Consider the following 115,343-nt stretch of genomic DNA (forward strand, 5'->3'; position numbering starts at 1 on the left):
GAGGCAGTAGAAGCTGCCAAAGCAAAAGCACAAGAAGTTGCTGCAGGTGCAAGCGAAAAAATTGCTGATTTGAAAGAAGATGCGGCTGAGGCAGTTGAAACAGCCAAAGCAAAAGCACAAGAAGTTGCTGCAGGTGCAAGCGAAAAAATTGCAGACTTGAAAGAAGATGCGGCCGAAGCAGTAGAAGCTGCCAAAGCAAAAGCAGAAGAGTTTGCTGCAGAAGCATCAGCTACAGTTGATAACTTGAAAGCAAAAGCTACGGAATTTATGAAAAGTGAAAACGTTGATGCTATGAAAGCAGAAGCAGCGGAAAAAATCGAAGATTTGAAAGCTGATGCTGCCGAAGCAGTAGATGCTGCGAAAGCAAAAGCTCAAGAAATTGCAGCTGAAGCAAGCGAAACAGTAGCCGAAGTTACTCAAAAAGCTAAAGGTTTTTGGAGTAAATTGTTTGGTGGTAAATAATCTGAATGATAGATACAAAAACGGTGAATCTGCTTGCAGGTTCACCGTTTTTTGTGATATAAAAATATGAAGTTTCCTACCCAGTATTTTATAGAAAATTGGAACGCTGATTATTCAGATTCTTTCAGAAACGCTGATTTTCGCAAATAAAATCCGTTTAATCAGCGTTGGCACATCTGTGTAATCAGCGTTCTATTTTTTTACAATATTATGAAAAGTCTAAGTTTTTTTACAAAATACTACTCGCTGCTGCCATTGCCACAGCAATAACAATTGCGGGCAGATAACCGTCAATCGTGAGGTCGTCGGTGAATTTGTCGATTAATTTAAGCAAAAGAGCTGTTACGAGCATACGCACAATAAAAGTAAGCATACCCAGTGTCAAAAAATTGAGCGGTACTCGAATCAAAAAACCAATGGTGGCATTCAGGATACCCAAAATCAGAGCGACCACAATAGCAAAAACATAATTTTTGATGTGAACTTTCGGCCACAAATAAGCGATTCCGAGCAAAACACCCGCATTTAGTAAAGTTTCTAAGATAAATCTCATGGTGTTTGGGTTTAATGTAAATTTTTAGGTTAACTGAATTATTTAGACTAAAAAACTATGCCAATGTAGTTTGTACAGAAATTTACTCACTTTTCCACCCTGGGCCTTTCACAAATCTCCCCGACTTTATGCCAGTATGTTGGCCGTCTTTCACGACTTGCTCACCATTAACAAACACATGAAGCATTCCTTCTGAAAGCTGATGTGGTTTCTCAAAAGTTGCTTTATCCTGAATTTTATTGGGGTCAAAAACTACAATATCTGCATAATTGCCAACGGCTAAACGCCCACGTTTCTGAATTTTGAGATTATCGCAAGGTAAAGATGTGAGTTTTCTAATGGCTTCTTGTAGTGTAATCACCTTTTCTTCACGCACATATTTGCCCAAAAGCCGAGAAAAATTGCCATAAGCTCTCGGATGATTACTGGATTTCAAAAACACCCCAGCTGGATTCATCGAGGCCGCATCTGAGCAAAAACTCATGTAGGGTAGTTGAATCTGTTTTTTTACGTTTTCTTCACTCATCAGAAAATATACAACATCTACTCGTGAGCCATCCGAAACCACTAAATCCATTGCAGTTTCGTACCAAGATTTTTTCTTGATAGTTGCTACTTCTGCCAAAGTTTTGCCAATGTATTTTCGAAGAGAATCTTGCTTAAAACCAATCAATAACGTTTTATCTGCTCCAGCAGCTAAACACAAATTTTCCCAGTCATTTTGTGGTGAACTCATTTCCCGCCCAACTTGCTCTCTGATTGTGCCAGATTTGAGCCTTCTACTCCATTGATCGAAACCACCTTCTTGTACCCACGGTGGCATGGCGGCGTCAAGTCCAGTTGCCCCAGCAATATAGTTGTACATATCAGCAGTTATATTAATACCTGCTTTTCTTGCACTATCAATTTTAGTAATCACTTTATCTATTTTGGGCCAATTGTTTTTTCCTGCGGCTTTCAAATGATAGATTTCTGCGTGAATATTTGCTTCTTTTGCAATCGTAATTAGCTCATTAACAGCTTCTTCAAGTCGATTTCCTTCACTTCTCAAATGTGAAATATATGTGCCTCCATATTCGGAAGCTACTTTCGATAACTCAATGAGTTCGTGCGTGTCAGAATAAGTTCCAGGGGTATAAATCAATGCAGAAGCCACACCCATTGCCCCTTCTTCCATGGCCAGTTTTACGTGCTTTTTCATGCGGTCAAGTTCATCGGGTTTAGGTGGACGGTTGGCGTAGCCCAATTCCATTGCTCTCACAGTTGAAGCTCCAACAAACGAAGCTACATTGGTCGAAACTCCTCGTTTTTCTAAGTAAGAAAGGTATTCTCCTAAAGTATTCCACGGAATATCGTATTTTATATTGCCTTGTGATTTTTTAGCGTCAGGCTTCATTGCATCACTGATTGGTCCCATTGAGTCACCTTCGCCCATAACTTCGAGCGTAACGCCCTGCATTATTTCCCCCATCGAACGCCCATCTTCAATCAAGCTTTCGGTACTCCAACTCAGCATATTTACAAAGCCAGGAGCAACCGCCATGCCTTTAGCATCAATTACGGTCACATCTTTGGTGTTAAATTGAAAACCAAGATTTCCCACAAATGCAATCGTATCATTTTTTATAGCAATATCGGCCAAAATGGGAGTAGTCCCGTTGCCATCAAAGATAAGACCATTCTTGATGATGAGGTCATATTTGCTTTGATTACAGGAAAATAACAGCAAAAAACTGCTAAAAAAGAGTAATTTATGGGGTTTCATGTAGGTTTCATTCAATTTGACTTAAAAATATAGAAAAACTATAAGCAATGAAATTTTTACCGAATTTAAAGCGATAATTAATTTTATGAAGTAAGGGTTAAAAATCGGTAGTATTAAATAATTCAATGCCGTATTTTAATGCCATAGGTATCATAAAAGTGCGTATGAGTTTATATTTGTAGAGATTTTTGGTATGAAAAATCAACAAATTCTGGATTTGAAATCCATCTTTTGCTAAAAAATCACGTTATTTGAATCATATCCTACAAAACCCATTTTGCCATGAAGAAGACCCTTTTGTTTTATACATTTTTTATCATAATGGACACACCACTTTTTGCACAATCATTTCTCGGAAACTGGCAAGGTCAGGTGAAAGGAAGCAATGGAAGCTTGAAAGCAGAACTCTCATTAAAATTAGCCAATACGAATCAACTTACTGGTCAAATGGTAGTTTTCTCGGGAGGAGAGACTAATACTTATCAAATTAAAGGAAATACGGCTGCAAATACGGCGTCGGGTACGCTTACTTATAATGATGGAACGGTGTTTACTTTTGTGATGCAATTACAAAATAATGCCATTCAGCAGAAAATTAGCTATAATAATCAGGTGATTTTGGAGGGAAATTTTGCAAAAATTCCTGTTGCTGTTTCGCCACAGACTACCAATGCGGCAGCAAAACCCGATGGTCTTTATCGAGACCCCAATTTGGTTGGAAAATGGACAAACCAAGAGAATTATTCATCAAATGGTGGGTTTTATGGCGGTTCAAGTACATCAATTATCTTGAATGCTGATGGAACGATTGATGATGGTGGTTCGAGTTCGTATGTGAGTGGACCGAATAGTTCGGGAAACTCATCGGGTGGTGGAAACTCAGCTATTGCTCAAGTAAAAGCAGCAGGAGCAAGGTGGTTTACAAAAGGGAATATTCTTTACTGGCGAGTAAATGTCAATGGTAAAGTGACAGACGTTCCCAACTCAAAATATTATATTGAACGAGGAGCATTACTACTTACCGATGTAAATACGGGCAAAAAAATGCTCTATTACAAAGGAAAGTAGTTTGGAATAAAGACTAAAATAATTGAATAAAGATAAAAATTGACTTGCTGATAAACAGCATTATTCATTCTCAATTATCCATTTTTAATTGTGCATCAGCACTAAATTACTTACGTTCATAAGTCAAAATCGAGATGTCGTAAGGAGTATTTTGTCCTGCCGAAAACTCTTTACGTTCGATGATGTTAAATTCACTTTCATCAAACTCAGGAAAAAAAGCGTCTCCTTCAAAAGTTTCATGAACGAGCGTGAGATAAATCTTATTAGCATAAGGAATCGAGAGTCGGAAGATTTCTTCACCACCCAACACAAAAACTTCATCATCAAATTTACATTTTTCAAAGGCAGTTTCTAAGCTATCAACCACTTCAAAACCTTCGTCTGCCACATAATCTGCTTGGCGAGTAATCACATAATTACCAACTTCTGACCAAATTCGGTGCGGGTTATCGTAGCTTTTTCGCCCCATAATCATTTTTTTTCCTTTCGTTACTTCTTTCAAATTATCCCAGTCAGCCGCAATCGGTGTCCAAGGTAAAGCATTGTTGAGTCCGATTGCTCGGTTCAAACTCATGGCAGCAATCAAAGAAATTATAGGCATATTACTATTTTTTATTTTAATTTTACAAAAATACTGCTGAAATAGCCAATGTTAATCAATACTTAACAATTTGATAACATTGGATTTTTCTTGGATTAATCAAAAATACTGACTTTTGTACCCAAATTACAAACACCAATATAATCAATTAAAATTTTAACTAAACCCCTGAAACCATGTTTGGCTTAGAAACCGACATTTTCCTCTTATTGTCATTCTGCCTTTTGGCTGCTTGTGCATTTGAATTTATCAACGGATTTCACGATACAGCCAACGCTGTTGCAACCGTAATTTATACCAACTCTCTCAAACCAACTCAGGCCGTTGTTTGGTCGGGTATTATCAACTTCATTGGGGTTGTGACTGGTGGAGTCGGAGTCGGAATGAGTATCGTAAACCTGCTTCCAGTAGAACTACTAATCGACCAAAATGTTTATCATAGTATCGCTATGGTGCTTGCTCTTTTGTTTAGTGCAATCATCTGGAATTTCGGAACTTGGTATTTTGGTATTCCAGCATCAAGTTCGCATACTTTGATTGGTGCGATTTTGGGCGTTGGTTTAGGATATGCTTTGCTTCCCGATAATAAAATGGGAATTGCAGCCGTAAACTGGGATAAAGCCAAAGAAATTTTCTCAGCACTCTTATTATCGCCGATGGTAGGTTTTGCTTTGGCAGTTTTCTTGATGTTTGCTCTTCGCAGATTATTGAGTAAACAAATCAGAAAACAAGTATTTGAAGAACCAAATAAAGACGAAGTTCCTCCATTTTGGATTCGTGCCATCTTGATTACAACTTGTACGCTCGTAAGTTTCTTCCACGGTCGCAATGATGGGCAGAAAGGTATTGGCTTAGTGATGTTAATTCTGATTGGGGTTTTGCCAACTTATTTTGCTATTAATAAAACCATTGATTTCAATACATTAAAGCCAGAATTAGCAACAATTTCGAGCCAAATCGCTCTCATTGATACAACTCACGCTTCAACTGCCGAAAAAGAAAAAATCGCAAAAGTAAAGAGTAGTATTGCTTACTTAAATAGCGTTGCCGATAGTGGCAAAGTTGAAAAAGCCAATGCTCTGGATATTCGTAAAGCTCTTTTGACGGTGAGCGGAACGACTAAGAAATTGATTGAAGATGAGGAAATTGTATTGAGCGAAAACAGTAAATTAATCCTAAAAAATCTGGCAACTAAAGAAGAAAAAGGTATCCGCCGCTTTACTGACCACGCTCCAATGTGGGTTATCTTAATGATTTCGTTATCATTGGGTCTTGGAACAATGATTGGTTGGAAACGTATCGTAGTGACAGTTGGTGAAAAAATCGGTAAATCACACCTTACTTATGCACAAGGTGCTTCGGCAGAACTCGTAGCAGCAACTACAATCGGTTTAGCTTCTTGGTTCAAACTTCCCGTAAGTACCACGCACGCTCTTTCTTCAGGTATTGCGGGTACTATGGTAGCCAGTAAAGGTATCAAAAACCTTCAAGCAGGTACAATCAAGAGCATTCTTCTCGCTTGGTTGCTTACACTACCTGTAGCAATTATTCTTTCGGCTTCGTTGTTTGTATTCTTCCGTTGGTTACTATAACCTTCCCTTAGTTTACAAACTAATTATATATCTCAAGTATGTCAAAAAAATGGCATACTTGAGAATTCCATTGCTTCATCAGTTCTATAAATTTCTAATAGACTAAGCTTTTCATTAGAAAAACAAAGGGTGTAATATGCTTATAATTAGCGTATTGTGCTAAAATCTTTCACAGCAAATCCACACTCGCTGTACCTTATAACACTATTATTTTATAATAACACCAATATAAAAGAATCAAGATGAAACTCCGTAAGACCTTAATTGGGCTGGCGATAGCTTTATGCCCAATCGTATCCAATGCTTCTATTTTTCCACTTTCTGCCAAAGACTCTACAAAGAAAGAAGTGAAAAAAAATTGGTACGATAATATCACTATCAGAGGTTATATGCAAGTTCGCTATAACCGTTTGCTCGAAACAAACTCTCAACTAAAATGTGAGCAATGCGACAGGTCAATGGGCGATGGTGGTGGTTTTTTTGTGCGTCGAATGCGTATTATTTTTAGCGGAAATCTCGGCGAAAGAGTTTATTTCTATGTTCAGCCCGACTTTGCCTCTTCGGCATCAAGCACGGGGCTTCACTTCGGGCAAATCAGAGATATGTACGTTGATGTTGCTCTTGATAAAAAGAAAGAATATCGCCTACGACTCGGACAAAGCAAAGTGCCTTACGGCTTTGAAAATATGCAATCAAGCCAAAATCGTTTACCACTCGATCGAAATGATGCCATCAATAGTGCAGTTTCTAATGAGCGAGACATGGGCGTGTTTTTCATGTATGCCCCTGCTAAAGTACGTACACTTTATGCTTCATTGGTAGCTGATGGATACAAAGGCTCGGGTGATTACGGTGTTTTTGCTTTAGGAGCATATAATGGACAAACCGCTAATCGACCAGAACTTAATAATGAAACGCACATAGTAGCACGTTTAACTTATCCATTTCAGTTGAAAAACGGGCAAATTATTGAGCCGGGTATTCAGGCATACACAGGAAAATATGTTTTACCAACCGATTTGCGTAGCACAGGAGTGACGAGTACAAGCAATTTCTCGTACCTCGACCAACGTGCGGCCGCTTCATTTGTTTTATACCCGAAACCTTTCGGCATTCAGGCCGAGTATAATATCGGAACTGGCCCAGAATTTAATAAAATAACTAAAGTTATTGAAAGTAAACCGCTCAAGGGTGGATATATTATGGCAAGCTATATGGTAAAGCAAAAACAAATTTTCATTCCTTTTGTGCGTGGACATTATTATGAAGGTGGAAAAAAACACGAATTAGACGCCCGTAGTTATCATGTAAAAGAATTGGAAGTTGGTTTAGAGTGGCAACCTAACAAAAATTTCGAGTTAGTTACGATGTACACTTTCTCAGAAAGAAGGTTTGAAGACTTAAGAACTATTGATAATTTGCAAAAAGGACGCTTGCTAAGACTGCAAGCTCAATTAAACTTCTAATTTTTTACTAATGAAGAATTTACTAAAGAAAATATACCCTTTTACAACTATTCTGCTAATGTGTTTTTTGAATAAAGCCAATGCTCAGCAGAAAGGTGCATTAATGGATGTAGATACATCTACGGTGAAAAAGCTACTTTCAACGCTCAAAAAGTATGAATATGTGGGTATTAGTGGTTATATTCAGCCTCAATACCAATTTATTCAAACCGAAGGAGCTAAGTCATTTAATGGTGGAGATTATACTGCCAATACAGATAATCGTTTCATGCTTCGCCGTGGTCGCCTTCGTTTTGATTATGCTCGTTTTGATAAAAATAATTTACCTCAATTAAATTTTGTTTTTCAGTTTGATGGAACAGAACGTGGAGTTGTAATTAGAGATTTTTGGGGGCGTTTCTATGAAAATAAATTGAATATGTTTTCGCTTACGACTGGTATGTTTGCCCGTCCGTTTGGATTTGAAGTAAATTATGGTTCTGCTGACCGTGAATCGCTTGAACGAGGTCGTATGTCACAGATACTAATGAAAGTTGAGCGTGATATGGGGGCGATGATTTCGTTAGAACCTCGCACAAAACAATCCTTTGTCAAATATATCAAATTTGATATTGGAGCGTTCAATGGTCAAGGCCTTACAGCAACGACTGATTTTGATAATCACAAAGACATTATCACCCGCTTTTCAATTAAGCCTTACAAAATTTCTCCCAAATTAATTGTCAGTGGAAGTATTTCGGGATTGTTTGGTGGCATGGAGCAATTTACAAAATATATTTACAAGATGTCAGGCAATCAATCTTTTGTAGTTGATTCTTTAGCTTCGAATATAGGAAAAATAGCACCACGGAAATACTACGGTGCTGATGTGCAGATAAAAATACCAAACCGAGTAGGGCAAACCGAATTTAGAGCCGAATATATCAGAGGAACGCAGACTGCTACCCAAAGCTCAAGCGAAACTCCAGGAATTATTCCAACGCTCAATGGAAAAAATGCTCCGTTATATATTCGTAATTTCGATGGAGCGTACTTTTATTTTTTACAACATTTAGGAAGTAAAAAGCACCAGTTTGTAGCAAAATACGATTGGTATGACCCAAATAAAAAGTTAAAAGGTTCAGAAATCGGTAAAGCATTTACGGCCGCCGATATCCGATTCAATACTTTGGGGTTAGGCTATGTAGTATATCCTAATGATAACTTGAGGGTCACGTTTTGGTACGAAATGCCCAAAAACGAAAAGACAAATTTAACTGATTACACCACCGATGTGAAAGATAATAATTTTACTTGTCGTGTGCAATATCGTTTTTGAAAAGACTAAAAACTAAAGAAGAAAATCCTGCCGAAATCTCCGTAGGATTTTTTTATATCTAAACTTATATCTTTTATAAAAATCAAAATACTTTTTCATAAATTTGTACAATATTCAGTATGCAAGCATACTATAAAGGTATTGTGTACTTTATAGTTTAGTTTGCTTATTTCAGTATGTTGCTTGAATTTACAATTCATCATTAAACATCGCACGGGCGACCCCGTCATCATTACCTAAATGGAAACCTACGGTAAAATACTTACGATTGCCAGTCCGCTATTTTTATTGTTAGTGCTTATTGAAAAAGCCTACGGTTGGTACGCCAAAAAAGACTCATTCAAGGCAATGGACATGATTTCGAGCTTGACGTCGGGTTATACTAATTCGGTGAAAGATGTTTTGGGCTTGAGTGTTTCAATCTTGACTTATGATTGGATGGTGAGCCATTGGACTCTCTATAAAGTTGAATCAACGATTTGGGTGTATATCATTGCGTTTGTTTCGCTTGATTTAACAGGCTATTTGGTGCATCGAATGGCACATTCCATCAATTTCTTTTGGAATAAGCACGCCATTCATCATAGCAGTGAAGAATTTAATTTGGCTTGTGCTCTACGCCAAAGTATTTCTTCGTTTGTAAGTTTATTTACAATTTTTTTGCTGCCAGCGGCCTTATTGGGCGTTGATACCAAAGTCATTGCTGTTGTTGCACCACTGCATTTGTTTGCTCAATTTTGGTATCATACAGTGTATATTGGCAAGATGGGAATTCTTGAAAAAATCATCGTTACGCCTTCGCACCACCGAGTGCATCATGCCATTAACCCTGAATATTTGGATAAAAATCACGGACAGATTTTTATCATTTGGGATAAACTTTTTGGTACTTTTCAAGAAGAATTGCCCAACGTTCCGCCAGTTTATGGCATTACTCGCCCCGCCAGTACTTGGAACCCTATAAAGATAAATTTTCAGCATTTGTGGTTTCTGATAAAAGATGCCTATCATACGAATAGTTTGAAAGATAAATTCAGAATTTGGTTTATGCCCACTGGCTGGCGACCAGCCGATGTAGCCGAGCGTTTTCCCGATGTAAAAATTGAAAACCCTTATGATTTTGAGAAATATGCCCCAAAAAGCTCAAAAAATATGCTCGTTTGGATATGGTTTCAGTTTTTGTTTACTTTCGGAATGATCTTTTATTTCTTCGGAAACATCGCTAAAATTGGTTCACCGAATATGTTTATTTACGGCGGTTTTATTTATTTAACTGTTTTTGCATACACCGAATTGATGGACAGAAATCCTTACGCAATCGTATGGGAATTGCTTAAAAATATCATAGGTTTTGCCTTAATATACCAAATGGGTGATTGGTTTGGTAGTAGTGTTCAATATCCGTGGACTTCAGCCGTGATGATGGCCTATTTTGTACTTTCAACCGCCGTTACGTTTTATTTTGTATGGTTTGAGATTCGAGAAGAGAAAGAAAAAATGACTTTGGCGTAAGTGTTTTATCAGATTAGCTAAGGATAAAAAGTGGCATATCTCAAAGATGTGCCACTTTTGTATTAATACCCAAATAATGTCTGATGTCCATATTCGTAGCCTTGTTTGATGATTTCTTTAACATCTTTTGTGCTGAAATCGGTTAGTTCAATATGCAATGGTTCTTTTGGTCGAATAACCGTGAGTTTGATTTTTTTTGTGAGGTGAAATGGTCCGATATTTCCATAACTTTGAGCATAATTTTCTGCCCATTCAATATCGCTATTTTCAAACTGATTGACCGTAATATCTTTTATTCGCTCAATTAAACTAAAAAAACTACGGTAATTAAAATGCTCCAACGGTCGGTTTTTGGGGTGAGTTGCCACGCAATAAATCTCGGTTGCACCATCTTCGATGGCTTTTCTGAGCGGCACAACTTCACGCAAACCTCCATCCATGTAGGCTTGGCGGTGGTCGCCGCCAATCTGAATCGCAGGCATAATAAACGGCAACGAACTACTGGCACGCAGATAATCCAAAAAATGTTGTTCAAGCGGGTCGGTGTAGTGCATTTCGCCCGTATTGATATTTACTGCCCCGACTTTTAGCTTTACAGGGCTTTTTCGCATGGTGGTTACGTTGAGATACTTTTTTAGCTTTTCGTGCAGCGGATTAGTATCAATCAAGCCATCGAATCGACTTAGAAGTGTATCAATTCCCAACGAAAACTTCGATTTCAGCACGCCAATATCCGAAGGTTGTGTAATATTTTCAAGCCAAAACTGTAATAGTTTTTTATTGACCAAATCCCAGTCGATGCTACCTTTTTCGAGATGCTGTTTGCCTGCTTCATTGACCATAAATGAACCATTCAACGCCCCCGCCGAAATCCCGTAAATCATTTCGGGCTTAAAACCTGTATCCAAAATTGCATGAATCACGCCAACTTGCCAAGCTCCTTTGAGTGAGCCACCACCTAAAACTAATGCCCTCATTATAAATAGTATTTTTTTATCACGTCAATAATACGATTAAAATAGCTAATTTTGAAAAAAAGTTTAGCAAATACAATGCTCAAAAAGTAAACCTTATTGTCTGACAGGGTGTTTATCTTTAAAATGAGCTTTTATACTCAAATATTATTGAAAACCAGTAATTATAATTGATGTAATTCAAGAAAAATTTGAACAAAACCATTAAAGTTAAGATATTTTTCTTTATTCTGCTCAATAAGTCAGAAATCAATTGTAAAATTGCATACCCAGAGCAAACAACATTTTGCTCACCTCTTCATGACGTTAGATATTAACCAAATACAAGCCCCAATCGAGAAAGATTTGGAGATTTTCGAGAAGAAATTCCGCCAGTCGATGAAGACCGACGTAATGCTCCTCGACCAAATTATGAAATACATTATTCATCGGAAAGGCAAGCAAATTCGTCCGATGTTTGTATTTTTAACCGCTGGAACTATCGGAGAAATCAACGAAGCTACTTATCGTGGAGCTGCTCTTATCGAACTTCTGCATACGGCTACCCTCGTACACGATGACGTAGTAGATGATTCAAACTACCGACGTGGATTTTTCTCAATCAAAGCACTTTGGAAAAATAAAATTGCCGTTTTGGTGGGCGATTATCTACTTTCTCGTGGTTTGCTTTTAAGCGTTGATAATGGAGATTTTGACTTGTTAAAAATTGTTTCGACCGCCGTAAAAGAACTCAGTGAAGGTGAACTTTTACAAATCGAAAAAGCCCGTAAACTCGATATTACCGAAGATGTTTATTATGAAGTGATTCGTCAAAAAACGGCTTCTTTGATTGCTTCTTGCTGTGCAGTAGGGGCGGCATCGGTTGGTGCGAATGCCGAAATTGTGGCCAAAGCAAAGCTCTTGGGTGAAAAAATAGGTATGGCGTTTCAGATAAAAGATGACCTTTTTGATTATGGCGATGCCGAAATCGGTAAACCAACGGGCATTGATATTAAAGAAAAGAAAATGACTTTGCCGCTGATTTATGCGTTGAATCATGCGTCGTGGTCTGATAAACGAAATATTATAAATTTAGTAAAAAATCATTCCGAAAACCCTAAAAAAGTAACCGAAGTGATTGATTTTGTGAAAAAATCAGGTGGAATCCAATATACTACCGAAGTTATGAAACGCTTCGTAAAAGAAGCCAACGATATCCTCTTTACCTTTCCCGACTCTGCTTTCCGTCAGTCATTACACGACTTAGTGTTATTTTCTATTGAACGTACTAAATAACTTGTAAAATCTGAATAGATCATAGGTACTGAATTATTTATATAAATGATTTATTTTGATTGTATAGTATATATCATATATCTGATTGAAATTATAGTTTCAGTATATATAAGTTTGATTGTATTAATGATATTTATGATTTGAGTCGAAATAATTTTATATATAGTATAAATTAAATATATATTATATATGAAATTAATTATATATATTGAATTAAAAATAATTATCGAAATTTCAATAAATAATGAAAATTTTAACTAAACTGGTGATAATGAGTGTTTTGATGAATACCTCAATGGCTCAAAGTGTTGAAAAAAAGATTGATAATAGCAAAATATCCAACTATTTATCGAAAATTCCATCAGGAATAAAGGTGACGATGGCAGTCGAGAATATGGAGGGGAAATCCTATTTTAAACATCGAATTGATGTGAAAGTACCATCAGCAAGTGTTATAAAAGTGCCGATTCTGATGTCATTAATGGAAAAAGTACAAGCCAATGAGCTGAGTTTATCAGAAGAACATAGCTTGACGAATGCTGAGAAAGCTGGTTGGTTGGGGGAGGGTATTTTTATGAGTGCTGCGGAAGGTGAAAAATTTACAATCAGAAAAATTGCCGAAGAGATGATTCGGACGAGTGATAATACCGCCACTAATATTCTAATTCGTAAGATTGGAATGGAAACTATCAACCAAAATCTAACAAAGTGGGGAACAACAAAAACTCGATTGAACAGAGTGATGATGGATATTGAAGCAGTAAAGCAAGGACGTGAAAATTATGTTAATGCGTTGGAAATCAATGCTTTATTACGAATGATTTATGATAGAAAAGTAGCTAATCCGATACTTTGTGACGAAATGATTGGTATGCTAAAAAATTGCGAGGACACAACTACGATTCCGAGTCAACTTCCGAAAGATTTAGCCATTGCTCATAAAACGGGTACGCTCGCTTACGTTAGGGGCGATGCTGCTATTGTTTTCACTACTCAACCTTTTGTAATCTCAATCTTTGTGGAAGGGTTTGATAAAGAAGCAACCGCCGAAAAAATAATTGGTGATTTGGCAAAGATTTGCTGGGAAAGTTTGAAATAGGTTTTACAGAATCTGCCTTTTTGAACAAAAGAATGTCGTTCGCCCACCAACTTTTGAAATACTAATTACTTCGCCACAATCGGGGCATTTTCCTATTAAATCTTGTTTTTGAATACCCCAACCTCGTGCGTGAATGAGGAAATTTTTCGGAAAATCATCGTAATTGGCTTGGTAATCAATGGCGGTTTGAATGACTAATTTGATGGCTTTGTCAATCTTAACTATTTCATTATCAGATAGTTGACTCGAAGTGCGTTCGGGGTGAATTTTTGCTTGAAACAACACATCATCGACAATCCAATTGCCGATTCCTGCGACGGTCGATTGGTCGAGTAGCACCGATTTGATGGGAGCGTTTTTCTTCTTTAAGGTTTTACTTAATTCTTCTACCGAAATTTCGAGAGCATCTTTGTTGATTTTTTTTCGTGAAAGATATTCGTCAATGTTTTCTACAATACCAATTCGTTCAAATTTTCTTGGGCATAAAAATCCGAGTTTAAAACCATTGGCAAATCGAAAAACGATGCGAGCAAAACGTGGGGTATCTTCTTCGTCCCGGAAATAGGCCAAATCGCCTGTCATGCCAAAGTGAAAATGTAGCCAATACGTTGCATCGAGTTGAGCAAATAGGTTTTTACCGATGCGTTTTGTGCCAATAAACTGCTTATTTCGTAGTTTTTCTACCAAAATATCATAATCAGTTGTGAGAAGTTTGGTATCTTGCACATACACATCAGCAATGGGTTGATACAGACTCGTTTCTTCAAAATATCGGCGGTAGGTTTCTACTTCTGGTAATTCGGGCATTGAGGTTTTGCTTTTGGTCTTTCTGATTTAACCCTTTTTTATGGCTTTTGTTTGACAAAATTTTTTGTCGAAATGAAATTATCAAATATCTTTCCTAATTTGTATCCTATTCAACCTTAAAATAAAAAATGGCAAATCTGAATACAAAATTAAACAAAACCAACACTTACGATGCCATCGTGATAGGCTCAGGCATGAGCGGTGGTTGGGCAGCCAAAGAGCTTTCGGAGAAAGGACTAAAAACTTTGGTTCTCGAAAAAGGCCGCATGGTGAATCACATAGAAGATTACCCAACTATGATGCTCGACCATTGGGAACTCGAACACCGTGGAGCATTGACCGACGAAGACCGAAAGCGTCATCATATCCAAATCAGAAGTGGTTTTGTGGGTGAATCTGCTAAGCATTTCTTTACGAATGACTTAGAAAACCCCTATCAAGAAATAAAGCCTTTCGATTGGATTCGTGGCAACCACGTAGGCGGGCGTTCGATTACGTGGGGCAAGCATACGTATCGTTGGAGCAATTATGATTTTGAAGCCAATGCCCGTGAAGGAATTGCCATCGACTGGCCGATTCGCTACAAAGATATTGCTCCGTGGTATTCGTATGTTGAGAAATTTGTAGGAGTAAGTGGCGAAAAATTGGGTTTAGACCATTTGCCCGATGGTGAGTTTTTACCGCCAATTCCGCTTAATTGTTTGGAAGACCATTTTAAGCAACAACTCAAAAATAAATTCAAAAATCGTATCGTGACGCCTGGGCGTGTGGCTCACCTAACGCAACCAACCGAAGTGCATTTGGCTTTGGGGCGTGGCAAATGTCAGAATCGAAACCGTTGTTCGAGAGGCTGTCCGTACGGAGCATACTTTAGTAGCAATGCGGCTACTTTGCCAGCAGCCAATAATACAGGGAATTTTGTAATCAGACCAAACTCAATCGTCAAAGAAATTATTTTCGATGAAGCTACGCAACGAGCAACGGGCGTAAGAGTGATTGACTCTGAAACCAACGAAGTGCATGAGTTTAAGGCAAAAATCATCTTTTCGTGTGCCTCAACATTGGCTTCGACGCAAGTATTGCTCAATTCAAAATCGAGCCGTTTTCTGAACGGAATGGGCAATGATAGTGGCGAATTAGGTCATAATCTGATGGACCACCACTATCACGTAGGTGCAATGGGCGATTTTGATGGCCTTGAAGACCAATATTACAAAGGACGAAAACCCGCAGGACTTTTTATTCCGAAATACGTGAATATTGATGAGGCATCGAAGAACCCGAATTTCTTGCGAGGTTATGATTATCAAGGTGCAGGTGCTGGCCGAGCTGGTTGGGGTAGAGGTGCTGACCAACACGCCATTGGGGCAGATTTTAAAGAATCGCTCTACAAACCTGGTGGCTGGAATATGGGTCTAATGGGTTTTGGTGAAGTTTTACCTTACCACGAAAACAAAGTGACGCTCCATGAATCAAAAGTGGATAAGTGGGGAATTCCGCAGTTGGTTTTTGATGCTGAAATTAAGGATAATGAGCTGAAAATGCGTAAGCAAATCATGGCTGATGCTGCCGAAATGCTTGAAGCATCGGGTTTTAAGAATATTCGAACTTTTGATAATGCAGGCGGTTTGGGCAATGGTGTTCACGAAATGGGAACTGCTCGGATGGGCAAAGACCCAAAAACTTCGGTTTTGAATGAAAATAACCAAATTCATGCAGTGAAAAATGTGTTCGTAACCGATGGTGCTTGTATGACTTCATCGAATTGTGTAAATCCATCAATTACGTACATGGCCTTGACCGCACGAGCAGCTGATTTTGCAGTTTCAGAATTGAATAAGAAGAATCTGTGATTTAATTAAGAATTTAGAATTAAGAATGTGAAATTTCTCAATTTCTGTTTCATCTAATCAAAGAAAACTCATCATGAATCGTAGAGAATACATAAAAAATACTGCATTGGCACTGGGTTTGGGAGTTTCGGGAGTTGCTTTCTCCGAAATCTTCATTGCTTGTGCGAAAGATGCCAAATTAAGTTGGAAACCTGTTTTCCTTTCACCCAATCAGGCAGCCACGATTGCCGAAATTGCCGAAACGATTTTGCCTAAAACCAAAACTCCTGGAGCAAAAGAGTTGGGTGTACCGCAGTTTATAGATAAAATGGTCAATGATACAATGGATACTGCTGGTAAAGAAAAGTTTACGAAAGACCTCGAAGCATTTGATGAGGCTTGTAAAGATAAATACGGCAAAAACTTCGTAGAACTCGAACCAGCTATGCGAGAAGCATATTTGCTTGAACTCGAAAAAGATAACCCTCGCTCAGGCATGAGTTTATGGGGAATCAATCTCGAACCCGATGCTCCTAAACCAACGTTTTACAAGACCGTGAAAAGTCTAACGCTTTTTGGGTTTTATACCTCCGAAAGTATTGGTAAAAACGTATTAGTCTATGACCCAGTTCCTGGGGAATACATTGCCTGTATGCCGCTTAATGGGCAGAATTCTTGGAATGAGTAAAGAATGAAAACCTCCTAAATTAAATCACTCAATTTAGGAGGTTTTTATTTCAAGGCTTCTTCAAAAGTTCTTCAATCGTATAGATTTTTCCATTGACCAAAACGTATTTTACTCGTTGCGTGTCTCGAATGTTTTCTAAAGGATTTCCTTCTACGATACTGATATTGGCTATTTTGCCTACTTCCAAACTTCCGAGGTCTTTATCTACATTGAGTGCTTTTGCAGCATTGATTGTACTGGTTTGTAGGGCTTTAAAATTACTCAGTCCACTTTCTACGTAGTTCCAAATTTCTACATGTAAACTTGTTCCATAAGGCATAATGGGCGAGTCTGTTCCGCTGGTGATATTTGCCCCATTTTCCGACAATTTCTTTAGTGTTTTGCCAGTATTACTGTATGTTGCCAACATCGGAAGTGGCTGACTTCTCATTTGTTTGGCTGTTTCGAGCATGGCCGTGCGATAGTAAGCAGGATATATTTGTTTGAATTGTGGTGTATCAAAAAGTGATGTATCCTTCGTAATCAATGTCCAAAATCCACCTGAAAGAGCCAAAGTTGGCGTAATAACCATTTTTGATTGACTGATAATCTGTATCATGTCATCGTAGCTTTTGCCAGCGGTTGTAATTTTCGGTGAATATCCTCGACGGCTCGTAGCGGCAATGTGTTCGACCGCATCCACACCATAACGTGCCGCTGGAAAAATCTCGTGCGATGACACTGACATTCCGTTTTGGTGGGCGTATTCCGTAATTTTCTTCTGCCATTCGTCGGGCATTCTTACGTAAGTTTTTATGAGGTCATACTCTAACGTTTTTGCTCGATTTAACTCTAATTTTAATTGCTCTTCCGAGCCAATAGCGGTTGCCATGTTGTAATAAATTCTTCCACCATCGGTCAATGCTCCTGTCAGAAAATGAAATGGGCCAGGACGCTTTCCGCTGTGCCACGATTCTCGTTGTTCGACTGCATCGTAGGGGTCAGAACCTGGCTCTCGTACACTCGTAATGCCATAAGATAGCCAAATTCTGCCTGTTTTTTCGCCAAATTGAGAGTCGAGGTGAGCATGAGTCTCGAATAAACCTGGCATAACGGTAAGATTTGAAGCATCAATTTTTTTGAAATTTGCAGGATATGATTCTTTGTGAGTTTGAATAGCAATTATTCGATTATTTTCAATGATTATATCAACGTTAGTCAACAATTTTTCATTTTTGCCATCAAAAAGCTTTCCTGCATGAATCACCGTTTTTTCTTGCGATTTTGTAATCGTCCAAGTCAAATCTAAAGGAATATCTTTTTTGGAAGCATCGGCAATATTTACTTGACGAAGTTTATCAGTAGCCAAATAAACGATTGATTTTGAATCGCCTGTCCAAGTTGGGGCTTCGGCCAATTCGGTAGTTAAAGCACGAGGTTGTCCCACAAATTGTCCATCGGTGTTTACATCAATCACCCACAAAAGAGCATCTTTTACATAAGCCAGTTTAGTACCATCGGGTGACCAAATCGGGCCGTTTCGGTATCTCATTGCCATTGTTTGGTGTGGAAATGGCGTAGTTGTCGAAACGGATTCGCCACTTTCGGCATTGATCAATAAAAATTTACTCACGCCTTCACGGAATTTTGAAGAATAGGCATCTAAGGCGGCCATCATAAGATATTTCCCGTTGGGAGACCAAGTTGGTTGACCAGGCAAAAACATGGGTTTATGCACTTTTTTAACAAGACCTGTTTTCAAATCCATGATATTGAGCATTGTTCCAACGCCCAGCGTATTGCGTAAACCTTGTTTCAAAAATGCGATTTTTGTGCCATCAGCCACCCATGAACCTTGATTTTCGTCTTCGTCGGTTTTGGTTAGTTGCGTAACGTTTTTGGTTGAAAGTTCTAAAGTATATAAATCCATATTCCCCGATTTATCGGCCGAAAAAAGAATTTTTGTGCCATCAGGCGACCACGTAGGGTCGGTTTCGTAATAAATATCATCGGTAAGTTTCACAGGTTTCGGATTACCGATTGTCAGTAGCCACATATCGCCCAAAGCCACAAAAACTACTTGTTTTCCATCGGGCGAAACCACTGGGCAACGAATTCCTTTGACATTTTTACTACTTTTTCCATCAAAATCATAAGTTTTTCGTTGATAAACTGGCGTGCTGACAGTCAGTTTTACTTGAAAAGGAATTTCTGAGATTTGCTCATTTTTAGTATCAGCGGCTTTTATTTTACCATCAGAAGTATAGAAAATTTTGTTGTTGGAAACCCAAGAAGCTCGGAAAGGAAAGACATCATCACCTTGTTTACTCATTTGAACGATTTTGCCCGTTGCTACTTCTACTTTCATCAAAGCAGTTTGGCTTCCGTTGGCAATTTGATAGCTTACCCAAAAGCCATCGCTACTCCAAGCAGGAGCATTCGGAACTCCTTTGCCAGTTGCTGCCAATAGTTTTTCGCTTCCATTTTCATAGATAAGATAAATTCCCGCACCTTCGCTTCGGGTCGAGGCAAAAGCTAAGGTTTTATTATCGGGCGAATAAGCTGGGGCGTAATCATGGTCTTTGTTGGTGGTGAGGGCGGTCATTTCGCCAGTGGCGAGATTTTGTTTCCAAATATCATAATTACCGTTTCGGTCTGACGAACAAAGAATGCTTTTGCCATCGGGCGATGCAAAAGGCTCTCGGTGGTCGAATGGCCCAGTTGTGTGCTGTTTTAGGTCTTTTCCTTCGCTGTTTACGCTCCAAATATGAAACGTTCCCCCTCTGTATGACTGAAATATAACTCTTTTGCCGTCAGGTGTCCAATGGGGTTGGCGGTCGTCGCCCATGCCATCGGTGAGAGCTAAAGCATTGCCACCGCTCGATGAGATTTTGTAAATCGTGCCTTGCAAATCCAGTGCGATACTTTTTCCATCGGGCGAAAGACCAATGGCCATGTTTGTGCCTTCTTTCAAAACAATCTGCTTAGAGTTTAACTTTTGGGCCAAACTATTGACTGCAAAAAACAGCATAAAGAGGGGGATGAGTTTCATTTTTAGGTAGGGTTTAGGTAAGATGGTGATAATTAAGAATCAGGTGTTGTAATAAATATAGATTATCAAGTTAAACGTATTAAAAATTAAAGCCGTAGAACGGCGTAATATTTGTAGAAAAAGTAAAATCATTTCAATTATAAGGTGCATCGCACCGAAAGCATCAGTCGCCGCAATATCTCGGTGCGATGCACCTCAAATAATCAGTTTTACCATTTATGCTACAAATATTTGGGAGCGATGCTCCTCTTGAAGATTTAATGCGTTCAACCTAACACATTACTTCAAGGTAACTCAATATCGTTTTTTATTCTATTGAAAAGCAATGACGCTTAGGTAATTTCCTAAACGTCATTGTTATCAAATGCAATTATTTATAAATCGACATGGCATCAAAAACACCAGGAACTGGCTTTGGTGCAAGCGGATTTCCGTTGATTTCGTTTTGAGAATAAATAAATCTCCACGGTAAACGTGTGCCTGTACTTGGTGTTATTTTTACACCAACAGCACTATTTCTATTTCGGCGTTCATCATTCCAGCCAATGGTTTGGCAGTAGAAAGTTACGTATCTTTCTTCTAAGATTTCTCGTAATAAAGCATCATTTTTAGTGATATTATCTTTGTTTTCCATGCCACCACTTACAAAATCCGCATCCTCGTAAGGTAGGTATTTGAAAGTGAAGTTAGTTGCCGTTGTCGGATTGATGTATCCACCACCCGAATTCATAAAGGCACGGTATTCGTTCAAAAACTTTAGTCCATCAGCGAAATTGCCTGCACGTATGGCCATTTCTGCTTGTGTGAGTTTGTTTTCTTGGAAAGTAACCAATGGAAATGAGGCATCAACACTCATAAAACCAACTTGGGTAGCACGCTTGATTGTATTCGGCTCAACACGATTGGCCACATTGACACCTTGACGAAGATAATAAAAATTAAAACGAGCGGTTTCATCGGTTTTAGCATTTCCACGGTACGAACTCGTAAGCGTAGGGTCAATGAGTTTTAGTAATTGAGAAGCCTCACCAGTTTTAGTAACGGCGGCTGCATCACCAATACGGCTTACTGCCAAGAAGTTATAAATAAAATTCTGGTTTTGATTCAAGATAGTTCCATGCGGAAAATACATTGAATTTGCTGCTCTACTTACGCCTTTTGCGGCTGCGGTAGCTGCTAAGGCATATTCTTTAGTATCGGTATAAAAACGTGCTTTCAATGTGTAGGCCACTTCAATCCATTTTTTAGGGTCGCCGCCCAACAAAATATCAGTTCCTGCTCTCGGAATACCAACGCCAGTTTCGAGGTCAATAATTGCCTCATCCAATAGTTTTTGCATACTGGCATAGATTTCAGCTTGTGAGTCATATTTGGCATTTGGATAGGTCTCTAACTGTGCCGCTTGCGTGTATGGAATATCGCCGTAGAGGGCAGTCATTGTACCGATATTGTGAGCCATCAATACTTTTGTCATGCCAGCCATTACTTTTAAACCTTGTGGTTCGATTTTCTCTAAGATAATACGAGCATTGCGATGAATGCCGTAATAACTACTGCTCCACATACCATCAAAGTATGAACCAGCCACGTTATATACCTGAAAATCAGCCCATTGGCGGTCGTAGCCAATATAATATCCCGACCAAATACTTGATAGTAAGGAGTTATAACCTTCGTGTACTGATGCGGCTGCCAGTTCAACACCGGTAAACATTAGTTCGGCAGGGGCATCGGTTGGGTTATTCAAATCGTCGTTGAGGTCGCTTACCAACGATTCACATCCTGTGAATGTCAAGGTAAAAGAAAGTGCCAGTAAAGAAATATATTTTTTCATTTTTTGTCGAATTAAAAGTTTAAAAATCGTCTATCAATAATTGATTCTTACTGAGAAAACCACCGATTTAGAACCTGGATTATTGAAGTAATCTTGCCCACGACCGTTTCCTGTTCCGTTAAGTGAAGTTTCAGGGTCGATACCCACCACTTTTGTCCACAAGAATAAATTACGGCCTGTTGCCGATAAACTTATGTTTCCTAACTTTAATTTTTCTTTCAACCAACTGCTTTTCCAATTATAAGAAAGGGTAGCTTCACGCAGACGAGTCCAGCTTCCATCCACAATAAATTGTTCTTGCAAAGCACTGAAACCTTGCCCCAGAGTAGTGTACCACGCTTGGTCGAGCAATACTGGTCCAGCACCGAAATCTCTGATATTTCCACGCACGGTTTGTCCGCCTTCAATAATCTTTCCATCGTAATTTTTCAAGCCACCCGCTGGAATCGTTACTTCATTTCCTACATCGGCATGTGTGCCAAAATTATACATGACCGATTGCGTATTAGGAGCAAACTGCGAGCCTTGGAAGGTTTCAAACAAAACATTGAGCGAGAAGTTTTTATAATTGATATTTGTGCCAAAACCCGCACGATATTTCGGATTTGGGTCGCCGATTACGCCATAAGTAGGAGCTAATTGCGGAAAACCATTGGCGTTAAGGTCTAAACTGCCATCGGTTTTGCGGAGGTAAGTTCCACCATAAAGTGCTGATAATGAATAACCTACTTTGGCCACCGAGCTCGTGAGTGTGCTAAAACCACCCAACACGATTTGGTCAGTTCCTGCTAAGTCTTCTACACGGTTTTTGTTCTGACTAATATTTCCAATCAATTGAATATTTAAGTCATTATTTTGGAAAACATCGGCTGTAATTTCTGATTCCCAACCTTTGTTCGACATCGTACCTGCATTGGTATAACGGCTCGTAAAACCTGTCGATGGCGAAGCGGCCACTTCAAGCAATAAATCTTTGATGGTATTTTGGTAGTAAGTATAATTTACTGAAAGTTTGTTTGAGAGAAAACGTAAATCTGTACCAATTTCCCATTCGGTCTTGCGTTCAGGGCGTAAAAGAGCATCTCCTTGTTGAGAAGATTGTACGAACGCACCGTTTCCGTAGGCTACACCACTGGCAGTACCGCCCCAACCGCCCGTAAATTCGGCCGTAACAAAATCAGTTGAGGTGCGGTAAGGTTGTGGTTGCACACCCACAATGCCGTAACCTCCACGGAGTTTACCAAAACTTAACCATTTTAAGCCTTTCAATGCCTCTAATTTGGTGAATTGCCAAGCTAAATCAGCCGAAGGATAGTAGAAGGTTCGGTCAGTTTTTTCACCAAAAGGTGAGCCAGATTCAGCAGCAATACCTAAATTAAGAAACATTTGGTCGTAGAAACCAAAGTTCGTTGTAGCATAAAGACGAGCTGTTCGGATACGCTGCTCGGTATCGAAAGGTGTACGGTTTACTGCCGTTGCATTGCTGGCATCTTTCGGGCCATTTGGTATCAAGAAATTTACCATCGAATACCCTAAATTCAGATAATCACGGTTGTTTACGTTCCAGCCAACAATATATGTTCCTGCAATTTTTGGCGTAATATCTTTTACCACACGAGCAATTAAATCGAAATTCAGTTCCGTTTCTTTGAGTTCTTCTTCTTGATAACTACCCGTGTAAGCACCGCCTGCCGAACCAACGGGGAAATAAGATTTTCGTTCATCAGTATAAGAATCTACCCCGCCTCGTGCCTTTAATTCAATCCACTTGGTTGGTTTGAAGTTGATTTCGGAAGCTGTAATGAAACGATTAACTATTGTCGGATTTTCCAATTCGTTGATAACCCAAAGCGGCGAATCGTAAATAGGATTATCGTTACCCAAATAACGACGATACGAACGCTGACGTGGAATTGGTGCAGCCGTTGGCGATGAATAATAAAAACCTTTGTAATCGCTGTCGTCAAAATCGGGTGGTGTTCGCACCATACCCAAATATAGACCATTGACATTCGAGCCTGTTTGAATACGATTTGAGGTTGATTTTATGTAAGAAGTTTTGGTCGAAACCGAAAGCATATTGCCAAACTTGCGGTCAGCATTTAGTCTAAATGTACTTCTGTGATAATCACTTTGCCCACGAATAATACCTTTTTGGTTCAAATCTCCGAGACTCATGTAATAGGTGCTTTGTTCATTTCCACCGCTGATACTCAAATTGTTATCGGCAAAAAAGCCCGTTCTGAAAACTTGGTCAACTCTTGCATCGTTGAAGATTTCTTTAGAATTTTTTTTGATGATTGGGTAATATTTTGTGCCATCTTCGGCCTGAAAGAATTGTCCAGTTGTATTAAATTCGTCGGCAGCACCTGAGCGGGTTTCTATCTTATCGCCCCATGATGTAGAAGAAGTTGGACTAAAAACGCCGTTGATACCTTGTCCGTATTTAGTTTGAAGTGGGTGAAGAACATTTACTTTATCAAATGAGACCGATGAACTAAACGAAATGTCAGGTTTTGAGCCGTTACGACCTTTTTTTGTCGTAATAACCATTACCCCATTGGCTGCTCTCGACCCCCACAATGAAGCCGCGGCCGCACCTTTAAGCACTTGTACATCGGCAATATCATTTGGGTTTAGGTCATTGAGGCGAGATTGCTGACGTACACCACCTGCGTTTTCTCCGATGCTACTATTGCTCATCGGAACGCCATCAATGATAATGAGCGGTTGATTATCACCCGTGATGGTGCTTTGTCCACGTATCTGAATATACGAACCAGCTCCAGGGTCACCCGAAGAACGAGAAACTTGCAAGCCCGATGCTCTGCCCGCCAAGCCGTTGATGATACCAGTTTCGCCAGTTCGAGCTAAAGCCACGCCCGATACTTTTGATGAAGTTGCTCCCTGTACATCTTTGTTTTGTTCAAAACCAAGAGCTGTTACCGAAACCTCCATCAAAAGCTGAGTTTCGCTTTTAAGTTTTACTTCTATTGTACTTTGATTTCCAATCGCAATTTCTTGCGTAGTCATACCAATAAACGAAACCACCAATGTTCCGCCCGTAGTAGGAACATTCATCGAGAAATTACCATCAGTATCTGTGTTCACACCAACTTTTGTGCCTTTTAGCAAAATGTTTACGCCAGGTAGAGCAGAATTATTGTCAGCATCGGTGACTTTTCCCGTAATTTTTCGGGTTTGTCCGTAGGTAGTCAGCACCGAGCAACCTAACAGAAAAATGAGTAAAAATGACTTCATAGGGCTTATTTAGTTTGTTTAATTGAAAAATCAACTAACAAAATCTAATACTGAAGCCACGGGAATGCAAATAATATTTTAAAATTATTTAATAATTCAAACTAATTATTTGTAAAATTATATTATTAACAAACAAAGTGTTAGTGAAAGATAGATGATTCCAAAGAAAGTACTGTTTTGTGGTTTTGAGCGAAATTTTTTAATGAAAATTTAATAGCAAAAACTTGTGAGTATTTTTACTGATTAGTAAAAGTTTTAATTTACGAATGGGTATTTTTTTGTGTGAAAATGGTGAAATGCCCATGAGAAAATACTTAAATGGCGGTTTACAGTGGTTTTCGACCCTTTATCCTCTATTTGGCCTGCTCATGAAATTCTATGATTTTCAGAAAAGAATTTGGTTAATTTTGTAAAATTTTCAGAAAATCTAAAATATATAACCTATGCAAAAAGCTCTGATAGTTCTGACTTTTGGCTTGTTTATGGCAAGTTGTGCCAAAAAGGCAGTTATTAGCTCCTCACAATCTACTAATGGTTCGTCGTATCAATACTCGGTTGATTTAACAAAAGTTGATAATGACAAATTGGAAGTAACGTTGATTAATCCAAAAATTAATGCCGACGAAATCACTTTCCGTTTGCCAAAGACGGTTCCAGGTACTTACTCGACCGATGATTATGGCCGTTATTTATCTGATTTTAAAGCCTTTGACTCGAAAGGTAATCAGCTTACTACTAATAAGTTAGATGTAAATAGTTACACAATTAAAGACGCACAAAAACTCCATAAAATCAGCTATAAAATTGATGATACGTGGGATTCTCCCGAAATAAAAGGCACTAAAATTTTTGAGCCGACAGGTTCGGATATTGTAGCTAATAAAGAATATTCAATCAATACGCATTGTTTCTTTGGCTATTTTGATGGTATGACCAAAGTACCTTATCAAGTAACTTTCACAAAACCAGTAGGTTTTTATGGTGCAACTTCGATGGTTGCAAAGAGCAGTAATGCTACGACTGATGTTTTTGAAATGGAAAACTACATGAATCTGGTTGATGCTCCAATTCTTTACACACAACCCGATACAACAGTTTTGAAAATCGGTGGTGCGGATATTTTGGTTTCGGTTTTTTCTCCAAATAAAAAAGCTACTTCTAAAGAAATCGCAGCTAATATCAATACTTTATTAGAGGCTCAAAAAGAATATCTGGGTGGCAAATTGCCAATAAAAAAATATGCGTTTTTGATAGTCTTATCTGATAATCCAAATCTGACGAGTTATGGAGCTTTAGAGCATTCGTATTCTTCGTTTTATTATTTACCAGAAGCCACTTCGGCCGATTTAGCTCAAACAGTGAAGGATGTGGCATCGCATGAGTTTTTCCATATCGTAACGCCGCTCAATATTCATTCCGAAGAAATCGGCAATTTTGATTATAACGACCCGAAGATGTCGAAACACTTGTGGATGTATGAAGGTTTGACCGAATATGCGGCTGGACACATGCAAGCAAAATATGGTTTGATTGATACACCAAAGTATTTGGATATGTTGCGTCAGAAAATCACCACCATGAAAGGAATGAAAGATAATCTGCCATTTACCGAAATGAGTGCCAATGTGTTGGATAAATACAAAAACCAATACATGAATGTTTATAACAAAGGTGCGTTGATTGGTGTGTGCTTAGATATTAAACTACGCCAGCTTTCGGGTGGAAAATATGGTACTCAAAACCTTATGCAAGATTTATCGAAGACTTACGGAAAAGAGCAGTCTTTCAAAGACGATGAATTATTTGATAAAATTACGGCTTTGACTTACCCAGAAATTCGTCAGTTTTTTGCTACTTATGTAGAAGGAAAAGACCCACTTCCGTTGGCTGAAATCTTACAAAGCGTAGGCATAGATTATTTGCCAGAGGCAACGGTAAAACAAGCAAGTTTGGGGGGAATCTCGATTGGCTTTAATCAAGCTACGAATCGTTTGAAAGTTTCGAGTATTGATAAAGTAAATGATTTTGGCAAACAAATGGGCTATAAAGCCAATGATGAATTGGTTTCGGTCAATGGCGAAGCTATGGAAATGATGAAGATTCAATCTATCATGACTGAATTTGGTACTAAAACTAAAGAGGGCGATACCGTAACCGTTGAGGTTGCCCGCAAAAACGCCGAAGGCAAAGAAGAAATCATAAAACTTTCTGCTCCAGCAATTTTGGTTGAAGCAAAACAGAAAAATGTATTGAAATTGGCTGAAAATCCAACTGCCGAGCAATTGAAGCTGAGAAATGCTTGGTTGAAACCTTGATTTTTGAACATCATAATCAATAGAAAAGGTCCATCTCTGAAAGTTCGGAGATGGACCTTTTTATTAAAAATTATGGTTGTATTCTCCAAAAATCACCCTGCCCGCTCTTTTGCATGAGCTTGAAAAACAAAGGTCGTCGGCTTCTCCAATCAAATATAAACCATTGTTTATAGTGGAAATACGGGCATTTCCATACAGATGGGTACGAAAATTGGGTAATCCAATTGTTTGAAAAGATACATCGGTATTGTATATTCCAAAAGTTGTTACCTTAAAAAATTCACCAAATTTTTCAGAGGTATCAAGCACTAAAACTTTGTCGTCATCAATTGCCACGGAAACTCCAAAATAAATGTCATAGCGTGCAGTTACAATTGGATTAACCGAAGTACTCAACAGGTCAGTTGTGGTGTTATAAAGATATAACCCTGGAGTATTATTTTGCCCACCAACAAGCACTAAATTTCCACTAATTTCGATATTTTGACCTAAATAAGCTAAATCTCCGCCATTTATTGTTTGTACTAATGCAAAACTCGAACTTGTATTTCTATACATCTGTATTTTTCCATTTCTAATATTTGGTGGAATATTAAAATTTCTCTTACCTGAAAGAATGGTGGTAGCATCTTTAAATCTAACAACCATGCTTGAGCCTTCGTTGGCTTGCCCACTGCTCTCGATTATTTTCTGAGAAAGTGTCCAAAACGTAGTAGAATTATAAGTATAGATGTAAAAAGAGCCAATACCAGATACACTTGGAGATACAAGGTCATCGCCTGGCGACGATGTAACTATCATTGGAATTGACGTTATTGTTGGATTTATAAAAAAATCAATCGAACTTCCAAACAAATCGCCTGTGGAGGCATCCGACGGTATTATTTTGGCTTCTTGAGTCCAAACACCCGCAGCCCTTTTAAACACATAAACCGCACCTGTGTTTGAGTTACAACCCGTAGCCCCTACAATCAAATAATCACCTTTCAAGATAACGCTTTTACCAAAATTATCATTGGCTTGTCCGTCGGCAGCTACTAATTTCTGCGTCTGCGACCATGTTTTTGATGAAGTGTTGTATGAATAAAGATACACCGCACCTTGATTGGTGTTGCTGCCGTTTTCGGCATTTAAAGCCCCAACAGCTGCCCGATTATTTGGTGTATCAAGGCTTACGGCTCTACCAAAACCATCGTCGGCGGTACTATCAGATGCAAACACCGTTTGTGGTTTTCGGTCGGTAATCACATCATTTGATGCACAATACCAAGTAGAAGTATAATAAGTACATAAATTTTTGCGGTCTTGGTCAAAAACCATAAGTCCATCAACAGGAGTTGCTATATTTAACCTTTCCACCGAAGTCATCGTCGGGATTTTATATCCACGCTGATAGTCATTACTTGTGCTTATCATAGCAGGGTTTTCATCAGTTCCAGGGCTAATCGTGATGCTTTGCGAGAAAACTACCTCTTGAATATTAAATAAAAGGAATAAAATAAGTGTCTTTTTCATAGTAAAATTTAGTTTGCATCTATCACGTGCCAACGTTGTTCTGAACCATCATAAATTAGGGTAGAGCCACCACGAATTGATAAAATATTGACTGAGCCAGAAGTCGTTTTTATTCGGTTAATATCTGTTGAGTTGAGGTCTTCGTTTTCTAAGCGAATTGTAAAAAAATTAGTCGGATAAATCCAAATCATCATGCCATCTACACCACCCGCAATACCCGTAATCGTGATAGTTTGAGATGCCATAGCAACACCAGTGCAAATAATAGAAGCCCCATTTCTGTCTAAATTATTGACTGTTTGTGTGGTTAGTGGCAAAACCTTTTTCTTTTTGATGACCACATCGCCGTTAATATCTAATTTAGCTGTTGGACTGGTTGTGCCTACACCCACATTCCCCGTGCTATCAATAGTCATTCTTGTGGAATTATTTCTTGTCCTAAAATCCAGTGCTTTTCGCTCTCCACTATTATAAATGATTCCGCCACTATTCAAACTCGAAGGCAATCCAAAAAGTAAACCTGCTTCATTGGCTTGAGGATTCATCATCTGAATATAATTATTGCTATTATTTTCTAAGATAAGTTCATTGGCGGGCGTTCCGCTTATGCCCGATGAGCCATTAGAAACATGTAGCCTTGCTTTTGGAAATGAGGTTCCAATCCCTATGTTTCCTGTGCTTGACTCTATCTCTAATTTTGCAGGTAGAATATTGGCAGCTACAAATTGGAGATTATTATTTGTAGGAGAATTTCTGACATTCCAATTTGTGGCACCATTACTTTTGAATCTCAGAGCGGCATCACCATTGAAAGCATCAATATCAATTGTCGAAAAACCAGAAGTAGATTTACTTAAAACCCCAATTCCATTGTTATGCAAAATATCTAATTTAGCAGTAGGATTTGTTTGCCCGATTCCAACATTTCCTGTAGATGAGATTCTCATTTGTTCTGTACCATTTGTCGAAAAAACCAATGGTTGGTTGGTTCGGGCATCAATAGAAGTATTGGTCGGTGAAAGCGTGATACTACCTTGGCAATAAGCAGTTTTTGAAACTGTAAACAAGAGATAAAATAAAATTTGTTTTTTCATTAAAATGTAGATTTGGCACACTCAATAGATATTCATACAAATTTACTTTTAAGCTAAAACTCACACAATCCCCCGAAATTTGTATTTTCAATATCCCCGAAAACTGGTATTTTTTTATGTGGCTTTGGATTTAACCCTTTATTGGTTTAGTTTTATTCCACAACACCCAAAGCTTGCTATGTATAAGTTTATAATAAGTCTTTTTTTGTTCGTTTTTTTGCTGAATTGCCCAGCAATTGCCCAAGAAGACCGCATAAAAGTACTTCAAGATAGCGTTCGGTTATCTAAAAATGATAGCCTCAGATGGCTACATAAACTATGGCTCGCCAACGAAATTTATAAAAAAGATACTGCCAAAGGAATTGCTGAATTTAGGCGTTTAGAAACAAGCAAAGAATATAAAACTACTCGCTGGAAACAGTTACATTATCATCGAATTTGGGGTTACGCTTATTTTGAATCTGGGCAAAATGTAGCTTCGGTTATTGAATTAGAGAAACAATTATCGTTGCTCAATTCTTTCTCAAATTATAAAGAAAGACAACGACAGAAAGCCTTCATTTTGGGTGATTTAGGAGCAACTTATGTGAACATGAGTGAATATGATTTGGCTCAGAAAAGTTTGGAAGAATCAATAAAAATTCAGAAAGAGCTAAAAAATGAATCAGGTGTTGCTACCAATTTATTCAATTTGGCTTTCATATTTATTGATACTCAACAATGGAAACAAGCTTATCAATATTTGAACGAATGTGATGAAATTTCGAGAAGAATTAATATTGGCTGGATAGCCACCATCAATCGCTCACGATTAGCTGCAATTTGTGCGAAGCTCAACAGATTTGAGGAAGCAAAAAAGTTACTTTCTGAAACAGAAAAACTACTTCTAAAAGCTAACTTTGATTTAGAAAAAGTATATTTCCATAATGCCAAAGGCGATTTGGAATTTCATCAAAAAAAATATGCCGAATCGCTCCGTCACCATCAAACGGCCCTATCCATTGCTCATATCTGGAATGACCCTTACTATGAAGTAGATGAATACATTGCCATTGGCGAAGTTTTTCAGAAACTCAATCAGCCCGATTCGTCATATAGATACTATCAGTTGGCTTTGAAACTGGCAAAAGATAAAAGTTTTATGCCAAAAGTAAGGTTGGTTTTAGAAGATTTGGCAAGTTTATATGAGCAAACAGGTGATTATAAATCAGCAAATGAATACCGTAAAAAATGGGCAGATTATAACGAGGCGTTTCTGAAAAAGCAAAATCAAAACCGTATTCAGCTCAATGAAGCACTTTTTCGTTCAGCCCAAAAACAAGAAAAAATCAATAGCCTCGAACAAGAAAACCAGCTTAGAGAATTACAAATCAAGCAACGTAATTATCTGCTCATTGGGTTGATAATTAGTATTTTAGCAGTTTCATTGTTGGCTTTTTTATATTTCAAAAATTACAAAAAAGAGAAGTTACTGGCACAACAAAACTTTGAGATTCAGCAACAGAAAATCCGAGAACTCGAACAAGAAAAACAACTCATCAGCATGAATAGCATTCTGAAAGGCCAAGAAGAGGAACGTAGCCGAATGGCAAAAGACCTCCACGACGGACTCGGAAGTATGCTCAGTGGAATCAAACTAAACCTTTCGGCTATGCACCAAAACTTTATCATTCAAGCAGGCGAAGTACATATTTTTGAAAAAGCCCTAACTCAACTCGACAGTGCCATTGCCGAAATGCGGCGTGTTGCACACAACATGATGCCCGAAGCACTACTAAAGTTTGGATTGCACGAAGCCATCCAAGATTATTGCGACAATATCAATCAGAATGGCACCCTGAAAATGCAATTTACGGCCATAGGTGATGGAAAAAATATAGATTCTACGGTGCAAAAAGTGCTTTACCGAATCTTTCAAGAATTGACTAATAACGCCATCAAACACGCCCAAGCCAAGACAATTTTTATACAAATCAGCCACCATGAGCAAGGAATCACCCTGACTGTTGAAGATGATGGAAAAGGCTTCGACACAACAAAAATAAATGGTGCTGGGCTACAAAACGTAAAATCAAGAGTAGATTATCTAAAAGGAACGCTTCATATTGATACAAGCCCTGAAAATGGCACATCAATAACTGTTGAGATTCCGAATTAAAAATGACACACACAAGAAACACCCCTTTAGGGGTAAGGGGTATGACCAAAATCGCCAAAATATTAATTCTCGATGACCATTTTATGGTTTTAGAAGGGCTAAAGTCAATATTAGCTCAAAGTGCTAATATTGAAATAATTGCCACTGCCGTAAATGCTTTTGATGCACTTTTTTTATTGAAAAAGCATTTAGAAGTAAATTTAGTATTGACTGATATCAACTTGCCTGATGTTAGCGGAATAGAGTTTTGTGCAAAGGTAAAAAAAGAATTTCCGCACGTACAAGTAATAGGAATCAGTACTTTCAAACAACGCAGCTATGTATCACAAATGATGCAAAACGGAGCGTCGGGCTACGTTGTGAAAAGTGCAAATGCCGATGAAATCATCTTTGCAATCAAAGAGGTTATCAACGGCAGGTTTTATTTTAGTAGCGAAATCAATACTGTTGAAACACTTATTTCACCAGATTCTGCTCCTGCACTTACACGACGAGAAAAAGAGATTTTATCGCTTATTGCTCAAGGTATGACTAATAATCAGATTGCTGAGAAATTATTTTTGAGTCCATATACCATTGATACCCACCGCAAAAATTTACTTTTTAAATTTGAGGTTGCTAATTCAGCCCAACTTATCAAAAAGGCTACTGAGGTGGGGCTGGTTTGAGTGTTTCAAAATCGCACATCCTGAATCTCTTTTGTTCGCTCAAAGAGAGCCTTAGCAAACGGACAAAGCGGTAGAATTTTAAAATCATTAGCACGAGCATAGTCAACCGCTGCCATAACAAGTTTTTTGCCTACTCCTTTGCCTTCAAATTCAGGAAATACTTCGGTGTGGTCAATGATAAACTTATTTTCGCCCGCCCAAACATACGTCATTTCGCCTGCAATTGTATCATTTTCAATGGCTTTGAAGATACCATTTTTTTGATTGTTCTCTTGTGTGATTTCCATAGTTTTATAAAATTGAAGTCTCTGATAAACAGAGACTTCGGTAAAATGATTTAATTGATATCTTTCCCTTCTTTCAATTTTGCAATTTGTGCCTCTAATACTTTTTTACCTGCTTCATTCGGTGTTTGTTTCAAGGCCATTTCGGCATATTTCACGGCATCCATAAATTTTCCTTTGGCCGAATAGCCACTCATCAAACCACTGTTTACTCCCAACACATCACCATATCGTTTCTGCGAAGCCAAGAATACTTCCATTGCTTTGTCAATACGTTTTTGAGAAATAAGCTGACGACCATAAGTTGTATATTGATTAGCCGTAGCGATTTGCAAAGCTTCATTCATCACCGAATCTGCCTCTTGTACACGGTTTAGCTTTTCGTAAGCCGTAGCGAGGTTGCGTAAAGTCACGAATGTTATTTGCCCGCCAGTGCCATTAACCGCTTTTTTGCTCCAAACTAACGCTTCATCTAAATTGATATTTTTACTAAAGCAATACTGAGCTGCCGACATCACAAGTATAGGATTGAAACCTTTGCGGCTTGTCAGCTCTTCTCTGATTCTGGCCAAAACTATGTTATCAACATCTACCTCAACCTTGAATGGAACCGAAACTTTCTCCCATTGCATGGCTATCACACACGATTTTTCTTTATGATCGATAAACTCATATTTCAAAAACTCTACACTTTTATCCAAAGCAACTGGTTTCACGTTTACTCTCAAAACATCATCTTTTTCGTCATAGCTGAAACTTCCCCACGCTTCGGTTTGTTTCGAGAAAATGACTGTTACGTTTTCGGCACCCATTGCCATGAAGATTCCGTAAGTACCAGCTTTGATGGGCTGACCTTCAACTTTTACATCATGTTCAAATGTAATTGTCGTACACTCATTTGCACCCGCTCTCCACGGTGAGTTATTTTTGCCAGTAGTAAAATTACCTGACGAAAAACCATAGGTTACGGGATTGCCATCACCATAAATTTTGCCTTCACGCTTATTTACATCGGGACGGCTATATTTAATTGTAATAGATGTGATACCAACTTCTTCCGAAATGGTAGCTCTGGGATTATTGGCCGATGCAGGCAAGTCTAATTGTGCCTGTGCAATTTGAAGAATACACAAAAAATGAATAGCCAAAAGGAGTATTTTTTTCATAATAGAGAAAGGATTAGAGGGTTAAATTCTTTTTAGATTTTATTTTCTCTGAATTTTATATGCTTAGAGAAGTAAAATGAAAAGTAAAAATAGTATTTGTTATGAAACTATTGATAATTACCTCCTAAAACTTGATAACTTGTCTGAAGAAATTTGAAAATAGTTTACCGTAAATATGCACCAAATCTTCAATTGAATTCTTTTTAAACTATAATTCAGAATTTTGTATAAATATCTTTCCTCCAAATAAAATTCTTTAATCATGGAATAGTTATATATATTAACGTTTCAAGACTATTGTTGTTTTTCATAGAAATGCCTTATAATTAACACCTTAGATGGCCTTTTTATCATTTCATTAAAGATTTTGGGCGATACATTCCTTGCGAGTGTCTAAAAAAAATACAAACTTTTATCCAAACACTTGTTTTATAAAAATATTGATAGTACCTTTGCACTTGTATTAAAAAAGGCACATCTGTATAGAGCCTCTGCGTTCATAAAATCGTTTCAAAGAGCATTTCTCTTTCAATCAATTTCCTTTCAGGGCAGCAACAGATGGTTCTCATCGTTCGCTTTATCATTTTTTTTCGGCTATCGGGGCAATCCACGGTTTTGCGTGAGGACGACAGTGACGTTCCGACTAAAACATTTTATCCTTAATGGAACAAGTAAAATTTTCTGACCTTCCGGTCTCAGAGTACATCCTGCGTGCAGTTGAAGAAATGGGTTTTGAGTACACAACTCCAATTCAAGCACAAGGTATCCCAGTTGTGATGCGTGGTGGCGACTTTATTGGTCAAGCACAAACAGGAACAGGTAAAACAGCGGCATTTGGTATCCCTGCAATCGAAGCAGTTGATGTTGATAGCAAAAGCACACAAGTATTGGTAATGTGTCCAACTCGTGAGTTGGCTCTTCAAGTAAAAGAACAAATCCAGAAATTAGCTAAGTACAAAAGAGGCCTCAATGTAGCTGCCATTTATGGTGGTGAATCGTATGAGCGTCAGTTTTTGGCTTTGAAAAAAGGTTCACAAATTGTGGTCGGAACGCCTGGCCGTATCATGGACCACATCGACCGCAAGACCTTAATATTGAGTGATATTAAATTGGCGATTTTGGATGAGGCTGACGAAATGCTTAACATGGGCTTTAGAGAAGATATCGAAAAAATCTTATCTTTCGCACCAGAAGAGCGTCAAACAGTATTGTTCTCGGCAACAATGTCACCAGAAATCCTTTCGATTGCGAAACGTTTCCAGAAAAACCCTGAAATCGTTCGTACCTTGAAAACTGAGGTTTCAAACGCAAACATTGAGCAGTTCTATTTCTCAGTTCGTCGTGAGGCGAAAATGGAGGTAATGACTCGTTTGATTGATGTACATAACTTGAAATTGATGTTGGTATTTGCTAACACAAAGTCAAAAGTTGACGAAATCGTAAGTGATTTGCAGATTCGTGGCTATGCTGCCGAAGGCTTACACGGCGATATGCGTCAGCAAGTACGTACACAAGTAATGAGCAAATTCCGTGCTGGTACAACCACTATCTTGGTTGCAACTGACGTAGCTGCTCGTGGTATTGACGTATCGGGTGTTGATGCAGTATTTAATTATGATGTACCACAAGATTTAGAATATTACGTTCACCGTATCGGTCGTACTGGCCGTGCCGGAAAAACTGGAAAAGCATTTATGTTTATTTCAGCACGTGATAGAGGTGCTTTACGTGGTATCGAAAACTACACAAAAGCGAAAATCGAACAAGGAACAATTCCTACGTACGCTGAGTTAGTTCAGACTCGTCACCAAAGATTTGTTGACCAAGTAAAAGAAACGCTTACTGCTGGTGTTGATGCTTCTTTCGACGGGATCATTGCTCAATTAAACGAAGAAGGCTACTCTGATGCACAAATCATGGCTGCTTTGATTAAAATGCAAGTAGGTGAAGTGAAGAGCGAATTCTCTGATAATCAATTATCTGATTCATTCCGTGAGTCGAGAGGTGGTGATAGAGATTCAAGATTCGGTGGAAACAGCCGTGACTCAAGAGCTCCTTATGGACGTAGAGAAGGAAGCAATAGCTTTGGTGGAAGCCGTGACGGTGGCCGCCGTGATGATGGCGTACAACGTGAACGTCGTTTTGAACCAAGAGAAAGACGTCAAGAAGGTGGACGTGGCTCTGGCAATGCCGACATGGTACGCTTATTTTTGAGCTTAGGCCGTAAAGATAACGTTGCTCCAAACCATATCGTAGGTGCAATTACATCTGAAACTCGTATTGCTGGTCGTGCGATTGGACAAATTGATATTTACGACAAATTCAGTTTCGTAGAAGTACCTCAAGCTGACGTGAAGCGTGTATTGGAAGGAATGCAAGGCAAAACTATCAATGCTCGTCAAGTGAGTATGGAAGTTGCTAAGTAATAGTTGATTGTGGGTGAGCTTTTAGTTCGTCTATGACAGTAAAAAAAGCGAAGTGAAAGTTTTTCGAGACTTTTGCTTCGCTTTTTTTGTGGAACTATCGCCCAATTCTCAGCCCGATGGTTGTAAACCTGATGCGACCTTCGCCTTTTTTTAAATAGACATCGCTTGTAAGTGGGTCGCCAATCATTGCGGTCGAATTTCCAAATGATGAGTATAGGTTTTGTCGCCAAAATAGGTGAAATATCTTGTATGCAAAATCCAGTTGGATTCCAGCATTAAGATGTCCGAAGTTTTCATAAGACTTTGTAGTGCTACGACCTTGGACTTCGTCTCCTATACTCAAATTCAAGTATTTTGTTCTTTCTATTTGGTGTAATTTTAAGCCAACAAAAGCACCAGGGCTAAACGAAAAAGTATTTTTACCTTTGTTGTTTAAGAAATAGAAAGTAGGCTGAAGTTCGATCGATAAAACTCCGAAAGTATGGATTCGGGGTAATGCCTGAGATATCAAAGTAGTTCCATCTTTCAATGTATATGTTTGAATAATGCTATTTTTCTTTGAATCGGCATATACGAGTTCTCTTTTTGCGACATCTGCCCATTTGAAGTTTTTGAGTGCCTCATTTGTTCCTCCAAGTACATTTACAGAAGCTGGAATACTACCTTCCGACCGATAAAAATTATATTGTAGTCCTTTTCTTAAAGCAAAACCCAAACGGTTATTAAACTTTTTGATATTACTGTGAAGTATCGAAATACCGAAATTTAAAGAATTATTTCCACCATCAAAAGTTTCATATCCGAATGAATTAGCTCCCGTAAACCTACTTACATCATAGTAGCCCAAATCAAGATAAGCTACGTGCAAGTTGATATTGGTTTTCTTGACAAAATATTTCCATTTCGTGAGATTAATCTGTGGTGTATCTAATTTATAGGTTTTGCCATCATAATCTTTTATGACCATTTTTTTTGTTTTTGTGGACATTTCTTCCAGCCCTTTGTTCATTTCTTTGAGGGCTTTATTAAGGTCAATTTTTTCTAATTCTTTCAAATCAGCTTTGGTTTCTCCGTAGATTATTACTTTCTTCTTCGCACCGACGTTGATGATGATTGTGTCTGATTTTATTTCGGCAAAAGCATTGCCAACATAGCTGCCAAAGCAAGCTATCAAAAGTAAAATTTTCATAAATTGTTGCTTTTAAAATATTAGTAAATTGTTGTAGAATCTGCCACGAAACTGTTCTTAAAATAAGCCCAAATTTTCTTTGGCCTAATGTTTACTTCCTCCCATTCAAACTTTTCGCCATTGCTGTATCGCTCAATTTGCTGGAAAAACCTGCCAATTATTCGCTTTTTCCGTTGTGGTTTCAAGTCTTCTTCTATCGGAATATTCAGTACGATTACATGGTTGGTAGGTATATTTTCGGTCGTTGGTATTGTTCTTTCTGTCAGTGTTTCTTGTTGCAAAGACACTTCTAATTTTGGTTCTGAAAAGGTATTTGTTGTACCTTCTTGTGTGGATTCAGTAGCTGTACTTTTCGTGTTTTCTTCTATAAAAAGCTTTGGTTTTTGTGTTTTTGTATATAGATTCGCATGAGTATTGCTTTTTTGTATTTCATTGTTAGGCTTTGAATGGATAGGTTTATTAACTGATTTTATTTTAGTTTTTGGTAAGAGAATACTAATAATTTTTGTTTTTTCGTTCTTGTAAAAGACCAAATACAAAGCCCCAAATCCTATTAAAATTGCTATCGAAGCAGCGTATTTAAAATAGGAGAATTGGTATTGCTTGGTTGGTTTTATTGTTTGCCAGACTTTAGTTGTATCCCAAACTGGCTCATCTTCGTCATCAAGGTATTTCGAACGAATTAGTTCATCAAATTGTTTTTCTTCCATGCTCATAATTCGTGCCGATTAGCTTTTGTTGTAATAAAAGTCTTGCCCTATTTGCCTGCGATTTCGAGGTGCCAACGCTGATTTGTAGCTGAGTAGCGATTTCTTCGTGCGTAAAACCTTCAATGGCAAATAAATTGAAAATTGTTCTGCAACCCGACGGTAATCTTGCAATTAGTTTATCTATTTCTTTGATTTCTAATTCTTCAATAATGCTTGGTTCTATGGATAATACAAAATCTATTTCGTCGGTTACTAACATTGAAAAATTTACTTTTTTTTTAAGAAAGCCCAGGCTTTCATTGATGACGATTCGCTTACACCACGAAAGAAAATGGTTTAAATCACTAAAATCTTTTGCTTGCTTTATTGCTTCAAAAATTTTGATAAAGCTATCACTCGTTAAATCCTCGGCATCGGCTCGTTCACGTACATATCGGTAAGCAATTTTATAAAAAATGCTGCCATATTGCTCAAAAAGTAACTTTTGTGCGTTAGTTTTTTGTTCTTTAAGTTGAGATATGTGGTAAAATTCAAACAAATGATAGGGGTTTCAGTGTATAAATGAATAAGGGAGCCTGAAGGTTGGAATCTTAAATAAAAAAAGCGAATAAAAAGTAGTTAATACTTTCAATTCGCTTTTTTATCTTTATTTCTGTACTTTTCTTGAGTTTGAAATGGCTCACCTTCTTATCTCAGAAAACTGATATGCCATACTTTTTGGGAAATATTTTACTTATTTTTGATTAGATATAATCATTTGCCGAAAGGCAGCCACAATTTCAATTGCATCTGGGTTGTCTATTTTGATAATCAATGAAGTAAAGTAAATTTCTCCTTTATCGTCATTGCCCATTTGCATATCAACTTTAAAGAAAGAAGTACCTTTATACCAATCAAACCATTGATTGAATTTTCTGAAACGTGCTGATGCCCGATTATCGGCTGTTTCGCAAGCATAAACTACGATTCTGTCGTGTTGTTTGAAGAAATCTGAGAATAGTATTTGAAACACGTTTATCTAATGGAGGATTGACTTTATTGGGATTTTCAATTGGTATTATTGAAAATTCAAACGTTTTTTCTTTGAAGGAGTGATGTTCTTCAAAGATATACCCGCTGGGCTTGAAAGTTATTTCATAAATAATGCCATATTGGGTTTGAAATAGGTAAGAGTTAAACTTTCCACCCACAAACTCAAAATCATATTTAGGCAATGACTGGTGTTCCTCTTTCGGCATTTCTTTTTTTCAATTTATTAATTGCCTCTTTTATTGAAGGGTCATTTTCATAAGCCCACAGAACTTCTTTTTGGGTTTGTCGTTTGCTTTCGAGCATCATTTTAGCAATCTTAACTCCTGGGTTTTCGATTTTTGTTTCTTCGTTGGTCAGCATATTTTCAAACATTTACTATACAAATCTATAACAAATTTTAAACCTAAAAAATTGCAAACAGTATTTATGTAGAGTTCAAGCTGGAAAAAGAAATTTAAAATATGGCACCCTATATTATCTCAGAAAAGAGGTGTGCCATATTTTTGAAAATCACTTCACATACTTCTCCTTCACCGTCATTTCCCAATCACCCAAACTACCGTAAAGTACCATTGAACCGAAGCGGAATTTATCAATGATTTCAGTGCCTTCCGAAACCGAATCGTAAAATTCTTTATCGACTGGCAACTCAAATTCTATGGCATTTACTGCATCTTTGATGTGCTTTTTGATACTCAATGAAAGATGCGACTGCTTCAAACGGAGCTTGAGCATATACTTTGGCCCTTTGGCATTTGCACCGTCTTTGAGTGCTGTTACTTGGGCAGCTAAGGCTGCATTCTCTTTTTTTAGATTTTCGAGTTCTTCATTATTTCCGCAAGAAATAAGTGAAAATACAGCAAGAATTGTGATGATTGTTTTCATTGTGGTGATTATTTAGTGGTGAATTAAACCAAATCCCAGCCTTTGCGAGCCTCTCTTGAAAGCAGAGCGTTGGCATCGGCATCGTGTCGGAATTTTTCTTTTTTAGGATTCCAATGAAGCTCTCTACCCAAACGATATGAAATCAGACCCAAGTGCATTGGCATTGTCATTTTTCGTGCATATTCGAGGTTCGATTGTGGTTGTGTACGGTTTTTTACGGCCGTCACAAAGTTCTGCTGGTGTCCTGCTGAGCGTATAATGGTTTTCGGAATTTCGGGAATATCACTCATCGTTACACCATTAATTGTTATTTCTTTACTGCTATAATCACAAATTAAAGTTCCTTTTTCGCCCTCAAAATATGCCCCAATACCTCGCTTTTCTGCCCCTGGTACATTCGGCGGAGTTGATGTCCAGTAGAGTTTGAGATCTTCAAAATCGTATTCAATATCAATCCATTTCGGTGCATCGCCAGTCCCTTCGGGAGCTTCGCCTTTGGCACTGATGCGAGTGAGGTTTTTTGGGTCGATTGCCCACCAAACTACATCGGCAATATGGCACCAAAAATCTTGAAAAACGCCACCCGAATAGTCAAGAAAATAGCGGTACGTAAAGTGGCATCGCTCGGGCGTGTACTGCGAGTAGGGGGCTGGTCCAAGCCACATATCCCAATTGAGATTGGCTGGAGGCGTTTGAAAATTTGATGGCCCCAAAACTGGCGGAAAACCTGTTTTCCATAGTCTAACGGTTTTTACTTTACCGATTGCACCCGATTGTATGATTTCGGCCACTCGGTGGTAATTTTCGCCTGCGTGTATTTGTGTGCCAAGCTGAAAAATTCGGTCATATTTTTTCATGGCTTTTAGCATTTGTTGTCCTTCCCGCACATTATACGAGAGCGGTTTTTCGCCATAAACATCTTTTCCTGCTTGAAATGCCATAATTGCTACCTGCGAATGCCAGTGGTCAGGTGTGGCACAAGTGATGGCATCAACATCTTTGCGTTCGAGCAGATACCTGAAATCTTCGTAGGTTTGGGCTTTATTGTCGGGGTGTATTTCTTGGAGAACTTTTTGAGCTTTGGCCAAATGATTTTTGTCTAAATCGCATAAACCAACCACCTCAACTTCGGGTAGATTCGCAAACCATTTAAGGTGTTGCGTTCCCATGCCATTGATGCCGATGTGAGCTACTCGCAGGCGGTCGCTGGGTGCTACTTTTCGGGCAAAAGTTGGAGTAAAAGCCAAGCCCAGAGCAGCGAGGCTGGTTTGCCGCATAAAATCACGGCGATTAATGAGAGTTTGCATTGAGTAAAGGTATTTTTAGGCGTTGAATATTGTTTTTTACTCGTCAAAGTTGTCTTATATTTTGGTCTTTTCAAAATACAATCGGTTTAAACTGAATATCAACCCTTCGGTTTCGTTCTCGGCCTTCCCAAGTATTATTGTCGTAGGTAGGAGCATCGAAAGCAAAATCTTTAAACTTTATTTTTTCCTGCGGAATATCCATTGCTTTGAGCAGGTCAATCACTGAGGCACTTCGCATTCGACTGAGGTATTCGTTAAATTCACGTCCGCCAATATTATCGGTGTGGCTCATAATATTGATTTCGTAGTATTCGAGGTGCTTAATGTTCTTCACAAAATCATATAAATCTTGGGCTTGTTGTTTGCCAATGTAGGCACTGCCGCCACCAAAATAGATACTTCGTACCATTTCTTTTACTTCCTGACCAAAGGTAGCAGTATTCAAAGAAAATAAGAGTAAAGCCAAAAGCGTTTTCATGTGATTGTAGTTTTGAACAAGTGCTTCATCAAATTTATGAAAAAAAATACTACAATCGTTCAATATTTTCATCAATCCAATGGGCGTGTTCTTTCAGCCAAGATTTCATTCGACTGATTTCTTTTTCGTGCGAACCTTTACTTGAATTAGGAGTGATTCTTTCATTCAGAATATCCCATCGCTCAAAGTTTCGTGTCACCATTCCTTTTTCGGTGATTTCTTTGTTAAAACCATCAATCGTTCTATCGAGTTGATTATCAGATAATTGTTTTGCTCGCAAAGCCTTCCATCTTATAATAAGTTTGTTTTTGAAAGCTTCATCTGAGACTAAACGTTTCCACCAAAATGGCACAAGCCAAGCATCGCCCGAACAGTATTGGTTATACTGAAATACCCATGCGTGGCGATTCATACCATCACAAAAACCATTGTCAGAACCAAAGGCAATGTCAAAGTCCCAGATTGGACCCATTTGTAATTTTTGGCCTCGATCTTTTTGCAGATAGGTACTGAGTCGGTAGCCATCGTGGTTTTGCATAAGTTCGGTTAAAATGAAAAAATCAATAAAGCTATCAACATCAATGTAGTTTTGATAGCCCTTTTCTCCATCTTTGAAATTTTCGGCAGCCAAGGAGCTTTCAAATGCCGAAATGTAGTTTTGGATGTATTTTCGCTGAATAGGATTGATATTTTTTACCTTCGGATATTCATACAAAAAATGGGTTTTGCTCCTTTTGCTGAGTTTTCCTTTGGCGTCATACTGTGACGTAAAAGAGTTTTCTTCGTTATAATCTGAGTCATTACGGTCGTTTCCTACGGTTTTATCAATTTTCAAGATATATCCACCCGTAATTTTCTCGGCAGTAGTATCGTTTTTGCTCAATTTTGCAATTTTTATTCGGTCGTTGTCTTGTTTGAGTTTTTCCATTAATATATAAAACCCTAAGTATTCACCATTGATTTCTAACTCCACAAATTTTGTACGGGCGGCATATCGACCAATGTCGTTTGAGAGTTGATATGCAACGGTATTTCGGAGCAAAGTTTTATCGCCGTAAGGCCCATGTAGTACCCAAGCAGAGTTTTTGGGGAAACCTAAAAGTGAGGCTGCTGAAGACTCGTCTTTGACATTCCGAAGGTCAAATCCATACGATTTTTTTTCATAAAACATCTGAGAAGTAGCTCCACGAAGCTCAATTCCGATAGGCGACTGAAAAACTGTACTATCTTTTAGCACGATTTTTATTTCGGCTATTCGCTTTGGGTCGTCAACTATTTCTTTAGTAGATTTAATGATGATGTACGGAACGTTTTTGTTCTTGGGTGTTTGCAGAGCGTAGTCCTTCTGATGCGAACTATTACAGTTCAGCAGCCCCCATACAATGAAGAGGGTGAGAGTTAAAAGTAATTTCATTTTATAGCTTTTTCAATTTGTGCTGTAATTTATAGATTTCATCAGAAATCCACAAAAAAAGCGTAGCAAGTTTTGAGTTGCTACGCTGAAGTTTTTAAGGAAGACTTCCCTTCGAGGGGGACGCCCAGTTGGAAGTCTTCCTTTTTATTCAGTCAACTTTACTCTTCATAATAATACCCAAAGATTATTCCCATTTCGTCTTCGGTAGTTAGTCCGAATCTTACGGTTTTATCGGAAGTATTATTATATGTAATTCTTGAAGTTAGACCTTCACCTTTTTTGAGCGAAATATTGGGCAAATAGTTGATTTTTTCGGGGTGTTCCCAGTTGGTTGAGGTATAGACCACTTCACCGTTTCTTGCACCTCCTTTGATTAAAATCTCAAATTTTTCACCAAATTTATGGGTATGCGAGAAGAGCATCACGATTTTTACGTTTTTATCGAAAGTAAAATCTTTGCTTATCACTGTGCGAGTTTTGGCAGGAATAGTCAGGCTTTGATTGCCGAAATCAATCACTTTCAATACATTTTTTACTTTGGCTTTTGGTGTGGTGTAAAGATTGATATTTACTTCGCCAGGAATTGCTTTTGTGCCTCTATTATAGTAATGTGAATTCATATCAAAAGTAGCATTGGCAGGTACTTCAACGGCAGTTCCTTCGGGGAAAGTATAGTCATCGTTGGCCTCGCTACCGCCAAAATTGAATACATGATTACCCATTTGAGCAAAGGTAACGACATTATAAGAGCCATCGGGATTACGTAAATCACGGATTTGGTTGATTGCTCCAAGATTGGTGTTATTTCGGAAACCATACAAAATAAAATGGTGGCTTCCCGGACGCATACTTATTTGCATACGATTGACATACACGGTTTCGGTATTGCCCAGTAGTTTTCTGACAAACAATTCTCGCTCAAAATTGGGGGCAACATCAAATTTATCCAAAACCATTTGGAAGCCAGTGCCTGCCGCTGGAGGTGGTAAGCCCAAGAAAATCGAAGTACTTGGAGTAGTATCATCAAGTAGAGAAGCGTCGGCTACACTTCCAGTTTCGGGAGCTCCTGCTTCAATCCAACGTCTGATAAATTCGATTTGCCCGACCGAAAGTAAATCTCCTCCGAGTGGCATAACCAACCCATAACTTTTACCACTGTGATGAATTGGGTCGGTGAAAAGTTTATGATAAAGCAAACTTTCAAGTGATTTGAAGGCCTTCACAAGTTTAAATCCATCTTGTACTGCATTTTTGTTGACGGGGGTTACCTCAAATAAATTTTTGTAGGCTTGTCCTTTGGCCAGAACCAATTTGTGTTGGGTAAAAGTACCATCAGATTGGGAGGCGTGACAGCCTATTGTGGCACAACTTTTAGTCAAGATTTTATCTTGAATTAAATCGAAACTGGAAGTATTTGCTGCGATTTGTTCTTTCTGAGTGCAAGAGTTCATCAAAGTTGCAGTCAGCACTACGGCAGCAGAGAGTGTCGATAAAAGTGTATATTTCATAGAAATTGGTCAGTAGAATCTTATTCTTAAACGAATATAGCCCTAAAATGTTACTTTTTGACCAAAAACTTGATGAAAGGTTTAGTTTTAATGGATAATTGTGAATGAATAATTGAAAATTAGGCTGGGTTTAATGGAATTGAGAAGGTACTTTATCCTTTATGAGTCATAATTAACCATTAATAATTCATCATTTAGAAAGTTTCTCCCGCTGACCAACATACAGCCCAACAATCACTAATGCAGTACCGAGAAATGTGTGGTAAGTGATGGGTTCATCAAGTAAAAAATAAGAGTAAGTAAAGCCAAAAATTGGGCATAAAAATAAGAAAAAAGAGGCTTTTACCGCATCAATTTTTAATAAATATAACCAAAGATTTACGGCAATAATTGAAACTGGAACAATGAGCCAAAACTCTGATAGATAGAAGATTAGGTCGTAATTGTTTGGCTTTTTGTGCATTAAAAAGGTAAGTGGAAGCATGAGTAAACCACCCAAAAACACTTGCCAACCATTAATGGCCGTACGTGAAAGTTTCCAGTCGATGTTAGAATAATAAATAGTGCCGATAGAGTAGGAGAGCATACACAAAAACATATATAATAAACCCAGTGGCGTGGCATAACTATTTTGAATGAGCGGATAACAAGCCAGTCCCACGCCAATCATACCCAAAAGTACAGCCATCCACTCAGAAGATTTTACTTTTCTACCCAACCAAACGGCCGATAATATACTGATAAAAAGCGGGTTAGTGGCAGTTGAAAGACTGCCGATTCCAGCCGCAACTTCGCTTACTCCCAATACAAAAAAACTTAGGTAGAGCGTAACGTTCAATAAACCAAAAATCGTCAGTTCTTTCCACTCTTTGCCTTGTGGAAGTCGGTCTTTTTGAATGAAAAATGAATAGGCAAGCATACCAACACCTGCCACCAAAAAACGAACTTGAAAAAGCACCAAAGGCTCAACCGAACGCAAGCCAATTTTGGCCGCCGCCGATGCCGACGCCCACAAAGCGGCAAAAAGAATACCGAGAAGTATAGTTTTTAAATTCAAAACTTATGATTTTAGACCGACCAAAGATAAGGCATTTTGGGTGGTTTGTTGCACAACTTCTTCGAAATCTCTTGCTTTGATTTCGGCAATTCGGCGAGCCACCAGTTCAATATACGAAACCTCATTACGCTTGCCACGGTAAGGAACTGGTGCAAGATAAGGAGAGTCAGTTTCGAGAACCATGTGTTTTAAATCAATATGCGGTAAAATCGTGTCCATTCCGCCGTTTTTGAAAGTTGCCACTCCACCAATTCCCAACAAAAAGTTGATTTCGATGATTTTCTGTGCTTCCTCCAAATTCCCCGAAAAACAATGAAAAATACCTCGCAAATCTTCCCAACCAAACTGTTTGATTAGCTCAATACAACGCAAAATAGCATTATGTTCGTTGTTTTTTGAGTTGCGAGAATGAATACAAATTGGCAAATTATATTTCTTGGCCAGAGCCAGTTGACGTAAAAAAACTTCTTCTTGCTGAGCCACAAAAGTCAAATCCCAGTAGAAATCAAGGCCAATTTCGCCAATCATGATAAACTTTCGGCGTTCGAGCCACTGCTCAACTACGGCCAATTCTTCCTCAAAATTTTCTTTTACATAGCACGGATGCACGCCCATCATGGCATGGCAAACGTTGGGATATTGTTGTTCGAGAGCCAACATACCATCAATGGTTTCGTGGTCGCAATTGGGCATCCAGATTTGTTTTACTCCTGCCGCAAATGCACGTTTGAGCATGGCATCACGGTCTTCATCAAATTGCTCATCGTAAATGTGAGCGTGGGTTTCTATCATTATTCTTTGGTTTTTTGCTTCAAAATATCCAAATATTCAATCACTTGGTTGATTTGTTCGGTGCTTAGTTTTTCTTTCCAACTCGGCATTTTACCTTTTCCGTTGGCAATAATTTCATAGTTTTCGGTGTTTGTCAGTACGCTTTTTTGAAGGTTTTTTGCTCCTAAAAGTCGTTTTGTGCCATCTTTTCCATGGCATTTTGCACAGTTTTTCTCGAAAATCTCTTTTCCAATAAATTCTTGCTTCTTATTGTTAAAACTCATGGCTGACAAGCCAATGGCAATCGAAATGATGGTTGTTTTCATGTTAAATTTTTAGTTTTTATTTGAACACAAATCATTTACGTTGGTTTTGTCAATGAAGATTCAAGAGTGACGAAAACTTATGGTATCAAATTATTCAACAAAATTACGATTGAAAAATCAAAAACCTTAACTTTGGCAATAAAACCATTGATGAATGAAAGTTTCGGTAGTAATTATTACGCTTAATAATGTTCGTACGATTAGACAAGTTTTGGAGTCGCTAAAAGGTTGGGCCGATGAGATTGTGGTGGTAGATAGCGGAAGTACCGACGAAACCGTAAGTATTGCCAAGGAGTTTGGTGGTAAGACTCAATACCGAAAATTTGATGGTTTTGGTACACAAAAACGTTTTGCCGTTGACCAAGCCCAAAACGACTGGATTTTTATCGTAGATTCTGACGAAGTTGTGAGCGAAGAATTAAAAAAAGAAATTGATATTGCTTTGCAAAGCTCTGAATATCAAGGATATATGATACCCAATACACTCGTTTTTCTGGGAGGAGTCATGCGGTATGGGCGTGAATATAAAATGCCTCATTTACGCCTTTTTAATAAAAAATACGGTAATTATAACGACCGAGAGGTTCACGAAGATGTGGTTTTGAATGGTAAAATTGCTACGCTAAAAAATCACGTTTTGCATTATAGCTATGCTGATTTGGCAGAGGTTTTTCAGAAAATGAATAATTACTCGTCTCGTGGGGCAAACGAATTATATAAAAAAGGTAAAAAGGCTTCTTTGATCAAAGTGGTGACGAAATTTCCAGTTACATTCTTTACTGAATATTTTATCAGACTCAATTTCTTAAATGGTTATCGTGGTTTTGTTTGGTCTTTCACGCAGAGTGTTTATGCTACGATGAAATACTTGAAATTGAGGGAGGCCTATAAGATAATGCTTCAATGAGCGAATGAGTGAATGATAGAATATTTTAATTATTTCATTCATTCCTCATTCATTCTATCATTCACTCATTCAGAACGGGCGGCGAACCGCTTCAAAATTAAATTACATGACCAAAATCGGATTAATATCAGACACGCACGGATTTCTTGATGAATCAGTTTTTATACATTTCAAAGACTGTGACGAAATTTGGCACGCTGGCGATATTGGCTCGCTCGAAATCATCGAAAAATTGGAAGCCTTCAAACCAACTCGTTTTGTATTTGGTAATATTGATGAAAAAGAGATTCAGTGGAAAGTGCCTGAAAATCAAAACTTTACGATTGATGGGCTTGACGTTTGGATGACCCATATTGGTGGCAGCCCACCCAACTATAATCCTGCTGTGAAGAAGCAGTTGAAAATAAAAACGCCCGATATTTTTGTTTGCGGACACTCACATATTTTGAAAGCTATGCGTGACCCTAAGCAAAATAACATGATTTTTCTGAATCCTGGGGCGGCAGGAAAACAAGGTTGGCATAAAATGAAAACTTTGCTTAGATTTACGTTGGACAGCGGAAAAATGTCTAACTTGGAAGTCGTAGAACTCGGCTTGCGAGGAAAATAACACTTGGCCCTCAACACTATGAAAAATTATCAAAAATACATATTTACAATCTTATTTTTGTGGTTTGCGTTTTCGGCTTCTGCTCAGCTTACGCAAGCAAAACGTATTGAATTTGACCGCCGAAACGATATTGAAGAAGAAAATGTGGTGATACCTCTCAAAGAAAGTGGCGTATTGCTCATGCAGTCGAAAATTGAGCCTTATCGACAAAAATCGACTTACGATTTTTATAGGTATGATAGTACACTTACACAAAATTGGAAGGCTACTTTTGTGCCTGACCCCGATTATGACTTGATAAAAACTTTTAGAAACGAACAATTTATGTACGTTTTGTTTAAGAAAACCGATAAAATTGATATAGGTGTATTGCGTATTGATGTTGAAACAGGCGATAAATCTTATGCAGAAGGAAGTTTGCTAACCAGCATGGATATTGAGCATTTTGTGGTTTTGCAAAGTAAGGCGTTCATTGGTGGAAAATATAACGACCGTCCCGTGGTAGTGATGTTTAGTTTTTTTGATTATACCTCAAAAGTGCTTCCCGAAGTTCATAGCAATAATCTCGCTATCAATGAATTAGATGTTGATGAACACGGTAATTTTTTATACTTAATGCTAAAAAATGACCGAAATTGTCAATTCATCGTGAAGAAATATTCTTATGAGGGAAAGTTGATAAAGAGCTTTTCGTTGGGAAATCGGGATACTACACCGATTTCGGGCGAAGTGCTAAACATTGATAAAGAACACCCAATTTTAATGGGTAATTATGCCGATGGTTGTTCACTTTTTGCACTCGGTTTTTATGTCCAGCAGCTAAACGAAGATTCAAAAATTCAGTATATCAATTTTGCTGATTTAGATAACTTTTTCAGTTTCTTAAATGCCAAAAGAGAAGAAAAAATCAAGCGGAAAATCAGAGAAAAAAAGCAGAAAGGGAAAGATGTAAAACTGCGTTATCGTTTATTTCTACACGATATTATTCCAACAAAAGAAGGATGGCTGATGTTGGCAGAAGTTTTTTATCCTGAATATAAATCGACTCCCAATACCGCAGCATGGAGCAATTGGAGAAATTATCGCATCGGAAATGATGTCTATAATAATTTTCGATACTCGCATGCTATCGTTTGTGGTTTTGATAAATCAGGGAAATTGATTTGGGATAATAGTGTTTCGCTGAAAGACATTGAAAGTAGTGAATTGAATGCTAAAGTACAGATTACGCACCACGACGACTATCATATTTTGGCGTATCCTGACGAAAAGCTTATTCGTACTGCCGTAATTCGAGGCAATCAAAAAGTAAAAAACTTAGAAAATTTTGACCTAAAAGCCAGTTCAGAAGCCGATAGAATTGTTGATGCTGAACGTACAAATTTGGCTGCTTGGTACGGTAAGAGTTTTTTGGCGTATGGCTATCAGAGCGTGAAGCGGAACAATGAACTTATTAATTCAAGTGTTTTCTATATCTCAAAACTGACTTATGCTTTGAAAGAAGAGAAGTAAGTATTTGTTATCGTATGACTTTCACTTTTAACTTTTTAGCGAGCTCTTTACCTTTTTCATTGGGCATTAAATACAATGCTGTCGAAACCCAATCAGATGCTGTACCGTTTTTGGCAATGATGCTTATTTGATGGGGTTCGGCAAAGCCGATGCCAGTTTTAGGGTCGAGAATATGAGCGTATTTTTTACCATCAATTTCTACAAATTGATAAGCATCGCCCGAAGTTGAAATTCCAGAGTTTTTTAAGAAATATTTCTCATTCTTGATGATAATCTCCCAACCTTTGGGCGAATCAGCGGGTGAATTTGAAACAACGATATTACCACCAGCCTCAATCAATGCTGATTTTATGCCATTTTCTTTCAAAATCTTCATCATTTTATCTTCGGCAAAGCCTTTTCCAATTCCTCCAAAATCGAGCCTCATACCCTTTGTGTTAAGCATAACAGACTGATTTACCCTATTGAAAACTATTTTTTCAATACCAATTTTAGCTTTAGCTTCGCTGATTTGAGTGGGTGTAGGTAATTGTTTTTGGCGTTTCATGCGTCGCCAAAGTTGCGTGAGTGGGCCAATTGTTACATCAAAACTTCCATCTGATAGTTTAGCTGCTTTTACCGATTCATGCAGAATATTCCATAAATCGAAGCTCACTTTAATGTAGTCGCCACTCCCTGCGGTGCGGCATAGCGTATTTACTTCGCTATCTTCTCGATAATCGCTGAGTGTTAGATTCAATTCGTCAAGTCGAATGAAGGCTTTTTGTGTAGCGTTTTTGGCCGATAGAGAATCTGGGGCATAAACAACCACCCGAAACATCGTTCCCATTTGTGGGTGATTGAATTCAAAACGTTTCTGTGCAGATAGTTGCAAAGACAAAAAGAGGAATAGCCCGAAAAAGCTATTCCTCTTTTTAGTTGTATTTCTCGAAAAGAAAATATTCATTATTTCCGTTGTCTGTAAACTAACAACCATCAACTAATTATTTAATCTCAAATAAAGCATCTGCTAAATTAGTATTTGCTTGAACTTTAGATGCAGTAAGAGCCAATTGAGCCATTCCTAAATCTTGATTCAATTTGTGAGCGAATTTTACACCACTTACTTCTTTGTAATCAGAATAATCAGAAGTGATTGTTTGGCTGCCCATTGGAGTTTCGGCTGTAATTACTTGGCGTAGTTTCAAGCCAGTAGCTGCATCATAAAATTCAGTCATTTTAACTTCACCCACTGCAACTTCAAGTTTGTGTGCTTCTACATCACCTACTTTCTCTTTGCCTATATAAGTTACTTTTGCTCCAATAGCTGTATAGTTTGCTTCTGGAACAATGTAAGACTGCATTGCAATTGCTTTTACTTTTTCTGGCTCAGTAATATCTTGCGAACCTTGCATTCCGCCAACTTGTGCTTTTACGCCATCACAAACTTGCTTTTGAACTTCACCCATACCAACGATACTTACTGACTGGAGGAATTTATTAGTTGGTTTTTTCTGAATCAAAACTTCCAATGATTGTCCTTGGATTTCGCCAGTCATTGTCATTGAAAAATCCTTTATTTTGGCGATAGCATCGCTGCCACCCACTGCTTTTACATAATTAGCTATTACTTCGTCGGCAGTTTGAGCAAAAGATACAGTGCTTACAAACAAGGCAGCTAATACGATACTAATTTTTTTCATTGTGTTTTTTGAGTATAGTTAAAGTTTAAAACTGCAACAAAGGTGTAAAACCGCCGAATATATTCCAAATGTTTTTGTGATAATTGGTGTTTTTATAAATTGGGAGGTAGGTTTTAGGGATTAGCAGTTTTGCATTCAAACTTTTGCTGTTTTCACCTAAAACCTAAAAAAGCAAATAAATGCCCGCTCCTGCAAAGTATCCCAGCAGTGCCAAAAGCGAAATACGCTTCAAATACCACAAAAAATCAATTTTTTCCATACCCATAACTGCAACCCCTGCTGCTGAGCCAATAATTAAAATACTACCGCCCGTGCCTGCACAATAGGCCAAAAACTCCCAAATTCGGTGGTCGGTCGGGAAGCTATTGAGGTCATACATTCCCATTGTGGCGGCTACTAATGGAACGTTATCAACAACCGCCGATGCTAAACCAATGAGTAAAATGATTAAGTCTTGATTACCAATAGCATCGTTCATGGTTTCTGCTAAGCTTTGTAAAAGTCCTGTTGATTCTAAACAACTGATGGCCAACAAAATACCCAAGAAAAACAAAATACTGCTTGAATCAATCTTGCTCAAAGCGTGCGAAGCAGTGAAAGGTTTGCGGTCTTCTTCGTCTTTTTTGCTGTGTAAAATTTCACCCACAACCCAAACTACTCCCAACCCAAGCATCATGCCCATATAGGGTGGTAAATGAGTGATTGTCTTGAAGATTGGCACAAAAAGCAGCGTTCCGAGTCCGACAAAAAACATGATATTGCGTTCTTTGGAAGTTGTTTCTACAAAATCACTGTCTTCAATAGGTTGATTATCAATTATTTGTCCTCTCATTGTATAACTTAAATACAGAAGTGGAATAATTAACGAAACCAAACTTGGAATAAATAAACTTTGCATGATATTGGTGGCCGAGACTTGTCCACCAATCCAGAGCATGGTGGTAGTTACGTCCCCAATAGGCGACCACGCACCACCTGCATTGGCTGCAATGATTATGATTCCTGCAAAAAACTTACGTTGATCAGCATCCGAAATGATTTTTCTGAGTAAAGAAACCATCACGATTGCCGTTGTAAGATTATCGAGAGCCGCCGAAAGGAAAAAAGCCAATAAACTGATTGTCCAGAGTAAAGTGACCGATTTTTTGCTTGAAATTTGATCAGTGATAATTTTAAAGCCTTGATGAGCATCAATCAGCTCAACGATGGTCATTGCTCCAAGTAAGAAAAACAATATTTCGGCAATAGCTGCCAAATGGTGCGAAAGACTTTCTTGAATAGCATGGCTTTCAGTACCACTTAGTGCATAAACCGTCCAGCAGATCGTGCCGACGAGTAGGGCAGAAGCCGTTTTGTTGATTTTTATTGGATGCTCAAAAGCAATGGCTAAATAACCAATAATAAATATGATTGTGATAAGCATGAGTTTTTAACTAATGTTTAGACGCCAAAAATACAAATAAATAAAAGGTTTATCAATCTTTTACAAGACTCTATCAAGCCCCGTAACCATTCATTCAAAAAAATAATTGAGCAGATGAAAGTATTTCTCTATTTTTGCTCAACACTTAATTTATTTCACAAATAAACCAATAGTAAAATGAACAAATTAACCCCTTTTGCAAGATTTCTGATAATGCTTGTAATTCTTGGAGCAATATTTTTCGGTGGGAAGTATGTCCTCGAAAACACATCATGGGGCAAAAATATGCTTGCTAAAAGCACAACTGAGCAAACCGATACCGAGACAAAAGCACCTGAAGAGGGTCCAGCTTCTGAAGCTTCGAGTTCAGCAAGTTCATCATCATCAAGTTCGAGCGATACTGAAGCAACTGCTGGCGGTAGTGGAAGTTTCAGCTATGTAGCACCAGAGCCAATCAATGGTAAGTTGAAAGGTGTAGTAGAATTGGGAGCGAGTGGATTCAACTCATTTATTGTAAGAATCGACAAAAGCAAAAACTGGAAACTCGAAAAATCAGAGTTTGGCAATAGCTTAGTAACTGAAAATATGGCAACTGATGAAGATATTCGTGCTGGTTTGAAGCAATACATTGGTAAAATGCTTGATTTTGGCGTGAGCGGTCGTGATATTCACTTTGTTGTGAGTTCGGGTGCAGTAAAAGCTGATGTTACGCAAAAAATCATCAAAAATCTAAAAGCCTTAAATTATTTTGTAAATACAGTTTCGGCTGAGCAAGAAGGTGCCTTAGCTTTGAAATGTGTACTACCAAAAGATTTTGAAGAAGAAGCTTTTGTAACTGATATTGGTTCGGGAAATACAAAAATTTCTTGGATTAAAAGTGGTGGCGTTTCGGCGGTTGAAACTTACGGAGCAAAATATTTCCAAGATGGAACGGATGATGGTAAAGTATATGACGAAGTAAAAGCCAAGTGTGCAGGAATTCCGAGTATGAAACGTAAAACTTGCTTTATTATCGGGGGAGCTCCATTTTCGATGGCAAAACAAGTGAGAAATGGCAAAGAGCGTTATACGGTTCTGAAAGCACCAAAAGATTATAAAATGGATGATGCTAAAGGAAAAGCGGGTGTAAATATCTACAAAGCTATCAAAGATGCTACTGGTTGCGAGCAATTTGTGTTCGACTGGGACGCTAACTTTACGATTGGTTTCTTGTTGAATTTACCTTAATTTCAAAGAACATAAGTTTAAGCTTAACGTCGGCAATGTTTTGAACCTGCCGACGTTTTTTTATGACCAAAAATTTTCAACTTTCCCGCAAGTTTTATTTAATTTTCACATCTAATATTCAATACCAAAGCAAAATACATCTGTTTGGACGAAATACAACTCATTACTGATTTACAGAAAGGCTCGCAAAGTGCTTTCCGTCACCTCGTTGATTCATTTCAAAACAAGGTGTTTAATACAGTATTGTCAATCGTGCAGAATGCTGAAGAAGCGGAAGATGTATCTCAGGAAGTTTTTATTGAAGTTTTTGAGTCGGTTGCTAAATTTAAAGGAGAAGCAAAACTTTCAACTTGGATTTATCGAATAGCAACAACCAAAGCCTTAGAGCTGCATCGCCGAAAGAAAGCCAGTAAACGCTTTGCATTTCTGACGAGTCTTTTCGGAGAAAATGATGAAATTGTGCATCACCCTGCCGATTTTGAACATCCAGGGGTTGTGTTTGAAAACAAAGAACGATCAAAAATATTATTTAAGCATATCAATCAATTGCCTGATAATCAGAAAGTTGCTTTTACACTATGTAATGTAGAAGGACTGAGTTATCAAGAAATTTCGGAGGTAATGCAACTGTCATTGTCATCGGTTGAGTCATTATTATTCAGAGCAAAAACAAACCTCCGAAAAACATTAAAAGAGTATTATGTGAATCAAAGCATATAAGAAAATGAAAAATCAAGAAGAAATCGAACGCCAAATAGAGGAAACGTTAGGAGCATTGGAAGGAATGGAGCGAGCCGAACCTCGACCATTTTTTCAAACTCGTCTTGAAGCCAGAATGCAACAACGCTATGCTCCGCTACCAAAGTTTATGGCACGGCCAGCTTTTGTGTGGTCGTTTTTGGCTTTGGTTGTTTTGCTGAATGTTGGGGTCGTGATTCGATATAGCCAGAAACCAGTTTCGGAACCACAAAATGCCAATACTTTTGCCAAAGAATACGGCTTGGGGGCATTTGATACTAATTTATAAAGTCATGAAAGAAAACAATAAATACAAGATACTTTGGGCCGCTATTGCTGTGCTTTTGCTGCTCAATATCGGTTTGCTTGTTTGGATATCTTTCTTTTCAAATGGTAATTTAGCACAGCCAAAGCGTTTGTTTTTGGAAACTGAATTGAAGTTTGATGAGAAACAAACAGAGGTTTACCGAAAACTTCGCCACGAACACGCTCAGCAAATGCGTAGCTTGCGTGAGAGCGTAAAAGAAATGAAAGAGGCATATTATGCTGATTTAGATAAGTCGATTTCAGAAGATTCTTTGAGAGTAAGAGCCAATCAAATAGAAAGTAAAATGGCCGATGCAGATGTAATTACTTTTCGTCATTTTCAGCAGGTTCGCCAAATGTGTACTCCCGCTCAACAAAAACATTTTGATGAGGTCATTCTCGACCTTATTCGTTCAATCGACCGCCCAGGCCCTCCAAGGGGTGGCCCACCACCCAAGAGTGACCGTCCGCCGATGGATGATATGCCAGCACCGCCACATGAGAGATAAGATTAATTGCCGAATTTATTCGGTGAAAAAAACAAAAAATACCGCAAGTTTTTAGAAGTAAGTGCATCTAAGTACTTAAATACTAAAAAATCATTGACCTAAAATATGTTCTATGGATTGAATTTTACAAGTAAAAATGTTTTCACCTTTTCAAAGTTTCACTTTAAAAATCAACTCCAATGGAAAAATCAATCATAGCAATCTGTGTAGTAATGCTTTTGGTTTCAGCTTGTGGAAATGAGTCTGACTTATCGCCAACTACTACAACTGGTTCGACTACCAGCACAACCAATGCAAGCACTTCGCTCGAAATCTTTAAGAAGATTTACGGAGCAACTGAAGTTTATATCGAAGGAAATTACGCCATTATCAAAACCAATGGTTTGCCAGACCATAAAAGTCCATATTACAAGGATACTCAATGGGCAACCGCAAAGTATGAAGCCTATAATGGGACAAATACAAAATTTGCACTAAACCCCAACCGAATTACTTCGCAAAGTTTGGTTTTTAAGATTCCGATAAACCCAACAAAAGCAAGTTCTACAAGTGCCACACCACTCGGTCCGATTGGAGTTTCGCTCAATGGCGTGCCGTTTTTTAATCAATATGCAGCTATGAATGCCCCATTAACTAACGAAATTAATGGTTTTGACCAATATAACGGGCACCCACAGCAACAAGGGCAATATCATTATCATGTTGAGCCAACTTACCTAACTGCTCAAAAAGGTAAAGATGCACTTTTGGGCTTTTTGCTGGATGGATTTCCTGTTTATGGGCCGCTTGAAAAAGGCAAAACCGTAACCAATAGCGATTTAGATGGCTATCACGGACACTCGCATGCTACTACCGAATACCCGAACGGTATTTATCATTATCATATTACAGACGCAGACCCTTATCTCAATGGCAATGGTTTCTATGGCACGGCAGGTACTGTATCTAAGTAGTGTTTGGTTATTCTTGGTTGCTTGTCAACAACCCCAAAAAACAATAATATTACTGATGAAAGTAGAGGCCAATAATACTGCTTTTTCACATAATCAAGGTGTATTGTTGTACGAAAATAAGCCTTTTTCTGGTAATCAATTCTTACTTTTTGCAAATCAAGATACCGCCAAAGTTTCAACTTACATAGCAGGAAAAGAGCAAGGTTGGAGTAAAGTTTGGTACGAAAATGGTCGATTATCCGAAGAACGTTATTACGAAAAAGGGAAAAAAGAAGGCACACACCGAGCATGGTGGCCCGATGGAAAACCCCGCTTTGAATATCATTTTAAAAACGATGAACATCACGGCGAGCAAAAAGATTGGTTTCCCGATGGAAAACTCGCTGAAGTGTTTCATTACGTAAATGGTCACGAAGAAGGTCAGCAACAAATGTGGTTTGATGATGGCTCGCTCAAAGCTAATTATGTCATAAAAGACGGTCGACGATTTGGCTTACCAGGTGTAAAAAACTGTGTTTCGGTAGTAGAAAACAATACTTTTCGAGCGAAAAAATGAATATAGATTATATAAATAGAATTATCTCTTTGAAGCAGATGGGAGGGAGTATTTGTATTCTACTATTGGCTTTGTGTGCGTGCCAACCCAAAGAACAGACTCAAAAAGAAAACTTACCCTACTACAATACGGCCGATTTTACACCAAATTGGTACACCGAAAAGCAGCTTGATACATTGAAACTGCATAAAATCTCAGATTTTAGTTTTATTGACCAAGAAGGCAAAAAAGTATCCAACGAAACCGTAAAGGGCAAAATTTATGTGGCGAATTTTTTCTTTACGATTTGCCCAAGCATTTGCCCAAATATGACCCAAAATTTACTGACTGTACATCATATATTTAAAAACGATGCTGATATACTGATGCTTTCGCATTCGGTTATGCCTGCCACTGATACCGTAGCCCAACTAAAAAAATATGCCAATCGCTGGGAAATTGATGCCCAGCGATGGCATTTACTCACTGGCGAAAAAGATAAAATTTATGCTTTAGCTCGACAATCGTATTTTGCCGAAAAAGAAATTGGCTTGCAGAAAGACAAAAATGAGTTTCTCCACACCGAAAATGCTTTTTTGATAGATAAAAACGGCTACATTCGTGGGGTTTATAATGCAACCTTACCGCTTGATGTAGAGAATCTGGTGAAAGATATTCAGGTTCTGAAAACTGAATAGTTATTTGATATTGATAAACCCAGTAAAGACTTTACTTTCATTATATTTCAGAATTACAAAAAACTCCCATTTTCTCATACCATAAATCTCATATTTAAACATTTTGGGGCTTCCCGTTGGTCTTATTATTACATTGTCGGGAATGAATTTGCTTCCTTTTACTGATAATCCTTGATTCAAAATCTTTGCTTCGATAGGAAGATATTCTTTGTTCGCTGAATCAAGACCATAGCTAACTAACAAATCTACTTTACTTAAAAAGTTATCTTCAATAGTATGGATTTTAGAACTTCTTGTACCATTTACAAATACTCTATCCGAGTTGAATATCCAGTCTGTTTTGCTATTTTCAGATGAATTTGAAGATTTTGGTAAAATTCCGAGAATAAAAATAATTACCGCCCAGATACCTACTTCTCTTTTTAGCAAAACAGAAGCTCGATAAATTATGTATAAACTCAGTAGTGTAAAGCAGAGACTGATTAAAATAAATATTGAAAAAGCATAGTGGCAAGTATAATGTGAATGGATAAATGACGCTAAAGTTTAGTCGTTTTTGGGCTTTCCTTCAAATTATAGTATCAGTTTTTGCTGTTTTGGTCTGCTACACATATCCTTTGCTCTCTTTTTTGTTGAAAATTGCTTAAAAAGCATAACTTTGCTCGTGAAATGGGGTTATATTTCAAGCCCTTCAACAAACTAACGCTATATGAAAAAAACTATCCTAACCGCAGCGTTTCTTGGCTGCTCAAGCCTTTTTTTACAAGCACAAAACAATTTACTACTCCGTCAGCCAGCTATCAATAAAGATGGCTCAACAGTAGCATTTTCATTTCAAGGCGATATTTGGACTGTCCCAAGTTCGGGTGGAAAGGCTACTCGTCTGACCATCCACGAAGCTTATGAAGGCAATCCTGTTTTTAGTCCAGATGGCAGTCAGATTGCTTTTTCTGGAGCAAGATTTGGCAATAATGATATTTTCGTGATGCCAACCGAAGGCGGAATGCCCAAACGTCTGACTTATCATTCTGGCTCAGATAATATTTCGAGCTGGACTCACGCCGATAAAATTTTATTTTCTACTAATCGAGAATTTAAGCAAATCGAACGTCCGAGCGAAGTTTATTCAATCAGTTCAAAAGGAGGAACAGAATCTCGTTTCTTAGATGCCGTTGGTTTCGACCCAATTCTTTCGCCCGATGGCCGTTTTGTGGCTTTTGTGCGTGGCGATATTAACCCAGTTGCTCGTCAAGACTACAAAGGAAGTTCCGACCGTGACCTTTGGCTCTATGATACCAAAAACAAAACTTATCAGCAACTCCCAAGTTTTGAGACCAACGATGTTTTGCCACAATGGGGCGGAAATAATACACTCTATTTTTTGAGTAGTATTGATGGAGCGTATAATATTTACCGCCTAAAACTTGATGCCAACGGCAAAGCGGCCGATAAAGCCGATAAATTGACCAGTTACAAAGATGAATCAATTCGTGCATTTAGTGTATCGGCTGATGGTAATTCAATGGTTTTCGAGAAAGATATGAATCTTTATACCATGAAAACTTCGGGTGGTTCGGCTCAAAAGCTTAATGTACAAATAAGTGCCGATGACCGCCTTGATGCCACCGAACAGAAAACATTTACCACAGGAGCGAGCCAATACGCTGTTTCGCCTAATGGCAAACTATTGGCTTATTCGATTCGTGGTGAGGTTTTTGTGAAAGAAGCCGATAAAGAAAAATCAAGAAGTATCAACGTTTCGGAGCATGGGTTTCGTGATGTTGAACCAACTTGGTTGAATGATTCAACGCTACTTTTTACGAGCGACCGTGCCAATGGAAATTTTGATATTTATATGGTTCGCTCGGCCGATACTACTCAACGCAATATCTTCAAATCTTTGAAGCACGAACTTACGCAAATAACCAAAACTCCAACCGATGAAAACACTTTGAGTGTGTCGTCTGATGGTAAAAAGATTGCCTACGTGCGTGGAAGAGGCACTTTTGTAGTAGCGGATATTTCGGCAGATGGAAAATTATCAAACGAAAAAATCTTGAATGATAGTTGGGCATCGCCGAGCAGTATCGTTTGGAGTCCTGATAATAAATGGCTGGCTTACTCGCTCGAAGATTTGTATTTCAACGAAGAAGTTTTCATTCATGCGGCCGATAATTCGTCAAAACCAGTAAATGTTTCGATGCACCCAAGAGGTGATGGTCGTCCGTTTTGGAGTGCCGATGGCTCGAAATTAGGTTTTATTTCTGAGCGAAGTGTGGGTCGTAGTGGTGATGTTTGGTTTGTGTGGCTTAAAAAAGAAGATTGGGAAAAAGAAACCCAAGATTGGCAAGAGCGTGAAACGCCAGCTGAAGCCGCTCCCGCAAAACCAAATGATAAAAAAGATAAAACTCCGAAGCCAATTAAAATTGATTTCGACAAAATCTATGAGCGTGTGGTGCAAGTAACCAACTTTCCAGGTGATGAAAGCGACCTCGTAATCTCGAAAGATGGTGAAACTTTTTATTATACCACCACCAGTAGCAATGCCAAAGGCAGAGATTTGTTTAGTATTAAATGGGACGGAAAAGATTTGAAGGAAATCACGAAGGGCGGAGCAAATCCGAATGGTGTTTCTATGGACAAAGATGGAAAATACTTATATTTTACCAAACAAGGGGCTCTGGGTAGAATTGATACAAAAACAAGTGCATCGGAAAACCTACCTTTTGTTTCAAAAATGAAAGTTGATTATACCGCCGAGCGTACACAGGTTTTTGAAGAAGCATGGCGAACAATCCGTGACGGTTTCTATGATCCTAAATTTCACGGAAACGACTGGGTAAAACTCCATGATAAATACAAAGAGCGTTGCGTAAATGCCAGCACTGGAAATGATTTTAGAGATATGTTTAACCTGCTTTTGGGCGAACTCAACTCAAGCCACATGGGGCTTACTGTAACCGACCGTGCCGAAACTCAACGTGAAGCAACTGGATTGCTGGGTGCAGAAATTACACCTGTAAATGGTGGGGTGAAAATCAATCATATAGTGCCAGAAACTCCAGCCGATAAAGAAAAAAGCAAACTCAACGAGGGTGATGTAATTGTGGCAGTAAATGGTGAAAATGTAAGTGAGACTGCTAATTTTCATGGTTTATTGAATGGTTTAGTCAATGAAAAAGTATTATTGACTGTAAAAGCTGCCGATGGAAAAACTCGTGAAGTTGCTATCAGATTGACTGCCAGCATTTCAAATAATTTGTATGAAGAATGGGTAGAAAATCGCAAGAAATTAGTAGAAAAATATTCAAACGGACGCTTGGGTTATATTCATATTAAAGGCATGGATTTTCCGAGTTTTGAAGTAGTTGAGCGTGAATTTACAGCAGCAGGCTACGGAAAAGAAGGTTTATTGATTGATGTACGTTATAATGGCGGGGGCTCAACAACCGATTATCTGATGACGATGCTCAATTATAAGCAACACGCCTATACGATTCCAAGAGGAGCGAGCAATGATTTGGAAAAAGATAAATTGAAGTTTAAAGATTATTATCCAACTGGCGAACGCTTAGTTTATGCCGCTTGGACTAAACCTTCGGTGGCTCTTTGTAATGAAGGCAGTTATTCAAATGCTGAAATTTTCTCGCACGCATACAAAACACTCGGAATTGGTAAATTGGTGGGCGTTCCAACCAATGGTTCGGTAATTTCGACAGGTGGAAAAGCCTTAATGGATGGTTCGTTTGTACGTTTACCTTTCCGTGGATGGTTCACAAAAGCTACTGATAAAAATCAAGAACTCGGGCCAGCCGTACCTGATATTATCGTAGAAAACCAACCAGATTGGATTTCAAAAGGCACTGACGACCAACTCAAAACAGCAGTTGAAGTGCTTTTGAAAGATATTGATGCTAAGAAATAAATATTGAAAAATGTTTTTTTAACGTCGGCATGGTTCTAAACTATGCCGACGTTTTTTGTTAGATCACTTGCGAAAAAAAGGTGGAAAGTTGACCTGTTTTGGCAACACGCTATACCTAAGGCATTTCCCTGAATTTGCAAATGCGAGTAAAAAATTTTGATTTTTAAAGAATATGCATTTACGAGTATCATTTGTTAGGTTTAAACCACATATTTCAAATGGAAGAGCCTTAAAATTTCCTTTTCCATCACCCAATAATGTCACACCTCTCGACGCATCTTGTCGGCCTTGATGAGCTTCATTTGGAAAAAAATTGCCAGCTAAAAGCAAATCTACTTTGCCATCAGCATTAAAATCTTCAATTACTATCGAAAAAATAGGCGACTGTTGGGCTTGCCACGGAAGCTTTATTGGTTGAAAACTGCCTTTCCCATCATTAATTGCCACACAAGACGACAATTCATAAGCTTCTTTTCTCATGGCTCCATTTTTATCATTTTCTGAAAATAAATCTTCTAAAAGTACCGTAGAAAAATCTTTGTAAGTTGTATATTTTTTACGAAAAGCATTGATTTGTAAATTCAAATTTTCTCTCGGATGCACCGGAACTAATTCATTATTGATATACTGCCCCATAATTGGGTCAATTCGGCCATTTCCATCGAAATCTTTTGCCAAAAGCACTACTGGGTTTTCTTTATTTGCTTTATAAAAAGAGTTTTTTCCTTCATTGCCAAGCACTAAATCAAGTAATCCATCATTATTTAGGTCAGCAGCTTCAACTGTATTCCACCAGCCTTCGGTGTGTTGCTTTTGTTGAAGGGTTAGCTTTCCATGATTATTTTTAAGAATCGTCAGTGGCATCCATTCACCAACAAGCACTAATTCTTTAAAATTATCTTTATCTATATCAATCGCTACCGCATCGCAAACCATGCCGAGATTCGATAAAAATGGGGCAGTTTGAGCTGTAACATCAACAAATTTTCCATTATCATTTCTAAGTATATGGCTCTTGGGGCTTGTCGGGTATTGATTAGGTATCATTCGTCCACCAATAAAAATATCGAGGTCATTGTCATTATCAAAATCAAAGGTTTCAATAACTTGACTACTAACATTGAATTTGGGTAAATCATCAGCAAACGAAAATTTGCCTTTCCCATCATTTTTCCAGAGTTGTGGCTGAAATGCTTCAGAAATATCAAGCGGTCTTTCGCATCCGCCTCCTGACAAAATCAAGTCTTGATCGCCGTCTTTATCGGCATCAAAGAACTGGATAGCTCCCACTTCCATACTTTTACTGGTTGGAATTTCCATGATTTTCTGAAATCCACCTTGTTTTGTTTGGATAAAAATCTGCGTTTCATTGCCCATATAGGCTCCGCCTATGGCTATGTCTTCCAAACCATCACCATTTATATCAGCTTTTGCTACAACTGGCCCAAACCTCGAAAGCATTTTGTGTAATGTTGCTGATTCGTTGAAATCATTAAAACTCGACTCTTGATGTTCGTATTCAAATGAGTCATTTACAAGCTGAAAAAGTGGTTTTGTTATAAATTTTTGCTTCTGACTTTGTTGGGCTTCTGAGTATTTTAAAGTGAGATTTTTGGTCGAACTATTAATATTATATTTCTTCTGACTCTTACCATCAGGCCAAACAACGACCAATGAATCAATTTTTTGAGCTTTTCCTTCTCCTATTAAAATACTCCTTGGCATCGAAGAAAGGAACCCTCTAACGGGGAAGTTTTCAAAAAATAATTGTTCGCCACCAATCCATGCTGAAACTTTTGCACCAATTCCTGAAATATTATTCTTATCACCCTCAAATTGTACCTTTAAACTTTTATTTTGGGTTTGTTTTTCAGCATTATTTTTAAAAATAGATGCTTCACTATCAATATTATTCACAATTAAATCAAGGTCTCCATCATTGTCAAGATCGGCAAAGGCCGAACCATTTGCGTATGAAAGTTCATCTAATCCCCAGGTTTCAGAAACATTTTCAAAATCAAGGTTATTTTTATTGCGATAAGCATAATTTTTTAGTTGAATTTCGGGTACTTTTTCAAGTAGTTTTAATCGGTTTTCAGCTCTCGCTTTGTCAGAGCCAAACATATTTTGGTTTTGATAATAGCTTATAAAGTCAAGGTCTGTTACATTTTTTCTATAACCATTTGAAATAAAAATATCTTTTAATTGATCATTATCAAGGTCGCAAAGAAGCGTACTCCAACTCCAATCAGTTCGAGCTACGCCTGCCAATAGTCCATTTTCACTAAACTGTGGGACTCCATCATTATTTCCTAAATTGACTTGCAACATATTTCGCATATATTGAAGTTGATAGTTATAAGGGGGCTTAATACTCATTTCTTTTTTGTCATAATCATGTTTACCGAGCATCTGTTTTTGTCGAGCATTATCTTCGGGCAACATATCAAGCTGAAAAATATCAACTTTTCCATCTTGGTTTATATCAGCTGCATCAACTCCCATACCCGACATAGCAGTATGTGGCATTGCATTTTTTGTAATGTTTCTGAAAGTGCCATTGCCATTGTTTAGATAGAGGACATCCGAACTTAAAAAATCGTTTGAGCAATAAATATCGGGCAGATGATCATTATTGTAGTCGGAAACCACCACGCCAAGCCCCAATCCTTCGTAAGAAATCCCAGCTTCTTTTGATACATCTTTATAAACAGGATGCCCATCGGTGATGCTATAATTTTGGAAAAGTTTACTTGTTGAAGGGTGTGTGCCGTCGTCTTGAGTTGGACGTAGATAACTCGGATTTTGTGTATCGGGCGAAGTATTCAGCAGAAAAACATCAAGGTCGCCATCGGTATCATAATCAAAAAAGACTGATTGCGTTGTATATCCATCATAGTCAAGTCCATAAGCAGCGGCTTCTTCTCTAAAAGTAGGAATTTTAGTTTTTTGATTAATAAATAATAGATTTCGGGAATTTTTGAAAGCCTTGTGGTAGGCCACCGAAACATAAATATCATCCCAACCATCGTTATTAATATCAACTACTGATACCCCATTACACCATCTATCAGTAATCAACCCTGCTTGTTTTGTAATTTTTTCAAAGCGTAAGGAAGTACCTTTTGCATCAGTTTTATTCAAATACAATTCAGAACTGACTTGATTTCCTGTAAAAAATACATCCGTAAGGCCATCATTATTAAAATCACCGATTCCGACCCCGCCTCCGTTGTAGAAGTTTGTAAATGTAAACGCATTTAGCTCATCACTGGCTTTGAGTGAGTTTACAAAGTCAATGTTTGTAGTTGAGCTTGAAGTTCTCTCAAACAGTTTAGCTGAATTTTGCTTACATCCCGCTAATAACAATAAGGAAATTGAGATAGATAGAATTAATTTCATGATTTTTAAATTGTAATCAACGGTGATTTTAGTTAATTATTTCGAGATATAAAACAATTTATGTCAAAATAGTACCAATTAGTAAAAAAAAAGTAACATTTTCTTTTTTTGAAATATATTATGTGTACTTTTGACACGTATTTATATGTGTACAAATGACACATAAGTCATTTCAGCACAATATTACAAATTCTAACATTATAAAATCAACTTTCTCAAAATGAAAAAAAACAATTACAATCCCATCCATTATCAAGAGAATTCTCAATGGTCGAGAAATCTATTACTGGTTTTAGCATTGTCTCTGTTTTCGTTCGGAACGCTCATGGCTCAGGTCAGAGGTGTGGTAAAGAATGAAAACGGCGAAGCATTTCAAGGCGTAAACGTTACAATTAAAGGTGCGAATAAAGGTACAATCACGGATGCATCTGGGCGATTTGAGTTGGCGGCAACGCAAGAAAACACTTTAGTATTTAGCTTTTTAGGCTATAAGCCTACTGAAAGAAAGGTTGGTAACCAAAGAGAGATTAATGTTTCTTTAGAAGTTGACGAAAGTTTAATGGAAGAAGTTGTAGTAGTTGGATACGGTACACAAAAGAAAACCTCATTGACAGGTGCGGTATCTTCAATCACTAACAAAGATTTAGTTACACAACCAGTTATCAGTGCCACACAAGCCATGCAAGGTCGTGTAGCTGGTGTTCAAGTGGTAAACAGCAGTAGCCCAGGAACCGAGCCTCAGGTACGTGTGAGGGGTATTAGTTCGATTAGTATTAGTTCTGATCCATTATATGTAATTGATGGTATACCCGGTGGTGCACTTAATACGATAGCTCCAAATGACATAGAGTCTATAGAAGTATTGAAAGATGCCAGTGCTGCTGCTATCTATGGTTCAAGAGCCTCAAATGGTGTAATTTTAATTACTACCAAAAAAGGTAAAGCAGGTAAATTGAATATCACTCTGGACTCGTATGTGGGTACACAACAAGCTTGGAAAAAATTAGACCTTCTCAAAGCTGCTGATTTTATTAATTATGGTAAAGCAATGGCTGCATCAGCTGCCACCCCGATCTCAATTCCACGTTTTTCTAATTTGGACCAACCTGTGTATCCGGGTGCTACACAAACTTTCGCCCAAACAGATAACGACTGGCAAGATATTATGTTCCAAAATGCTCCTATCAACAATACTCAGTTAGGTCTATCAGGTGGTACAGATAAATCTAAATTTTATTTATCGTTAGGTAGTTTTAATCAAGAAGGTATTATTCCTTTTACTGAATATAGACGTAAAAGCATTCGTTTAAATACAGATCATAACCTTAATAAATTTATTTCTGTAGGTCAAACTTTAATGTTTACAAATGATAGCCGTATAGGTGAAGGCCAAGTAGGTGGTAGAAGCTTGATAATGAACATTATCCGTATGTCTCCTATTCATCCAACGGAAGACCCTACAAAGTTAGGTGGTTACAGTTCTCCATCCAATTCATTTGATGGTACTGATCCTGTTAACCCTTTGAGTATCACTAATATAGTTCAAAAAAATGCAAATAACAATACTTATAAATTGTTAGGTTCTATATTTACTGATGTTAAATTAACTAATTGGTTGAAGTATAGATTTAGCTTAGGTGTTGATTACTCCAGTAATATAGCCAGAACTTTCACCCCAATTTATTTTGACGGAAATAACGGTAATCCAAATACTGCTACAATAGCTCAACAAAGAGGAAGATATTTTTCATCAGTAATTACGAATCAGTTGACTTTTGACAAAACATTTGATAAGCACTATATAAATGCTACAGCAGTTGCTGAAAAGCAAGACGCTGAGTTTAGTGGTATTAATCTTTCTGGCCAACGCCCCGACAATAATATTCAAGAAATACAGGGTGCTGCCAATCTTGCAGGTACAACCAACACAACTGCCAACAGCTTGATATCATATATTGGTCGTTTAAACTATGAGTTCGGCGGTAAATATTTATTGAGTGGCTCTGTACGTCGTGATGGTTCATCGAAATTTGCACCAGGTAACAAGTGGGGTACTTTCCCATCGGTATCTGCCGGTTGGAGAATCAGTGAAGAGTCTTTCATGAAGGATCTTAAGGCTGTATCTGAGTTAAAACTAAGAGCCAGCTACGGTGTAACAGGTAATAACTCATTGGGTGATTATGCATGGCAGCCATTGATTCAAGCCAACAATACCAATTATTCATTTGGTAATGGTTCTCAATTAGGTTCATACTTTAATGGTTTAGGTAACACAGGTTTGAGATGGGAAGAAACTATCACCAAGAATATAGGTGTTGACCTTTCATTGTTTAACAATAAAATTACCTTCACAACAGAGTTATTTGAGCGTAAAACAGATGGTCTATTGTTGTCTGTACCACTTCCTCAATCATTGGGTTACTCAAATAGTCCATTGGCTAACGTAGGTAGTTTACAAAACCGAGGTATCGAAATATCACTTGGCTACCGCTTAGATGCTGGTGAATTGAAATCAACCATCTCAGGTTCATTCGATTTAATCAGAAACAAAGTACTAAGTTTGGCAACACCAAATGCTACTATTAATGGTGGTGGCGGACAAGATTTTGGTGGTGATTCTTGGCGTACAGAGGCTGGTCAGGCATTCCGTTCGTTCTATGGTTGGAAAGTTGCTGGTATATTCCAAAGTGCAGACGAAATTGCTGCAGCCAATGGCTCTGATGGTGATATAAAAACACCTTATCAATTTGAATTTACAAAACCTGGCGATATCAAATTTGCTGATTTAAATGGTGATGGTAAAATTGATGCTAATGATAGAACCTATTTAGGAAGTTATTTACCTAAATTCAACTATGGTTTAAATTATGGTGGTACATACAAAAACTTTGATTTCCAAGTGTTTTTCCAAGGTGTATATGGTAACAAAATATTTAACGGAACTAAATACTTAGGTCAAGGTATGTTGAGATTCTTTAATGCGACCACCGATGTACTCGATGCATGGACTCCTAATAATACAGATACTGATGTACCACGTATTGCTACTGGTGATCCTAACCAAAATGCTAGAATTTCTGACAGATTTATAGTAGATGGTTCTTATTTAAGACTTAAAAATCTTTCTATAGGCTATACTTTGCCATCTAATAAATTGTCAAAAATGACAAACAATATACTAACTAAAGCTCGTATATACGTTACCAGTCAAAATTTACTTACAATTACTAAGTACACTGGTTATGATCCTGAAATCAATAACGGTATTGATACTGGTAATTTTCCTCAGGCACGTACTTTGACTGTAGGTATAAATCTTGGTTTGAATTAATAAAAATTTAAAAAAGAAGACAATGAAAAAAATATTAATGTTAACGGGAGTGATTGGACTCTCTACTATATTAAGCTGTAACGAAAAAGATTTGGAAAAAGTAAATCCAAATGGGGTTACGTTTGAAACATATTTCACTAACGATGCTGAACTTGTAGCAGGAGTTAATTCAGTTTATTCATTATTACAAGGCTTTGGTCTTGGTGCGAGAGAGTGGTTTTTTGTACATGACCTCCGTGGCGATGAAATGGCAACAGGTGGAGCACAACTCGAAGCACCTCGCAGTCAATTGCTTATAGGTTCAAATGCTCCTAACAATTCTGTTGCATCGGATGTATACACAGGTTGGTTTAGAGTTATACATAGAGCCAATGTGGTTCTGGAAAGTTCGGCCAAAACAAATGCTACTTTTTCTAATGCTATAAAAACACGAGTAGCTGGTGAGGCTAAATTTTTGCGTGCTCTGGCTTACTTTGAGTTAGGAACACTTTGGGGTGGCGTACCTATCAATAACGAATATGTAAAATCTGTTGAAGGTTCAAAAGGAAGAGCTACTGTGCAAGAAGTATATAAATTAGTGGTGGATGACCTTAAGGCAGCAGAGGCCGCTTTGCCAGATAGCTATCCAGCCAGCGAGGCAGGTAGAGCTACAAAGGCCGCAGCTCAGACATTGTTAGCTCGTGCATATTTACAGCAAGGCGACTATGCAAGTGCAAAAACTGAGTTAGATAAAGTGGTAAATTCTGGAAGATACCGAATAGTAGATAATTATCTTGACCTTACCAACGAAGAAGGAGAGTTTAATGCTGAGTCAATATTTGAAATAGTATTCTCTAATTCAAACGGAGCCTTCAATTGGAGTGGACCAGATGGTGATGGTAATAGCTTGCAAGAAGAGTCAATTCGCTCTCAAGAGTATTCTCCTATTGGTTGGGGAAACTTAGTGCCTTCAGCTAAAATGGCCGCTGCCTACGAGCGTGTTTCTAAAGGAGATGCTAAGAACGACCCACGCTTTGATATGTCATTCTGGAAAAAAGGCGATAAGTTTAATAACGGTAACGATGTAATGGCTGAAATAGGACCTGGTAGCCCAGTAAAAGTAGATGGAGTGGACACTAAATTAGCTTGGAGAAAATATTCTTTACTTTATAAATCAAACTCTGGTTTTGCTACAAGTGGTATTAATATGCGTGTGATGCGTTATGCAGATGTGTTATTGATGCTTGCTGAGTGTGAAAATGAACTCGGAAACTCAGCCAGAGCCATCACATTAATGAACCAAGTAAGAGCAAGAAAATCAGTTGAGATGCCTCCGTACCCAACTAAAAACTACCCATGTAGCAATAAAGCTCAAGTTTTTGAGGCTGTTCAACATGAGCGTATGGTGGAATTAGCTGCTGAGCAGGTGCGTAATTTTGATATATTGAGATGGAGAAAAAATAAAAAGCAAACCAGTGAGCCTATATCTTATTTTACGGCCAACAAGTTTGAGCTTTTGCCTCTACCTCAGTCTGAAATTGACAATAATCCAAGTATTGATAATAAGGACCAAAATCCTGGTTATTAATCAGTTAGCTTTAGAACAGACAGCAAAAGGCTGTCTGTTCTATTATTTTCAAAAGCACCATTTAATTCAGCCTTTTTCAATAATTTGTTTCTGGAAATAACTATTAACGTTTCCCAAAACCTTGAAACTTATTAATCAAAATTCTCAGGTTAGAAATACAAAATAAAATCTTTTTTTCTTACAATTAATTTGGCTTAATTTATAATTAAATTATATTTGTGTTAATTTGACACATTATGTTTTACTTATAGTCAGATATAACTGTTTTCAAACTTTTTATCCTAACCAGAAATCAATGAAAAGAAAGTTTCTCCTCGTATTTTTTGTAATTTTAATAGAGTTTGCCCAAGCCCAAACACCCCTCAAACTTTGGTATAAACAACCAGCAGGCAATACGTGGGAAAATGCTTTACCAATAGGCAATGGCCGATTGGGTGCAATGATTTATGGGAATGTAGCCAAAGAAATAATTCAACTCAACGAACACACAGTTTGGAGTGGCAGCCCCAACCGAAATGATAATCCACAGTCTTTAGAAAAATTGGCTGAAATTAGAAAATTGATTTTTGAAGGAAACCACAAAGAGGCCGAAAAATTGGCTAATCAAGCCATTATCACCAAAACTTCACACGGACAAAAATTTGAACCCGTCGGGAATCTCAACTTAGTCTTCGATGGACATGAAAACTTTACGAACTATTACAGAGAATTAGACATTGAAAAAGCTATTTCAAAAACAACCTATCAAGTAGGCGATGTGGTTTATACCCGTGAAGCCTTTGCTTCATTGGCCGATAGAGTAATTATAATGAAAATATCTGCCAGTAAAGCAGGTAATTTGTCGTTCAATGCTAATATTTCTTCTCCACAAAAAAGAAAAACGATTGCCACTACATCAACCAAAGATTTAACTATTTCGGGCACAACCAGCGACCACGAAACCGTAAAAGGTATGGTAGAATACAAAGGAATTACTCGAATAAAATTAGAGGGTGGCAGCCTTCAAGCAACTGATACTTCTTTGATAGTGAAAGGAGCAAATTCTGCTACCATTTTCATTTCAATAGCTACTAATTTTAACAATTATCAAGATTTAAGTGGCGACGAAAACAAGCGTGCCGCCGAATATTTAAACAAAGCCTACCCTAAAACATACACTACACTACTGAATTCGCACACTTTAGCTTATCAAAGGTTATTTAATCGAGTAAAAATTGATTTAGGTGAAACCGATGCCGTAAAGCTCCCTACCGACGAACGCCTGAGAAATTTCAGAAATACCAATGACCCACAAATGGTGGCTCTTTATTATCAATTTGGGCGGTATTTACTCATTTCTTCATCACAACCTGGTGGACAGCCTGCCAATTTGCAAGGTATTTGGAATCATAGAATTAATCCACCGTGGGACAGTAAATATACCATCAACATAAACGCCGAAATGAATTATTGGCCAGCCGAGAAGACAAATCTTTCAGAATTGCACGAACCTTTCTTGAAAATGGTGCAGGAACTCTCGGTAACTGGGCAGAAAACCGCCAAAGATATGTATGGTGCAAGAGGCTGGATGGCTCACCACAATACTGATATTTGGCGAGCAACGGGTGCGATTGACGGTGCTTTTTGGGGTATGTGGACAGCTGGCGGTGGCTGGGTGAGCCAACATTTATGGGAACATTATCTGTACACTGGCGATAAAGCATTTTTGGCTTCAGCTTATCCTGCACTCAAAGGAGCGGCACAATTCTATGCCGATTTCTTGATTCCACATCCAAATAAGAATAATTGGTTAGTCGTAAACCCAGGAAATTCACCCGAAAATGCTCCTGCGGCCCACGATGGTTCTTCGCTTGATGCGGGCGTTACGATGGATAATCAGATAGTTTTTGATGTGTTCAGCAAGGCAATCAATGCTGCTCAAATTCTCAAAAAAGATGCTTCTTTTGTTGATTCTCTCAAAAAATTAAGAGATAAATTACCGCCAATGCACATTGGGCAACATAATCAGTTGCAAGAATGGCTCGATGATATCGACGACCCTAAAGACCAACACCGCCATATTTCACATCTATACGGACTTTATCCATCGAATCAGATTTCGGCTTATCGCACGCCCGAACTTTTTGAGGCATCTAAAAACTCTCTGATTTATCGTGGTGATGTCTCTACAGGTTGGAGTATGGGCTGGAAGGTAAACTGGTGGGCAAAACTACAAGATGGTAATCATGCTTATAAATTGATTCAAAATCAACTAACGCCTATTGGAAACGAGCGTGGTGCGGGCGGTACTTATAATAACCTTTTCGATGCACACCCGCCATTTCAGATTGATGGAAATTTCGGCTGTACTTCAGGTATTACTGAAATGTTGATGCAGAGCAGCGACGGTGCTATTCATTTACTTCCTGCTTTGCCAGATGTTTGGCCTACGGGTAAGATTTCAGGTTTGAAAGCAATCGGAGGTTTTGAAATCGTAGAAATGCAATGGAAAGATGCCAAATTGGTGAAATTGGTCGTAAAATCTAATCTTGGAGGAAATCTGAGATTACGTACTCCAAACGATTTGAAGCAAACCAATGGCACAAAACTAAAAGAAGCAAACGGCCAAAACCCCAATCAATTTTATAGTTTAGATGAAACAGCAAAACCTGTTATTTCAGAAAAATCAAGCATAAAAGCACCCACTTTGGCAACAACAAAATTGTATGATATTGCCACCCAAAAAGGTCAAATCATCACTTTATCACTTTAAAATTTACGAATTAAACAAAGATTAAAATGTTAAAAAAAGTAGCAAAAATTTGTAGCATCATCGTATTGGTTTGTTGTGTGAAAATTGCATCGGCACAAGTAACCCTTACAAATCCGATATTAACAGGCTTTTATCCTGACCCAAGCATCGTGAAAGTGGGAGCAGATTATTATTCTGTACATTCTACTTTTTCTTATTTCCCAGGTTTGCCCATTATGCACAGCCGTGATTTGAAAAACTGGAAACAAATTGGGAATGTAATCAGTCGTCCATCACAAATGGACTTTAAGGGCGAGCGTATGAGCCGTGGACTTTTTGCACCTGCCATTGCCTATTATAAAGGTATCTACTACGTTACTTGTACTGATATTGACCATGACGGCAACTTTGTGGTTACCGCCACAAACCCAGCAGGGCCTTACAGCAATCCTGTAAAATTGCCCCAAGTAAGAGGCATCGACCCATCTATTTATTTCGATGAAGCAACCGATAAAGCCTACATAACCTACAACAGCGATGCTCCTGATAATAAACCACTTTATTCGGGTCACCGCACAGTGCAAATGTATGAGTTTGATTATAAAAACTTGAAAACCATCGGCGAGAAAAAGCAATTAATAAACGGTGGCGTGGACATTACCAAAAAACCAGTTTGGATTGAAGGACCTCACATCATGAAACGTAACGATTGGTACATTTTATACTGTGCCGAAGGCGGAACATCGGTCAATCACTCACAAGTGGCTTTGCGTAGTAAAGATATTTGGGGACCGTACGTGCCGTATGAAGGAAATCCAGTTTTAACTCAAAGAGGTTTACCAGCCGACCGCCCAAATCCAATTACTTCGGCTGGACACGCCCAGTTTATCGAAGGTCCAGATGGAAATTGGTACTCAATTTTCTTGGCTGTTCGCCCTTACGAAGGTGATTATTACAATACAGGTCGTGAAATGTTTATTGCTCCGCTTACGTGGGTAAACGACTGGCCAATGATTGAACACGGCGAAAAAGCCCTCGAATACAAATACAAAACCAACATAAAAGAAGTTAAACAGAAAGGTGCGTTGCCTCAAAATGGCAATTTTTCTTATACCATGAAGTTCGATAAAGGTCTCGACCTTTCGATGATGCACTTACGCACGGTAGATAGTAGTTCGTTTAAAACTTCTAAAAATGGACTAACATTAAATCTAAAACCTGAGACTATTTCAGAACTTGGCAATCCATCATTTGTAGCTAAACGCCAGCAACACATGAATAGCACTGCTGAAACTGAGCTTGTTTTCACGCCAAAATCTGAAAAAGAAAAAGCTGGTTTAGTGATTTATCAAGACGAAAGTCATTATTATTTCTTGGCAAAATCAATTAAAGATGGTAAAACTCAGGTAGAATTATACAAGAGCGTTCACCGCAAAAAAGATGTAGAGTTAATAAATACTCTACCCGTTGGTAATGGAAAATTAGTGCTACGTATCACCAATAATGCGGATAAATGTCATTTTGCTATTTCAGAAAACGGCAAAGACTTTAAGATTTTGGCCGAAAACCAAGATGGTAAGCACCTTTCTACCAGAGTTTCGGGCGGTTTTATTGGTAATGTTTTTGCCATGTATGCTACCTCAAACGGTGAAAAATCAGACAATAACGCCACATTTAAGTATCTGAAATACAGCGGTGATGATGCTGTTTTGAGATAACAGTTCATTCTATTTATAAAAATGAATTTCGAGCATATCATAACATCAGAAGAGCAATTGCGTGAAACTTTGGGCTATCCATCAGAGATAGTTACCCGAAAAACCATCAGTTATATTGATGAGCATTGCCGTAGTTTCATCGAAAAATCGCCATTTATTACTATTGCTACTTCTGATTTAGCGGGTAATTTCGACGTTTCGCCCAAAGGCGACCCCGCTGGTTTTGTGAAAATATTGGATGAAAAAACATTAGCGATTCCTGACCGACCAGGCAACGCCAAAGCTGATACGCTCACAAACATTATTAAAAACCCCCACATTGGGCTAATATTTTTAATACCTGGGGTTAGAGAAACCTTGCGAATCAATGGTGAGGCTAAAATTGTGCAGGATAAATGGGTGCTGGAGCAGCTAACTGTTGATGGTAAAACACCCTCTTTTGCCATCATCGTTATCGTAAAAGAAGCATTTATGCACTGTGCTAAATGTATCATTCGGTCAAAATTGTGGCAAGTGGATAGTACAAAACAAGCAAGTGTTCCTTCTTTAGCTAAAGTTTTGGTGGAACATGGAAAACTCGAAATTTCGGTAGATGAATTGGATGGTATGATAAAAAATGACGAGCAAACAAATCTGTATTGATTTTTGAAATGCTCTTTGCTAAAAAATGAAAAGACTCTTAAATATTTGTTTATTTCTATTGGCAGGTCAGATTGGGTTTGGTCAAACTCATAACCCAATCGTCCATGCCGACGTGCCTGACCTTTCGATGATTCGTGTGGGCGATACGTATTACATGAGTAGCACCACCATGCACATGAGTCCAGGATTACCCATTATGAGTTCAAAAGACTTGGTAAATTGGAAACTCGAAAGTTATTGCTATGATAGATTGGTAGAAAACGATGCCATGAATCTCTCGAATGGTCAAAACACCTACGGACGTGGTTCTTGGGCGAGTTGCATCCGCTATCATAATGGTGAATTTATGGTCAGCACTTTTGCCGCTACTTCGGGCAAAACGCATATTTATACCTCAAAAAACATCAAAGGCCCTTGGAAAGAAAAATCTTTTGCTCCTGCTTATCACGACCACAGCATCTTTTTTGATGATGATGGCAAAGTTTATATGATTTATGGAGCAGGAAAACTCAAAATTTTGGAATTAAAATCCGATTTGAGTGGAAAAATGGAAGGTACAGAAGAGAAAACCTTGATTGAAAATGCTTCTGCCGCTGCCAATGCTCCCATTATGTTGCAAGCTGAAGGCTCGCAGCTTTTCAAAAAAGACGGCAAATATTATTTATTCAATATCGTTTGGCCTCGTGGCGGAATGCGAACGGTGCTTATTCACCGTGCCGATAAAATTACTGGGCCGTGGGAAGGAAAAATTGGTTTACAAGATTTGGGCGTAGCTCAAGGTGGCTTGATTGATACGCCAGATGGACGTTGGTTTTCCTACCTTTTCCGTGATAATGGCGGTGTGGGACGTATTCCATACATAGTGCCTGTGGTGTGGAAAGATGGTTGGCCAATTTTGGGTGAAAATGGTAAAGTACCTATGAACCTAAACTTACCCGCCAATAAAAGTCTGATTCCAAATTTAGTAAATTCGGATGAATTTACTCGAAAAAAAGGTGAGCCAGCTTTGCCATTAGTTTGGCAATGGAATCATAATCCTGATAATTCACTTTGGTCGCTTACTGAGCGTAAAGGTTTTCTTCGCTTAAAAACAGGCAGAATAGATACTTCTTTTGTTTCTGCAAAAAATACACTTACCCAACGCACCATTGGCCCAGAAAGCACAGGTTTGATTGCCCTTGATGCTTCAAAAATGAAAGATGGCGATATGGCTGGATTGGGTTTATTGCAGAAAAACTACGGTTTTGTAGGAATTAAAGTCGAAAATGGCACAAAATCTATCATTATGGTGAGTACCAAAGGTGGTAAAGCTACCGAAATTGAGAAAGTACCCGTTTCACAAAATACCGTTTACTTCAAAGCCGAGTGTAATTTCAAAGACCGAGCCGATATTGCTCATTTCTTTTATAGTCTCGATGGAAAATCTTGGAAGAAAATTGGCGAACCGCTAAAAATGCCTTACACCTTACCGCATTTTATGGGTTATCGTTTCAGCCTTTTCAATTTTGCTACCAAAGAAGTAGGCGGTTTTGCCGATTTTGACTATTTCAGAATCGAAGATAAAATTTCAGAAAAATAAGATAGAACCCATGAAAATAGTAAAAATACTTACTTGCTTAATTGTTGTACTAAACTTTAGTGTGAATGCCCAAAATAGTGCCAAAGTAAGCAGTCCTGATGGAAAACTGGTGGTTACAGTAACGACTGAAAACGGCAAACCAAGCTATGAAGTAAGTTTAAATGGAAAGCAATTCCTAACGAAGTCTCCACTTGGACTAAAAACCAACGTGGCCGACCTTAGTGAAGGATTAAGTATGAATGCCAACGTGAAGGAGTCGAAAATCGACGAAAATTATAGTTTGGCAACCATCAAAAAATCAAAGGTTCATTACGTAGCCAACGAGGCTATTTTTACTTTCAAAAAAGATACAAACACTGTCTTCGACGTAGTTTTTAGAGTAAGTAACAACGATTTAGCGTTCAAATACAAGCTTTATCCTTACAAAAAAGCTTTGTCATGCGTGGTAAATGAAGAAACCACAGGATTTAGTTTGCCGACTGGAAGTACCACATTTCTATCTTCACAAAGCAAGCCAATGGTAGGTTTTGCTCGCACCATGCCCAGCTATGAAATCCCTTACACAGTGGACGACGCAATGGGGCAAAATGGTCGAGACAATAACGGCTACACTTTTCCATGTCTTTTTAAGGTCAATGAAAGCGGCTGGGTTTTGATTTCTGAAACTGGTGTAGGAAGCAATTATTGTGGCAGCAGATTGATAGGTCAAAAAGATGGACTTTACACCATTGGCTACCCGATGATGGGTGAAAATAATGGCAATGGAACCACCGCACCAGGCATCATGCTTCCTGGCGAAACACCGTGGCGTACAATTACTGTCGGCGAAACCCTCTCTCCGATAGTAGAAACTACCGTAGCTTTTGATGTCGTAAAACCATTGTATGAAGCAAGTCAAAAATATGAATACACTAAAGGTAGCTGGAGTTGGATTATAAAAATGGATAGCCGAACCATTTTTGAGGAACAAATCAATTACATCAATTTTAGTGCGGCTATGGGCTATAAAACCGTTTTGGTCGATGCCCTTTGGGACAAACAAATCGGGCGTGAAAAAATTGTAGAATTATGTAAATATGCCAAGAAAAAAGGCGTGAGTTTGTATTTGTGGTATAACTCAAATGGTTACTGGAACGATGCTCCGCAAGGCCCAAGAGGTATCATGGATAACACCATTGCCCGACGCAAAGAAATGGCTTGGTTGAAATCTATCGGTGTAAAAGGAATTAAAGTGGATTTCTTTGGTGGCGATAAACAAGTAACGCTCAAACTTTACGAAGATATTCTCTACGATGCCAACGACTACGGAATCCTTTGCATTTTTCATGGGGCAACCTTGCCTCGTGGTTGGGAACGAATGTACCCAAATTTTGCTGCGAGTGAAGCCGTTTTGGCAAGTGAAAATTTAGCTTTTTCACAACAATTCTGCAATAAAGAATCATTCAACGCTACACTTCACCCATTTATCAGAAACGCTGTTGGAAGCATGGATTATGGTGGAAGTGCCTTGAATAAATTTTATAACGGCAATAATACACCAAATCGAGGCTCAAAACGCATGACTTCTGATGTGTATGCCTTGGCAACTGCTGTTTTGTTTCAAAGTCCTGTGCAGCATTTTGCATTAGCACCCAATAATCTGACCGATGCCCCTGCTTGGGCAATCAATTTTATGAAAGAAGTGCCCACCACTTGGGACGAAGTAAAACTGATTGATGGTTACCCTGGGAAATACGTGATTTTAGCTCGTCGTCAGGGTGCAAATTGGTACGTGGTGGCTATCAATGCCGAAAAAGAAACTTTAAAAAAGACCATAAAACTTCCGATGTTGAGTGCCAATACTGAGTACAGAATGTATTCGGATGATGAACAATTAAACGGAAAACTAAGCAAAATTAAAGTGCCAACAACGCAAGAAGTTGAACTAACAGTGCCGTTTAATGGTGCGGTTCTGATTGTAAAATAAGCTTAAAAAAAACTATAAAATGAAAAAACTTTTTCTGATAATTTCCTTATTTATCTTAGGTGAAAACGCCTTCGCCCAAGACCCGAATTTTCATATTTATCTCTGCATTGGTCAGTCAAACATGGAAGGTGCCGCACGAATTGAAGCACAAGATACTGTTAATATCGACAGTCGTTTCAAAGTCTTGGAAGCCTTAGACTGTTCAAAACTCAATCGCCAAAAAGGGCAATGGTACACGGGCAAACCACCACTCTGCCGTTGTGATACTCGTCTTTCACCTGCCGATTACTTTGGTCGTACAATGATTCAAAATATGCCTCAAAACCAATCGTTAGGTTTGGTTCATGTAGCGGTGGCAGGAAGTAAAATTGAGATTTTCGATAAAATAAAATACAAAGCCTACCTCGATTCTTCGGCCAAAGAAAGACCGTGGATGATAAATATGGCAAATTCTTATGGTGGAAATCCCTACGAAAGATTGATAGAAATGGCAAAAATCGCTCAAAAATCGGGAGTTATTAAAGGAATACTCTTGCATCAAGGCGAATCAAATACGGGTGATAAAACTTGGCCAGCCCAAGTAAAAAAGATTTACGATGATATTTTGGCTGATTTAAACATAGCTCCAAATTCAATTCCCTTATTGTCGGGAGAATTAGTAGCTGCCGAACAAGGCGGTAAATGTGCCAGTCACAATGCCATTATTGCTACGCTTCCACAAACTATTCCTAAAGCGGTGGTGGTTTCGTCAGCTGGCCTTACTGCTGCCAAAGATGGTTTACATTTCGACTCAGCAGGCGTTCGTGAATTTGGGAAACGCTATGCCGAAGCATTGATGCAATATTCAAAAAAATAAAAAATTGCCGTTGTCTGTGTCCTCACAGACAATTCGTTTCGCAGAATAAAAATAATTCAACCTTACAATGAAAAGTAGATTCCTCTTAACCGCCCTTCTTGCCATTGTCTGTGTCCTCACAGATAATGTTTCCGCTTTTTCGCAGGAAATTATTAAAATATATCCTACACAAGTTGCCAACGCTAAACCCACTGAAAAAGCGGAGACATTTGACCGTGGGATGTACCGCAATGTAACTGTTCCAACGCTCGAATACATCAAGCCCGAAAAACCAAACGGAACAGCCGTAGTCGTAATTGCTGGTGGTGGCTATGGTGTAATTGTTTATAATGGAGAAGGTTTGGGAACTGCCAAGAGTTTGGCCGAAAAAGGAATTTCTGCTTTTGTATTGAAATACCGCCTACCAAGTGATGAAATCATGCAAGATAAGAAAATAGGCCCCTTGCAAGATGCTCAACAAGCCATTAAATATTTGCGTGAAAACGCCGAAAAATATGGCATTGATAAAAATAAAATTGGTATCATGGGCTTTAGTGCGGGCGGGCATTTGGCCAGTACTGCCGCTACGCATTTTGAGAAATCTTACATCGAAAACCCACAAAATACCAATCTTCGACCTGATTTTCAAGTACTTGTTTATCCAGTAATCACGATGCAAGATGCACTTACCCACGGCGGTTCTCGTGATGCTTTAATTGGTAAAACGCCATCGCAAGAAGATAAAGATTTGATGTCGAATGAATTACAAGTAAAAGCCAATACGCCCATTACATGGCTAACTCATGCCGCCGATGATAAAGTGGTAGATGTGGATAATAGCATTCAGTATTTTGAAAAACTCCGCAAAAACAAAGTCGAAGTTGAAATGCACATTTTTCCTAAAGGCGACCACGGATTTATCTTCCGCCAAAAAGGTTGGACAGACCCACTTTTCGATTGGATGAAACGAAATAATTTATTGTAAATCAAATAATTATGAAAAAGGTTCTAAGTGTAAAATTCTTGGTATTATTATTTGTTCCGTTTTTAAATTTTGCTCAAATAAGCGGAACGGTGAAAGTAAAAGAAGGCTTGATTCAGGGAAGTGTAGAAAACGGACTGGCAGTTTTCAAAGGAATTCCGTTTGCTGCTCCACCCGTTGGTGAATTGCGTTGGAAAACTCCACAATCTGCTCCAAGCTGGACGGGTGTGAAAGAAACTACCAAATTTGCACCAGCTCCATATCAAGGCGGTAATCCTTCATCGGGCAAAAGTGAGGATTGTCTGTATTTAAACGTTTGGTCTCCAGCCAAAACGGCCAATGAAAAATTACCTGTTATGGTTTACATTTATGGAGGTGGCTTTGCAGGAGGCTCTACATCAGACCCTTATACCAACGGAGAGTATTTAGCAAAAAAAGGAGTAATTTTAGTAGGTATTGCCTACCGAGTTGGACAATTGGGCTTTTTAGCTCACCCCGAACTCAGTGCCGAAACCCCTCAAAAAACTTCGGGCAATTATGGACTTCTCGACATGATAGCGGGTTTGAAATGGGTACAAGAAAATATCAAACAATTTGGCGGAAACCCCAATAAAGTAACCATTTTTGGCGAATCGGCAGGTGGAATAGCCGTAAGTATGCTTTGTGCTTCACCGTTGGCAAAAGGACTTTTTCATGGGGCAATTTCACAAAGTGGTGGCTCGTTTGGTCCAAACAGAACGACTACTTACCCAGGCGAAAACATGAAATTATTGTCGTTGGCAGAAAGTCAAGGGTTGGAATTTATGAAAAAGGCTGGTGTAAAATCTTTGGCCGAAATGCGAGCGATTCCTGCCGAAAAACTCCCAGGAGGTTTTGGACAACCAGGTGGCTGGCCTATTGTGGATGGGTATGTAATTCCAGATGACCAACATCTTTTGTATGAAAAAGGCAAATACAATCACGTTCCTGTTTTAATCGGATATAATTCAGATGAAGGTGCGAGTTTCCAACCACCAAAGACACCAAAAGATTATATTGATAATACCAATAAACGCTATGGCAAATTTGCAGAAAGTCTGATAAAGGCCTATCCAGTAGGCGAAAACAATGTGCCAAAAACAGCTCGGGATCTCGCTCGTGATGCTGCTTTTGGCTGGCAAACGTGGGCATGGGCAAATCTTCAAGCTAAAACATCAAAAGAGAAAGTATTTTACTATTATTTCGACCAACATAAAGACTTTCCAAGTGATTCTCCAAAATATGGCTATGGTTCACCTCATGCACAAGATGTAGCTTTTGTGTTCGGGACATTCAAAACTACCGACCAATTTGCCTCTCCAACTGACCCTCAAATGTCAGAAACTATCATGACGTATTGGACAAATTTTGCCAAATTCGGCCATCCAAATGGTGGTTCTGTTCCGAAATGGGAAGCGTTTTCGCCTAAAAATCCCAAAGTCATGTATTTCCAACAAAAGGCTTTTATGGGGCCAGTTCCGAGTGAAGATGCCATGAAAGTTTTGGATAAATATTTTGAATGGCGAAGAACGCCCGAAGGTAAAGAATGGGCTAAGTAATTAATAATCAATCCTAAAATTATGAAAACAAAATCACTATTACTTATAGCTGGTATAATGCTGATTTCAAATCTCTGTTTTGCCCAACCAACACCTCGCCCCAATGTAATTTCGCCCGAAGTACATACCGATAACAGCGTTACTTTCCGATTTTATGCTCCAAAGGCAACAGAAGTAAAATTGAGCGGTCAGTTTGAGAAAGCTGCTTTGACCATGACCAAAGACCAACAAGGAGTTTGGTCGGTGAAAACCAGTCCCATCAAGCCAGATATGTACCCGTATTCGTTTTCGGTAGATGGCGTATCGGTGGCCGACCCAAGCAATACCGCTATTTTTCCGAATGAAGGTTTTCAAAATAGTGTAGTAGAAGTAACGGGAAGCACGCCTTTGGTACATACTTTACAAAATGTGCCGCACGGAACGGTTTCTTATCGCTACTACCAATCGCCCGAACTCGGTACTCGCCCAGTAGTTATTTACACGCCAGCAGGCTACGAAACTAATCCAAATGCTAAATATCCAGTACTCTATTTGCTTCATGGCACAACCGACACCGAAGAAACTTGGACAAAAGTTGGTCGAGCCAATATCATTCTTGATAATCTCATTGCCCAAGGAAAAGCAAAACCAATGATTATCGTAATGCCTTATGGAAGAGCCTATCCAGTTATTTCAAAATCGTCGGGTAGTTTACGCAATTGGGATAATCTACAAGAGTTTAAGAAAGATTTTTTCGGAAATCTGATGCCTTTTGTAGAGAAAAATTACCGAACTATCAATAACAAAGATAACCGAGCAATCGCAGGTTTCTCAGGCGGTGGTGGCACTACCATGTATTTTGGATTTAACAATACAGACCAATTTGCTTACGTGTGCGGATTTGCCCCTGGAATGCTCAAAAATGAATTCGACCGTAACAATGAGGCGGCTTTCAAAGACCCAGCCAAAACGGATAAAAATCTTAAATTACTTTGGATTGGCGTAGGTAAAGAAGACCCACTTTACACTGTCAATCAAGAATTTATGAAAGTTCTTGATGAAAAGAAAATCAAATACGAAAGCCTTTTTACCGAAGGTGGACATACTTGGATGAACGTAAAACACTATCTGAGCGTAATTGCCCCCAAACTTTTTAAATAATAAACCTTTCTCTATAATTATGAAAACAAACAAAAGTCTGTTCCTTTTGGCTCTAATTGCCATTTGGGGCTTTAGCAATTTTGCACAAGGACAACCACCTCGTGGGCCAATTGTGGTTTCTCCAAAAGTAAATCCCGACAAAACGGTAACTTTCTCGTATTTAGCACCGTCGGCCACCACTGTTTTGCTCGATGGCAACCAATTTGGTTCAGCTAATGTCCCAATGACCAAAGGTGAAAATGGTGTTTGGTCAATAACAGTTGGCCCAGTTAAGCCTGATATTTATCCTTATGGATTCAAAGTTGATGGCGTTACGGTAAACGACCCAGCCAACACGTATTTATTTCCAAATGAGCGTTTCAAAGGAAGTTTGGTAGAAATACCATCGGATTCTCCTGCCATTTATGCACTTCAAAATGTACCTCATGGCTCAATCACTTACGAATATTATCCATCAGTTGAAGGCTCAACTGGTACGGTAGTAGTTTATACACCAGCAGGTTATACCAAAGAAACTGCTAAAAAATACCCTGTTTATTACCTAATAAGTGGCACAACAGATACTGAGGAAACTTTTTGGAAAGTAGGAAAAGTGCACTTAATGCTCGATAATATGATTGCTCAAGGCAAAGCAAAACCAATGATTGTGGTGATGCCCTACGGAAACCCAATGGCACGCATTGCCGAACAAACGGGTAAAGACAAACCTTCGGATGGCAGCCGTGACGGTGAAGATGCTCTCAAACGCATGAAATTATTTGAGACAGACCTCATAACGAACATTATCCCTTACGTTGAGAAAAATTATCGAGTAATCGCCAACCGTGATAACCGTGCCATTGGCGGTTTCTCTCGTGGGGGCGGTCAAACGCTCCGTGCTGCCTTCAACAATGTCGATAAATTTGCTTACGTATGTAGTTATGCGTCATATATTTCACCTGCCGAAATGGACAAAAGTTTTACGAACATCACGGCAAATCCTGCAAAAACCAACAAAGATTTCAAACTTTTATGGTCAGGCATTGGTACGGAAGACTTCTTATACAAAGGCACTACAGAGTGGGAAGCATACTTGAAAGACAAGAAGATAAACGTAAAAACGTACGCCATTTCAGGTGGACATACTTGGATGAATGTGAAGCAATACCTCAATGAAACTTTGCCAATTTTGTTTAAATAACATAAGATGAAAAACTCAAAATTACTCGTTTTTATTCTCCTTTTTTTAGGAGGATTTACGATGGCACAGCGACCACCTATTATAGTTTCGCCACAAGTACATGCCGATAAAAGCGTTACGTTTAAATATTTCTCTAAAACGGCCAAAGAAGTGAAACTTTCGGGGGAATTTCTGAAAGACCCCGTTTCATTGACCAAAGATACTTCGGGTGTTTGGAGCATTACCGTACCTTCGATTACGCCAGATATTTACCCTTACAATTTTGTAGTGGATGGTACTGGGGTTTCTGACCCAAACAATACTTATGTGTTTGCAAATGAGCGTTTTAAGCGTAGTATCGTAGAAATTCCTGCCGATAAACCTTTGGTACATTCCTTACAAAATGTGCCTCACGGAAAGGTTACGTATCAGCTTTATAATTCAAAATCGTTGAATACTACTCGTCAATTATTGGTTTATACGCCACCGAATTTCGATGCAAGTGGCAAAACCAAATATCCCGTTTTGTATTTGATTCATGGTGGTTCTGACACCGAAGAAACTTGGACAAAAGTTGGAAAAGCTAATTTGATTGCTGATAATCTTATTGCCCAAGGTAAAGCCAAACCGATGATTATCGTAATGCCTTATGGAAATGTTCGCCCCGCTCCGATGCCTGATTTTACTAAGGATGTGGTCAATGATGTGATTCCATTTATTGAAGCAAATTATCCTGTAAAAGCAGGTTCAGAAAACCGTGCCGTAGCGGGCTTTTCAGTGGGCGGTGGCCAAACGCTGAATATTGGTTTTACAAATACTGATAAATTTGGCTATATCTGTTCGTATGCACCTTTTACGGCAACTGAAGAATTCAAGAAAAACTTTGATAACTGGACTCCAAACGCCGATTTGATAAACAAACAAGTCAAATTATTTACCATCAGTGTAGGTACAGACGATTTTCTTTATGAAAGCGTGAAGAAAAACATTGCGATGTTTGAAGAAAAGAAAATTAAAATTAAACCCCTCATCGTTTCGGGTGGACACACTTGGATGAACTGTAAGTTGTTTTTAGCCAATTCTTTACAAGAAATTTTTAAATAATATTCAACTCATAAAAATATGAAAAACTTTCTCAAAATTAGCCTTCTTGCTACTTCCATCGTGGGTAGCATCAACTTTGCACAGGCACAACAGCCTGCCATTATCGAAGATTTCAAACCTTCGGTACTTAACCAACCGCAACAAGAATATCCGCAGGTAAACTCGCAGGGTTATGCACGTTTCAAAATCGTTGCTCCTACTGCCGATAGCGTGCGAGTGAGTTTAGGTTTGGGTGGCCGTGGCGGTACAAAGCTCGCCAAAGCAGAAGATGGCACTTGGATGGGAACTACCGATGGCCCTATGGACGAAGGGTTTCACTACTATAATGTTAAAATAGACGGAGGAAAATTCAATGACCCAGGTACATTAAACTACTACGGCTCAGTTCGTTGGGAAAGTGGTATCGAAATTCCTGCCAAAGACCAAGATTTTTATGCCCTTAAAAATGTTCCTCACGGAAATGTTCAGCAAATTCTTTTCCCTTCGCCAAGTACCAGTACTTCTCGCCGAGCATTTGTTTACACGCCCCCAGGCTATGAAAAAGGTAAAGACAAATATCCAGTTTTATACTTACAACACGGTTGGGGCGAAGACGAAACTGCTTGGATGAACCAAGGTAGAGCTAATTTGATTATGGATAATTTGATTGCCGATGGAAAAATCAAGCCATTCATCATTGTGTGTACGTATGGTATGACCAACGAAATAAAAATGGGCGGAATGCGTAATTTTAAGATTGATGGTTTCCAAACGGTTTTGGTTGATGAATTGATTCCTTACGTGGATGCTAATTTCAGAACAATCGCCAAAAAAGAAAAACGTGCTATGGCTGGTCTTTCGATGGGTGGTATGGAAACAAAAACTATCACTTTAAACAAACCAGAAGTATTTGATTATTTCGGTCTTTTGAGTGGTGGAACGTACGCTTCAACCGACTTCAAAGATAAACCAAAACCAAAATACATCTTCTTGAGTTGTGGCAGCAAAGAGCGTCCAGATGGCATTCGTAAAGCTACAGAAGAACTAAAAGGTGCTGGTTTTAACGTTGATGGATACATTTCGGAAGGTACAGCCCACGAATTCCAAACTTGGAGACGCAGTTTATTACAAATGGCTCCCAAGCTTTTTAATTAATTTCTTAATAAAATATTCATGAATTTCCACGTTTTTTATTTTAATCCTAACCCTAAAAGGCTCATCGGTCTTTTAGGGTTAGTTCTCATTTGTTCGTTTACCATAAATGCACAAAAACCTAAGTACAGAAATGTATTTAAAGAAATGGGTTACAGCCAAAAAGACATAGATGCAAAACTCCAAAAGGCGTATTACGATGTTTTTGAAGGCCCAAACAAAGTTTATTTTGAAGAAGAAGACTCGTTGGCTTACGTTTCAGACGTAAAAAACAAAGATGCCCGCTCCGAAGGAATGTCTTACGGCATGATGGTGGCCGTTCAATTAAACAAGAAAGAAGTTTTTGATAAAATTTGGCGATGGGCTGTTAAATATTCTCAACATCAAACGGGGCCAAGAGAGGCTTATTTTGCGTGGAGTATCAACCCAATTACTAAAAAGAAAAACTCGCAAGGTTCAGCTTCTGATGGTGAGCTTTACTTTGTAACCAGCCTTTTGTTTGCTTCTAATCGTTGGGGTAATGATACAGGCATCAATTACTACAAAGAAGCCCGTCGAATTTTAGATAATATGTGGAAAAAAGACGGTACAGGAAACATATATAACGTCATCAATACCGATGCCAAACAAATAAGTTTTGTACCAGAAGGTGCAAACTACAAATGGACTGACCCATCTTATCACTTGCCAGCTTTTATGGAAGTTTGGGCAAAATATGCCAAAGATGGCCACGAAGACTTTTACAAGGCCTGTGCCGACACTTCAAGAGTATTTTTGCATCGAGCTTGTCACCCAGTTACGGCATTAAACTCTGATTATACCGAATTTAGTGGAGCTCCACACCCTACTCGTTGGATGCCACCAGGCTTTAGATATGACTCATGGCGTGTGCCGATGAACATTGCGATGGATTATACTTGGTACGGAAAAGACAAAAAATGGCAACTCGACTATGCCAAAAGATTCCAAAAATTCTTACGTTCAAAAGGTTTGGAAACGTATGACGACCAGTTTAATCTTGATGGCTCAAAACCAGAATTTATCTTGCAAGCTGGGCCAGTAAAAAAACTTCGTCATTCTATTGGTTTGGTTTCTACTGCTGCCACAACTGCCCTCATTAATAAAGGAAAAGAAAGCGATGATTTTGTAAAAGCCATTTGGAACGCCAAACTCGAACCGTACGAAGACGGTTATTTTGACCCTTACTTCGATGGACTGATGTATCTATTCAGTTTGATGCACCTCAGTGGAAATTACAAAATCATTGAACCCGCCAAATAACCTCATTTTTAATTTCAAACGATGAAAAAACTACGCTCAGTAATCACTCTTCTGTTTTTGTGTGGAAATATGGTTTTCGCACAAAATATGGAAAAAGAAATGCCAAAAGGCTACGAAAATGCTAAAAATGGCATAGCCAAAGGCAAAATAGATACGGTTCAGTACGAATCAAAAACCGTCGGAAGCACTCGTAAAACCTTGGTTTACACCCCGCCAAACTACGATAAAAAGAAAAAATATCCAGTATTTTATCTACTTCACGGCATCGGTGGCGACCATTTGGAATGGTTTAAAGGAGCAAATCCTCAAAACATTTTAGATAATCTTTACGCCGAAGGAAAAATTCAGCCAATGATTGTCGTAATGCCAAATGGCCGTGCCATGAAAGACGACCGTTCAACGGGAAATATCATGGCTCCCGACAAAGTTCAAGCCTTTGCTACGTTTGAAAAAGATTTATTGAATGATCTCATTCCGTTTATCGAAAAAAACTATCCTGCATTGACTGATAAAGATAATCGTGCCATTGCAGGCCTTTCGATGGGAGGAGGACAGTCGTTGAATTTTGGTTTAGGGAATTTAGATAAATTTTCGTGGGTTGGTGGATTTTCTTCTGCACCCAACACAAAAGTGCCGAAGGAATTAATGCCAAACCCCGAAGAAGCTAAAAAGAAATTGAAATTGCTCTTTATTTCGTGTGGCGATGCCGACGGATTGATAACATTCAGTAAGCGTACACACGAATATATGTACGAAAACGATGTGCCTCATATCTATTATCTCGAAGCAGGCGGCCACGACTTTAAAGTTTGGAAAAACGGATTGTATATGTTTTCGCAGTTTTTGTTTAAACCTACCAATCCAAGTACATTTACTAAATATTCAGTTTTAGGAACTCCTGCTGCAAGCAATATTCGTAATGCGAAATACCCGCAAATTTTGCCCGATAATCGTGTAATTTTCAAGGTTAAAGCTCCCGAAGCACAAAAAGTACAGATTGATTTAGGCAAAAAATACGACATGGTAAAAGACACCAGCGGATTTTGGAATGTTACGACCGATTCCATCAGCCGTGGGTTTCATTATTATTCACTTTTGATTGATGGTGTAGCTGTTGCCGACCCAGCCAGTGAATCTTTTTATGGCATGAGTCGCATGGCAAGTGGCATCGAAATTCCGTACAAAGAAGGTGGTTTTTATGCTTTGAAAGATGTACCTCACGGTGATGTTCGTATAAAAAAATACTATTCAAAAGTAACCAACTCTTGGCGTGAGGCTTACATTTATACGCCACCAGGCTACGATAATGCTACCGAAAAATATCCAGCCGTTTACCTGCTTCACGGTGGTGGCGAAGACCAACGTGGTTGGGCTACTCAAGGCAAAACCGATTTGATTTTGGATAATCTCATTGCCGAAAAGAAAGCAAAACCGATGGTTATTGTAATGATGGATGGGAATTTCCAAGGTGGCGGTGGCCCCGCAGGTTTTGGTATGCAACAACTCAATCAATTTGAAAATGAGCTAAAAAATGCCTTAATTCCATTCGTGGAAGCCAATTTTAAAGTTTCCAACGAAGCAAAAAATCGTGCATTGGCAGGTCTTTCGATGGGTGGTTTACAAACCTTGCATGCAGGGGTTCGAAATTCTGATTTATTCAATTATCTCGGCGTTTTCAGTTCGGGTTGGTGGGCAAATAATACCAAACTTTCAGACCCACAATACGAATTCATGAAAACCAACAAAGATAAAATCAATGCCAACATCAAAGAATTTTGGATTTCGCAAGGCGGCAAAGAAGACATTGCTCACGCTAATTGCCAAATCATGATGAAGAAATTCGATGAAATGGGCATTAAATACAAATACAGCGAGTACGCTGGCGGACATACTTGGCCAGTTTGGCGACACGATATTTACGAATTTGCACAATTACTTTTTAAATAAATTTCCATCTATTTTAATCAAAAAAACAATGAAAAAAGCACTTTTAACAATTGCAATGATAATTTCTACGGTAGTGGCTTTCGCTCAAAATGCCGTAGATGGTAACTGGAAAGGTTCACGAGAAACGCCAAACGGTGTGATGGAGGTCAACTACTCATTTAAAGTAGAAGGCAATAAATTAACAGGAATCTGGAAAAATCAACGTGGAGAATCGGCCATCGAAGAAGGAACGATTGATGGTAAAAAAATCTCGTTTACGATTTCTTTCGGCGAGCGTAAAATCAACTATACAGGCGAATTAGTGTCTGAAAATGAGTTGGTTATCAAAAACGAAAGAGGCGAAACCAAACTCACAAGAGTAAAATAAGTTACCTTAGCGAGTAGCCTTTCTCTTTTGAAAGGCTACTCGCTCATTTTTAATAATGCTAATCATTATCAATAGTTTTAATGAAAATTAAGTACGTTTTACCTTTTCTGATTCTAAGTTTTTGTGCCGAAGCACAAATGCAGCCCTTTGCCTTGCATGAGGTAAAACTAAAAAATGGTATTTTCAAAAATGCCCAAGATGTAGATTTGAAATACATTTTGGCACTAAATCCTGATAAACTACTCGCTCCTTACCTTATTGACGCAGGTTTGCCACTGAAAGCCGAGCGATATGGAAACTGGGAAAGTTCGGGTCTTGACGGGCACATTGGCGGGCATTATTTGTCGGCTTTGGCCATGATGTATGCCAGCACTGGAAATGCCGAATTGAAGCAACGCCTCGAATACATGATTTCCGAATTGGCACGTTGCCAAGCAAAAAATGGCAATGGCTACGTGGGCGGAATTCCGCAAGGAAAAGTGTTTTGGGAGAGAATCAATAAAGGCGATATTGACGGTAGTAGTTTCGGACTCAATAATACTTGGGTACCGCTTTATAATATTCATAAACTTTTTGCGGGGCTGCGTGATACTTACGAATTGACACAAAATCAACAAGCCAAACAGATTTTGATTGGTTTGGGCGATTGGTTTATCGAATTAATAAAACCACTCAATGAAGAAAAAATTCAGCAAATTCTTCGTACCGAACACGGTGGCATGAACGAAGTTTTTGCCGATTTATATATCCTTACCAACGACAAAAAATACCTCGAAACCGCTCAAAAACTAAATCATCAAGCTATTTTAAATCCATTACTTCAAAAACAAGATAAACTTACTGGCCTACACGCCAATACCCAAATACCGAAAGTGATAGGTTTTGAAAAAATAGCTACTCTCACCAAAAATGAAGAGCTGTCGGGTGCGGCACAGTATTTTTGGCAGAATGTTTCACAAACTCGAAGTGTGGCATTTGGTGGAAATAGTATGCGTGAGCATTTCAATCCCGTCAACGATTTCAGCAAAATGTTGGCCTCCAATCAAGGCCCAGAAACCTGCAATTCGTTCAATATGTTGCGGCTGAGTAAGGCTCTTTTTCTCGATAAAAACGATGCCAGCTACTTAGATTTCTACGAGCGAACACTCTATAATCATATTCTTTCGAGCCAGCACCCCGAAAAAGGTGGATTTGTTTATTTTACTCCCATTCGCCCTAATCATTATCGAGTTTATTCGCAACCCAATACCAGTATGTGGTGCTGCGTGGGTTCGGGCATCGAAAATCATACGAAATATGGCGAGTTGATTTATAGCCATTCTGGAAATGATATTTTCGTCAATTTGTTTATTCCTTCAACCCTAAATTGGAAAGAGAAAAACATTCAGATTGAACAAAATACTGATTTTCCTTACAAAAATGTATCAGAATTAACTTTAAAACTTGTTAAATCTCAGATTTTTGCTCTAAACATTCGCCAACCCAAATGGGCGGAAAACTTTGAAATTTTAATAAATGGAAAGATTTTTCAAACCTCAAAAGCAGAAAATAACTATGTTTCAGTAAATAGAAAATGGAAATCGGGTGATAAAATAACTGTACGATTCCAAACTTCTACGCAGTTAGAAAATCTACCCGATGGCTCAAATTGGGCGGCTTTTGTGCATGGACCAATCGTTTTGGCAGCTAAAACTTCAACCACAGATTTAGTTGGACTTTTTGCCGACGACAGCCGAATGGGGCATGAAACCAAAGGTCCCCTTTACCCAATGAATAAAGCTTACGCCTTAGTTGATGAAAAAGGGGATTTCAAATCAAAAATAAAACCCATTGGCCAACTCAAATTCAGTTTAGATTCGCTTACTTTACAGCCGTTTTTTGAAATTCATGACGCACGTTACCAAATGTATTTCCAGACTTTCAATAAAACCACTTTTGAAAATTATCAAGTAAGCATCAAACAAAAAGAGGCCGAGCAGTTGGCTCTCGAAGCTCGAACCATTGATAAAGTGAATTGTGGCGAACAACAACCCGAAGTTGACCACAGCTACAAAGGAGAAAGAAGCAATTCGGGCTATGACGATGAGCAATTTTGGCGAAATACCCGCTCATATATTTCATATCAATTATCAAATAAAAACAATCAAGGTAAAGCTTTGATAATAAGTTCATTAGATGATTTTAAATTAGAGAACATCTCAATAATTATCAACGAAAAACCTATTGAAAATGTCTCAAAAGAAAATAAAATAATTCAAATAAAAAACCTTGATAGCGAGAAGATTAGCATTAAAATTAGTACAAAAAACAATGTTCCTTCGCCTCGTTTTACCGAGTTCAGAGTAGTAACCGATTAAATTATCTGATTAATGAAAAAAACAATTTTAGCCGTAGTAGCAGGTTGCATGGCACTTTCGGCAACAGCCCAAACCAAAATCACGTTGAACACGGATTTGGCCAAAACCAAAATCAATAAACATATCTATGGCCACTTTGCCGAACACCTCGGTCGTTGTATTTATGGCGGTATGTATGTGGGAGAAAATAACACAAAGATTCCTAACACAGCTGGTGTACGAAACGATGTAATTCAAGCATTAAAAGAGCTAAAAGTACCTAATCTTCGTTGGCCAGGAGGTTGTTTTGCTGATGCTTATCAGTGGAAAGATGGTATCGGTCCTAAAGAAAAGCGTCCTAAAATGGTCAATGTTTGGTGGGGTGGTGTAACCGAAGATAATAGTTTCGGCACACACGATTTTCTTGACCTTTGCGAAAAAATTGGTGCAGAACCATACTTAGCAGGAAACGTAGGTAGCGGAACGGTGCAAGACCTTTCGGACTGGGTAAGTTATGTAAATCAACCAACAGGAAGCCCGATGTCTGACCTTCGTATTCAAAATGGTCGTCAAAAGCCTTGGAATGTAAAAATTTGGGGAGTTGGCAATGAAGCTTGGGGTTGTGGTGGAAATATGACGCCCGAATATTACGCAAATATTTACCGCCAGTATGCCACATTCATGAAAGATATTACACCAGAATCTAAACTTTACAAAGTGGCTTCGGGTGCAAGCAGCGATGATTTCAACTGGACTGAAACATTGATGAAAAACATTCCGCACAATATGATGTCGGCTTTGGCATTACATCATTATTCGGTTTTGAGCTGGAAAGATACGAAAGGCCCATCGGTTGGATTTAACGAAGCAACTTATTTCAAAACCATGGAAGAAGCTTGGAAAATGGAAGAATTCGTAACCAAGCACAGCACCATCATGGACAAATATGACCCAGAGAAAAAAGTAGATTTAATTGTGGACGAGTGGGGGGGATGGTACGAAACCGATGCCGAAGGTAAAGGTGCTTTGTATCAACAAAATACCATGCGTGATGCCATGATTGCGGGTCTTACACTTAATATTTTCAATAATCACGCTGACCGTGTTCGTGGAGCAAATTTGGCTCAAATCGTCAACGTTTTGCAAGCAGTAATCTTGACTAACGAAGAGAAAATGTTGCTTACGCCAACTTTCCACGTAATGAAAATGTACAATGTGCATCAAGATGCAACGCTCGTACCAATGAGTATCGAGTCGCCAACGTATGAATTTAATGGTAAAAAACTGACAGCCGTGAATTCGTCGGCATCAAAAGATGCTTCAGGAGCATTGAATATTTCTTTGACAAACATTGATTATCGTAAATCGCACGAAGTTACAATCAATCTTAGAGGTGAAGATTTCACTAAAGTTTCGGGGCAAATCCTATCATCTGCCAACATCAGCGATCACAATACTTTTGAGCAACCAAACAAGGTTTCGATAAAAGATTTTTCGGGTGCAAAATTGGAGAAAGGCATTTTGAAGCTCATCATTCCAGCGTACTCGGTAATTGTTTTAAAAGTTACTAAATAATCAAAATTAAAAAATACGCTTCATTTTTTAAAATACAAAAAAATCGTGTTAAATTTACACAATTATAGGATGTTATTAATTATTTAGATTAAAGATAGGTTAAAGATGGTTTTATTCGAGAAAATCAATGATTTTCTCGAATTTTATTCAATTAAAAGAATAACAATTATAATATTTGCACAAATTTGTGTAAAACATTAGAAAATGAATAAATACCCTCACTCGACACGAATACTTGTTGCTCTCGATTGTATCGTTTTTGGCTTCGATGGCGAAGCACTTAAACTTCTCTTAATTAAAAGAAATTTTGAGCCAGAACAAGGAAAGTGGTCATTAATGGGTGGTTTTTTGGAAGAAGAGGAAGACCTCGAAGTAGCCGCTAATCGCATTTTATATGATTTAACAGGCCTAAAAGATATTTATTTTGAAGAAATTAAAACTTTTGGAAAAGTAAACCGTGACCCAGTTGAGCGTACTATCTCGATTTGTTTCTTTGCTTTAATAAATATTCATGCACATAACCAGGATTCGGCTAAAGCTCAAAATGCTTATTGGATTGATTTAAAAAACAGACCAAATCTGATTTTTGACCACAACCAAATGGTTGATTTGGCACTCGAAGAACTTCGCTACAAAGCTGCGTTGCATCCAATTGGTTTTGAACTTTTGCCCGAAAAATTTACTATTCCACAACTACAAAAACTTTACGAAGCTATATACGATTCACCACTCGATCGACGAAATTTTAGTCGAAAGATTCTATCAACCAATCTGTTGATAGACACTGGTGAAAAAAACCAAAATTCAACAACTAAGAAAGCAATCCTTTATCAGCTCGATAAAGAAAAATATCAAAGTCAATTTAGTGCCTTTCATTATTTTATTTCGGATTCAATGAGATAAAATGTGAATATTTGTAGTTGAGAGATTACCTCAATGAATTGCCACGATGGAATTATGTGCAATTTTACTACTAAAATCGTTAGGTAATTTAATAAAATAATAATTGTGTCAATATAACACAAAATTAAATGGAGAGTACATACACAATAGGAGTTGATTACGGCACAGATTCGGTGCGTGCATTGGTTGTAAGTACCCAAACGGGGGAAAATATTGGAACAGCCGTGCATTATTATAAGCGTTGGAAACAAGGACTATATTGTAATCCATCAATTTCTCAATTCAGACAACACCCACTTGATTATATCGAAGGACTTGAAAGTGCCATAAAAGGTGCTTTGGAAGGAATTTCTGAGGAAATCAAACAAAATATTGTGGGAATTTCGATTGATACCACTGGTTCGACACCTGTGGCAGTTGATGAAAACGGAACACCTTTGGCGATGCTTCCCGAATTTGCCGAAAACCCAAATGGAATGTTTATTCTATGGAAAGACCATACCGCCAATGCTGAAGCAGAAGAAATAAATCATTTAGCACATCACTGGAATGTTGATTTTACAAAATATGTGGGCGGAATTTATTCTTCTGAATGGTTTTGGGCAAAAATTCTCCGAACACTTAGAGTTGATGAAAGCATTCGTGAAAAAGCTTTTTCTTGGGTAGAGCATTGCGATTGGATTTCAGCCGTTTTAACTGGCGAAACGAATCCACTTACAATGAAACGTTCGCGTTGTGCGGCAGGTCATAAAGCCATGTGGCATGAAGAATTTGAAGGTCTTCCATCGGAAGAGTTTTTTACAAAACTCGACCCACTTTTAGCTGGCTTACGTGAGCGACTATTCAGAAATACCTACACTTCTGATGAATCTATGGGTAAAATTTCAGAAGAATGGGCTAAAAAACTGGGACTTTCAGCAAACGTAAACATAGGAGTAGGGGCTTTTGATTGCCACATGGGGGCAGTCGGTGCAGAAATCGAACCGTATGATTTTGTGCGTGTGATGGGGACTTCTACTTGTGATATGCTTATTGCCCCTAACGAAGAAATCGGACATTTACTCATCAAAGGAATTTGTGGGCAGGTTGATGGTTCTATCATTCCGAATATGCTCGGAATGGAAGCTGGGCAATCGGCCTACGGAGATTATTACGCTTGGTTTCAAAGAGTTATCACCGAGCCAGTGCGTGAACTTTTGGGCGAAAAAGCAGCCGAAGAATTAGCTCAAAAATTAATTCCATATTTATCAGAAAAAGCTTCTCTGCTACCCATTACTGAAAATGACCCAGTTGCAACAGATTGGATAAATGGAAGAAGAACACCTGATGCCAATCATGAACTTAAAGCGGCATTTATGGGGCTCAATTTGGGAACTGATGCTATCAAAATATTTAAAATGATTGTAGAAGCAACGGCTTTCGGCTCGAAGGCGATTGTTGATAGATTCATTAGTGAAGGAGTGCCAATCAAGCAAGTAATTGCCATTGGTGGAGTTGCCAAGAAGTCACCGTTTGTGATGCAAACGCTGTCTGACGTATTGAATATGCCAATAAAAGTGGCCAGTTCTGACCAAGCTTGTGCGTTGGGTGCAGCCATGAATGCTTCGGTAACGGCTGGAGTTCATGCTAATCTTTTTGATGCACAAAAAGCGATGGGTTCGGGCTTCGATGCTCGTTATGAACCACGAGCCGAGTATGTAGAAATCTATCAGAAATTATATGGCAAGTATCAAAGTTTGGGGCAGTTTATTGAGAAACAATAAAATGAAGCAAGTAATCTCAAAACGGAATTTTTACATTCTTCAAGAGATTATTTACTTTATGCAAATGACTTTTTATTTCAGGGGTTTCTAAGTTAATCTTAGGAATATTAGGATTGATTTTAACTTTTGACTCATCAATCCCTAAGATATTAAGTTCTTTTTTCATTGCTTTTTTTCGATAAAATATCCTTTGTAATAAGTTGATTTATTGAATGGTTCTGTTGAATCATCGTCCAAAAGACCATAAATATTGTAAAAAAGTTCTGTTTTTTCAAATAATTTTGAAATAGTTGCTCTATAAAGTCGAGTTCGAGCATCCGTACTTCCAGTAAAAAAAACTTTTTTAGTCGGATTGATTTCAAAAAAAGCATACAAAGTTTGTATAACCGAAGACAATATTACTTTCATGTCTTGATTATTACTAATTGCAAATACATCAAGATTATTATCATCAGTAATGTCGCCAAAAATTAAATGAAACAAATCCGCTTTGTTGTCATCGGGTACATAAACAACCATTTTTCGGGTATTTTTTTGTACGCCAATGCTTTCAAAAATATGATAAAGTCCATCGGGTGAAGTTTCAATGTTATAAATAGGTTTGTCCATCTTCAAAAATACTAAAAATATACAAAATATAAAGAAAACAATGCTTGATTTAAAATCTTATGAAGTTTGGTTTGTAACAGGTAGCCAACATTTGTACGGAGAAGAAACACTTCGACAAGTTGATGAACATTCAAAAGTTATAGCCGATTCTTTCAATAATTCGCCAGAAATTCCAGTAAAGGTAGTTTTCAAACCAGTTGTAAAAACTCCTGACGAAATCTTACAAATTTGTAGAGAAGCCAACGCTACTCCCAATTGTGTGGGTATCATAACTTGGATGCACACCTTTTCGCCTGCCAAAATGTGGGTTCGGGGACTTACAGCTCTGCAAATTCCGTTGTTGCATCTTCATACGCAATTCAATCGTGATATTCCGTACAATGATATTGATATGGATTTCATGAATCTGAATCAATCGGCACACGGCGACCGTGAGTTTGGGCATATCATGACCAAAATGCGACTGAATCGCAAAGTGGTGGTTGGGCATTGGCAAGCAGCTTCGGTTCTCGAAAAAATCAATACTTGGGCTCGTGTTTCGGTGGCAAAATACAAAATGCAAACCATGAAAGTGGTTCGTTTTGGCGATAATATGCGTCAAGTTGCCGTAACTGATGGCGATAAAGTTTCGGCCGAAATGAAGTTTGGTTTTTCGGTAAATACGCACGCCGTTGGAGATTTGGTGCAAGTTATCAATCAAATTTCGGATGCTGAAATTGGAAAACTGATTCAAGAATACGAAGATACTTATGATTTGATGGCATCACTGGGTAAAGGTGGCGACCGTCGTAGTTCACTTTATGAAGCTGCACGCATCGAATTGGGCTTAAAAGCATTTTTAGAAGACGGTGGTTATTCGGCATACACTAATACTTTTGAAGACTTACACGGAATGCGTCAACTTCCAGGAATTGGCTCGCAACGCATGATGGCTGCTGGCTACGGTTACGGTGGCGAAGGCGACTGGAAAACATCGACAATGGTGCATATCATGAAAGTTATGGCCAGCGGAATGAAAGGCGGAAACTCTTTCATGGAAGATTATACTTACCATTTCGACCCAGCCAATTCGATGGTTTTAGGTTCACACATGCTCGAAATTTGTCCAACCATTGCAGCACATAAAGTAAAATGTGAGGTGCATCCGCTTGGAATTGGTGGCAAAGAAGACCCTGTTCGCTTGGTATTTAATGCGGCGGCTGGGCCAGCTCTAAATGTTTCATTGGTTGATTTAGGAAATCGTTTCCGTCTGATAGTCAATGAAGTAGAAGCGGTGGAAGTAACCGAAACTTTCCCGAAACTACCAACGGCTCGTGCCTTGTGGAAGCCACAACCAAGTATGGAAATTGGCTTGCAAGCATGGATTTTGGCAGGTGGAGCCCACCACACAGTCTACAGCCAAAATCTAACAACCGAATACATTGAAGATTTGGCCGAAATGCTTGATGTCGAATTGGTAGTAATTGATAAAGATACAACCATTAGAGGATTGAAAAATGAATTGAGATTTAATGATATTTCCTATAAATAATCTGCTAATTTAGGAGAAAATCAGACTTGTAACCTCATTTCTTTCAATTTAAATCTATGGCAGATTCATTTAGCACGAAGATAGTTTCGGCAAGAAAACGCATTGCTTTGGTGGCACATGATAATAAAAAAGATGATTTGATAGACTGGGCAATTTATAACAAAGCGGTTTTGTCAAAGCATCAATTATTTGCCACAGGCACAACTGGAAGATTACTCGAAGAAGCTCTTGATATTTCGGTGGTACGACTTTTGAGTGGTCCACTCGGTGGCGACCAGCAAATTGGAGCATTAATTGCCGAAGGAAAAATAGATATGCTGTTTTTTTTCTGGGATCCAATGGAAGCACAACCGCACGACCCCGACATTAAAGCACTTTTACGCTTGTGTGTGGTTTGGAATATTCCGATGGCTTGCGATCGTGCAACCGCCGACTACATTGTAACGTCGGCACTGATGCATATCGAATACGAAACAGCTGTACCTGATTATAGAAATTATACGAAGAGAATCATTAAAATATGAGCGAATATAAATCTTTAAAAGAAGAATGTTTCGAGGCAAACATGATGCTTCCGAAACTGGGCTTGGTGCTTTTTACTTTTGGTAATGTGAGTGCCGTTGATAGAGAAAAAGCGGTTTTTGCAATCAAGCCAAGCGGTGTGCCGTATGAGTTGCTCAAAGCCGACGATATTGTGATAATGGATTATGATGCGAAAGTTGTAGAAGGTAAAATGCGACCATCGTCTGATACAAAAACACACGCTCAATTATACAAAAATTGGGAAGATATTGGAGGAATTACGCACACACACAGCACTTATGCGGTTGCTTGGGCTCAGGCAGGCATGGACATTCCAATTTTTGGCACAACTCATGCCGACCATACGCACCAAGATATTCCGTGTGCGGCGGTGCTGACCGATGAAATGATTTTGGGCGATTATGAGTTTGAAACGGGCAATCAAATCTTCGATTGTTTTGCTGAAAAGAAACTTTCGCACAAGGAAGTAGAAATGGTTTTACTGCAAAATCATGGACCATTTACTTGGGGAAAAAACGCCGAAAAATCGGTTTACAATGCGGCAGTTTTGGAGGAAATTGCTCGAATGGCAATGTTTACCCTTCAAATAAATCCGAATACTCCGAGAATAAAAGATACTTTACGTATGAAACATTTTGAGCGAAAACATGGCAAAAATGCTTATTACGGACAAGGTTGTTAGACAAATTTACTATAAACATAAATCTTAAAACAAATGAAATTTTTTATTGATACTGCCAATTTAGCCGAAATAAAAGAAGCAAATGACTTGGGCGTTTTGGATGGTGTAACTACCAATCCATCGTTGATGGCAAAAGAAGGTATTTCTGGACAAGAAAATATTTTAAACCATTATAAAGCCATTTGCGAAATCGTTGATGGACCAATTTCGGCCGAAGTTATCTCGACAGATTTTGACGGAATTATTCAAGAAGGTGAGCATTTAGCTTCACTTCACCCCAACATTATCGTAAAAGTGCCAATGATTAAAGACGGAATCAAGGCAATCAAATATTTTACCAATAAAGGAATCCGTACGAACTGTACATTGGTTTTCTCGGCCGGACAAGCTCTTTTGGCAGCCAAAGCTGGTGCAACATACGTGTCGCCTTTTATTGGGCGTTTGGATGATATTTCAGTAGATGGGTTGGATTTGATTGCTCAAATTCGTCTGATTTATGATAATTACGGTTTTGATACACAAATCTTGGCGGCATCGGTTCGTCACCCAATTCATATTATTAAGTGTGCTGAAATCGGCTCAGATGTAATGACAGGCCCGCTAAGTGCTATGTTGGCATTATTGAAACACCCACTAACTGACTCTGGTCTGGAGAAGTTTTTGGCTGACTACAAAAAAGTAAATGGTTGATAGGCTTATGCCTATCAATTTTTTTATTGCAACCTCGCTACATGAATAATAATGCTCTGATACTTAGACTCGAAACGCTCAATTAGATGAGTCTTTTTAATTTATGTAGAATCTCCTCAATTCTTTTTGTAATTGTTTGTAAAATCTATTCAATCTAATAAATATGAACTTAAAAACACTCAGTATAGTGCTGATTAGTGTTGGAATGCTGCAAATTTCATTTGCACAAACACCAGCAAAGTCAAAAAAAAATAAGGCTGAAAAAGTAAATAAAATCGAAAAAACAGCCTTCGGAACATTACCCAATGGTTCGAAAGTTGACCTTTATACGCTTCGTAATTCTAATGGTATGGAAGTACAGATTACTAACTACGGAGGTATAATTACAAATCTTACAGCCCCAGATAAAAAAGGCAAATATGCCAACGTCACCCTTGCCTGCGATTCGCTCAAAGGATACTTAAAAGGCGTCCCTTATTTCGGAGCATTGATTGGAAGATTTGGTAATCGAATAGCCAAAGGTAAGTTTACGCTCGAAGGCAAAGAATATACTTTGGCAACTAATAATAGACCAAATGCCCTTCATGGCGGAAGAAAAGGTTTTGATAAAGTACTTTGGACAGCAACACCCATTGATGCTGCCGAACCGCAACTAAAACTTAACTATACAGCAGCCGACGGTGAAGAAGGTTATCCAGGAAAATTAGATGTTGAAGTAATTTATACACTTCAAAAAGATAATTCATTGAAGATTGATTATAAGGCAACTACTGATAAAACTACGGTCGTGAATCTTACGAATCATACATATTTTAATCTTTCGGCCGATGCCAGCAAGGATATTCTCGACCATGAACTTACTTTGGCTGCTGATAAATTAGTACCAGTTGATGCTACACTCATTCCTACCGGTGAACTCACAGCCGTCGCTGGAACACCATTTGATTTTACTAAACCTCACAAGATTGGCGAAAGAATTAATGATGCCAATGATGCTCAAATCAAATACGGAAAAGGGTATGACCATTGCTGGGCTTTTACTGATGCAAGTAATAAATTAAAAAACGTAGCTTCGGTTTATGAAGCAACAACTGGTCGTGTGATGGAAGTTTTTACAACTGAGCCAGCCATTCAGTTTTATTCAGGGAATTTCTTAGATGGTTCAGCAATTGTTAAAGGAGGTGTTCCTGCAAAATTCCGTTCAGGCTTCTGCTTAGAAACCCAACATTACCCAGATTCACCCAATCAACCGAACTTCCCAACTACGGTTTTAAAACCTAACGAAACCTATCGAACAACTACTGTTTATAAGTTTTCGGTAAAATAATCTACACATAAATTTAGTTTAAAACGCAATATAAATCTTTATGAGGTTGTATTGCGTTTTTTTTATTCAAAATTACTACTCAAGACTTTCATGAAAATAGCCCAAGGTTAAGATGTTGATATATTCAATTTTTTCTACGCTAAAAATGAGTTATTTCTTCTCAAAGTTTATCATATTTTACGTATAGTCTTCATTTTTTGTATTAGCACAGAAAACTTGTATAATAATAGTGTAAAATTGACACTTTTTAAGTTTACTGAACATTTGTGGTGTTTATTTAGTGAATTGTGCTACTCTATTTTTAAGTCAGTGCCTTACTTTGCAAGCGTAATTTTATATTATTTATTAAATGATTCATATTTATTAATTATGAAACAAATTGACTTGTACATTTCAATCACTCGGAAAAAGCTGTACTTAGTTGTATCAGGTATTTTTCTTTTGATTGGCTTTTCAGGCTTTTCGCTAAAAGCTCAAACAGTGAAAGGAACAGTGAAATCTAACACAGGAGAAACGATTCCTGGGGCAGCCGTCACTATCAAGGGTACAACGCAGGGCGTTAATGCTGGTGCAGAGGGAGAATTCTCAATTTTTTGTACACCCAAACAAACCTTGGTTGTTAGTTCAGTTGGATTCAAGGCCAAAGAAGTTGTAGTTGGTAATCAAAAAATTATCAATGTTGTGTTGGAAGAAATTTTATCGGAATTATCCGAGGTTGTAGTTGTTGGTTATGGAAGACAGAAGAAAGAAGGCGTTGTTGCATCAGTAACTCAAACTACCAATAAGGAGCTTGAGCGTGCGGGCGGGGTTTCGAGTATTGGTGCTGCTCTAACAGGGAATGTACCAGGTTTGATAACAAATGCAAGTACTGGGCTTCCTGGTGCAGAAGACCCCCAGATTTTGATTCGTGGTCGTAGTTCTTGGAATAACTCTGAACCATTAATTCTGGTGGATGGCGTTGAGCGTCCGATGAATAGTGTGGATATTAGTTCGGTAGAAACAATCACTGTATTGAAAGATGCTTCGGCAACTGCAGTTTTTGGTTCAAGAGGTGCAAATGGTGTAATCTTGATTACTACCAAACGTGGGCAGACTGGTAAAGCATCAATCAGAGCGACAGTGAATACGATTGTGAAAGCACCATCAAAATTGCCACAAAAGTATGATTCTTATGATGCTCTCGGAATCAGAAATGAAGCAATCGAATATGAGCTTGCCGCCCGTCCAGAAGGTTGGAGAAACATTACACCGCAAGCCATTATTGACAAATATCGTAATCCTGCCAATCTTGCTGAGGCAGAGCGTTATCCGAATGTTGATTGGGAGGAAGCATTATTTAAGCCTTATGCTATTTCAAATAATGCCAATCTAAATATTAGTGGTGGAACAAATTTGGTAAAGTATTTCACCAGTGCAGATATTTTGCAAGAAGCTGATTTGTTTAAAGTGTACGACAATAAGCGTGGATACCAACAAGGCTTTGGCTTTAATCGTCTGAATGTTCGTAGTAATTTAGACTTTCAATTATCAAAAAGTACTTTGTTTAAAACAAACCTTTCTGGTTCGTATGGTGTCAGAAAAAGTCCGTGGGGTTTCTCAGGAAGCCAATATGGCCCTTGGATTGATGCCTACAGTGCTGCACCTGATTTATTTTTGCCAAAGTATGCTGATGGTTCATGGGGATTCTATGCTCCAAACCAAGCAAGGGCTGAGAACTCTGCATTGAGTTTGGCGATTGGTGGTATTCAATACCAAACTACTGCACGAATTACGACTGATTTTACTTTAGAACAAGACTTAGAACGACTTGTGAAGGGGCTAAGAGCTTCTGGAACTGTTTCGTTGGATAATACTTTCGTAGAATCTGACCGTGGTGTAAACGACCTTTTCAATGGAACACAACGCAAATGGATAAACCCTGACAATGGCGTTGAAACTTTTCAACAAGCCGTTGATGGTATCACTGGATTTGATTTTCAAGAAGGTATCAAGTGGAATCCAGCAGCAGGAAATATTGGAGCGAGTCAGAGAAGGTTATTTTATCAGTTGCAATTAAATTATAATACAACCATTGCAGGAAAGCATAATATTACTGCGATGGGTTTGACTAACAGAAATGTTTTTGCAAGTGGAAATACCATTCCGTCGTATCGTGAAGACTGGGTATTTAGAACAACCTACAATTTCAATAATAAATATACCATCGAATACAACGGTGCTTATAATGGTTCTGAGCAATTTGCCAGCGATTATCGCTTCGCATTCTTCTCATCTGGTGGAGCAAACTGGGTTATCTCGAATGAGAACTTCATGAAACCAATAAAATTCATCAATTCATTGAAACTCCGTATGTCTTACGGGCAAACAGGATTTGATAATTTGGGTGTAAGATGGCCATATTTAGAGCAATGGTCTTACGGTGGAAGGTCGAGACTGGGAGTTACAGGTGAAGGTGCAGAACAAAGCCCATATACTTGGTATTCGCAGGCAACAGTTGGAAATCCGACGGTTCAGTGGGAAGAATCTGAGAAGTTTAATGTTGGTTTAGATTTTGAGATTCTCAAAGGTTTAGTTAAAGGTAAAGCAGACATATTTCAAGATAATAGAAGTAAGATTTTGTTGACAGGAAGGGCTGATGTTCCGAGTTATTTTGGAGCCGCACCACCAGTAGCAAACTTGGGGGCTGTAAAATCTCAAGGCTATGAAGTGGAACTACATTTCAATAAAAACGTAGGAAAATTCCGTTTGTGGGCTGACCTTAATATGACCCATACCGAAAACAAAATTTTAGAACGTGCTACTCCAGAATTACTCCCAGATTATCAGAAACCAGAAGGAATGCAAATTGACCAAGTTTATTCGTACGTGAATAATGGAATATATAATACTTGGGATCAACTTTATGGCAGTACAATGCACAATGTAAATGATAATCAGAAACTTGTAGGCAATTATTACTTAGTTGATTATAATGCTGATGGCGTGATAGATTCACAAGATAGAATTCCGTATGGACACACGGGTTGGCCTCAAAACACCTACAATGCTACATTTGGTTTAGATTGGAAAGGACTATCGGCGTTTGTTCAATTTTATGCCGTAAATAATGCAACACGCCAAGTTGTATTTACAAGTCTAAGTGGTCAAAGTAACACAGTCTATCATGAAGGAGCATACTGGTCTCCACAAAATCCAAATGGAACACCCATTCCACGCTGGCTTACTACTCCTTTCAGTGATTACCGAGGCACGCAATATATGTACGATGGCTCGTATGCAAGGTTAAAAAATGCCGAAATCGCTTACACATTTACTACCGAACTCAGCCGAAAAATGGGTTTCAACAGTCTCAGAGTATATATCAATGGCAATAACCTCTATGCTTGGAGCAAAATGCCTGACGATAGAGAATCAAATTTTGCTGGTACAGGCTGGGCATCGCAGGGAGCTTACCCGACTGTAAAAAGATATAATTTGGGTTTAAACATAACTTTCTAATTAATAAAATCATGAAAAATAGAATAAAACTTTTAGTCTTAGTTTGTTCATTATCTTTTGGGGTTACTTCATGTTCAGACTTTTTAGACCGTGACCCTCAATCATTGGTATCAGATAGAGATGCCTTTAAAAATTTCGTCAATTTTCAAGGTTTCACCGAAGAACTTTATCATACAATTCCCGATTTTACGAATGGTTATTGGACAAATTCTTTCAATTGGGGAGAAGATGAGATTCAATCAACTGCTCAGAATTTCCACTTTGGTGTAAAAATCGACAATGGGGATTTTTGGGGCTGGCAACGTAATTTCGACGGCTGGCAAGCTGGTTGGATGGACCGCAATAACAATGTAACAAACGATGACCGCTTTGCAAAATCGCTTTGGGGCTTGGGCTGGTACGGTATCCGAAAAGCAAATTTGGGTTTAGCGAATTTAGATAAACTAACTGATGCTACCCAAGAAGAAAAAGACCTAATCAAAGGGCAATTATTGTTTTTCCGTGGATGGTATCATTTTATGTTTATGCAATATTTTGGTGGACTTCCATACATTGATAAAGTATTGCCTGGTGATGAAAAACTAACAATGCCACGTCTGAAATATAGCGAATGTGCCGATAAAGCTGCTGCCGATTTCAGAGAAGCTGCTAATTTATTGCCAACCGACTGGGATAATACAACTGCTGGAAAAAGAACGCTTGGCAAAAACCAATTGCGTATCAATAAAATCATGGCATTAGGTTATTTAGGGAAAAATTACCTTTGGGCAGGAAGTCCGTTGATGAACCAAGTTTCAGGCGGAAGCACTTCTTACAATGCAGATTATTGCAAAAAAGCTGCCGAAGCATTTGGTGAATTGCTTACGTTGACTGAAAGTGGTGCTGCACCTCACAAATTAGTTCCGTTTGCACAATATTCTACTAATTTCTATACAACTGGTCAGAACTGGCAAATCCCAGGTGGCACAGAAGCTATCTTCCGTGGGCCGTATTATGGTGCAAATAACTCAAACTGGGGAACAAGCAAACAATACAGTCCACTGATTATCAGTGAGGGAGACGTGAAGTTTTTACCAACTTCAAACTACGTTAATAACTACGGAATGGCCAACGGAATGCCGATTAAAGACATTACAAAAGCTGACCCAGAGTCTGGCTATAACCCCGAATTTCCGTGGAAAGGCCGTGACCCACGCTTCTACAACGACATCGTTTTTGATGGTGTAAGAATGGTTGCAGGAAGTATTCCAAACGCTGCTGAGGTAAATAACCGCCACGCAAACTTACATACAGGCGGTTCGTACCGTGATATAGCTACTGGTAGCCGTACAGGATATTTATTGTTCAAATTTGTACCAAGAACTGCCAACAAATACGACCAAGGATATAGCTATGATAAGAGCTTGAATATCAAAGTTCCTTATATGCGTCTCGCTGACATTTATTTGATGTACGCCGAAGCTGCTGCACAAGGTTTTGGTTCGGCTTTAGGAAAATCGAGCAATTATTCAAAATCATCAGTCGATGCCATTAATGTAATCAGAGAAAGAGCAGGGGTAAGTCCCGTAAATGCTAAATTCTTGGGTTCGTTAGATACTTACATGGAAGAAGTAAGACGTGAGCGTGCCGTAGAACTTGCTTTTGAAGGCCATCGCTTTAATGATCTTCGTCGTTGGTTATTGATTTCAAAAAGCCCTTATACACTCAAAAAATCAATTGAATTTGATAGAGCTGCTCCACTTGACCCTGCCAAAGACCCGAAAGATAATCGTGTTTTGAACTTGCGTGAAACTACAATCTTAGAACGTAAATTCACTGACAAACATAATTGGTTGCCACTAAAGGTCAATGATGTGAATTTGTATCTGGAGTTTTCGCAAAACCCAGGTTGGTAAGCAAAATTCGATTCATAAAATGAGATAATAATTGATAAACGAATAAAAAATGAAGTTTATAAAAATAATTATGGGCTTGTGTCTGCTACTTGTTTTACCGAAAAACAATGTAGTAGCACAAAGCACTCCGACAATTAAAATGAAGGCCAAAGTAGTTGGTTCTGACAAACAACCAATCAGCGGTGCAATCGTTAAGGGCTCTGAAGAAAACGCTAAGGCTGTTACTACTGACGCTTCGGGAGCATTCATGATTGAAGTGCCAAAAAATGATGTGGTTTCGATAGTTGCGACTGGCTTTCTCGTAAAGTATGTCACGGCTACCGAACAAATTAGTGAAATAACGATTTCACCAAGCAAAAACACCGAAAAAGTAAACGTTGCTTTTCGTGAAGTTGATAAAAAAGACTTGCTTGGCGGGGTAGAATCTGTAAATGTAAGAGAGCTTCTCACCAAAAATTACTTTACTTACTCACTTGCCGACATGGAAGCTTTAGTGCCTGGTTTCAACGGGAATAGTAATTGGGGAATGGGAAATTATTTGTTTATGATAGATGGTGTGCCTCGTGAAACTGGAAACGTGGCACCAACCGAAATTGAACAAATTGTTTTCTTAAAAGGTGCAAATGCGGTGGCCTTATACGGTAGCCGTGCGGCCAAAGGTGTAATTAATATTATCACAAAAAGAGGCGTTGCTGGCAAAAATCGCTTTGACCTCCGAATCAATAATGGTATAAATACTCCAAAGGCAATGCCTCGTTATTTAGGTTCGGGCGAATACATGACGCTTTATAATGAGGCTCGTAGAAATGATGGATTAACAAATCTGTATTCTGAATTAGATATTTACAATCATGCTTCGGGGAAAAATAAATACCGTTATCCAAGTATTGACTTTTATTCACCAGAATACCTTAAAAGCTCTTATGGTAGTTATGATGCAACAGCTGAAATTTCGGGAGGAAACGAAAGGGTTAAATATTATACTAATTTAGGGTATGCTAAAACCAGTTCGCTTTTAAACTTCGGTGAAGCGAAAAACAATAATAGCTCTGACCGACTCAATTTTCGTGGAAATATTGATGTAAACCTCAACGAATATATCAATTTCAATGCCGATGCTACGGCCATCTTTTTTACAGGTCGTGGTGTAAATGCTAATTTCTGGAATAGTGCCACAACCATTCGTCCGAATCGTTTTTCACCACTTATTCCAATTGATTTGGTTGAAAAAGAAGACGCAGCTTCACAGGTATTTATTCAAAATAGCAATAATATTATTGATGGGAAATACTTATTGGGAGGTACGCAGTTAGACCAAACCAATCCGCTTGCTACTATTTATTCGGGTGGAAATAACCAATACGCTAATCGCCAATTTCAGTTTAATACTGGAATCAAAGCTGATTTAAGAAATGTTTTACAAGGACTATCTTTCAAGTCGGCTTTTGCGGTTGATTATGCGACCGAATATTCATTATCATACAACTATACGTATGCAACGTACGCTCCAACTTGGAATAGTTACAGCGGCACTGACCTTATAAGTGGTCTAACACTCTACAATCAAGATTCAAGGTCGGGAACTCAGAATGTATCGGGTAATAGATACCGCCAAACGATAGTTCTATCAGGACAGTTCAATTACGATAGAACATTCAACGCCAATCATAATTTGTCGGCCATTTTATTGGTAAACGGCTTCCAACAATCAGAATCTGCCATTTATCACCGAACTAGTAATGCAAACTTGGGATTTTTAGCAAGTTATAATTTCAAGCAAAAATATTATGTGGATTTAAGCTCGGCTTATGTACATTCATCGAAACTTCCACCAAGTAATCGTCAGGCACTTTCGCCATCGGTTTCTTTGGGTTGGAGAATAAGCGAAGAGTCGTTCCTCAAAAATGCTGATGCAATTGATGATTTAAAACTAACGGCTTCGGCAAGCATTTTACAAACCGACCTCGATATTAATAATTATTATTTATATCAAGGCATTTACACAGGTGCGGGTTCTTGGTACGGTTGGAAAGATGGTACGGGTATTCAAGCAACCGAATCAAGAAGGGGCGATAACCCAAACATGACTTTTCCTAAACGTGAAGAAATTACTGTCGGCTTTGAGGGTTCATTTTTCAAGAAATTCTTGACCTTGAATGGTACATTTTTCATGAATAAAATTTCAGGAAATATCATTCAAGCGGCTGTTTTATTTCCGAGTTATTTTACAACTGGTTTCCCTGTTTCTTCATTTATTCCTTTCGTAAACTACAACGATGATAAGCGTGTTGGTTTTGATTTTGGAGCAAATTTGAACAGAAAATTAGGAAATATTAACTGGACAATGGGTCTAAACGCTACCTATTATGAAGCTACGGCCTCTAAACGAGCTGAATTATTTGAAAATACCTACCAAAACCGTCAAGGAAAACCTTTAGATGCTATGTGGGGCTTGCAAAGTTTAGGATTGTTCCAAACTAAGGAAGAAATCGCTTCATCGCCAACACAAACATTCGGACAAGTAAAACCTGGTGATATTAAGTACAAAGACCAAAACAACGATGGCACAATTGACACCCGTGACGAAGTATATTTGGGCAGAGGTGGTTGGTTTGGTTCTCCGCTTACGTTGGGTCTAAACTTTACGGCACAATGGAAAAAACTCACATTTTTTGCTTTAGGAGTAGGTCGTTTTGGAGGAAATGCCATGCGTAGCAATTCTTATTTCTGGGTTGATGGCGAAGACAAATACTCGGAAGTAGTAAGAGATAGATGGACAGAAGAAACTAAAGCAACTGCTCAGTTTCCAAGATTGACTACCTTGAACAGCGATAATAATTTCCGCTCTTCAGATTTCTGGATGTACAAAACAAACCGTTTCGACTTAAACAAAGTACAAGTTTCATACGATTTAACGAATATTCTGAAAATGAAATCACTTGTACGTGAATTAGGTGTATATGTGAGTGGATTTAACCTCCTGACTGTTTCTGAGAACCGCAAAATCATGGAAATGAACGTAGGTACTGCACCACAAACTCGAATGTTCAATGTAGGAATAAAAGCCCTATTCTAAATCTGAAAGCATCAAATTTTGACTATTACACTTATGTTTTATATGAAGAAAGGAATATTAAAGGCGGTGGTTTGTGCGACTGTATTACTGACAGGGTGCCAAGACCTCATAGAACCCGCCATTGAAAATAACCGACAATTAGATGCCAGTGCGTATGTACCAAGCGATTCGAGATTCCCTTATGGATTATTGCTGAATGGTTATAACCGAATTCCAACTAACAACTGGTCATTCAATGATGTTGCCACCGATGACGCTGTAAGCAATGACCAAAACAATGGTTATTTGAAAATGGCAACGGGGCAATGGACTGCCAATAACAACCCCGCCAACCAATGGACTAACTGTTTCGCAGGAATTCAATACATGAATATTACCCTTGGTGAAATTGATAAAGTTCAATGGGTAACAGACCCCGTTACAAACAAATTGTTTGCGACCCGTATCAAAGGAGAAGCTTATGGTCTTCGTGCTTTGTTGATGTATCATCTTTTGCAAGCTCACGCAGGCAAAGGTGCGAATGGACAAATGCTCGGAATACCGATTTTGCTTAAACCACAAACTACTTCCGATAACTACAATCTGCCAAGAGCTACTTTTGATGAGTGTGTTAAGCAAATTTATCAAGATTTGGATAGTGCAGATGTAAAACTTCCATTAGACTATCGAGATATAGCCTTGGGGCAAGCGTCGCAGATTCCTGCCAAATATGGTACAGTCAGCGTTGAGCAATATAACCGTGCTTTTGGAGTTACTTTCAGTGGTTTATTTACTGGTCGAATTGCAAAAGCAATCAAAGCACAAACGGCATTATTGGCTGCAAGTCCAGCTTTTGGCAATGACAATGCAAGTAAGTGGACAGATGCAGCCAATGCGGCAGCAGCAGTATTGAATCTGAATGGTGGATTAAACGCCATTACAAGCAATGTTGCGAGTGGACTCAATTGGTATTCAAACACTGCCGAGATTGCGAGTTTGAAAGATGGAGCGAATCCGCCCGAAATATTATGGCGTAACAACTGGTTTGAAAACAGAGATTTGGAACAAGCCAACTTTCCACCAACATTATTCGGAAATGGTCGTATTAACCCAACTCAAAACCTTGTTGATGCCTTCCCGATGTTGAATGGATACCCGATTAATAACCCTTTAAGTGGTTATAATCCAAATGACCCTTACACCAATCGTGACCCACGCCTAAGAATGTTTATCTTGGTAAACGGTGCAACGGCAGGTGTAAATAATACGGTGATCAATACCAATGCTGATGGTACAACAAACAACGCCCTTAATCGAGTAGAAACTTCAACTCGAACTGGCTATTATTTGAGAAAATTATTACGCCAAGATGTAAACCTTAATCCAACATCACCCAGCAATCAGCGTCATTATAAACCGCACATTCGTTATACAGAAATTGCATTGGCGTATGCAGAAGCAGCAAATGAGGCTTTCGGGCCAATGGGAATGGGGTCAAATACTTACTCGGCTTACGACATCATCAGAGCGATTCGTAGAAGAGCAGGAATTGGCACGACGAATAACGATGCTTACTTAGAAAGTGCCAAAGGAAGCAAGGAAACTATGCGTCAGTTGATTCGTAACGAACGCCGCCTGGAACTTTGTTTTGAAGGCTTCAGATTTTGGGATTTACGTCGTTGGAATGCCGACCTTACTGAGCCAGCCAAAGGTATGAGTATTCAAAATGGTGCTTACACGGTTATTCCTGCAGTACAAGACAGAGTGTTTAGGAGTTTTATGAAATATGGGCCTATTCCATATTCAGAAATTCTAAAATATCCTGCACTCGTACAAAACGAAGGTTGGAATTAATTCTCAACCATATTTTTAACATTGACAAAATTTTATATCAATATGAAGAGATTAATTTATATGTCGGTACTGCTCCTAATTGGACTTGCCTCTTGTAATCAGGAAGTTGAGTTTCCTGATTTTAAAACGCAGAACGTATATTTTGCTTATCAATATCCTGTAAGAACAATTACTCTCGGTGATGATGCTTTTGTCAATACGGATTTAGATAATGCTAAAAAATGCCAAATTTATGCCACAATTGGTGGCGTTTATGAAAGTAGAAGTGATATAGCAATACAAGTATCGGTCGATAAATCACTCCTAAAAAATGGAATGTTGTTTGGTGCAGGCCGAGATGAAATACTTGCTATGCCAGATAACTATTATTCATTGGCATCTGATAAAATTATTATTCCCAAAGGAGCATTAGCAGGTGGCGTAGATGTGCAGCTAACGGATGCGTTTTTTGCTGACCCCAAATCCATCAAAAATACCTATGTAATTCCGATGGCAATCACTCAAAGCGATGTAAACAAAATACCTGCTCTTGCTGGAAAGAACTTCGTTTTGTATGCTATAAAATACATTAATCCGTGGCACGGAAACTACCTACGTCGTGGAAATGATGTTGTGACTGGTGCAGTGAGCAGAACGGTTGTTCGCCATGCTCAGTTTGTAGAAAATGACGAAGTAAATAAACTAACAACTAAGTCGTTGAGTGAGCTTGAATTTCCAGTAATTCTCAAAGATAAAGACAACAAGAATGTTAGTGTAACACTATTGATGAAGTTTGACAACGATGGGAAATGCACAATTTCGTCGCTAACAAACGGGACTACTGCTACAGGAAGCGGTGCATTCATCAAGAAAGGAGAAAAAAACAGTTGGGGTAATAAAGACCGTGATGCCCTGTATTTAAAGTATGAAGTAAATGTTGCTGGAATGAAAGTTGCCACTACCGACACGCTCGTGATGCGTGACCGTACTGTAGCTTTTGAGACTTTTTCGCCAGTTGCAAAGTAATGTTTCATTCAACAATAGAATAGTTTTTTTATGAACAAATTATATAAAATAACACTGGGGCTGACTGCAATCATGGCGGCTTCGTGTGCAACATTCGAGCCCTTGGAATATAGTGTTCCAAAACCCGAAAATGTTGCTATACAAGAAGAGATCGATGCTTATCCTGCTCTAAAATCCCTTATCAATCGTACTGCTCATCCTAATTTTAAATTTGGTGCTGCTCTTTCGTTGGCCGATTATAACAACAAAGGTGTGATGTATCGATTAGCAAATAAAAATTTCGATGAAATCGTACTGGGCTACGAAATGAAGCACGGCGGTGTGGTTCAATCGAATGGTAACTTAGCACTTGATAATGTTTCAAGATTACTCGAAAATGCCAAAACTGCTGGTGTTTCAGTTTATGGTCATACTTTGTGCTGGCACGCAAATCAAAATGCAACTTATTTGAAAAGTGTCATTGCACCTGACGTTTTATCTTCAACTGGGCCAGGCTGGGATTTAATCACTTCGAATGATTTTGAAGGCAATACAACTAATAACTTTGAAGCCAATGCTAATGCCGTAACATCTTACACGGCTGCTGGCGGTGGTGCAAATGGTGTTGGAAGAGCATTAAAAATAACCAATGCAAGTGTTCGTGCCAATGATTGGGAAGCTCAGCTTTTCATAAAATTTGCTCCAGCGGCTGTTGTAGGAGAAAAATATACGCTTAAAATGGATATCAAAGCAGATGTTGCGGCATCTTATCCAACTCAGGCACACGTAACTCCAGGTGCATACAAACACTGGGATTTCTTTGGAACTCTTTCGGCTACTCCTACTTGGACAACTTATACAAGAGAAATTACAGTTACCGCAGATATGGCAACTTGTGGTGCAATTGCTTTCAATCTGGGTAAAACTGCTACAAGTTATTATTTTGATAACATCACCTTGACAAAGTATAATGCTACTGGAAGTATTCAAACAAAAGAAAAATCGCCAGAGGTTAAAAAGACACTTATTACCAATACTTTAGATAAGTGGATGTCTGGAATGTTGGCTGTAAGTAAACCTTATGTGAAAGCATGGGACGTGGTAAACGAACCGATGGACGATGGAAAACCATACGAACTCAAAACTGGCGTAGGCAGAACACTTAAAGCTGAT

General features: G+C 38.4%; 89 protein-coding genes (1 of these 89 running past the window's edge). 57 read left to right on the plus strand and 32 right to left on the minus strand.

Annotation, left to right across the window (positions count from 1 at the left end; genetic code table 11):
* Positions 1-462 (plus strand): hypothetical protein (locus A6M55_RS17475; RefSeq protein ID WP_064198142.1); only part of this gene is annotated, 462 nt, incomplete at its 5' end.
* A 229-nt stretch (positions 463-691) separates the two neighbouring features.
* Here the strand turns inward: A6M55_RS17475 and A6M55_RS13600 are convergent.
* The gene (locus A6M55_RS13600; RefSeq protein ID WP_064198143.1) at positions 692-1,015 is read right to left on the minus strand and encodes a phage holin family protein; all 324 of its coding nucleotides are present in this window, start codon (positions 1,013-1,015) and stop codon (positions 692-694) included.
* Positions 1,016-1,097: 82 nt separating this feature from the next.
* Positions 1,098-2,780, minus strand: coding sequence for an amidohydrolase family protein (locus tag A6M55_RS13605; protein WP_064198144.1), 1,683 nt, complete (start codon positions 2,778-2,780; stop codon positions 1,098-1,100).
* A gap of 282 nt (positions 2,781-3,062) precedes the next feature.
* Between A6M55_RS13605 and A6M55_RS13610 the strand changes: the two genes are divergently transcribed.
* The gene (locus tag A6M55_RS13610; protein ID WP_064198145.1) at positions 3,063-3,848 is read left to right on the plus strand and encodes a hypothetical protein; all 786 of its coding nucleotides are present in this window, start codon (positions 3,063-3,065) and stop codon (positions 3,846-3,848) included.
* 106 nt (positions 3,849-3,954) lie between these two features.
* On the opposite strand, the gene A6M55_RS13615 is transcribed toward A6M55_RS13610, so the two are convergent.
* Complete coding sequence (locus A6M55_RS13615) at positions 3,955-4,449, minus strand: dihydrofolate reductase (RefSeq protein WP_064198146.1); 495 nt, start codon at positions 4,447-4,449, stop codon at positions 3,955-3,957.
* 176 nt (positions 4,450-4,625) lie between these two features.
* Here A6M55_RS13615 and A6M55_RS13620 point away from each other — a divergent pair, with 176 nt between their 5' ends.
* The 4 genes from A6M55_RS13620 (at position 4,626) to A6M55_RS13635 (ending at position 10,337) form a co-directional block, all read left to right on the plus strand.
* Complete coding sequence (locus A6M55_RS13620) at positions 4,626-6,041, plus strand: inorganic phosphate transporter (protein WP_064198147.1); 1,416 nt, start codon at positions 4,626-4,628, stop codon at positions 6,039-6,041.
* Positions 6,042-6,283: 242 nt separating this feature from the next.
* Entirely contained in the window at positions 6,284-7,507 is a 1,224-nt protein-coding gene (locus A6M55_RS13625; RefSeq protein ID WP_082893028.1) for a porin, read from the plus strand.
* Positions 7,508-7,517: 10 nt separating this feature from the next.
* A complete protein-coding gene (locus A6M55_RS13630) occupies positions 7,518-8,825 on the plus strand; it encodes a porin (RefSeq protein WP_229235541.1) in 1,308 nt (435 codons plus the stop codon).
* A 240-nt stretch (positions 8,826-9,065) separates the two neighbouring features.
* Positions 9,066-10,337, plus strand: coding sequence for a sterol desaturase family protein (locus A6M55_RS13635; RefSeq protein ID WP_064198148.1), 1,272 nt, complete (start codon positions 9,066-9,068; stop codon positions 10,335-10,337).
* Positions 10,338-10,399: 62 nt separating this feature from the next.
* On the opposite strand, the gene A6M55_RS13640 is transcribed toward A6M55_RS13635, so the two are convergent.
* A complete protein-coding gene (locus A6M55_RS13640; protein WP_064198149.1) occupies positions 10,400-11,314 on the minus strand; it encodes a patatin-like phospholipase family protein in 915 nt (304 codons plus the stop codon).
* A 297-nt stretch (positions 11,315-11,611) separates the two neighbouring features.
* Between A6M55_RS13640 and A6M55_RS13645 the strand changes: the two genes are divergently transcribed.
* Positions 11,612-12,586, plus strand: coding sequence for a polyprenyl synthetase family protein (locus A6M55_RS13645; RefSeq protein WP_064198150.1), 975 nt, complete (start codon positions 11,612-11,614; stop codon positions 12,584-12,586).
* Positions 12,587-12,830: 244 nt separating this feature from the next.
* Positions 12,831-13,685: a serine hydrolase gene (locus tag A6M55_RS13650; RefSeq protein WP_082893029.1), complete on the plus strand. Its 855-nt coding sequence runs from the start codon at positions 12,831-12,833 to the stop codon at positions 13,683-13,685.
* A 3-nt stretch (positions 13,686-13,688) separates the two neighbouring features.
* Here the strand turns inward: A6M55_RS13650 and A6M55_RS13655 are convergent, their stop codons facing one another.
* The gene (locus A6M55_RS13655; protein ID WP_064198151.1) at positions 13,689-14,492 is read right to left on the minus strand and encodes an Fpg/Nei family DNA glycosylase; all 804 of its coding nucleotides are present in this window, start codon (positions 14,490-14,492) and stop codon (positions 13,689-13,691) included.
* A 128-nt stretch (positions 14,493-14,620) separates the two neighbouring features.
* Between A6M55_RS13655 and A6M55_RS13660 the strand changes: the two genes are divergently transcribed.
* Positions 14,621-16,345, plus strand: a complete 1,725-nt coding sequence (locus tag A6M55_RS13660; protein WP_064198152.1) for a GMC oxidoreductase — start codon at positions 14,621-14,623, stop codon at positions 16,343-16,345.
* 73 nt (positions 16,346-16,418) lie between these two features.
* Positions 16,419-17,012 carry a gluconate 2-dehydrogenase subunit 3 family protein gene (locus A6M55_RS13665; RefSeq protein WP_064198153.1) on the plus strand — a complete coding sequence of 198 codons (594 nt, stop codon included), beginning with the start codon at positions 16,419-16,421 and terminating at the stop codon, positions 17,010-17,012.
* A gap of 49 nt (positions 17,013-17,061) precedes the next feature.
* Here the strand turns inward: A6M55_RS13665 and A6M55_RS13670 are convergent, their stop codons facing one another.
* The 3 genes from A6M55_RS13670 to A6M55_RS13680 all read right to left on the minus strand — a co-directional run bounded on the left by A6M55_RS13670 (position 17,062) and on the right by A6M55_RS13680 (position 25,138).
* Positions 17,062-20,043, minus strand: a complete 2,982-nt coding sequence (locus tag A6M55_RS13670; protein ID WP_064198154.1) for an amidohydrolase family protein — start codon at positions 20,041-20,043, stop codon at positions 17,062-17,064.
* 370 nt (positions 20,044-20,413) lie between these two features.
* Positions 20,414-21,877, minus strand: coding sequence for a SusD/RagB family nutrient-binding outer membrane lipoprotein (locus tag A6M55_RS13675; RefSeq protein ID WP_064198155.1), 1,464 nt, complete (start codon positions 21,875-21,877; stop codon positions 20,414-20,416).
* 33 nt (positions 21,878-21,910) lie between these two features.
* On the minus strand, positions 21,911-25,138 hold the full coding sequence (locus A6M55_RS13680; protein ID WP_064198156.1) for a SusC/RagA family TonB-linked outer membrane protein: 3,228 nt from the start codon (positions 25,136-25,138) through the stop codon (positions 21,911-21,913).
* Positions 25,139-25,581: 443 nt separating this feature from the next.
* Here A6M55_RS13680 and A6M55_RS13685 point away from each other — a divergent pair, with 443 nt between their 5' ends.
* Positions 25,582-27,453 carry a peptidase M61 gene (locus tag A6M55_RS13685; protein ID WP_064198157.1) on the plus strand — a complete coding sequence of 624 codons (1,872 nt, stop codon included), beginning with the start codon at positions 25,582-25,584 and terminating at the stop codon, positions 27,451-27,453.
* 63 nt (positions 27,454-27,516) lie between these two features.
* Here A6M55_RS13685 and A6M55_RS13690 read toward each other — a convergent pair whose 3' ends face one another.
* Both A6M55_RS13690 and A6M55_RS13695 read right to left on the minus strand, forming a co-directional pair.
* Positions 27,517-28,968, minus strand: a complete 1,452-nt coding sequence (locus A6M55_RS13690) for an FG-GAP repeat protein (RefSeq protein WP_064198158.1) — start codon at positions 28,966-28,968, stop codon at positions 27,517-27,519.
* Positions 28,969-28,976: 8 nt separating this feature from the next.
* The gene (locus A6M55_RS13695) at positions 28,977-30,062 is read right to left on the minus strand and encodes a hypothetical protein (protein ID WP_064198159.1); all 1,086 of its coding nucleotides are present in this window, start codon (positions 30,060-30,062) and stop codon (positions 28,977-28,979) included.
* A 178-nt stretch (positions 30,063-30,240) separates the two neighbouring features.
* Here A6M55_RS13695 and A6M55_RS13700 point away from each other — a divergent pair, with 178 nt between their 5' ends.
* Positions 30,241-32,220, plus strand: a complete 1,980-nt coding sequence (locus tag A6M55_RS13700; RefSeq protein ID WP_156511068.1) for a sensor histidine kinase — start codon at positions 30,241-30,243, stop codon at positions 32,218-32,220.
* Between the two features lie 2 nt (positions 32,221-32,222).
* A complete protein-coding gene (locus A6M55_RS13705; protein ID WP_229235542.1) occupies positions 32,223-32,888 on the plus strand; it encodes a response regulator transcription factor in 666 nt (221 codons plus the stop codon).
* A 5-nt stretch (positions 32,889-32,893) separates the two neighbouring features.
* Here A6M55_RS13705 and A6M55_RS13710 read toward each other — a convergent pair whose 3' ends face one another.
* A complete protein-coding gene (locus tag A6M55_RS13710; protein WP_409012488.1) occupies positions 32,894-33,274 on the minus strand; it encodes a GNAT family N-acetyltransferase in 381 nt (126 codons plus the stop codon).
* Complete coding sequence (locus A6M55_RS13715; RefSeq protein WP_064198162.1) at positions 33,226-34,338, minus strand: DUF2911 domain-containing protein; 1,113 nt, start codon at positions 34,336-34,338, stop codon at positions 33,226-33,228. Before A6M55_RS13715 ends, A6M55_RS13710 begins: the two co-directional genes overlap by 49 nt.
* Before the next feature lie 662 nt (positions 34,339-35,000).
* Here A6M55_RS13715 and A6M55_RS13720 point away from each other — a divergent pair.
* Complete coding sequence (locus A6M55_RS13720; RefSeq protein ID WP_064198163.1) at positions 35,001-36,764, plus strand: DEAD/DEAH box helicase; 1,764 nt, start codon at positions 35,001-35,003, stop codon at positions 36,762-36,764.
* Positions 36,765-36,858: 94 nt separating this feature from the next.
* On the opposite strand, the gene A6M55_RS13725 is transcribed toward A6M55_RS13720, so the two are convergent.
* The 13 genes from A6M55_RS13725 to A6M55_RS13785 form a co-directional block, all read right to left on the minus strand.
* The gene (locus tag A6M55_RS13725; protein ID WP_064198164.1) at positions 36,859-37,953 is read right to left on the minus strand and encodes a hypothetical protein; all 1,095 of its coding nucleotides are present in this window, start codon (positions 37,951-37,953) and stop codon (positions 36,859-36,861) included.
* Positions 37,954-37,973: 20 nt separating this feature from the next.
* Positions 37,974-38,663 (minus strand): hypothetical protein, encoded by a 690-nt coding sequence (locus A6M55_RS13730; protein WP_064198165.1) that lies wholly within the window; start codon positions 38,661-38,663, stop codon positions 37,974-37,976.
* The gene (locus tag A6M55_RS13735; protein WP_064198166.1) at positions 38,644-39,201 is read right to left on the minus strand and encodes an RNA polymerase sigma factor; all 558 of its coding nucleotides are present in this window, start codon (positions 39,199-39,201) and stop codon (positions 38,644-38,646) included. Before A6M55_RS13735 ends, A6M55_RS13730 begins: the two co-directional genes overlap by 20 nt.
* Positions 39,202-39,396: 195 nt before the next feature.
* Positions 39,397-39,675, minus strand: a complete 279-nt coding sequence (locus A6M55_RS13740) for a DUF6169 family protein (RefSeq protein ID WP_064198167.1) — start codon at positions 39,673-39,675, stop codon at positions 39,397-39,399.
* A 194-nt stretch (positions 39,676-39,869) separates the two neighbouring features.
* Positions 39,870-40,055, minus strand: coding sequence for a hypothetical protein (locus tag A6M55_RS13745; protein WP_156511069.1), 186 nt, complete (start codon positions 40,053-40,055; stop codon positions 39,870-39,872).
* A gap of 150 nt (positions 40,056-40,205) precedes the next feature.
* A complete protein-coding gene (locus A6M55_RS13750; protein ID WP_064198169.1) occupies positions 40,206-40,580 on the minus strand; it encodes a hypothetical protein in 375 nt (124 codons plus the stop codon).
* Positions 40,581-40,603: 23 nt separating this feature from the next.
* Positions 40,604-41,887 (minus strand): Gfo/Idh/MocA family protein, encoded by a 1,284-nt coding sequence (locus tag A6M55_RS13755; RefSeq protein ID WP_064198170.1) that lies wholly within the window; start codon positions 41,885-41,887, stop codon positions 40,604-40,606.
* Between the two features lie 70 nt (positions 41,888-41,957).
* Positions 41,958-42,365 carry an OmpA family protein gene (locus A6M55_RS13760; protein ID WP_197491710.1) on the minus strand — a complete coding sequence of 136 codons (408 nt, stop codon included), beginning with the start codon at positions 42,363-42,365 and terminating at the stop codon, positions 41,958-41,960.
* 49 nt (positions 42,366-42,414) lie between these two features.
* The gene (locus tag A6M55_RS13765) at positions 42,415-43,779 is read right to left on the minus strand and encodes a CotH kinase family protein (RefSeq protein WP_064198172.1); all 1,365 of its coding nucleotides are present in this window, start codon (positions 43,777-43,779) and stop codon (positions 42,415-42,417) included.
* 158 nt (positions 43,780-43,937) lie between these two features.
* On the minus strand, positions 43,938-45,287 hold the full coding sequence (locus tag A6M55_RS13770; RefSeq protein WP_064198173.1) for a hypothetical protein: 1,350 nt from the start codon (positions 45,285-45,287) through the stop codon (positions 43,938-43,940).
* A gap of 190 nt (positions 45,288-45,477) precedes the next feature.
* A complete protein-coding gene (locus tag A6M55_RS13775; protein ID WP_064198174.1) occupies positions 45,478-46,344 on the minus strand; it encodes a DMT family transporter in 867 nt (288 codons plus the stop codon).
* Between the two features lie 3 nt (positions 46,345-46,347).
* Positions 46,348-47,136 (minus strand): TatD family hydrolase, encoded by a 789-nt coding sequence (locus A6M55_RS13780; RefSeq protein WP_064198175.1) that lies wholly within the window; start codon positions 47,134-47,136, stop codon positions 46,348-46,350.
* The gene (locus A6M55_RS13785; protein WP_064198176.1) at positions 47,136-47,441 is read right to left on the minus strand and encodes a cytochrome c; all 306 of its coding nucleotides are present in this window, start codon (positions 47,439-47,441) and stop codon (positions 47,136-47,138) included. Before A6M55_RS13785 ends, A6M55_RS13780 begins: the two co-directional genes overlap by 1 nt.
* A gap of 154 nt (positions 47,442-47,595) precedes the next feature.
* Between A6M55_RS13785 and A6M55_RS13790 the strand changes: the two genes are divergently transcribed.
* The 3 genes from A6M55_RS13790 (at position 47,596) to A6M55_RS13800 (ending at position 50,470) form a co-directional block, all read left to right on the plus strand.
* Positions 47,596-48,348: a glycosyltransferase family 2 protein gene (locus tag A6M55_RS13790; RefSeq protein WP_064198177.1), complete on the plus strand. Its 753-nt coding sequence runs from the start codon at positions 47,596-47,598 to the stop codon at positions 48,346-48,348.
* A gap of 106 nt (positions 48,349-48,454) precedes the next feature.
* The gene (locus A6M55_RS13795; RefSeq protein WP_064198178.1) at positions 48,455-48,958 is read left to right on the plus strand and encodes a metallophosphoesterase; all 504 of its coding nucleotides are present in this window, start codon (positions 48,455-48,457) and stop codon (positions 48,956-48,958) included.
* 18 nt (positions 48,959-48,976) lie between these two features.
* The gene (locus A6M55_RS13800; RefSeq protein WP_064198179.1) at positions 48,977-50,470 is read left to right on the plus strand and encodes a hypothetical protein; all 1,494 of its coding nucleotides are present in this window, start codon (positions 48,977-48,979) and stop codon (positions 50,468-50,470) included.
* 7 nt (positions 50,471-50,477) lie between these two features.
* Here the strand turns inward: A6M55_RS13800 and A6M55_RS13805 are convergent, their stop codons facing one another.
* The 3 genes from A6M55_RS13805 to nhaD form a co-directional block, all read right to left on the minus strand.
* Positions 50,478-51,416, minus strand: coding sequence for an FAD:protein FMN transferase (locus A6M55_RS13805; RefSeq protein WP_197491711.1), 939 nt, complete (start codon positions 51,414-51,416; stop codon positions 50,478-50,480).
* Positions 51,417-51,453: 37 nt separating this feature from the next.
* Positions 51,454-52,152 carry a hypothetical protein gene (locus tag A6M55_RS13810; RefSeq protein WP_064198180.1) on the minus strand — a complete coding sequence of 233 codons (699 nt, stop codon included), beginning with the start codon at positions 52,150-52,152 and terminating at the stop codon, positions 51,454-51,456.
* A gap of 163 nt (positions 52,153-52,315) precedes the next feature.
* Complete coding sequence (gene nhaD / locus A6M55_RS13815; RefSeq protein ID WP_064198181.1) at positions 52,316-53,575, minus strand: sodium:proton antiporter NhaD; 1,260 nt, start codon at positions 53,573-53,575, stop codon at positions 52,316-52,318.
* 177 nt (positions 53,576-53,752) lie between these two features.
* On the opposite strand from nhaD, the gene A6M55_RS13820 reads away from it, so the two are divergent.
* The 7 genes from A6M55_RS13820 to A6M55_RS13850 all read left to right on the plus strand — a co-directional run bounded on the left by A6M55_RS13820 (position 53,753) and on the right by A6M55_RS13850 (position 58,541).
* A complete protein-coding gene (locus tag A6M55_RS13820; protein ID WP_064198182.1) occupies positions 53,753-54,802 on the plus strand; it encodes a hypothetical protein in 1,050 nt (349 codons plus the stop codon).
* A gap of 144 nt (positions 54,803-54,946) precedes the next feature.
* Positions 54,947-55,522 carry an RNA polymerase sigma factor gene (locus A6M55_RS13825; RefSeq protein WP_064198183.1) on the plus strand — a complete coding sequence of 192 codons (576 nt, stop codon included), beginning with the start codon at positions 54,947-54,949 and terminating at the stop codon, positions 55,520-55,522.
* Positions 55,523-55,526: 4 nt separating this feature from the next.
* Positions 55,527-55,829 (plus strand): hypothetical protein, encoded by a 303-nt coding sequence (locus A6M55_RS13830; protein ID WP_064198184.1) that lies wholly within the window; start codon positions 55,527-55,529, stop codon positions 55,827-55,829.
* 4 nt (positions 55,830-55,833) lie between these two features.
* Positions 55,834-56,355 carry a Spy/CpxP family protein refolding chaperone gene (locus tag A6M55_RS13835; RefSeq protein ID WP_119364493.1) on the plus strand — a complete coding sequence of 174 codons (522 nt, stop codon included), beginning with the start codon at positions 55,834-55,836 and terminating at the stop codon, positions 56,353-56,355.
* A 179-nt stretch (positions 56,356-56,534) separates the two neighbouring features.
* The gene (locus A6M55_RS13840; RefSeq protein WP_064198186.1) at positions 56,535-57,308 is read left to right on the plus strand and encodes a YHYH protein; all 774 of its coding nucleotides are present in this window, start codon (positions 56,535-56,537) and stop codon (positions 57,306-57,308) included.
* The gene (locus A6M55_RS13845; RefSeq protein ID WP_197491712.1) at positions 57,265-57,864 is read left to right on the plus strand and encodes a toxin-antitoxin system YwqK family antitoxin; all 600 of its coding nucleotides are present in this window, start codon (positions 57,265-57,267) and stop codon (positions 57,862-57,864) included. The genes A6M55_RS13840 and A6M55_RS13845 overlap by 44 nt, the downstream gene beginning before the upstream one ends.
* Positions 57,861-58,541, plus strand: a complete 681-nt coding sequence (locus tag A6M55_RS13850) for an SCO family protein (protein ID WP_082893032.1) — start codon at positions 57,861-57,863, stop codon at positions 58,539-58,541. Before A6M55_RS13845 ends, A6M55_RS13850 begins: the two co-directional genes overlap by 4 nt.
* Here A6M55_RS13850 and A6M55_RS13855 read toward each other — a convergent pair whose 3' ends face one another.
* Positions 58,542-58,970, minus strand: coding sequence for a hypothetical protein (locus A6M55_RS13855; RefSeq protein ID WP_064198187.1), 429 nt, complete (start codon positions 58,968-58,970; stop codon positions 58,542-58,544).
* 280 nt (positions 58,971-59,250) lie between these two features.
* On the opposite strand from A6M55_RS13855, the gene A6M55_RS13860 reads away from it, so the two are divergent.
* The gene (locus A6M55_RS13860; protein WP_064198188.1) at positions 59,251-62,466 is read left to right on the plus strand and encodes a S41 family peptidase; all 3,216 of its coding nucleotides are present in this window, start codon (positions 59,251-59,253) and stop codon (positions 62,464-62,466) included.
* Positions 62,467-62,529: 63 nt separating this feature from the next.
* On the opposite strand, the gene A6M55_RS13865 is transcribed toward A6M55_RS13860, so the two are convergent.
* Complete coding sequence (locus A6M55_RS13865) at positions 62,530-65,868, minus strand: VCBS repeat-containing protein (protein ID WP_082893033.1); 3,339 nt, start codon at positions 65,866-65,868, stop codon at positions 62,530-62,532.
* 220 nt (positions 65,869-66,088) lie between these two features.
* Here A6M55_RS13865 and A6M55_RS13870 point away from each other — a divergent pair, with 220 nt between their 5' ends.
* The 21 genes from A6M55_RS13870 to A6M55_RS13970 all read left to right on the plus strand — a co-directional run bounded on the left by A6M55_RS13870 (position 66,089) and on the right by A6M55_RS13970 (position 97,502).
* A complete protein-coding gene (locus A6M55_RS13870; RefSeq protein WP_064198190.1) occupies positions 66,089-69,199 on the plus strand; it encodes a TonB-dependent receptor in 3,111 nt (1,036 codons plus the stop codon).
* Between the two features lie 22 nt (positions 69,200-69,221).
* Positions 69,222-70,766 (plus strand): RagB/SusD family nutrient uptake outer membrane protein, encoded by a 1,545-nt coding sequence (locus A6M55_RS13875; protein WP_064198191.1) that lies wholly within the window; start codon positions 69,222-69,224, stop codon positions 70,764-70,766.
* 295 nt (positions 70,767-71,061) lie between these two features.
* The gene (locus tag A6M55_RS13880) at positions 71,062-73,518 is read left to right on the plus strand and encodes a glycosyl hydrolase family 95 catalytic domain-containing protein (RefSeq protein ID WP_064198192.1); all 2,457 of its coding nucleotides are present in this window, start codon (positions 71,062-71,064) and stop codon (positions 73,516-73,518) included.
* Between the two features lie 26 nt (positions 73,519-73,544).
* Positions 73,545-75,215 (plus strand): glycoside hydrolase family 43 protein, encoded by a 1,671-nt coding sequence (locus tag A6M55_RS13885; protein ID WP_064198193.1) that lies wholly within the window; start codon positions 73,545-73,547, stop codon positions 75,213-75,215.
* Between the two features lie 21 nt (positions 75,216-75,236).
* A complete protein-coding gene (locus tag A6M55_RS13890) occupies positions 75,237-75,857 on the plus strand; it encodes an MSMEG_1061 family FMN-dependent PPOX-type flavoprotein (protein ID WP_064198194.1) in 621 nt (206 codons plus the stop codon).
* A gap of 25 nt (positions 75,858-75,882) precedes the next feature.
* Positions 75,883-77,436, plus strand: coding sequence for a glycoside hydrolase 43 family protein (locus A6M55_RS13895; protein WP_064198195.1), 1,554 nt, complete (start codon positions 75,883-75,885; stop codon positions 77,434-77,436).
* 10 nt (positions 77,437-77,446) lie between these two features.
* On the plus strand, positions 77,447-79,402 hold the full coding sequence (locus tag A6M55_RS13900) for a glycoside hydrolase family 97 protein (RefSeq protein ID WP_064198245.1): 1,956 nt from the start codon (positions 77,447-77,449) through the stop codon (positions 79,400-79,402).
* Positions 79,403-79,421: 19 nt separating this feature from the next.
* Entirely contained in the window at positions 79,422-80,258 is an 837-nt protein-coding gene (locus A6M55_RS13905) for a sialate O-acetylesterase (RefSeq protein WP_064198196.1), read from the plus strand.
* Between the two features lie 67 nt (positions 80,259-80,325).
* On the plus strand, positions 80,326-81,222 hold the full coding sequence (locus A6M55_RS13910) for an alpha/beta hydrolase (protein ID WP_064198197.1): 897 nt from the start codon (positions 80,326-80,328) through the stop codon (positions 81,220-81,222).
* Between the two features lie 11 nt (positions 81,223-81,233).
* Positions 81,234-82,796: a carboxylesterase/lipase family protein gene (locus A6M55_RS13915; protein ID WP_064198198.1), complete on the plus strand. Its 1,563-nt coding sequence runs from the start codon at positions 81,234-81,236 to the stop codon at positions 82,794-82,796.
* A gap of 21 nt (positions 82,797-82,817) precedes the next feature.
* On the plus strand, positions 82,818-83,936 hold the full coding sequence (locus A6M55_RS13920) for an esterase (RefSeq protein WP_064198199.1): 1,119 nt from the start codon (positions 82,818-82,820) through the stop codon (positions 83,934-83,936).
* A 19-nt stretch (positions 83,937-83,955) separates the two neighbouring features.
* Positions 83,956-85,116: an esterase gene (locus A6M55_RS13925; RefSeq protein WP_064198200.1), complete on the plus strand. Its 1,161-nt coding sequence runs from the start codon at positions 83,956-83,958 to the stop codon at positions 85,114-85,116.
* Positions 85,117-85,122: 6 nt separating this feature from the next.
* Positions 85,123-86,199, plus strand: a complete 1,077-nt coding sequence (locus tag A6M55_RS13930) for an esterase family protein (protein WP_064198201.1) — start codon at positions 85,123-85,125, stop codon at positions 86,197-86,199.
* 18 nt (positions 86,200-86,217) lie between these two features.
* Positions 86,218-87,333, plus strand: a complete 1,116-nt coding sequence (locus A6M55_RS13935; RefSeq protein WP_064198202.1) for an alpha/beta hydrolase-fold protein — start codon at positions 86,218-86,220, stop codon at positions 87,331-87,333.
* 18 nt (positions 87,334-87,351) lie between these two features.
* Positions 87,352-88,611 carry a glycosyl hydrolase family 8 gene (locus tag A6M55_RS13940; RefSeq protein WP_064198203.1) on the plus strand — a complete coding sequence of 420 codons (1,260 nt, stop codon included), beginning with the start codon at positions 87,352-87,354 and terminating at the stop codon, positions 88,609-88,611.
* Positions 88,612-88,632: 21 nt separating this feature from the next.
* Positions 88,633-90,558, plus strand: coding sequence for an alpha/beta hydrolase-fold protein (locus A6M55_RS13945; protein WP_064198204.1), 1,926 nt, complete (start codon positions 88,633-88,635; stop codon positions 90,556-90,558).
* A 28-nt stretch (positions 90,559-90,586) separates the two neighbouring features.
* Entirely contained in the window at positions 90,587-90,925 is a 339-nt protein-coding gene (locus A6M55_RS13950) for a hypothetical protein (protein WP_064198246.1), read from the plus strand.
* 80 nt (positions 90,926-91,005) lie between these two features.
* Positions 91,006-93,282, plus strand: coding sequence for a glycoside hydrolase family 127 protein (locus A6M55_RS13955; RefSeq protein WP_064198205.1), 2,277 nt, complete (start codon positions 91,006-91,008; stop codon positions 93,280-93,282).
* 12 nt (positions 93,283-93,294) lie between these two features.
* Positions 93,295-94,836 carry an alpha-N-arabinofuranosidase gene (locus A6M55_RS13960; protein ID WP_064198206.1) on the plus strand — a complete coding sequence of 514 codons (1,542 nt, stop codon included), beginning with the start codon at positions 93,295-93,297 and terminating at the stop codon, positions 94,834-94,836.
* Between the two features lie 204 nt (positions 94,837-95,040).
* A complete protein-coding gene (locus A6M55_RS13965) occupies positions 95,041-95,739 on the plus strand; it encodes an NrtR DNA-binding winged helix domain-containing protein (protein ID WP_064198207.1) in 699 nt (232 codons plus the stop codon).
* A gap of 128 nt (positions 95,740-95,867) precedes the next feature.
* On the plus strand, positions 95,868-97,502 hold the full coding sequence (locus A6M55_RS13970; protein WP_064198208.1) for a ribulokinase: 1,635 nt from the start codon (positions 95,868-95,870) through the stop codon (positions 97,500-97,502).
* 16 nt (positions 97,503-97,518) lie between these two features.
* Here the strand turns inward: A6M55_RS13970 and A6M55_RS17330 are convergent, their stop codons facing one another.
* On the minus strand, positions 97,519-97,668 hold the full coding sequence (locus A6M55_RS17330) for a hypothetical protein (RefSeq protein WP_156511070.1): 150 nt from the start codon (positions 97,666-97,668) through the stop codon (positions 97,519-97,521).
* Positions 97,665-98,111, minus strand: coding sequence for a DUF6934 family protein (locus tag A6M55_RS13975; protein WP_064198209.1), 447 nt, complete (start codon positions 98,109-98,111; stop codon positions 97,665-97,667). The genes A6M55_RS17330 and A6M55_RS13975 overlap by 4 nt, the downstream gene beginning before the upstream one ends.
* A gap of 40 nt (positions 98,112-98,151) precedes the next feature.
* Here A6M55_RS13975 and araA point away from each other — a divergent pair, with 40 nt between their 5' ends.
* The 11 genes from araA to A6M55_RS14030 all read left to right on the plus strand — a co-directional run.
* Positions 98,152-99,642: an L-arabinose isomerase gene (gene araA / locus A6M55_RS13980; protein WP_064198210.1), complete on the plus strand. Its 1,491-nt coding sequence runs from the start codon at positions 98,152-98,154 to the stop codon at positions 99,640-99,642.
* Positions 99,643-99,698: 56 nt separating this feature from the next.
* Positions 99,699-100,166, plus strand: coding sequence for a methylglyoxal synthase (locus A6M55_RS13985; RefSeq protein ID WP_064198211.1), 468 nt, complete (start codon positions 99,699-99,701; stop codon positions 100,164-100,166).
* Positions 100,163-100,867, plus strand: a complete 705-nt coding sequence (locus A6M55_RS13990; protein WP_064198212.1) for an L-ribulose-5-phosphate 4-epimerase — start codon at positions 100,163-100,165, stop codon at positions 100,865-100,867. Before A6M55_RS13985 ends, A6M55_RS13990 begins: the two co-directional genes overlap by 4 nt.
* 33 nt (positions 100,868-100,900) lie before the next feature.
* Positions 100,901-101,557: a fructose-6-phosphate aldolase gene (gene fsa, locus A6M55_RS13995; protein WP_064198213.1), complete on the plus strand. Its 657-nt coding sequence runs from the start codon at positions 100,901-100,903 to the stop codon at positions 101,555-101,557.
* A 163-nt stretch (positions 101,558-101,720) separates the two neighbouring features.
* On the plus strand, positions 101,721-102,884 hold the full coding sequence (locus tag A6M55_RS14000) for an aldose epimerase family protein (protein ID WP_064198214.1): 1,164 nt from the start codon (positions 101,721-101,723) through the stop codon (positions 102,882-102,884).
* A gap of 369 nt (positions 102,885-103,253) precedes the next feature.
* Positions 103,254-106,382: a SusC/RagA family TonB-linked outer membrane protein gene (locus tag A6M55_RS14005; protein WP_064198215.1), complete on the plus strand. Its 3,129-nt coding sequence runs from the start codon at positions 103,254-103,256 to the stop codon at positions 106,380-106,382.
* An 11-nt stretch (positions 106,383-106,393) separates the two neighbouring features.
* Positions 106,394-108,277 carry a RagB/SusD family nutrient uptake outer membrane protein gene (locus A6M55_RS14010; RefSeq protein WP_064198216.1) on the plus strand — a complete coding sequence of 628 codons (1,884 nt, stop codon included), beginning with the start codon at positions 106,394-106,396 and terminating at the stop codon, positions 108,275-108,277.
* Positions 108,278-108,326: 49 nt separating this feature from the next.
* Positions 108,327-111,353 carry a SusC/RagA family TonB-linked outer membrane protein gene (locus A6M55_RS14015; protein ID WP_064198217.1) on the plus strand — a complete coding sequence of 1,009 codons (3,027 nt, stop codon included), beginning with the start codon at positions 108,327-108,329 and terminating at the stop codon, positions 111,351-111,353.
* A gap of 42 nt (positions 111,354-111,395) precedes the next feature.
* Positions 111,396-113,186, plus strand: a complete 1,791-nt coding sequence (locus tag A6M55_RS14020; RefSeq protein ID WP_064198218.1) for a RagB/SusD family nutrient uptake outer membrane protein — start codon at positions 111,396-111,398, stop codon at positions 113,184-113,186.
* A 42-nt stretch (positions 113,187-113,228) separates the two neighbouring features.
* Positions 113,229-114,191, plus strand: a complete 963-nt coding sequence (locus A6M55_RS14025; protein ID WP_064198219.1) for a DUF5627 domain-containing protein — start codon at positions 113,229-113,231, stop codon at positions 114,189-114,191.
* Positions 114,192-114,221: 30 nt separating this feature from the next.
* A protein-coding gene (locus A6M55_RS14030; RefSeq protein WP_064198220.1) for an endo-1,4-beta-xylanase crosses the window boundary here: on the plus strand, positions 114,222-115,343 show its 5' portion. The gene runs 561 nt beyond the window's last position; only the first 1,122 of its 1,683 coding nucleotides appear in the window; the start codon lies at positions 114,222-114,224; the stop codon falls past the right edge of the window.

The organism is Emticicia sp. MM, from assembly GCF_001649495.1.

Excerpts from the sequence above, each read along its gene's own strand:
- A6M55_RS13750 (WP_064198169.1), bottom strand. The coding sequence starts at position 40,580 with ATGAAAACAATCATCACAATTCTTGCTGTATTTTCACTTATTTCTTGC.
- A6M55_RS13650 (WP_082893029.1), top strand. The coding sequence starts at position 12,831 with ATGAAAATTTTAACTAAACTGGTGATAATGAGTGTTTTGATGAATACC.
- A6M55_RS13625 (WP_082893028.1), top strand. The coding sequence starts at position 6,284 with ATGAAACTCCGTAAGACCTTAATTGGGCTGGCGATAGCTTTATGCCCA.
- A6M55_RS13810 (WP_064198180.1), bottom strand. The coding sequence starts at position 52,152 with ATGAAAAAAATTAGTATCGTATTAGCTGCCTTGTTTGTAAGCACTGTA.
- A6M55_RS13615 (WP_064198146.1), bottom strand. The coding sequence starts at position 4,449 with ATGCCTATAATTTCTTTGATTGCTGCCATGAGTTTGAACCGAGCAATC.
- araA (WP_064198210.1), top strand. The coding sequence starts at position 98,152 with ATGCTTGATTTAAAATCTTATGAAGTTTGGTTTGTAACAGGTAGCCAA.
- A6M55_RS13920 (WP_064198199.1), top strand. The coding sequence starts at position 82,818 with ATGAAAACAAAATCACTATTACTTATAGCTGGTATAATGCTGATTTCA.
- A6M55_RS13925 (WP_064198200.1), top strand. The coding sequence starts at position 83,956 with ATGAAAACAAACAAAAGTCTGTTCCTTTTGGCTCTAATTGCCATTTGG.
- A6M55_RS13780 (WP_064198175.1), bottom strand. The coding sequence starts at position 47,136 with ATGATAGAAACCCACGCTCACATTTACGATGAGCAATTTGATGAAGAC.
- A6M55_RS13785 (WP_064198176.1), bottom strand. The coding sequence starts at position 47,441 with ATGAAAACAACCATCATTTCGATTGCCATTGGCTTGTCAGCCATGAGT.
- A6M55_RS13840 (WP_064198186.1), top strand. The coding sequence starts at position 56,535 with ATGGAAAAATCAATCATAGCAATCTGTGTAGTAATGCTTTTGGTTTCA.
- A6M55_RS13985 (WP_064198211.1), top strand. The coding sequence starts at position 99,699 with ATGGCAGATTCATTTAGCACGAAGATAGTTTCGGCAAGAAAACGCATT.
- A6M55_RS13605 (WP_064198144.1), bottom strand. The coding sequence starts at position 2,780 with ATGAAACCCCATAAATTACTCTTTTTTAGCAGTTTTTTGCTGTTATTT.
- A6M55_RS13665 (WP_064198153.1), top strand. The coding sequence starts at position 16,419 with ATGAATCGTAGAGAATACATAAAAAATACTGCATTGGCACTGGGTTTG.
- A6M55_RS13895 (WP_064198195.1), top strand. The coding sequence starts at position 75,883 with ATGAAAAGACTCTTAAATATTTGTTTATTTCTATTGGCAGGTCAGATT.
- A6M55_RS13885 (WP_064198193.1), top strand. The coding sequence starts at position 73,545 with ATGTTAAAAAAAGTAGCAAAAATTTGTAGCATCATCGTATTGGTTTGT.
- A6M55_RS13820 (WP_064198182.1), top strand. The coding sequence starts at position 53,753 with ATGAACAAATTAACCCCTTTTGCAAGATTTCTGATAATGCTTGTAATT.
- A6M55_RS13695 (WP_064198159.1), bottom strand. The coding sequence starts at position 30,062 with ATGAAAAAACAAATTTTATTTTATCTCTTGTTTACAGTTTCAAAAACT.
- A6M55_RS14025 (WP_064198219.1), top strand. The coding sequence starts at position 113,229 with ATGAAGAGATTAATTTATATGTCGGTACTGCTCCTAATTGGACTTGCC.
- A6M55_RS13765 (WP_064198172.1), bottom strand. The coding sequence starts at position 43,779 with ATGAAATTACTTTTAACTCTCACCCTCTTCATTGTATGGGGGCTGCTG.
- A6M55_RS13890 (WP_064198194.1), top strand. The coding sequence starts at position 75,237 with ATGAATTTCGAGCATATCATAACATCAGAAGAGCAATTGCGTGAAACT.
- A6M55_RS13875 (WP_064198191.1), top strand. The coding sequence starts at position 69,222 with ATGAAAAAAATATTAATGTTAACGGGAGTGATTGGACTCTCTACTATA.
- A6M55_RS13935 (WP_064198202.1), top strand. The coding sequence starts at position 86,218 with ATGAAAAACTTTCTCAAAATTAGCCTTCTTGCTACTTCCATCGTGGGT.
- A6M55_RS13845 (WP_197491712.1), top strand. The coding sequence starts at position 57,265 with ATGGCAATGGTTTCTATGGCACGGCAGGTACTGTATCTAAGTAGTGTT.
- nhaD (WP_064198181.1), bottom strand. The coding sequence starts at position 53,575 with ATGCTTATCACAATCATATTTATTATTGGTTATTTAGCCATTGCTTTT.
- A6M55_RS14020 (WP_064198218.1), top strand. The coding sequence starts at position 111,396 with ATGAAGAAAGGAATATTAAAGGCGGTGGTTTGTGCGACTGTATTACTG.
- A6M55_RS13905 (WP_064198196.1), top strand. The coding sequence starts at position 79,422 with ATGAAAAAACTTTTTCTGATAATTTCCTTATTTATCTTAGGTGAAAAC.
- A6M55_RS13725 (WP_064198164.1), bottom strand. The coding sequence starts at position 37,953 with ATGAAAATTTTACTTTTGATAGCTTGCTTTGGCAGCTATGTTGGCAAT.
- A6M55_RS14000 (WP_064198214.1), top strand. The coding sequence starts at position 101,721 with ATGAACTTAAAAACACTCAGTATAGTGCTGATTAGTGTTGGAATGCTG.
- A6M55_RS13865 (WP_082893033.1), bottom strand. The coding sequence starts at position 65,868 with ATGAAATTAATTCTATCTATCTCAATTTCCTTATTGTTATTAGCGGGA.
- A6M55_RS13955 (WP_064198205.1), top strand. The coding sequence starts at position 91,006 with ATGAAAATTAAGTACGTTTTACCTTTTCTGATTCTAAGTTTTTGTGCC.
- A6M55_RS13760 (WP_197491710.1), bottom strand. The coding sequence starts at position 42,365 with ATGAAAACGCTTTTGGCTTTACTCTTATTTTCTTTGAATACTGCTACC.
- A6M55_RS13990 (WP_064198212.1), top strand. The coding sequence starts at position 100,163 with ATGAGCGAATATAAATCTTTAAAAGAAGAATGTTTCGAGGCAAACATG.
- A6M55_RS13910 (WP_064198197.1), top strand. The coding sequence starts at position 80,326 with ATGAAAAGTAGATTCCTCTTAACCGCCCTTCTTGCCATTGTCTGTGTC.
- A6M55_RS13730 (WP_064198165.1), bottom strand. The coding sequence starts at position 38,663 with ATGGAAGAAAAACAATTTGATGAACTAATTCGTTCGAAATACCTTGAT.
- A6M55_RS13600 (WP_064198143.1), bottom strand. The coding sequence starts at position 1,015 with ATGAGATTTATCTTAGAAACTTTACTAAATGCGGGTGTTTTGCTCGGA.
- A6M55_RS13870 (WP_064198190.1), top strand. The coding sequence starts at position 66,089 with ATGAAAAAAAACAATTACAATCCCATCCATTATCAAGAGAATTCTCAA.
- A6M55_RS13930 (WP_064198201.1), top strand. The coding sequence starts at position 85,123 with ATGAAAAACTCAAAATTACTCGTTTTTATTCTCCTTTTTTTAGGAGGA.
- A6M55_RS13835 (WP_119364493.1), top strand. The coding sequence starts at position 55,834 with ATGAAAGAAAACAATAAATACAAGATACTTTGGGCCGCTATTGCTGTG.
- A6M55_RS13945 (WP_064198204.1), top strand. The coding sequence starts at position 88,633 with ATGAAAAAACTACGCTCAGTAATCACTCTTCTGTTTTTGTGTGGAAAT.
- A6M55_RS13610 (WP_064198145.1), top strand. The coding sequence starts at position 3,063 with ATGAAGAAGACCCTTTTGTTTTATACATTTTTTATCATAATGGACACA.
- A6M55_RS13975 (WP_064198209.1), bottom strand. The coding sequence starts at position 98,111 with ATGGACAAACCTATTTATAACATTGAAACTTCACCCGATGGACTTTAT.
- A6M55_RS13690 (WP_064198158.1), bottom strand. The coding sequence starts at position 28,968 with ATGAAAAAGACACTTATTTTATTCCTTTTATTTAATATTCAAGAGGTA.
- A6M55_RS13770 (WP_064198173.1), bottom strand. The coding sequence starts at position 45,287 with ATGAAATATACACTTTTATCGACACTCTCTGCTGCCGTAGTGCTGACT.
- A6M55_RS13640 (WP_064198149.1), bottom strand. The coding sequence starts at position 11,314 with ATGAGGGCATTAGTTTTAGGTGGTGGCTCACTCAAAGGAGCTTGGCAA.
- A6M55_RS13660 (WP_064198152.1), top strand. The coding sequence starts at position 14,621 with ATGGCAAATCTGAATACAAAATTAAACAAAACCAACACTTACGATGCC.
- A6M55_RS13745 (WP_156511069.1), bottom strand. The coding sequence starts at position 40,055 with ATGCTGACCAACGAAGAAACAAAAATCGAAAACCCAGGAGTTAAGATT.
- A6M55_RS13685 (WP_064198157.1), top strand. The coding sequence starts at position 25,582 with ATGCAAAAAGCTCTGATAGTTCTGACTTTTGGCTTGTTTATGGCAAGT.
- A6M55_RS13950 (WP_064198246.1), top strand. The coding sequence starts at position 90,587 with ATGAAAAAAGCACTTTTAACAATTGCAATGATAATTTCTACGGTAGTG.
- A6M55_RS13970 (WP_064198208.1), top strand. The coding sequence starts at position 95,868 with ATGGAGAGTACATACACAATAGGAGTTGATTACGGCACAGATTCGGTG.
- A6M55_RS13915 (WP_064198198.1), top strand. The coding sequence starts at position 81,234 with ATGAAAAAGGTTCTAAGTGTAAAATTCTTGGTATTATTATTTGTTCCG.
- A6M55_RS13675 (WP_064198155.1), bottom strand. The coding sequence starts at position 21,877 with ATGAAAAAATATATTTCTTTACTGGCACTTTCTTTTACCTTGACATTC.
- A6M55_RS13755 (WP_064198170.1), bottom strand. The coding sequence starts at position 41,887 with ATGCAAACTCTCATTAATCGCCGTGATTTTATGCGGCAAACCAGCCTC.
- A6M55_RS13630 (WP_229235541.1), top strand. The coding sequence starts at position 7,518 with ATGAAGAATTTACTAAAGAAAATATACCCTTTTACAACTATTCTGCTA.
- A6M55_RS13830 (WP_064198184.1), top strand. The coding sequence starts at position 55,527 with ATGAAAAATCAAGAAGAAATCGAACGCCAAATAGAGGAAACGTTAGGA.
- A6M55_RS13850 (WP_082893032.1), top strand. The coding sequence starts at position 57,861 with ATGAATATAGATTATATAAATAGAATTATCTCTTTGAAGCAGATGGGA.
- A6M55_RS13715 (WP_064198162.1), bottom strand. The coding sequence starts at position 34,338 with ATGAAAAAAATACTCCTTTTGGCTATTCATTTTTTGTGTATTCTTCAA.
- A6M55_RS13965 (WP_064198207.1), top strand. The coding sequence starts at position 95,041 with ATGAATAAATACCCTCACTCGACACGAATACTTGTTGCTCTCGATTGT.
- A6M55_RS13880 (WP_064198192.1), top strand. The coding sequence starts at position 71,062 with ATGAAAAGAAAGTTTCTCCTCGTATTTTTTGTAATTTTAATAGAGTTT.
- A6M55_RS13860 (WP_064198188.1), top strand. The coding sequence starts at position 59,251 with ATGAAAAAAACTATCCTAACCGCAGCGTTTCTTGGCTGCTCAAGCCTT.
- A6M55_RS13655 (WP_064198151.1), bottom strand. The coding sequence starts at position 14,492 with ATGCCCGAATTACCAGAAGTAGAAACCTACCGCCGATATTTTGAAGAA.
- fsa (WP_064198213.1), top strand. The coding sequence starts at position 100,901 with ATGAAATTTTTTATTGATACTGCCAATTTAGCCGAAATAAAAGAAGCA.
- A6M55_RS13720 (WP_064198163.1), top strand. The coding sequence starts at position 35,001 with ATGGAACAAGTAAAATTTTCTGACCTTCCGGTCTCAGAGTACATCCTG.
- A6M55_RS17330 (WP_156511070.1), bottom strand. The coding sequence starts at position 97,668 with ATGAAAAAAGAACTTAATATCTTAGGGATTGATGAGTCAAAAGTTAAA.
- A6M55_RS13795 (WP_064198178.1), top strand. The coding sequence starts at position 48,455 with ATGACCAAAATCGGATTAATATCAGACACGCACGGATTTCTTGATGAA.
- A6M55_RS13670 (WP_064198154.1), bottom strand. The coding sequence starts at position 20,043 with ATGAAACTCATCCCCCTCTTTATGCTGTTTTTTGCAGTCAATAGTTTG.
- A6M55_RS14005 (WP_064198215.1), top strand. The coding sequence starts at position 103,254 with ATGAAACAAATTGACTTGTACATTTCAATCACTCGGAAAAAGCTGTAC.
- A6M55_RS13940 (WP_064198203.1), top strand. The coding sequence starts at position 87,352 with ATGAATTTCCACGTTTTTTATTTTAATCCTAACCCTAAAAGGCTCATC.
- A6M55_RS13700 (WP_156511068.1), top strand. The coding sequence starts at position 30,241 with ATGTATAAGTTTATAATAAGTCTTTTTTTGTTCGTTTTTTTGCTGAAT.
- A6M55_RS13645 (WP_064198150.1), top strand. The coding sequence starts at position 11,612 with ATGACGTTAGATATTAACCAAATACAAGCCCCAATCGAGAAAGATTTG.
- A6M55_RS13900 (WP_064198245.1), top strand. The coding sequence starts at position 77,447 with ATGAAAATAGTAAAAATACTTACTTGCTTAATTGTTGTACTAAACTTT.
- A6M55_RS13960 (WP_064198206.1), top strand. The coding sequence starts at position 93,295 with ATGAAAAAAACAATTTTAGCCGTAGTAGCAGGTTGCATGGCACTTTCG.
- A6M55_RS13680 (WP_064198156.1), bottom strand. The coding sequence starts at position 25,138 with ATGAAGTCATTTTTACTCATTTTTCTGTTAGGTTGCTCGGTGCTGACT.
- A6M55_RS13635 (WP_064198148.1), top strand. The coding sequence starts at position 9,066 with ATGGAAACCTACGGTAAAATACTTACGATTGCCAGTCCGCTATTTTTA.
- A6M55_RS13805 (WP_197491711.1), bottom strand. The coding sequence starts at position 51,416 with ATGAATATTTTCTTTTCGAGAAATACAACTAAAAAGAGGAATAGCTTT.
- A6M55_RS14010 (WP_064198216.1), top strand. The coding sequence starts at position 106,394 with ATGAAAAATAGAATAAAACTTTTAGTCTTAGTTTGTTCATTATCTTTT.
- A6M55_RS13800 (WP_064198179.1), top strand. The coding sequence starts at position 48,977 with ATGAAAAATTATCAAAAATACATATTTACAATCTTATTTTTGTGGTTT.
- A6M55_RS14015 (WP_064198217.1), top strand. The coding sequence starts at position 108,327 with ATGAAGTTTATAAAAATAATTATGGGCTTGTGTCTGCTACTTGTTTTA.
- A6M55_RS13705 (WP_229235542.1), top strand. The coding sequence starts at position 32,223 with ATGACACACACAAGAAACACCCCTTTAGGGGTAAGGGGTATGACCAAA.
- A6M55_RS13790 (WP_064198177.1), top strand. The coding sequence starts at position 47,596 with ATGAAAGTTTCGGTAGTAATTATTACGCTTAATAATGTTCGTACGATT.
- A6M55_RS13620 (WP_064198147.1), top strand. The coding sequence starts at position 4,626 with ATGTTTGGCTTAGAAACCGACATTTTCCTCTTATTGTCATTCTGCCTT.